This window comes from Enterococcus pallens ATCC BAA-351 (assembly GCF_000407485.1).
Classification (GTDB): domain Bacteria; phylum Bacillota; class Bacilli; order Lactobacillales; family Enterococcaceae; genus Enterococcus_A; species Enterococcus_A pallens.
Genome location: NZ_ASWD01000004.1, coordinates 173,015 through 288,357, shown reverse-complemented (window position 1 = coordinate 288,357; position 115,343 = coordinate 173,015). Strand labels below are relative to the sequence as shown.

The 115,343-nt window shown below is 41.2% G+C and carries 114 protein-coding genes and 2 pseudogenes (2 of these 116 running past the window's edge); 97 read left to right on the top strand and 19 right to left on the bottom strand.

Going from position 1 to position 115,343, the window contains the following annotated elements; genetic code table 11:
* From I588_RS19060 to I588_RS18985, 17 genes are all read left to right on the top strand, one after another.
* A protein-coding gene (locus I588_RS19060) for a coiled-coil domain-containing protein (RefSeq protein WP_010758494.1) crosses the window boundary here: on the top strand, positions 1–527 show its 3' portion. The gene continues 904 nt to the left of window position 1, outside the view; only the last 527 of its 1,431 coding nucleotides appear in the window; its start codon lies beyond the left edge, outside the window; the stop codon is at positions 525–527.
* The gene (locus I588_RS19055) at positions 502–1,230 is read left to right on the top strand and encodes a winged helix-turn-helix domain-containing protein (RefSeq protein WP_010758493.1); all 729 of its coding nucleotides are present in this window, start codon (positions 502–504) and stop codon (positions 1,228–1,230) included. The genes I588_RS19060 and I588_RS19055 overlap by 26 nt, the downstream gene beginning before the upstream one ends.
* A 672-nt stretch (positions 1,231–1,902) precedes the next feature.
* A complete protein-coding gene (locus I588_RS19050; protein ID WP_010758492.1) occupies positions 1,903–3,009 on the top strand; it encodes a tyrosine-type recombinase/integrase in 1,107 nt (368 codons plus the stop codon).
* A 346-nt stretch (positions 3,010–3,355) separates the two neighbouring features.
* Complete coding sequence (locus tag I588_RS19045; RefSeq protein WP_010758491.1) at positions 3,356–4,273, top strand: hypothetical protein; 918 nt, start codon at positions 3,356–3,358, stop codon at positions 4,271–4,273.
* Between the two features lie 15 nt (positions 4,274–4,288).
* Entirely contained in the window at positions 4,289–5,455 is a 1,167-nt protein-coding gene (locus I588_RS19040) for a hypothetical protein (RefSeq protein WP_010758490.1), read from the top strand.
* A gap of 75 nt (positions 5,456–5,530) precedes the next feature.
* Positions 5,531–5,959, top strand: coding sequence for a signal peptidase I (gene lepB / locus I588_RS19035; RefSeq protein ID WP_245569606.1), 429 nt, complete (start codon positions 5,531–5,533; stop codon positions 5,957–5,959).
* Positions 5,956–6,270, top strand: coding sequence for a hypothetical protein (locus I588_RS19030; RefSeq protein WP_010758488.1), 315 nt, complete (start codon positions 5,956–5,958; stop codon positions 6,268–6,270). Before lepB ends, I588_RS19030 begins: the two co-directional genes overlap by 4 nt.
* On the top strand, positions 6,260–7,333 hold the full coding sequence (locus tag I588_RS19025; protein ID WP_010758487.1) for a glucosaminidase domain-containing protein: 1,074 nt from the start codon (positions 6,260–6,262) through the stop codon (positions 7,331–7,333). Before I588_RS19030 ends, I588_RS19025 begins: the two co-directional genes overlap by 11 nt.
* A gap of 13 nt (positions 7,334–7,346) precedes the next feature.
* A complete protein-coding gene (locus I588_RS19020; protein ID WP_010758486.1) occupies positions 7,347–8,300 on the top strand; it encodes a signal peptidase I in 954 nt (317 codons plus the stop codon).
* 61 nt (positions 8,301–8,361) lie between these two features.
* The gene (locus I588_RS19015; RefSeq protein ID WP_010758485.1) at positions 8,362–9,678 is read left to right on the top strand and encodes a hypothetical protein; all 1,317 of its coding nucleotides are present in this window, start codon (positions 8,362–8,364) and stop codon (positions 9,676–9,678) included.
* Positions 9,679–9,719: 41 nt separating this feature from the next.
* Positions 9,720–10,478 carry an LPXTG cell wall anchor domain-containing protein gene (locus tag I588_RS19010; protein WP_010758484.1) on the top strand — a complete coding sequence of 253 codons (759 nt, stop codon included), beginning with the start codon at positions 9,720–9,722 and terminating at the stop codon, positions 10,476–10,478.
* Positions 10,475–11,326: a BsaA family SipW-dependent biofilm matrix protein gene (locus tag I588_RS19005; RefSeq protein ID WP_010758483.1), complete on the top strand. Its 852-nt coding sequence runs from the start codon at positions 10,475–10,477 to the stop codon at positions 11,324–11,326. The genes I588_RS19010 and I588_RS19005 overlap by 4 nt, the downstream gene beginning before the upstream one ends.
* Before the next feature lie 15 nt (positions 11,327–11,341).
* The gene (locus I588_RS19000; protein ID WP_010758482.1) at positions 11,342–11,986 is read left to right on the top strand and encodes a TasA family protein; all 645 of its coding nucleotides are present in this window, start codon (positions 11,342–11,344) and stop codon (positions 11,984–11,986) included.
* A 110-nt stretch (positions 11,987–12,096) separates the two neighbouring features.
* Positions 12,097–15,327 carry a hypothetical protein gene (locus I588_RS18995; RefSeq protein ID WP_010758481.1) on the top strand — a complete coding sequence of 1,077 codons (3,231 nt, stop codon included), beginning with the start codon at positions 12,097–12,099 and terminating at the stop codon, positions 15,325–15,327.
* A gap of 21 nt (positions 15,328–15,348) precedes the next feature.
* Positions 15,349–15,585, top strand: a complete 237-nt coding sequence (locus I588_RS27505; RefSeq protein WP_162141133.1) for a hypothetical protein — start codon at positions 15,349–15,351, stop codon at positions 15,583–15,585.
* Positions 15,512–16,255: a recombinase family protein gene (locus tag I588_RS18990; RefSeq protein ID WP_010758480.1), complete on the top strand. Its 744-nt coding sequence runs from the start codon at positions 15,512–15,514 to the stop codon at positions 16,253–16,255. Before I588_RS27505 ends, I588_RS18990 begins: the two co-directional genes overlap by 74 nt.
* Positions 16,256–16,272: 17 nt before the next feature.
* A complete protein-coding gene (locus tag I588_RS18985; protein WP_010758479.1) occupies positions 16,273–17,031 on the top strand; it encodes a winged helix-turn-helix domain-containing protein in 759 nt (252 codons plus the stop codon).
* A gap of 216 nt (positions 17,032–17,247) precedes the next feature.
* Here I588_RS18985 and I588_RS18980 read toward each other — a convergent pair whose 3' ends face one another.
* Complete coding sequence (locus I588_RS18980) at positions 17,248–17,862, bottom strand: ribulose-phosphate 3-epimerase (RefSeq protein ID WP_010758478.1); 615 nt, start codon at positions 17,860–17,862, stop codon at positions 17,248–17,250.
* Between the two features lie 159 nt (positions 17,863–18,021).
* Here I588_RS18980 and I588_RS18975 point away from each other — a divergent pair, with 159 nt between their 5' ends.
* From I588_RS18975 to I588_RS18940, 8 genes are all read left to right on the top strand, one after another.
* The gene (locus I588_RS18975) at positions 18,022–20,076 is read left to right on the top strand and encodes a PTS sugar transporter subunit IIA (RefSeq protein ID WP_010758477.1); all 2,055 of its coding nucleotides are present in this window, start codon (positions 18,022–18,024) and stop codon (positions 20,074–20,076) included.
* Between the two features lie 4 nt (positions 20,077–20,080).
* Complete coding sequence (locus tag I588_RS18970) at positions 20,081–20,554, top strand: PTS sugar transporter subunit IIA (protein ID WP_010758476.1); 474 nt, start codon at positions 20,081–20,083, stop codon at positions 20,552–20,554.
* The gene (locus tag I588_RS18965) at positions 20,542–21,654 is read left to right on the top strand and encodes a M42 family metallopeptidase (protein ID WP_010758475.1); all 1,113 of its coding nucleotides are present in this window, start codon (positions 20,542–20,544) and stop codon (positions 21,652–21,654) included. Before I588_RS18970 ends, I588_RS18965 begins: the two co-directional genes overlap by 13 nt.
* The gene (locus I588_RS18960) at positions 21,651–21,926 is read left to right on the top strand and encodes a PTS sugar transporter subunit IIB (RefSeq protein ID WP_010758474.1); all 276 of its coding nucleotides are present in this window, start codon (positions 21,651–21,653) and stop codon (positions 21,924–21,926) included. The genes I588_RS18965 and I588_RS18960 overlap by 4 nt, the downstream gene beginning before the upstream one ends.
* A 20-nt stretch (positions 21,927–21,946) precedes the next feature.
* A complete protein-coding gene (locus I588_RS18955) occupies positions 21,947–23,263 on the top strand; it encodes a PTS galactitol transporter subunit IIC (protein WP_010758473.1) in 1,317 nt (438 codons plus the stop codon).
* 18 nt (positions 23,264–23,281) lie between these two features.
* On the top strand, positions 23,282–24,100 hold the full coding sequence (locus I588_RS18950) for a BtpA/SgcQ family protein (protein WP_010758472.1): 819 nt from the start codon (positions 23,282–23,284) through the stop codon (positions 24,098–24,100).
* Positions 24,097–24,768 (top strand): MtnX-like HAD-IB family phosphatase, encoded by a 672-nt coding sequence (locus I588_RS18945; protein ID WP_010758471.1) that lies wholly within the window; start codon positions 24,097–24,099, stop codon positions 24,766–24,768. The genes I588_RS18950 and I588_RS18945 overlap by 4 nt, the downstream gene beginning before the upstream one ends.
* A 556-nt stretch (positions 24,769–25,324) precedes the next feature.
* Positions 25,325–26,032 (top strand): GntR family transcriptional regulator, encoded by a 708-nt coding sequence (locus I588_RS18940; protein ID WP_010758470.1) that lies wholly within the window; start codon positions 25,325–25,327, stop codon positions 26,030–26,032.
* Between the two features lie 396 nt (positions 26,033–26,428).
* Here I588_RS18940 and I588_RS18935 read toward each other — a convergent pair whose 3' ends face one another.
* Positions 26,429–27,628: an enolase C-terminal domain-like protein gene (locus tag I588_RS18935; RefSeq protein ID WP_010758469.1), complete on the bottom strand. Its 1,200-nt coding sequence runs from the start codon at positions 27,626–27,628 to the stop codon at positions 26,429–26,431.
* A 311-nt stretch (positions 27,629–27,939) separates the two neighbouring features.
* Here I588_RS18935 and I588_RS18930 point away from each other — a divergent pair, with 311 nt between their 5' ends.
* From I588_RS18930 to I588_RS18880, 11 genes are all read left to right on the top strand, one after another.
* The gene (locus I588_RS18930; protein WP_010758468.1) at positions 27,940–29,766 is read left to right on the top strand and encodes a glucose PTS transporter subunit IIA; all 1,827 of its coding nucleotides are present in this window, start codon (positions 27,940–27,942) and stop codon (positions 29,764–29,766) included.
* Between the two features lie 18 nt (positions 29,767–29,784).
* Complete coding sequence (locus I588_RS18925) at positions 29,785–30,438, top strand: bifunctional 2-keto-4-hydroxyglutarate aldolase/2-keto-3-deoxy-6-phosphogluconate aldolase (protein ID WP_010758467.1); 654 nt, start codon at positions 29,785–29,787, stop codon at positions 30,436–30,438.
* The gene (locus tag I588_RS18920; RefSeq protein ID WP_010758466.1) at positions 30,431–31,429 is read left to right on the top strand and encodes a sugar kinase; all 999 of its coding nucleotides are present in this window, start codon (positions 30,431–30,433) and stop codon (positions 31,427–31,429) included. The genes I588_RS18925 and I588_RS18920 overlap by 8 nt, the downstream gene beginning before the upstream one ends.
* A 279-nt stretch (positions 31,430–31,708) precedes the next feature.
* On the top strand, positions 31,709–32,398 hold the full coding sequence (locus I588_RS18915; protein ID WP_010758465.1) for a response regulator transcription factor: 690 nt from the start codon (positions 31,709–31,711) through the stop codon (positions 32,396–32,398).
* Positions 32,388–33,650, top strand: coding sequence for a sensor histidine kinase (locus I588_RS18910; RefSeq protein WP_010758464.1), 1,263 nt, complete (start codon positions 32,388–32,390; stop codon positions 33,648–33,650). Before I588_RS18915 ends, I588_RS18910 begins: the two co-directional genes overlap by 11 nt.
* Positions 33,651–33,823: 173 nt before the next feature.
* Positions 33,824–34,609 carry a polyphosphate polymerase domain-containing protein gene (locus tag I588_RS18905; RefSeq protein ID WP_010758463.1) on the top strand — a complete coding sequence of 262 codons (786 nt, stop codon included), beginning with the start codon at positions 33,824–33,826 and terminating at the stop codon, positions 34,607–34,609.
* Positions 34,602–35,279, top strand: a complete 678-nt coding sequence (locus tag I588_RS18900; RefSeq protein WP_010758462.1) for a DUF4956 domain-containing protein — start codon at positions 34,602–34,604, stop codon at positions 35,277–35,279. Before I588_RS18905 ends, I588_RS18900 begins: the two co-directional genes overlap by 8 nt.
* A gap of 238 nt (positions 35,280–35,517) precedes the next feature.
* Complete coding sequence (locus tag I588_RS18895) at positions 35,518–37,341, top strand: carbohydrate-binding domain-containing protein (protein ID WP_010758461.1); 1,824 nt, start codon at positions 35,518–35,520, stop codon at positions 37,339–37,341.
* A gap of 55 nt (positions 37,342–37,396) precedes the next feature.
* Positions 37,397–38,455, top strand: a complete 1,059-nt coding sequence (locus tag I588_RS18890) for a bifunctional glycosyltransferase family 2/GtrA family protein (RefSeq protein WP_010758460.1) — start codon at positions 37,397–37,399, stop codon at positions 38,453–38,455.
* Positions 38,445–39,362 (top strand): phosphodiester glycosidase family protein, encoded by a 918-nt coding sequence (locus I588_RS18885; RefSeq protein WP_034694139.1) that lies wholly within the window; start codon positions 38,445–38,447, stop codon positions 39,360–39,362. Before I588_RS18890 ends, I588_RS18885 begins: the two co-directional genes overlap by 11 nt.
* 14 nt (positions 39,363–39,376) lie before the next feature.
* The gene (locus I588_RS18880; protein WP_010758458.1) at positions 39,377–39,775 is read left to right on the top strand and encodes a hypothetical protein; all 399 of its coding nucleotides are present in this window, start codon (positions 39,377–39,379) and stop codon (positions 39,773–39,775) included.
* 46 nt (positions 39,776–39,821) lie between these two features.
* On the opposite strand, the gene I588_RS18875 is transcribed toward I588_RS18880, so the two are convergent.
* On the bottom strand, positions 39,822–40,010 hold the full coding sequence (locus tag I588_RS18875; RefSeq protein ID WP_010758457.1) for a hypothetical protein: 189 nt from the start codon (positions 40,008–40,010) through the stop codon (positions 39,822–39,824).
* Positions 40,011–40,137: 127 nt separating this feature from the next.
* On the opposite strand from I588_RS18875, the gene I588_RS26525 reads away from it, so the two are divergent.
* From I588_RS26525 to I588_RS18855, 4 genes are all read left to right on the top strand, one after another.
* A complete protein-coding gene (locus I588_RS26525) occupies positions 40,138–40,722 on the top strand; it encodes a YbhB/YbcL family Raf kinase inhibitor-like protein (protein WP_010758456.1) in 585 nt (194 codons plus the stop codon).
* 164 nt (positions 40,723–40,886) lie between these two features.
* A complete protein-coding gene (locus tag I588_RS18865; protein ID WP_010758455.1) occupies positions 40,887–41,183 on the top strand; it encodes a type II toxin-antitoxin system RelB/DinJ family antitoxin in 297 nt (98 codons plus the stop codon).
* A complete protein-coding gene (locus I588_RS18860) occupies positions 41,170–41,460 on the top strand; it encodes a type II toxin-antitoxin system RelE/ParE family toxin (RefSeq protein WP_010758454.1) in 291 nt (96 codons plus the stop codon). Before I588_RS18865 ends, I588_RS18860 begins: the two co-directional genes overlap by 14 nt.
* A gap of 316 nt (positions 41,461–41,776) precedes the next feature.
* Positions 41,777–42,892, top strand: a complete 1,116-nt coding sequence (locus I588_RS18855) for an SLC13 family permease (RefSeq protein ID WP_010758453.1) — start codon at positions 41,777–41,779, stop codon at positions 42,890–42,892.
* A gap of 50 nt (positions 42,893–42,942) precedes the next feature.
* Here the strand turns inward: I588_RS18855 and I588_RS18850 are convergent, their stop codons facing one another.
* The gene (locus tag I588_RS18850) at positions 42,943–43,662 is read right to left on the bottom strand and encodes a GntR family transcriptional regulator (RefSeq protein ID WP_010758452.1); all 720 of its coding nucleotides are present in this window, start codon (positions 43,660–43,662) and stop codon (positions 42,943–42,945) included.
* A gap of 126 nt (positions 43,663–43,788) precedes the next feature.
* Here I588_RS18850 and deoD point away from each other — a divergent pair, with 126 nt between their 5' ends.
* Genes deoD through I588_RS18835 form a run of 3 tightly spaced genes read left to right on the top strand, consistent with a single transcriptional unit; the run spans position 43,789 to position 47,069 of the window.
* Complete coding sequence (deoD, locus tag I588_RS18845) at positions 43,789–44,502, top strand: purine-nucleoside phosphorylase (protein ID WP_010758451.1); 714 nt, start codon at positions 43,789–43,791, stop codon at positions 44,500–44,502.
* A 16-nt stretch (positions 44,503–44,518) separates the two neighbouring features.
* Positions 44,519–45,685 carry a phosphopentomutase gene (gene deoB, locus I588_RS18840; protein ID WP_010758450.1) on the top strand — a complete coding sequence of 389 codons (1,167 nt, stop codon included), beginning with the start codon at positions 44,519–44,521 and terminating at the stop codon, positions 45,683–45,685.
* 13 nt (positions 45,686–45,698) lie between these two features.
* Entirely contained in the window at positions 45,699–47,069 is a 1,371-nt protein-coding gene (locus tag I588_RS18835) for an MFS transporter (RefSeq protein ID WP_010758449.1), read from the top strand.
* A 79-nt stretch (positions 47,070–47,148) separates the two neighbouring features.
* Here the strand turns inward: I588_RS18835 and I588_RS18830 are convergent, their stop codons facing one another.
* The 7 genes from I588_RS18830 to I588_RS18800 all read right to left on the bottom strand — a co-directional run bounded on the left by I588_RS18830 (position 47,149) and on the right by I588_RS18800 (position 56,373).
* On the bottom strand, positions 47,149–47,805 hold the full coding sequence (locus tag I588_RS18830; protein ID WP_010758448.1) for an alpha/beta fold hydrolase: 657 nt from the start codon (positions 47,803–47,805) through the stop codon (positions 47,149–47,151).
* Between the two features lie 204 nt (positions 47,806–48,009).
* Positions 48,010–49,620: a BCCT family transporter gene (locus tag I588_RS18825; protein WP_010758447.1), complete on the bottom strand. Its 1,611-nt coding sequence runs from the start codon at positions 49,618–49,620 to the stop codon at positions 48,010–48,012.
* A 205-nt stretch (positions 49,621–49,825) separates the two neighbouring features.
* Positions 49,826–50,632 carry a pyrroline-5-carboxylate reductase family protein gene (locus I588_RS18820; RefSeq protein WP_010758446.1) on the bottom strand — a complete coding sequence of 269 codons (807 nt, stop codon included), beginning with the start codon at positions 50,630–50,632 and terminating at the stop codon, positions 49,826–49,828.
* Between the two features lie 58 nt (positions 50,633–50,690).
* Positions 50,691–52,076 (bottom strand): MFS transporter, encoded by a 1,386-nt coding sequence (locus tag I588_RS18815; protein WP_010758445.1) that lies wholly within the window; start codon positions 52,074–52,076, stop codon positions 50,691–50,693.
* A 44-nt stretch (positions 52,077–52,120) separates the two neighbouring features.
* A complete protein-coding gene (locus I588_RS18810; protein WP_010758444.1) occupies positions 52,121–52,921 on the bottom strand; it encodes a glycyl-radical enzyme activating protein in 801 nt (266 codons plus the stop codon).
* A 23-nt stretch (positions 52,922–52,944) separates the two neighbouring features.
* The gene (locus I588_RS18805) at positions 52,945–55,323 is read right to left on the bottom strand and encodes a glycyl radical protein (RefSeq protein ID WP_010758443.1); all 2,379 of its coding nucleotides are present in this window, start codon (positions 55,321–55,323) and stop codon (positions 52,945–52,947) included.
* A gap of 111 nt (positions 55,324–55,434) precedes the next feature.
* Complete coding sequence (locus I588_RS18800; RefSeq protein WP_010758442.1) at positions 55,435–56,373, bottom strand: sugar phosphate isomerase/epimerase family protein; 939 nt, start codon at positions 56,371–56,373, stop codon at positions 55,435–55,437.
* Between the two features lie 540 nt (positions 56,374–56,913).
* On the opposite strand from I588_RS18800, the gene I588_RS18795 reads away from it, so the two are divergent.
* The 5 genes from I588_RS18795 to I588_RS18775 all read left to right on the top strand — a co-directional run bounded on the left by I588_RS18795 (position 56,914) and on the right by I588_RS18775 (position 61,753).
* Positions 56,914–58,653, top strand: coding sequence for a sigma-54 interaction domain-containing protein (locus I588_RS18795; RefSeq protein WP_010758441.1), 1,740 nt, complete (start codon positions 56,914–56,916; stop codon positions 58,651–58,653).
* A 261-nt stretch (positions 58,654–58,914) separates the two neighbouring features.
* Entirely contained in the window at positions 58,915–59,517 is a 603-nt protein-coding gene (locus I588_RS18790; protein ID WP_010758440.1) for a DUF6088 family protein, read from the top strand.
* Positions 59,514–60,512, top strand: coding sequence for a nucleotidyl transferase AbiEii/AbiGii toxin family protein (locus I588_RS18785; RefSeq protein WP_010758439.1), 999 nt, complete (start codon positions 59,514–59,516; stop codon positions 60,510–60,512). Before I588_RS18790 ends, I588_RS18785 begins: the two co-directional genes overlap by 4 nt.
* A 190-nt stretch (positions 60,513–60,702) precedes the next feature.
* Entirely contained in the window at positions 60,703–61,014 is a 312-nt protein-coding gene (locus tag I588_RS18780) for a PTS lactose/cellobiose transporter subunit IIA (RefSeq protein ID WP_010758438.1), read from the top strand.
* 88 nt (positions 61,015–61,102) lie between these two features.
* The gene (locus I588_RS18775) at positions 61,103–61,753 is read left to right on the top strand and encodes a GNAT family N-acetyltransferase (RefSeq protein WP_010758437.1); all 651 of its coding nucleotides are present in this window, start codon (positions 61,103–61,105) and stop codon (positions 61,751–61,753) included.
* A gap of 66 nt (positions 61,754–61,819) precedes the next feature.
* Here I588_RS18775 and I588_RS18770 read toward each other — a convergent pair whose 3' ends face one another.
* Entirely contained in the window at positions 61,820–62,350 is a 531-nt protein-coding gene (locus I588_RS18770) for a PadR family transcriptional regulator (RefSeq protein WP_010758436.1), read from the bottom strand.
* Between the two features lie 115 nt (positions 62,351–62,465).
* Here I588_RS18770 and I588_RS18765 point away from each other — a divergent pair, with 115 nt between their 5' ends.
* The 4 genes from I588_RS18765 to I588_RS18750 all read left to right on the top strand — a co-directional run bounded on the left by I588_RS18765 (position 62,466) and on the right by I588_RS18750 (position 66,207).
* The gene (locus I588_RS18765) at positions 62,466–63,839 is read left to right on the top strand and encodes an MATE family efflux transporter (protein WP_010758435.1); all 1,374 of its coding nucleotides are present in this window, start codon (positions 62,466–62,468) and stop codon (positions 63,837–63,839) included.
* A 151-nt stretch (positions 63,840–63,990) separates the two neighbouring features.
* Complete coding sequence (locus I588_RS18760) at positions 63,991–65,481, top strand: BglG family transcription antiterminator (RefSeq protein WP_010758434.1); 1,491 nt, start codon at positions 63,991–63,993, stop codon at positions 65,479–65,481.
* Positions 65,471–65,899, top strand: coding sequence for a PTS sugar transporter subunit IIA (locus tag I588_RS18755; RefSeq protein ID WP_010758433.1), 429 nt, complete (start codon positions 65,471–65,473; stop codon positions 65,897–65,899). Before I588_RS18760 ends, I588_RS18755 begins: the two co-directional genes overlap by 11 nt.
* Positions 65,896–66,207: a PTS fructose transporter subunit IIB gene (locus tag I588_RS18750; protein WP_010758432.1), complete on the top strand. Its 312-nt coding sequence runs from the start codon at positions 65,896–65,898 to the stop codon at positions 66,205–66,207. The genes I588_RS18755 and I588_RS18750 overlap by 4 nt, the downstream gene beginning before the upstream one ends.
* A gap of 330 nt (positions 66,208–66,537) precedes the next feature.
* Here I588_RS18750 and I588_RS18745 read toward each other — a convergent pair whose 3' ends face one another.
* Positions 66,538–67,488 (bottom strand): 1-phosphofructokinase family hexose kinase, encoded by a 951-nt coding sequence (locus I588_RS18745; RefSeq protein WP_010758431.1) that lies wholly within the window; start codon positions 67,486–67,488, stop codon positions 66,538–66,540.
* Positions 67,485–68,246 carry a DeoR/GlpR family DNA-binding transcription regulator gene (locus I588_RS18740; protein WP_010758430.1) on the bottom strand — a complete coding sequence of 254 codons (762 nt, stop codon included), beginning with the start codon at positions 68,244–68,246 and terminating at the stop codon, positions 67,485–67,487. Before I588_RS18740 ends, I588_RS18745 begins: the two co-directional genes overlap by 4 nt.
* A 249-nt stretch (positions 68,247–68,495) precedes the next feature.
* On the opposite strand from I588_RS18740, the gene I588_RS18735 reads away from it, so the two are divergent.
* The 7 genes from I588_RS18735 to I588_RS18705 all read left to right on the top strand — a co-directional run bounded on the left by I588_RS18735 (position 68,496) and on the right by I588_RS18705 (position 72,262).
* Positions 68,496–68,954, top strand: coding sequence for a PTS sugar transporter subunit IIA (locus tag I588_RS18735; RefSeq protein WP_010758429.1), 459 nt, complete (start codon positions 68,496–68,498; stop codon positions 68,952–68,954).
* A gap of 21 nt (positions 68,955–68,975) precedes the next feature.
* Positions 68,976–69,275, top strand: coding sequence for a PTS sugar transporter subunit IIB (locus I588_RS18730; RefSeq protein WP_010758428.1), 300 nt, complete (start codon positions 68,976–68,978; stop codon positions 69,273–69,275).
* A 25-nt stretch (positions 69,276–69,300) separates the two neighbouring features.
* Entirely contained in the window at positions 69,301–70,695 is a 1,395-nt protein-coding gene (locus I588_RS18725) for a PTS galactitol transporter subunit IIC (RefSeq protein WP_010758427.1), read from the top strand.
* A gap of 24 nt (positions 70,696–70,719) precedes the next feature.
* On the top strand, positions 70,720–70,983 hold the full coding sequence (locus I588_RS18720; protein WP_010758426.1) for a hypothetical protein: 264 nt from the start codon (positions 70,720–70,722) through the stop codon (positions 70,981–70,983).
* Between the two features lie 15 nt (positions 70,984–70,998).
* The gene (locus I588_RS18715) at positions 70,999–71,751 is read left to right on the top strand and encodes a class II aldolase/adducin family protein (RefSeq protein ID WP_010758425.1); all 753 of its coding nucleotides are present in this window, start codon (positions 70,999–71,001) and stop codon (positions 71,749–71,751) included.
* Between the two features lie 97 nt (positions 71,752–71,848).
* Positions 71,849–72,040: a hypothetical protein gene (locus I588_RS18710; RefSeq protein ID WP_010758424.1), complete on the top strand. Its 192-nt coding sequence runs from the start codon at positions 71,849–71,851 to the stop codon at positions 72,038–72,040.
* 27 nt (positions 72,041–72,067) lie between these two features.
* On the top strand, positions 72,068–72,262 hold the full coding sequence (locus I588_RS18705; protein ID WP_010758423.1) for a hypothetical protein: 195 nt from the start codon (positions 72,068–72,070) through the stop codon (positions 72,260–72,262).
* A 28-nt stretch (positions 72,263–72,290) separates the two neighbouring features.
* Here the strand turns inward: I588_RS18705 and I588_RS18700 are convergent, their stop codons facing one another.
* Positions 72,291–72,551, bottom strand: a complete 261-nt coding sequence (locus I588_RS18700) for a metal-sensitive transcriptional regulator (RefSeq protein ID WP_010758422.1) — start codon at positions 72,549–72,551, stop codon at positions 72,291–72,293.
* Positions 72,552–72,709: 158 nt separating this feature from the next.
* Between I588_RS18700 and I588_RS18695 the strand changes: the two genes are divergently transcribed.
* From I588_RS18695 to atzF, 12 genes and pseudogenes are all read left to right on the top strand, one after another.
* A complete protein-coding gene (locus I588_RS18695; protein WP_010758421.1) occupies positions 72,710–73,021 on the top strand; it encodes a rhodanese-like domain-containing protein in 312 nt (103 codons plus the stop codon).
* Position 73,022: 1 nt separating this feature from the next.
* The gene (locus I588_RS18690) at positions 73,023–74,672 is read left to right on the top strand and encodes an FAD-dependent oxidoreductase (RefSeq protein ID WP_010758420.1); all 1,650 of its coding nucleotides are present in this window, start codon (positions 73,023–73,025) and stop codon (positions 74,670–74,672) included.
* Complete coding sequence (locus tag I588_RS18685; protein WP_010758419.1) at positions 74,665–74,949, top strand: rhodanese-like domain-containing protein; 285 nt, start codon at positions 74,665–74,667, stop codon at positions 74,947–74,949. Before I588_RS18690 ends, I588_RS18685 begins: the two co-directional genes overlap by 8 nt.
* 307 nt (positions 74,950–75,256) lie before the next feature.
* A complete protein-coding gene (locus I588_RS18680) occupies positions 75,257–75,583 on the top strand; it encodes a P-II family nitrogen regulator (RefSeq protein ID WP_010758418.1) in 327 nt (108 codons plus the stop codon).
* An 11-nt stretch (positions 75,584–75,594) separates the two neighbouring features.
* Positions 75,595–75,948 carry a P-II family nitrogen regulator gene (locus I588_RS18675; protein ID WP_010758417.1) on the top strand — a complete coding sequence of 118 codons (354 nt, stop codon included), beginning with the start codon at positions 75,595–75,597 and terminating at the stop codon, positions 75,946–75,948.
* Positions 75,949–75,969: 21 nt separating this feature from the next.
* Positions 75,970–77,034, top strand: coding sequence for an ABC transporter substrate-binding protein (locus I588_RS18670; protein WP_010758416.1), 1,065 nt, complete (start codon positions 75,970–75,972; stop codon positions 77,032–77,034).
* A gap of 479 nt (positions 77,035–77,513) precedes the next feature.
* On the top strand, positions 77,514–78,323 hold the full coding sequence (locus I588_RS18665) for an ABC transporter permease (RefSeq protein ID WP_010758415.1): 810 nt from the start codon (positions 77,514–77,516) through the stop codon (positions 78,321–78,323).
* 11 nt (positions 78,324–78,334) lie between these two features.
* Positions 78,335–79,132 (top strand): ABC transporter ATP-binding protein, encoded by a 798-nt coding sequence (locus tag I588_RS18660; protein ID WP_010758414.1) that lies wholly within the window; start codon positions 78,335–78,337, stop codon positions 79,130–79,132.
* Positions 79,133–79,150: 18 nt separating this feature from the next.
* On the top strand, positions 79,151–79,807 hold the full coding sequence (locus I588_RS18655) for an urea amidolyase associated protein UAAP2 (RefSeq protein ID WP_010758413.1): 657 nt from the start codon (positions 79,151–79,153) through the stop codon (positions 79,805–79,807).
* A 3-nt stretch (positions 79,808–79,810) separates the two neighbouring features.
* Entirely contained in the window at positions 79,811–80,524 is a 714-nt protein-coding gene (locus I588_RS18650) for an urea amidolyase associated protein UAAP1 (RefSeq protein WP_010758412.1), read from the top strand.
* A gap of 4 nt (positions 80,525–80,528) precedes the next feature.
* A complete protein-coding gene (gene uca, locus I588_RS18645) occupies positions 80,529–84,149 on the top strand; it encodes an urea carboxylase (protein WP_010758411.1) in 3,621 nt (1,206 codons plus the stop codon).
* Between the two features lie 3 nt (positions 84,150–84,152).
* Positions 84,153–85,840: pseudogene (gene atzF, locus I588_RS18640) on the top strand (allophanate hydrolase).
* An 84-nt stretch (positions 85,841–85,924) separates the two neighbouring features.
* Here atzF and I588_RS18635 read toward each other — a convergent pair.
* Positions 85,925–86,833: a LysR family transcriptional regulator gene (locus I588_RS18635; protein WP_010758409.1), complete on the bottom strand. Its 909-nt coding sequence runs from the start codon at positions 86,831–86,833 to the stop codon at positions 85,925–85,927.
* 206 nt (positions 86,834–87,039) lie between these two features.
* Here I588_RS18635 and I588_RS18630 point away from each other — a divergent pair, with 206 nt between their 5' ends.
* The 15 genes from I588_RS18630 (at position 87,040) to I588_RS18560 (ending at position 99,963) form a co-directional block, all read left to right on the top strand.
* Entirely contained in the window at positions 87,040–88,629 is a 1,590-nt protein-coding gene (locus I588_RS18630) for an acyl CoA:acetate/3-ketoacid CoA transferase (RefSeq protein ID WP_010758408.1), read from the top strand.
* Position 88,630: 1 nt separating this feature from the next.
* Positions 88,631–89,071 (top strand): MaoC family dehydratase, encoded by a 441-nt coding sequence (locus I588_RS18625; RefSeq protein ID WP_010758407.1) that lies wholly within the window; start codon positions 88,631–88,633, stop codon positions 89,069–89,071.
* Entirely contained in the window at positions 89,068–90,006 is a 939-nt protein-coding gene (locus I588_RS18620) for a ketopantoate reductase family protein (RefSeq protein ID WP_010758406.1), read from the top strand. The genes I588_RS18625 and I588_RS18620 overlap by 4 nt, the downstream gene beginning before the upstream one ends.
* Positions 89,999–90,373: a VOC family protein gene (locus I588_RS18615; RefSeq protein ID WP_010758405.1), complete on the top strand. Its 375-nt coding sequence runs from the start codon at positions 89,999–90,001 to the stop codon at positions 90,371–90,373. The genes I588_RS18620 and I588_RS18615 overlap by 8 nt, the downstream gene beginning before the upstream one ends.
* A 19-nt stretch (positions 90,374–90,392) precedes the next feature.
* On the top strand, positions 90,393–90,830 hold the full coding sequence (aroQ, locus tag I588_RS18610) for a type II 3-dehydroquinate dehydratase (protein ID WP_010758404.1): 438 nt from the start codon (positions 90,393–90,395) through the stop codon (positions 90,828–90,830).
* Between the two features lie 140 nt (positions 90,831–90,970).
* Positions 90,971–91,663: a putative ABC transporter permease gene (locus I588_RS18605; protein WP_010758403.1), complete on the top strand. Its 693-nt coding sequence runs from the start codon at positions 90,971–90,973 to the stop codon at positions 91,661–91,663.
* Between the two features lie 939 nt (positions 91,664–92,602).
* Positions 92,603–92,764 carry a hypothetical protein gene (locus tag I588_RS27610; protein ID WP_010758402.1) on the top strand — a complete coding sequence of 54 codons (162 nt, stop codon included), beginning with the start codon at positions 92,603–92,605 and terminating at the stop codon, positions 92,762–92,764.
* A gap of 58 nt (positions 92,765–92,822) precedes the next feature.
* Complete coding sequence (locus I588_RS26520; RefSeq protein WP_010758401.1) at positions 92,823–93,563, top strand: hypothetical protein; 741 nt, start codon at positions 92,823–92,825, stop codon at positions 93,561–93,563.
* A 168-nt stretch (positions 93,564–93,731) separates the two neighbouring features.
* Positions 93,732–94,271, top strand: a complete 540-nt coding sequence (locus tag I588_RS18590; RefSeq protein WP_010758400.1) for a metallophosphoesterase — start codon at positions 93,732–93,734, stop codon at positions 94,269–94,271.
* A gap of 433 nt (positions 94,272–94,704) precedes the next feature.
* A complete protein-coding gene (locus tag I588_RS18585) occupies positions 94,705–95,445 on the top strand; it encodes a GntR family transcriptional regulator (RefSeq protein WP_010758399.1) in 741 nt (246 codons plus the stop codon).
* A gap of 2 nt (positions 95,446–95,447) precedes the next feature.
* Positions 95,448–96,296 carry a class II aldolase gene (locus tag I588_RS18580; RefSeq protein ID WP_010758398.1) on the top strand — a complete coding sequence of 283 codons (849 nt, stop codon included), beginning with the start codon at positions 95,448–95,450 and terminating at the stop codon, positions 96,294–96,296.
* Positions 96,293–96,757 (top strand): PTS sugar transporter subunit IIA, encoded by a 465-nt coding sequence (locus I588_RS18575; protein ID WP_010758397.1) that lies wholly within the window; start codon positions 96,293–96,295, stop codon positions 96,755–96,757. The genes I588_RS18580 and I588_RS18575 overlap by 4 nt, the downstream gene beginning before the upstream one ends.
* 12 nt (positions 96,758–96,769) lie before the next feature.
* The gene (locus tag I588_RS18570; RefSeq protein WP_010758396.1) at positions 96,770–97,057 is read left to right on the top strand and encodes a PTS sugar transporter subunit IIB; all 288 of its coding nucleotides are present in this window, start codon (positions 96,770–96,772) and stop codon (positions 97,055–97,057) included.
* A 1-nt stretch (position 97,058) separates the two neighbouring features.
* On the top strand, positions 97,059–98,459 hold the full coding sequence (locus I588_RS18565) for a PTS galactitol transporter subunit IIC (protein WP_010758395.1): 1,401 nt from the start codon (positions 97,059–97,061) through the stop codon (positions 98,457–98,459).
* Entirely contained in the window at positions 98,452–99,963 is a 1,512-nt protein-coding gene (locus I588_RS18560) for an FGGY-family carbohydrate kinase (protein WP_010758394.1), read from the top strand. Before I588_RS18565 ends, I588_RS18560 begins: the two co-directional genes overlap by 8 nt.
* 203 nt (positions 99,964–100,166) lie before the next feature.
* On the opposite strand, the pseudogene I588_RS28230 reads toward I588_RS18560, so the two are convergent.
* Positions 100,167–100,340: pseudogene (locus I588_RS28230) on the bottom strand (cyclic nucleotide-binding domain-containing protein); the annotation flags it as partial.
* Between the two features lie 389 nt (positions 100,341–100,729).
* On the opposite strand from I588_RS28230, the gene I588_RS18555 reads away from it, so the two are divergent.
* The 6 genes from I588_RS18555 to I588_RS18530 are packed head-to-tail and all read left to right on the top strand — an operon-like array spanning position 100,730 to position 108,315.
* Entirely contained in the window at positions 100,730–101,473 is a 744-nt protein-coding gene (locus tag I588_RS18555; protein ID WP_010758393.1) for a WxL domain-containing protein, read from the top strand.
* Positions 101,474–101,499: 26 nt separating this feature from the next.
* Positions 101,500–102,216: a WxL domain-containing protein gene (locus tag I588_RS18550; protein WP_010758392.1), complete on the top strand. Its 717-nt coding sequence runs from the start codon at positions 101,500–101,502 to the stop codon at positions 102,214–102,216.
* 16 nt (positions 102,217–102,232) lie between these two features.
* Positions 102,233–102,973 (top strand): WxL domain-containing protein, encoded by a 741-nt coding sequence (locus I588_RS18545; RefSeq protein WP_010758391.1) that lies wholly within the window; start codon positions 102,233–102,235, stop codon positions 102,971–102,973.
* 24 nt (positions 102,974–102,997) lie between these two features.
* Entirely contained in the window at positions 102,998–104,071 is a 1,074-nt protein-coding gene (locus tag I588_RS18540; RefSeq protein ID WP_010758390.1) for a WxLIP family cell surface protein, read from the top strand.
* 12 nt (positions 104,072–104,083) lie between these two features.
* Positions 104,084–104,449 carry an EF2685/EF0750 family sortase-dependent surface protein gene (locus I588_RS18535; RefSeq protein WP_010758389.1) on the top strand — a complete coding sequence of 122 codons (366 nt, stop codon included), beginning with the start codon at positions 104,084–104,086 and terminating at the stop codon, positions 104,447–104,449.
* A complete protein-coding gene (locus I588_RS18530) occupies positions 104,446–108,315 on the top strand; it encodes a WxL domain-containing protein (RefSeq protein ID WP_010758388.1) in 3,870 nt (1,289 codons plus the stop codon). Before I588_RS18535 ends, I588_RS18530 begins: the two co-directional genes overlap by 4 nt.
* A gap of 106 nt (positions 108,316–108,421) precedes the next feature.
* Here I588_RS18530 and I588_RS18525 read toward each other — a convergent pair whose 3' ends face one another.
* On the bottom strand, positions 108,422–109,882 hold the full coding sequence (locus I588_RS18525; RefSeq protein ID WP_010758387.1) for a helix-turn-helix domain-containing protein: 1,461 nt from the start codon (positions 109,880–109,882) through the stop codon (positions 108,422–108,424).
* Between the two features lie 393 nt (positions 109,883–110,275).
* Positions 110,276–110,953 (bottom strand): cyclic nucleotide-binding domain-containing protein, encoded by a 678-nt coding sequence (locus I588_RS18520; protein ID WP_010758386.1) that lies wholly within the window; start codon positions 110,951–110,953, stop codon positions 110,276–110,278.
* Between the two features lie 196 nt (positions 110,954–111,149).
* Between I588_RS18520 and I588_RS18515 the strand changes: the two genes are divergently transcribed.
* The 5 genes from I588_RS18515 to I588_RS18495 all read left to right on the top strand — a co-directional run.
* Positions 111,150–112,082, top strand: a complete 933-nt coding sequence (locus I588_RS18515; RefSeq protein ID WP_010758385.1) for a phosphate/phosphite/phosphonate ABC transporter substrate-binding protein — start codon at positions 111,150–111,152, stop codon at positions 112,080–112,082.
* Between the two features lie 173 nt (positions 112,083–112,255).
* On the top strand, positions 112,256–113,047 hold the full coding sequence (gene phnC / locus I588_RS18510; protein ID WP_010758384.1) for a phosphonate ABC transporter ATP-binding protein: 792 nt from the start codon (positions 112,256–112,258) through the stop codon (positions 113,045–113,047).
* A complete protein-coding gene (gene phnE / locus I588_RS18505) occupies positions 113,019–113,798 on the top strand; it encodes a phosphonate ABC transporter, permease protein PhnE (protein ID WP_010758383.1) in 780 nt (259 codons plus the stop codon). Before phnC ends, phnE (I588_RS18505) begins: the two co-directional genes overlap by 29 nt.
* Entirely contained in the window at positions 113,795–114,577 is a 783-nt protein-coding gene (phnE, locus tag I588_RS18500; RefSeq protein WP_010758382.1) for a phosphonate ABC transporter, permease protein PhnE, read from the top strand. Before phnE (I588_RS18505) ends, phnE (I588_RS18500) begins: the two co-directional genes overlap by 4 nt.
* 3 nt (positions 114,578–114,580) lie before the next feature.
* Positions 114,581–115,343: the 5' portion of a metallophosphoesterase family protein gene (locus tag I588_RS18495; protein WP_010758381.1), read on the top strand. 41 nt of this gene lie beyond the right edge of the window; the window shows 763 of its 804 coding nt (coding positions 1–763); the start codon lies at positions 114,581–114,583; the stop codon falls past the right edge of the window.

The following is a 115,343-nucleotide window of genomic DNA, read 5'->3' as shown; positions in this document are numbered from 1 at the left end:
ACGAGCAAGCAATGATTTTAGCGAGACAATTGACTGAGAAGGATCAGCTCATTCATTCCCAGCGACAACAGCTGCTGCAAAAAGAAGAAGCTGCTCAAACGCTGCAGACACAGATGGCTCAATTGGAGCAGCAGGTAACCGATGCCCAAACTGCTTATCGAGCAGAAAAAGAGCATGCCCAGCTGATGGAAGAGCAATTTTATAGCCTACAGGAAGAAACCGCTGCTAAACAAGAAGAAGTCAGCAAAATCCTCCTCTCTGCCAAAAAGCAAGGGGATCAAACCATCTTAGAGGCCCAACAACAGGCTGAGCAATTGATCCTTGCAGCGAAGCAACGTGCGGTTACGATGGAGGAGCATGCCCAACAGCTGGCAAATGAATTAATGACATCGAAACAAGATGTCCTAACGCTGTATCAACAGCTGCAGGAAAAAGTCGATCAATTCGCACAAAATATTGCTTCACAGGGGCCGCAAACCATAACGAAAGAAGGCGATAGCCATGAGTCAAGTCCTACTTTTAACTAAAAATATATTATCCGATCAACCTCTGCAGGAGAAGCTGCAAAACTTAAACCACGAAGTCTGGTGCTCCGCTCAGCTCGTGGATCAGGTGATGCGTATAGGCATGCCGCCTTCATTGATTCAACAGTTTCAGGCAGTCATTTTCAGCAAAACGATCTGTGATCAGGAAGCAGGTACACTGGTAGACTTCTTTCATCGTTATCCTGTGGCTATTTTGCGAGAGGTCGGTCTGCTTCCATCAATTGAAGACCAGGCAAGCTGGCAAAACCGAGGGCTGCACGGCTTTTTATTAGAGGATGAAGCCTTGTTTGACCTACGGGAAAAACTGTCTCAGGCACAAGTCAGTGCCAGTCAACAGGAAGCAAACAATCGACGAATTGTTCCGTTCCCAGGTGGTGAAACACCGAAGGAACTAAGTGCCATGAAAATCCATTTAACCGGTAAAGAACGCAAGTTGATGGATCTCTTGATCGAAGCACAAGGAGAACTGATCACCCGAAAAGAACTATGCGAAAAGATTTGGACAGAAGGAGAAACCCCATCGAACATGAGTCAGCTGTCGTGCATGATTAATCGAATCAAGCGCAAATTTGAGCAGCAAGGTGTGGAAGGTAAGCTTATTCTTACCCACTGGGGTAAAGGCTATCAACTAAGTGAGGCCTTTTATCAACAATGCATTGGGTATCAACGAAAGAATTATCAGTAGAATTATTAAAGAGGAACAGCAAAGGATTTGTAACTAAAAAGAAAGTTAAAGCGCCTATTGTAAGGTTAAATATCTTTTCCACTGATGGATAAACTAACTGTAGCAAATTCAGGAGGTCTCATTCAATTTGAGAAAAAGAGAGAGCATTCCTTTTCAGATTGTGGATGGAAAGTGGTAAAAGAATCAAATAAAAAAGAAGCTTCTACGAGAATGATTGATTTCGTAGAGGCTTCTTTGTGCTGGTTAAACTGAAAGAAATGGACAGGATAAACATAATTTCATCAATTTTTTTGCTACGCTTAATAAAAATTATGTTTTTGTCAGTAGACAACGATATATAATGTGTTAGGGTGTTAGGAATTTATGTAAGTTGAAGAAATGATTTAGAAAAGAAATTTTATGATGAAACTTTTGTTTATTTCTTAGTCTAATGAAGACTAAGAGATCCTTTAGCTGAGATAGCTGTATTTTTTAATTTGTTGTTTATTAACAATTCTAATTATAGAATACGAACAATAAATACGCAATATCTTTTAAAAAAATAATTAAAATGATTTATTCTTTCGCCCTTGTGGTGACTGAAGCTGGATGATGTGCTGAAAAAAGCCGGAATAAAAGGTAGTTTTATTTACCGTCAAAAATCCCGTCTCTATATAGAAAGGAAATGATAGTATGCGCAGAGGTGAAAACATTTATTGGCGTAAAGACAAGCGTTGGGAAGGAAGGTATTCCAAGGGCAAAAATGTTCACGGAAAAACGATGTATGGATCGGTGTACGGCAAGACCTTGCGGGAAGTCCGAGAAAAGCTCTATCCTCTGAAGGTTAAGTATCAAATGATTCAAAAAGATCAGGGCGAGTCGGCAATTTCTCTACGGGAATGGGGGTATCGCTGGCTTTTAGAAATGAAATCAACGATTAAGCAATCGACCTATGCGAATTATGAGCACAAAATGGTTCATTATGTTTTATCAGAAATTGGTGATTATGGCTTGAACGAATTGGATGAAGAGGCGGCAGAAGAGCTGCTAAAATCTTTACAGTTGAGAGGATTGAAACCTTCAACGATCCAGGTTATCTTCCGAATCACGAATCAGTGTATAAATGTTGCCATTCGTAAAAAGCTGATCAAAGAGAATCCATTTAAGCTGATACAGCTGCCGAAAGTAGTGAAGAAAAGGAATCAGGCGATCACCAGACAAGAACAAAAAAGGTTGGAAACAGTAGCGGCAAGTGAAAAAAATGGCAAAGGATTACCTGTTTTATTGGCACTTTATGCAGGCTTACGAATTGGTGAAATAGCGGCACTTACTTGGAAGGACATTGATTTTGAGAATAATCTGATTCATGTTCATTCGACGTTTCAACGAGTGTTCGGCGTAGTGGCAGGTAAGAAAACAGAGTTGGTTTATACCAGCTCCAAAACAGTTTCTTCAATTCGCTCGATCCCAATGAGCAAGCTGCTCAAGCAAGTTCTAATGCGTCAAAGAAAAAAATCTGCAGGTGAATTTGTTGTATCCCGGAGAGAACAGCCAGTAGAACCAAGGCTGTTAACCTATCATTTTCATCGAATTAGAAAGAAAGCGAAGTTAGGCACTATTCATTTTCATCAACTGCGCCACACTTTTGCGACTCGTTGTTTAGAAAGTAAAGGGGATATTGTGAGTGTCAGTGCCTTGATGGGCCATGGCTCCACACAAATGACCCTGGATACCTATGCGAGTTCCTTGATGGAGCAACAGTTCCAGGTTGTTGCTCAAATGGAAAAAGCAGTCGTATAAAACGTTTTCAAAAAAAAGAAATCGCCTTTTTTGGAGGAGTTTTTTTATCTTTTTTAAGGTAAGCGCTTACTCAAGGAAGGAAATAGCTTCTCCGAATTTTTTAGTTCATTTTGGAAGTGATACAAGCAGTTGAAAGACTGCCAGATCTATTTATAAATGCTTATCCCGTCAAAAACCGTCAAAGCACGGTCTTTTTTTATTGTCTGGCTAAGCGTTTTGAAGAGTTTCTTAGTCTTCATTAGACCAAGAAAAAAAGGATTTTTTGTGCTTGCTAAGAGTATAGATGAAATCAGCGGAATTTTCAAAATTCTGATTGATGAATTAGGGGTATAGAGGGGGAAAAGGCATGTTCGGATTTGGCAAACAAAAGAAGGATGCGTATCAGGAATCAAATCAAGAGGATTACTATTACGACGAATACGACAACGAAGGATATGAAGAGGATTATGGGTACGATTCCTACCCAGAGGATGAGTACGGGCGTCCTATGGATAACTATAACGACTATGAACGCGGAGAGCGACGTTCCAGACGGCGACCGGCACCACCTGTCGATGAACGATACGATGCCAGATACGAAGAGGATACCGAAACATTTTCAGCTCCGAAAGCAGAAGAGGACACTAGAAGACAACCAGACTCCCAACTGCAACAGGAAGTGGAACGCTTGGAAGAAACAGTTGCCCAGTTAAAGCATCAACTGGAAGTGAAACAAACTGAAATGACAGGGATGGCGACTACCCTGGCCGAAAAAGATCAAGCACTGCAGGAGTACCAGACTAAAGCAGAGCAACAAGTAGAAGACTGTCGGAGTGAAAAGGAACAAGAGCTGCGTCAGCTAAAGGTTGAAAAGGAACGACAGGTGCAAGAACTGTCCAGCCAAGTCGAACAGCTAAAAGCTGAATTGAAAGACAATACAACCAATCAAACAGAAGCTCTGGTGCAAGCCCAACGTCAGATTGAAGCACTTAAACAAACGCAAAAAGAAAATGAAGACATGAAAGCAGAATTGGCGACGATCCTGATTGAAACCAAGAAACAGGAACGAGCGATTTTGGAACGAGCAGAATACGAAGCTAAAGGCATTCGCAGCCAAGCTGAACAGGAAGCTCACCAAGTCATTCATGATGCTTCACTGGAATTACGCGTGATGAAGCAGGAAATCAGGAATTACCGCAAGCGTCTGCGTTCGGTCCAAGAAGAAACCACCCAGTTTTTTGTACGTTTGTTAGCGACAAGCGACAACTTATTGGATGACGAATAGAAGAGGGGATGAGGTTTGGTGAAACAAGCACAAAATCAGCTCGCCCTCTATCCAACACCAGCTCCCACCATGCAGGAGGAGTTGGTTTCACAGCCGCTGTTAGAAGAAATTGAACGGGCGTGTGAGTATTTGTATGCACCGCATGGCACCTTAAACGAGGACCAGCGGAAAAAGATTTATCAGCACTTTGAGCAATTATTTCGTTTGATGAACAGCAGCTATCATGTAGAGCTGTTATTGCCAACCGGCTATTTTGATTGGTTGAGTTTCTGGCAATCGCTGCATCAGTTTTTTCCGCAATTTGCTTGGATCAAAGCACAAACGGAAGAACCTAAATATGGCCGACGAATCTATCGCTTTGATTTTATTCCGTTAACTTTTCGCGAAGTCGGGTTTCCCTTTGCGATTCACTTAGAGGAGAGCCTGACACAACAGTTTCCCTTATCTGCCGAAGAAGCCTTGGAACGGGCAGAGCAGTTATTGCTTGAATTAGCAGGACAACATCTGTCAGATGTACCACCAAAGTCGAAGGAAGCACCAGAAAAGGTTGAGACTATTCCAGTTACAGAAGTAGCAGAACAGGTCAAGGAAGCAGAAGTATCTGTTAACCGAGTCCAACAGGAAGAAGTCAAACAAGAAAGCCAAAGCAAGGCTCGGCTGCGGGCAGTCAATCAAAAGCTGGAGATGGTGATCGAGAAGCTGGAGCTCTCCATGCTTTACAGCGGGATTCAATACTTCAATCAAGAGAGCAAAGAAGAAAGTGATTGGGATAAACGAATCAAGATCAGCTTGCGGGAGTATACCTATCTGCTTCAGAAGGCAAGGTTTTTGGAACAGATGTGGAACTTGAACGGCGAACTGGTGAATAAAACCGAAAAAATGACCGTGACTGGCAACAAGCTGGTCTACGAGCGAGATCAAGTCAAACAAATTAAAGCGAATCTTTCAGCCAGAGACATTCACTTCGTCTTGTATGAGTGCCAGGTGATTGAATCACGAGCCAAGGTCCATGCCAGACCGTGGTTTAGAAAACCCTACGTCAAGTTGATGAAGATGGATTACGACAATTTATTAAGCAAAGCAGCCTATTTCGATTTGCTTCAAGGAGAAAGTGCGTTATTAGAGCGAATGGTTCGAGAACAAAAGGATGCACCGATCAAAGAAGCTCAGGAGGTTGGTTGAGGCCGGAGATTTCAGTGGTCAATAGCTTCAAAGCTGGCAGGGGTGTTTATTCTTTGTTACTTCGTCTTTTTCGGAATATTTCGCGGTTATCATTGGCTCTATCCTAAGTATTTTGTTAGCGGAGAATCTATGAATCCAACCTTCTGGGAACAAGAGGTGGTCCAAGTCAAAGCCCATCATCAACCAGAACGATTCGATGTCGTAGTACTGCATCCGCCCAATGAGCCTGATGACCTGTACTTGAAGAGAGTAATCGGACTACCAGGTGAACGGATCGATTATCAGGATGGAAAGCTGTTAGTTAATCATGAAGTGATAGCTGATGACTTCTCCTATAAAACAGAAGACTTTGTTTGGGAAAGTTTATCCGAGGAAGTCATTCCAGAAGGCTACTACTTTGTGCTAGGAGATAATCGCAAAATTTCCAAAGACAGCCGGATTTTCGGTCTGGTTTCAGAAAAACAAATATTAGGAATCGTCAAAGAGGGGAACAAGAATAAATGAAGACACTGCAGGAAAAAATCGAATGGTACACCTTTTGGTATTGGGTCTATTGGCTCTTCTCTTTGGTCGTGTTGCTGGGTGTCTTGGTATTAGGAATCTTTTTCTACTTTACTGATTTTCAAGAGGTAGTCACTGTCAGCCAATTGTTTCTTTTAATGTTGCTGATGATATTGGCGCTCTATTTGCGAATGACTGCTTTACATTATCACAACGTTCTTTTCAAGTTGAAGCAAGCCGCAGCTCGACCAAGAAGACCAAGAGGACGACCACAGCCGCGACCGCAGGAAAGGCGGAAGCAAGATGAAGGGTAAGGTCTTGCTGGTGTGCTTAATTTTTAGTAGTTGCTTAATGGTTGGCTGCCAATCACAAGCGAAGCAAACTGTATCAGCAGCGGAAACAAAGGAATCGACTTCGTCCCAGCCAGAAACGGTAACGAAGATGACAACGGCTAATTCTGCAAAGGAGTCAACGCCGGCTACGGAGTCTTCTTGTATAGAAGAAATCAGCAGTAATGAAATTAGAGAATCCACGACTTCAATAACAGCATCAAGTGAAATTGAGAGCGTAACAAAAGAATCTAGTATTTCTGCTGAAAAAAATCCAACAGAAACAGCTCAGGTTCAAGCTCCACTACCAGCAGTAAAAGTGGAAGAGAATTACCAATTTTCAGTAGTGAAGAACCAAACGACAGAGGAATTTATCCAATCTATAGGAAAAGATGCGCAGATCATTGCTTGGGATGAAGGAATCTATGCTTCGGTGATGATTGCTCAAGCAATTTTGGAAACAGGTTCCGGTAACAGCCAATTGGCTCGGCCACCTCATCATAATTTATTCGGAATTAAAGGGAGTTATCAAGGGAAAAACGTGTCGTTTAATACGCAAGAGGACACAGGAGATGGCCAGTTATACACGATTCAATCAGCTTTTCGTCAGTATCCTAGTTATAAAGAATCCTTAGAAGATTATGCGGCATTGTTGAAAAAAGGGATTTCAGGAAATACAGGTTTTTACCAAGCAACTTGGAAAGAACATGCAGGAAGTTACCAAGTGGCAACTAAGGCACTGACTGGAAAGTATGCGACTGATATTTCATACGACAAAAAATTGAATGCATTGATTGAGACCTATCACTTAACAACCTATGATTTAGAGCCTGGCTCGGAAGAAACCACGGCTTCATCCGAAGATCCGGAAACGCCCAGTGAAAGTACGGAAGCTTCCATGGAACAGAAAGAAAATCAAGGAGCAGAATCAAGTTCGGCTGAAAAAACAAAAATCCTGACAAGTGAGACGAAGCAATCGGTCATCACACTACCTCCAATTACTCAGCGGCCTGCAAAAGAGGTGGCAGGCAATCGAAGAGCACAATGAAAGAAGGGGAAATATGCCAAGACAACGAGACTACCATGAGCGGGATTATGAATATGATACATCGCCCTATCGTGGTGAAAGGCCCCCTTCCAATCGACGTCCACATCGTAGGAATGAATATGAAGAAGAGTATTCAGAATATAGAAGACCTTATCCGAAGCGACCAACTGAACGAATGTACGGCGAATCAAGAAGACGAGAAGGACAACACGAGAGATATAAAGAAAACTATTCGCCAAATCGGATACCACGTAAATCACAGATGTCCTATGGTGACGTTTATGATCGCGAGCGAATACCGCCACCTCGAAGTACGCGGCCGCCACGACCGATGACGCCACCATCATCAGCACAGCCATTGCAGGAGGCAAAAAAGTCGACCAACAGAAAAATCTTTTTGTTTATCTACAACTTGTTTTTCTACACATTGACGATTGGCATTCTATTGAGTTCCTTGATGTTTGCTTTTAGCGAAAAGTCTGATGCGGCAATCTTTGGCTATCGCTTCTATCAAGTCTTAACTAACTCAATGGCACCACAACCGGATTCTCCTTCACGAGGCTTTTATGCTGGGGATATTGTATTAGTGAAAATGACTGATGGTAGTCAGGTGAAAGAAGGAGACATTGTCACCTTTCAAGTGGGCGAGGGTGATCGTTACCTAACTCATAGAATGGTAGAGCGTTTAGATGAACTAAATGGGGAAAAGGGCGACTACATTGTCACCAAAGGGGATGCCAACAACAGTAAGGATCCGCCGATTTCCGCCGACAGAATCTACGGAAAAGTGGCCTTTGTCATTCCCAAAATGGGCAGCGTCCTAAACTTTGTGCAGGAAAATCTGTGGTTATGTCTAGTGTGTGTGTTATCTACTTTTGGTTTCTTCTTGGTATTAAAGGCGTATTTCCTACAGCCAGAACCAGCAAGAAGGCCAAACAAACAAAGGAATTATCCAAGAGGGGTATAACTGCTTGTTTATACAAGCATTTATATAAAAGAAAAAAAGGATGTATAGGAGGAAAAAAGGAATGAAGAAGAATAGTAAGAAGAAAAAGCTGATGGCTGCGGCGGCAGCTTTAGCGTTAATCGCAGCCATCTCCGGGACGTTTGCCTGGATCACTGCACAGGATCAACGGATTAACCGGGCGGAATCTGCAGCAGTCAATGACAACAGTGTAACAGTAAAGGAAACATGGGAACCAAAACCATTGGTGCCAGGAACTGAAGCTACTAAGGAAGTTGCTGTATCCAACACAGGTACAGCGAGTGTATTTGTTCGGGTGTCTTACGAAGAAGTGTTGAAGCATTTGGATAAATTAGGTGCTGAAAAGTACGATCCAAGTTCAGTTACGGGCGCAAAATACACATATGTAGCGAATGACTCAGGCTTGAACAAGCATATGCCAATCAATTTCAATGGAGATCAATCTTATAAAGATGGTTTTGTTCAAGTGCCTGCTGGTCAGATTACAGGCTTGGCAACTCCGGCAGATGACAATGTGAAGTTATTGGTCAAAGGTGGAAAGACGATTGATCCAGTTACTAACGTTGAAAAGATCAGCTATGAAGCCAAATTAATGCATGAATACTTCACTCACGCAGACAACGCAGGGAAGAACCCTGGAGATACTGGTTATGATGCCAGCAAAAACAAATATCAATCAATGACTTTTGATATTACAGTAAGCAATGAAAACAGCAGCCTTGATGCGAAAGACTGGAACTTTGCTTTAACCAATGTGAAATACGGTTACTACGAAAATGGGTACAAAAATACGACTGTGAACTGGGCAAAATCATCTCTACCAGATGAAGACGGTGCAGCAACAGGTCGCGCATTGCTTGGTACTGACGGTGTTCGTTACAGCGTGAACTATGACTATACTTTTGGTGGATTAGGCTACGCTGCCGCTACAGACCTACCAGCGGTAACACCAGCAGCAGTAACGGATCAAATTCCAACAGGAACAGGTAACAAAGGTGTTCAAGCCGATACAAACGGTTTGGGCAAGAACAATATTCGGATTGGTTATAGTGCTGATGTAACGGATACAGCTACTTTAACTAACAGTAAGTGGGTCTACAATGAAGACGATGGCTGGTTCTACTACACTGTTCCTGTGAAATCTGGGGAAACAACCAAGAACCTATTGGAAAAACTAGTCTTTGAAAGTGCGATGGGAACTGAATATACGAATGCGTCTTATGACTTGATTGTGAAAATGGAAGCTGTTCAAGCCAATGCTGATGCATTAACTGATTCAGCAGGTTGGAATCTAGGTGGCGGTTCAGCACCAACAGGCGATACATTGTTGATTGTGAACAAGCTTAAAGCTGGCATTTAGTTGAAAAGGACACCATGAAAAGAAGGGAGAAGTGACAGAGGTTGAGAAAACTTATAACAGTACTGAGCAGTATCCTGTGTTTCTGTTTCTTCTTTTGCGGCACGTACGCAGTACAAGCGGCAAAAGCACTTCCTCCCGGCATGGTGATCGGGGATTCCGATGGCATGTATGCCACATCTGAGGGAGAATATTACATTGATCTAGTGGATATTCTCCCAGGAGATGTCTACGAAAAGGAGATTACCATTCGCAGCTTGGATCTAGAAGAACCCTTTTCATTAGGAATGTTGGTTGAAAAGATTGACTCAACAGGTTCTGTGGCTTGGGAAAATCATATTACGATGACCTTGATTTTGGATGGAAAAGAAATCTATCAAGGACCATTACTAGGGGATGCTAACCGTGATTGGACGAAGACACCTTTAGAGTTAGGTGTATGCAAGTATGGTACAGATAAATTGCTAGTAGCTGAATTTAAGGTAGATTCGTCTCTAACGAATGAAAATTTGCGAGAGAAAAGTACCTTGAATTTTTATTGGACATTTTTAGGTACAAAGGATCAACCAACTGAGCCTAGTTCATCCACCGAGCCAACCGATTCTAAGGAACCGATAACTTCAGGTGGTAGTTCCAGTCAATTACCACGAACACAGCCAAGTACATCCGCAGCTAATAATTCCAGCAGTAAGCTTTTGCCACAAACTGGGGAGCAAGTTGTCTACATGTTTCTGACAGGCTTATTGCTGGTACTGCTTGCTTTGTTCTTATGGAAAAAGCGGCGAGAGGAGGAGCAGGAATGAACCAAAAAGAAAAACGGCGTCATTTGTTTCGTACGTTTATCAAAAGTAAAGGCTTGTTTGCTTGCTTCTCCCTCTTGCTAAGTTTTCTTTTGATTGTTGGCAGTACCTATGCTTGGATCACTTCAGCAGATGAGCGTGTTAATCGAACTGATGCGAATCAGCGAAAGCTATCAGCGATTGTAGAGGAAGATTTTAGTCAAGTTTTTCATTGGTCACCTGGAACGACGAAGGAAAAGAATATTCGTGTGCGAAATACTGGTGAAGTACCAGCGATTGTTCGTCTCTCCCTCAAAGAATTCTTTGCAGGATTTGAAACTGATACAGCGGATAATCATGGGACTGGTGATGGCAATGGGAATTTGAAGGTATATGGTACACCAAGTGCAACGACGATTGATGTAAAGAAAACTGATACATGGGTTGTCGGAAACACGTATGGTGTGAATGCGAATACTCATTACAAAGCGAAAGTCGTTTTATTGGATCAGACGTATCCTTACAAAGGGACAAGAATGACGCCGCTACCTGCGATTGAACTGAATTTCGAAGCAGGGAAAGTGTTTGATCAAAGTAGTCCACCAGCAGTAAATACAAGCAGCTATTGGTACTACGAAAAAGGTTATTTCTATTATTCGGAGGTATTGCAGCCTAATGAAGTTACCCCCAACTTGTTGGATAGTATTTCCTTGAGTTCAGCCTATGCGAATCAAAATAAAGGAGCTCTATATAAGCTTGTGCCGGAAATGCAGGCGCATGACTTAACCAAAGACCTACTCTCAGATTGGAACATTGCTAGTAGTGATTATGTCCATACAATGTATCAAAATAAACTGGATAGCCCCAATTAGGCAAGGAGGAGCGAGATGAAGGGACAGAATAAACAACTACGGCGTGCTGTTTACCTCGTAATCACGTTGGGATTGATCCTCCTGCTGGTTGGTGGAAGCTACTTCGTGTATGCAGCAATGACAGCAACCGATAAAAAAGAAAATGATTTTCAAATTGGTCAAGTGGAAACTAAGCTGGAGGAAGTATTTGACGACAGCATAACGGAAATTACTAAAGGTCAATCAATTGAAAAGAAAGTTACGATCAAAAATACGGGAACGATCAATCAATTTGTTCGAGTCATGGTTTTACCCGAGGTTCGAGCAGAGGTAATTGGAGATTCAGCCAATAAGCAGGTCCTGCCTTTGGTCATCGGAGTGGACTTAGTATTGGAAAACTTAAATACTAACGAGTGGAAAGCTGGTGGTGATGGCTATTACTACTATGTGAAAGAAGCAGTTGCGCCCCAAAAATCTACTACTAGTCTGTTTGAGTCGATTAAACTATCTGATCAGTTAGGCGAACAATATCATGAGGCAACATTTTCCTTATCGTTGAAGGTTGAAACGATCAATTGTCATGAGGTGGCTTATCGTCAGGCTTGGTGGCAAGGAGCTACACCTACTGCCCAACCACTAAAAACCATCGATGATTCCTTGAAGACTATGACGGATAACTAGGGATACAGTTTTTCTGTATCCCTTACTATTAAAAATCAACACTCATGAGATGAGTGTTTTACCAAGTGGAACATTGATTTGATGAGGTTTGAGAAAAGGAGTCGAGAAGAATGAAGAAGAGAAACAGGGTTCGTTTTCTTTTAGTGAAAAACAAGCAAGGGAAAAGAGCACTGGCATTTGTAGGCTTGGCTGTCTTGCTAATTATGGGAGTTATCACTGGATTGAGTCTGTCTCAGAAGAAACAAGCAGTCTCTGCCCACCCAACGAATACGATTAAACTGGATCAAGGGGGCACGAATGAATTTGAGGTTCCGGTGGACGGTCAAACAAAACTAGAATATCAGAGCGGTTACGATCTTTTTCGTCAATATGACATGAACATTCCTTCTTTAGGAAAGCAATTGTCAGAGACAGAAACAGCAAAAACCAAGCTGTTTAGTAGTCAGATTCGAAACTATACATCAAGGAGTTATATTACCAGTAAGGGAAATGTAATTTCTATGCAGATTTTTACTACTTATCCCTATGGAGCTGGGTACAACAATATTAATCAAACAAGAATTATTTTACAGTCACGTACCGGAGAGGTTCTAGATACTAAATGGGTGCATGAAACGCCCAATAATATCAATCAATCCAGTGGAACTAGGCAAGTGGTCTACAACTCATTTTTCCAAAAGAGCGGAACTGAATTCATGGCTCTATACACAACAAGTTCTCACAATATCAATACAACAACTTTTGTAGATGAAGGAACCCATCTAGCTATATCTCCTCTAGATAATAAACGAGCTGTTGATATGAGTACAGTTGATATGAAGGGGCAGACTATTCAGGGCTGTTGGATTTCAAATTCTGGGACAAATATGAGCACACCAGTTATTTATCCAACTTCTACGGATAAAAGTGTGTTTATTAATGTTGAACATTTTAATGGCCAGTTATTGAATAGGATAGAATTTGAAGCTTCTCCAGATGTTGCAGCGGAGCTTCATGGATCGAATAGCCGCAATCACGCCGGAATTGGTAATATGTATCCGATCAGTGACACGGTTGTATTAGGCACAGAAACAACTTCTACCGAAATGGGTGGCGTCGTAAATAGAATTTGCCGATGGGACATCAATCCAACAACTAAGAAGGCCAGTAGAACTGAGATTGCTCGTTTTCCTAATTCTTCTGTCTCATTTCAACCAGATATTTCTGATAAAAATAAAATAATTGCTCAGGTTTACAGAAATAGTGCAATAGACGAGACACAAGTAGAAATTATTGAGCTAAATGTCAATACCTCGACGATAAAAAACTTAAAGGTATTTCCTAAGGGGACAAGGTTCCGTTTTTCAAAACAAGGGTCAGGCTACTTCTATGCCGGTCAAGTAAGTAACATCGAAGGAGCATTAGAAAATATTGGAAATCAGCCAGGAATATACAGCGGCTATATGGATGCAGAGTTTAATTGGAAAAGTGCCTCTTCCATCCAATTAGAATTTCCAGAATCGGCCTCAGTGATTGAAATAAATAATTTTGTTGGGGATGAGGACTTATTCGTACTTTCTGGAGCCTTTACTACAAGAGAAACCAATTTTATTGATGAAGTGGTTTATGGGAACTTTCCTGGTGAGATAGCCAGTGGATCGAATAAAGAATGGTCTTCTCAAGCACTCTCTCCAACGAAGGGAAATGCGTTTGTTTCCATCTTGCGTAAAACTGATGATTGGACACCTTTAATTAAAGCTCCGGATCCGTTCATTGTTGATTTAGATGACCCCGCGGTTAATCAACAGGCAAGCTTAGATCGCTGGCTGTTAACTGGATCGAAAAACGGAGCTATGACTGATGCTAAGGCCACTCAGGTTTACGATACGATGGATATTGATAAGGGGCTGTTTCTTTACGATATTTCTTGGCTGAGAGAAAGGATTAATAAAAATCCAAATTCGTTAGTTTATGAAGCAGATGGGACAACACTGAAATCCTCTGATCCGATTGACTGGGCTAAATTGGGCTTTGATAAAAATAAATCTGGACCACAGCTGTTGACTTATTTTGTTTCTGACAGTCAGAAGCAAACATCAACTACATCTACCTACATTAATAATGTGACAGATGAGACTGTGATTGATGAAAATGATGAGTATGCGTTAGATGCAAAGAATTTCCATGTTCCGTTGAATACTGTTGCAGCTGATGTAGCGGATGAAGCCGCATTTAAGAAGCTTGCCAAAACAATGGCTTGGAATTTGACTAAACATGGCAGCGGCGATGGTGATTACGGAAATGGTTTGGATGAGGACGGAACAGATTCGAGTAAGTTATCAGGCAAGGTAATAGTGGATGCCAATCAACTAAAAGCGTTACGAGAGGCAACCGTTGCGAAGCCTTATCCTGTGGATGTGGTATACAAACCAAAAGCTGGTGCAGAAGTCAAAAACCGGGTGTGGGTATTTGTAACGACAAAAAACACGATTCCAAATAGTGAAACAAATCCAGCTGTTACGCCAAAGGATACTAATGGAGTTGTTTACTATGCAGATGATTATTCAATCCCCTTCCGATTACGAGGAACACAGGATCGTGATGAAGTCCTGACCAGAGGCAAGGTGAAAGTCTATGATTATTTTGATTCTACCCATGAAACAGCTGCAGAATTACCAACTTTGGCAGACGCTGGGAAGAATGCAAATAAATTGGTAGTTGATTTGCCAACCATTCATAATGCTTTGGAGCCTGGAGTAGTTAGACCATCTGTTAGCTATACGTGGGATGGAGCAACCGATGGAAATCACACGGCTGGAACGGCAACGGTGGGTTATTTGGATGTTACGTTAACTGGTCACGCACTTTGGCACGTTCGACAGGTGGTGTTGGATTCTTCAGCAGAAATTGTTGTACCGAGCAAAAGTTATTTCGATATTCAGAATATTTTAGACAATGGCGGAAGTCCAGCAATTGATCCAAACTATCGTGCTAACCTTACTGCCAATTCTGGAAAATCAACGGATAATCCTGTATTCACCGAGGTATCGATTCCGACTGATCATTTGGCAGACATAAGTGATCAAGTGCAATTATCACTGATCACACCAGAGTTTTATCAGTATGTAGGTTATTATTGTACAACGCAACAAGGCGATCCGCTGGGAGCAAGCCATAACGGAAATACTTCTTATACGGCAGGGAATCCTCAGATAGCCAAAAATACCTTAAATAATGATGGTGAGTTCTGGATAACCCTGTATATTAAACCGAATCCAGATGATAAAGGGAGTACTAAAACACCGCAGCCTTACAGCTGGGATTACGAAAAAAATGATTTAGGAAAGATAAAAACCCAATAGATGAAAGAGGCGAGATATTCGATGGTCTACCTATTATTACTTTTATTAGGCCTAGTAGTACTGGTACAAAGCTATTTGTTGTTCTCGCTGATCAAGGGTCAACAGGAGTTGCAAAAAAAGATTGCCAGGCTGCTGCGAGAGGGGGAATTCAACGAAAAACTCAAGCAGAAAGAGGAAGGACACGATGAATCTTGGCTATGCACGCGGGTATCAGATTACCCAACAATTGGATATGCTGGAGGATTATCCGGTGGATGAACTCTTTTCAGATGGGCATCAAGAGGTAGAAGCCTTGAACTCTCCTACCAGTGAGTTTCAGGCACTGCTGAATTTTGCCCAGCCAGGAGATCATTTGGTGATTGCTTCCTGGGAGGTCGTTTCACGGGATTATCGGCAGCTGCTGGCTTGTCTCGATCAACTGGAAACTCTGGAAGTGACTCTGGATGTCCTGAACTTGCCTCAATTGAGTATTGAAGAATGGCGGCAGATTTTTCGTTGGTCACTGCGCAATGATCGCTTGTTGCATCCGGTCTTGATGAAAGCTGGCAAAGAACGAGATCGTAGTAAAGGTGCGTATTCTTTGTTTAGCAAAGAACCGGAGGCACGCAAGCTGTATCGGGAAATCATCTGGCTGCTGGTAGAGAAAAACTCCGTGCGTCAGGTGGCCCAACAAAAGCGTGTGCCAATTGAAACAACCTACCGCATCCAGCAGGAGTTAAAACAGATTCAGTTAGCAGCGATTCTAGTCGTTTGTTTCCTGTTAGCAATATTCAGTATCAAGCTGGCGGAGTCGTATTTTGATCAATTATGGATACAGGTAGCTATTTGTGTAGTGGTGACATTGATTATTTTATGGAATGTGTTGATTGATACTGAAGAAACGGAGACGAAACCGCCGACTAAAGAAAAGAAAGCTTCAAAAACATAAAGAAAAGGGGAATCCCCATGCAACATGTACTTATTTTGACAAAGAATATTTTGACCGAAGAAACCATTATTAGCAAGCTGCAAAGAATGAACTGTGAAGTTTTGTGTTCTGCAGATATGCTTCAACGCCTGCAACAAGGCGCTGTCAGCCCATTTATTTCGTATTTTCAATGGGTCATCTTAAGCGAAAGCTTGTGTCATTCGGAAGTAGAGCAGCTGCTAACGTTATTGAAGCACTATCCACTCATGGTGCTGCGTATTGTGGAAAATGAGCCAAGCGAAGAAGATCAAGCTTATTGGCACGAACAGGGAATTGCAGATTGGCTAACAAAAGACACTAGCTACGAGAGCTTACGGGAAAAAATGAATGATTTAAATCGTCAGCTGGAGCAAGAGCTAGTTTCCGGCAGCCAGATCTTATCCTTTCCTCATCCAGTGGAACGTCCAGAGCAAAACGAGTTAAAGCTGTTGTTGAAAAGCTTGTCAAAGACAGAACGAAAAGTATTTGAATGTCTGATTGATACTTATCCCAAAAATGGTGTATTATCTCGCAAAGAACTATGTGATCATCTCTGGCGTGACGGAGATACCCCATCAAATATGAGTCAATTGTCATGCCTAATTAACAAATTAAAACGTAAGTTTGAATTGCATGGTATTACTGGCGAAACCATCACCACTCTATGGGGCAGGGGCTACCGACTTAGTGAAGAATTTTATGAGTATTGGCTGCAATGGTCTCAACAGTTGGAAGAATTTCAATATGCGACGAATTAATTAGAGGGACGCTTGATCGAATGATGATTGAGCGTTTTTTTCTGGTTTTGGTTTGAATTTCGGTAGGGAGTTTTTTTGGAAGTGGCTTACGCTAAGTAGTCATGCAATCTAACAATTCAAACTTGATGCATCATCTAGTACTAAGAATACAAAACAATAAAAAGAGAACACCTAGCATACTTTGATCACAGATCTAGGTGTTTTAAACATATCTCACTATTTATTATACTCAGCCCCAAAAATCTCCCTACCCATCACAAATTTTTGTACACCCAACTGCTTCAATTCTCTAGCTCTTCCCATCGTAATATCTCCGTCAACCCATAGCTCTTGTTCGGGGAATCTTTTCCTAGCTAGACTGATTTTTTCAATCATTTCCTCAATGAAGGTTTGTCCTTGGCCATCCGGTTCGCTAGTCATCAGTAAAAGCATGGAAACTCTCTTTATTAAGTAGGCATAATTTTCCAGTGAAGTAGTTGGTAAAAAGGCTAAACCAACGGAGATTTTATTTTGCTGGCAATAAAAAATCAATTCTGCGAGATTTTGGCAAGACTCAACATGGATAAAAACACTGCAAGGTGAACAGTCTACAAGTGCTTCTAGATACTTCTTGGGCTGAGTCACCATTAAGTGCACGTTGAAGGGTAGCGATGTTAAATAACGCGTGTCATGTATAACGGATAAGCCGAAAGTAATATTGTCGATGAAGTTTCCGTCTTCAATGTCTAGGTGGATCTCTGGGTATCCCTCATTCTCTGCTTTCAATATTTCCTCTGCTAAGTAGAGTTGCCTAGCAGAAGCTAGTGATGGTATAATGCTGTTTCTCATCATTTCAATCCCTCCATTTCTTCTTACTATATACAATAATTCTTTTCCATCGGATTTTCAGTGGTCAATTTTTCGAGAAGTATTTCAATTTTTTGCTCATTGTATGATCCCCGTGCCTAAACTATGATAGTAGTGTAATAAATAACCGAAAGGAGGAAAAAAGTGAAAGCGAATCAGCGTTTATTAGAACTGATTTATTTTTTGGAAAAAAATCCTCAAACTTCAATAAAGGCTATTGAAGAGCAGTTAACTATTTCAGAAAGTGCCATACGCTATGAAATTGAAAATCTAAATTATTACCTTAGAATGATGAACTTGCCAGAAATTCAAAAAGAGTTAAATGGACAGCTTATTTCAAATGTGCTGGATTTTACCCCTGTGAATCAATTGCTAGAAGAAATATACAAACCTGATTCGAGCAAAAGAAGAGAGTACTTAACCTTCAAATTAATACTTGCGGGAAAAATCAATATTCAAAAGGAATCAGATTTTTTGGATGTCACCAGAAATACGGTCAAATCGGATTTCAAACAAATCATCCCGATTTTAGAAGGTGAGCATTTTCAGGTGAACGAGCGGCAGGTTACCAACCAGAATGAACTGGAGACAAGGCGCTTTATTCTGAATCATTATCGGGAAAATTATTTAGTGCTTTTTTCTGAAGAGGAGAATCATCTTGTTTCTAATCCGATTGAACGAAGAATCCTTGAAGATTTTATCGATGTTGATCTTGGAAAAATGCTGGAACAGATAAAAGAGTTGGCGGATAACTATCCATTTACTAACTTTTACGAAACACTTCTGCTAAATGTTCTCGTTGCTATTCATCGCATCTACTATGGTCATTCCATTCAGCAGGTGCAAAACCTAACTCAAATTCAATCACTTGAGGAATATAGACGTATCAAAAAGCTTATGCAGAGTATCAAAGGTAACCTAAATTTTTCGGAGAAGGAGCTGGCTCATTTAGCAGGGATTTTAGTTAGCTACAGTGAAGATTCTATCAATCAAAGTTACCAAAAAAATCTTTTGTCCTTCAAGCTGTTTGTTTCTAAATTAGTAACGAGCATTGGAAAAGAACTTGGTATGGAGCTTTCAGAGGATCCAATCTTAATGGAAGGCTTGTATCAGCATGTCAAAAGCACGATTTATCGCAAAAATAATTCCTATGAAATGGATAGTGAGATTTATCATCAAGCCATTGGGAATTATCAAAACTTATTTTCTCTCTTAGAAAAGAATATCGAGATCTATCAAAAAGAGCTGAATGTGCATTTTTCCAAAGAGGATATTGCTTTGTTCGTTATTCATTTCTTAGGGGCGATCAGAAGATTTCAAGAGACACATCAACCCAATTTACGTGTGTTACTGGTTTGCCACTCAGGGTACGGCACATCCGTTCTTTTAAAAAATCTAATTGAAAAGAACTACAACGTTGAGGTTGTGGGAACTTCTTCTATTTATCAAATTAATGAGTATCTTTCAGAAGATATCAACCTGATTGTCAGCACGTTAGATTTTTCTTTTGAGATTAAAAAGTCTGTAGAAGTTCCAATATTGTTTATTTCCCCCTTTTTAACCTTCAATGATGATCAGAAGCTAAAGGAATTTGGGATTACTCGCAAACGGGAGGAATCAAAGATTTCAGTAAACAAATTGTTGAAAGTTTTAGAACGCCACGCAATTATCTCGAATCCAATCAGTTTGAAAAAGGATTTGTTGGAAGCTTTTCCCGAAAGCCTTCAAGAAGAACGCAAGGAATCTAGTTTGTTTGATGGCTTAACTGAAGAAGATATTACTATAGTGCAGGATGTAAAGGACTGGCAAACAAGCTTATCTATGTGTAGTGAGTGTTTAGAACAAAAGCAGGTTGTCCAAGCGAGTTACTTGGAGGGGATCTCTCAATCAGTCAACTTATATGGTGCTCACTTTGTTATTCGCAATCAAATGGCGATTCCACATGGAAGTGAGAAAAGCGGGGTATTGAAATCAGGAATTCACATTCTCTATGTGAAGAATTCAGTTACTTTTCCGAAAGACTTGTCAGTCAAGCTACTATTTTTTATTGCATCAAAAGAAAAAGAGCGTTTGATCAATACAGTCATGAATATCAACGCCTTTTCTCATGATGAAAACTTTTATCAAAAATTAGACCACGCAATTGAAAGAGCAGAACCTTTATCTGATTTCTTCAAAAAGTGGCTCAATGGAGTGTGATAAGATGCTTAACCAAGATTTTGTTTATTTTGATGAGGAGTATTCAACTGCTCAAGAACTACTTTCTTCAGTAGCCAAGGATTTATATGAAAAAGGTTATGTGAAGGAAACGTACGAGCAATCCATCATTTCCAGAGAAGAAAAATATCCTACGGGCCTGAAGCTGGCCGGATTGAACGTAGCTATCTGTCACACAGAGCCAAAGAATGTGACCAAAAATACGTTTTTCTTAGTAAAACCAGCTAAACCTGTAGTCTTTCGAAATGCGGAAACTTTGGAGCTGCTGCCAGTAGATTTAGTGATCGGTTTAGTCTTTACCGATGGAAAAATTCATTTAAAAAATCTTTCCTCATTGGCTCAGCTATTCACCAATCAACAATTTATCGAAGAGATTAAACTGGCGGATTCAAAGGAGAAATTAATGAGCGTCTTTTCCCATTTTGCTCAATTAGGAGGGGAAGAAACATGCAGCGAATGAAGCAGCTGATCAGGGAAATGACTGATCTTTCGGGAAATGTCGGGTATGAGGACCAGGTTATTCACTATCTAATGGATCATCTAGGAGAAGAGCGACAGGTTTCTCTTGATATCTTAGGTAATTTAACCGTTCACATGACACCTAAAAATGTCGGGAAGCAAAAGGTTATGCTTTTTGGTCATATGGATGAAGTTGGTATGATGGTCAATCACATAGATGAAGCAGGGTTCATTCATTGTGAAAAATTAGGTTCACTGAACCCAACGTGCCTCGCTGGTTTAAAGCTTGAACTACATGGGGAAAAAGGTCCTGTTAACGGCGTTGTAGGAGTTAAGTCTCATCATTTAGCAAAGCAAAAAGAAGGAAAGCTTCCAGAAAATGCTCGGGACTATTATTTGGATATTGGTGCTATGAGTCGTGACGAAGTGCTGGAAGCAGGGATCAATATTGGAACCCCAGTTACTTTTAAACCTCAGTTTTTAGAGTTATGTGGAAAGTGTATTTCAAACAAAGCGATGGATGATCGGGCGTTGTTAAGTATCTTGGTTTATTTGAATGAGAACATAGATATTGAGAAGCTGAAGGTTGATCTTTATCTAGTATTCAGTGTTCAAGAGGAGTTCAACACCCGCGGTATCATGCCAACTGTAAGAACAATTGATCCAGAAATTGTGCTCGGCTTAGATGTTACTCCCGCCACTGATACACCAGACTTGATGGGGTTATCTGAAATTCATTTAGGCAAAGGTCCGGCGCTGACTTATATGAATCATCATAGTCGAGGGACCTTAGCGGGTATTGTTCCCAATAAGAATTTTTTGACCTACTTAGAAACTATTGGGAAAAAGGTTGGTATACCTATGCAAAGAGAAGTGGCTACAGGGATTTTGACCGAGACTGCCTATATTTCAATTGAAAGCAGTCGGACAGTTGTAGCAAATATTTCACTCCCGACTCGTTATACGCATACACCGATTGAAGTGATTAATTTAGAGGATGCTCTAGGAATTTATCAATTATTAGCAGGGTTTTTGTATTCGTTAGATGGTGTTCAAAGATTTGGAAAAGATATTGATTTTGAAAGGGGAGAGGGACAATGAAAAGAGTAATTGTAGCATGTGGAACAGGTATGGCAACTTCTTCTATGATCGCTGAAAAGGTTAGAAAGGTCTTGGATGATAATGAAGTGGAATACACGCTTTCTCAAGCACAATTAAGTGAGCTGGATATGTACAAGGAAGCGGACTTATTTGTGACAGCGATGCGGGTTGAAGAAGATTATGGTGTGCCAATGGTTGTAGGAACACCCTTTTTGGTAGGGATTGGAGAAGCAGAGGCAGCTGAGAAGATCATTGATATTTTAAAGAATTGATTTGAGAAGGAGGGAAATTGATGGAAGGCATACTTGATTATATTTTATCGCTAGGATCAACCGTTTTTGTTCCGATTGTTTTATTCATTATTGGTTTGATCTTTGGTTTAGGCTTTTTTAAGTCTGTAAAATCAGGAATCACAGTAGGTGTTGGGTTTATTGGGTTTAATTTAGCTGTAGGACTGATTTCTAGTTTTTTATCACCGGCGGTCAATTTGATTGTTGAACGATTTGGTTTTAATTTAACGGTTATTGATCTTGGTTCAGGCGCAGGCGCAGGAGTCGCTTTTTCGACAGTAGTAGGGGCACTGATCATCCCGTCAGTCTTCGTTTTGAATGTGCTGCTTTTAGCTGTTGGTGCTACCAAAACGATGAATATTGATATTTTCAATTATTCTCACTATGCCTTTACCGGCGCTGTCGTTCATTTAGTAACAGGAAATTTGATTTTAGGTATGGGAGCAGCGTTGGTTCAAGCGACCTGGTCGTTATTATCGGCTGACTACACAGCGAAAAGGGTTCAAAAGGAGCTGGGTGTCGAAAGTATTTCAATACCGCAAGGCTATGCGGCCAGCAGCGTTCCTTTGTTCGTCATTTTAGATAAGATTTACAGTAAAATTCCTTTTCTGCATAATTCGAATTTAGATATTAAAGGACTGCAGAAAAAGGTCGGCTTTATGGGAGACCCAGTCATAATCGGGGGAATCTTGGGAATTATTTTAAGTTTGTTGGCAGGCTATGGCTTTAAAGATGGTGCGAACCTTGTGATGGGTGTCTGTGGAATCATGGTGCTGTTTCCTCGGATGATTAAGATAATCGTGGAAGGCTTGATGCCATTATCCGAAGCAGCAAAAGGATTCTTTGCTAAACATTTTTCTGGCAAAGAAGTGTATATAGGTCTGGATTCTGCCGTTACCTTGGGTCATCCGACAACGATGATTATTGGGACCATATTGATTCCAATTACGCTGATATTAGCAGCGATTTTACCAGGAAATAAGGTGTTACCTTTAGCAGATTTAGCCTTTGCAGCATTCTTCATCTGTATGGCTAGTATCATTCATAAAGGGAATATTTTAAAAACCTTAATCAGTGGTGTTATTAACATGACCGGCATCTTGTATATTGCCACTTGGATATCTCCGTACTTTACCAAATTAGCGGAAGAGGGCGGTGTTTCGGAATCTGGCGATAAGGTTACGGCTTTATGGGCAGGAAATGTGTTTGATTTTATTATCGCCAATATTGGATTCTTAGGTTATCTTGGCTTAGCCATTTTAATTATAATGACTTGCTTCATAACAATTTTTGTAAAAAGAAATGCTCTAAAAGAGTAAAAATCAGGAGGAAAAAACATGACTTGGTTAAAAGAAAAATTAGGTACAGAAAAAGCGATTATTGCGATGTGTCATTTTGATGCACTGCCGGGAGATCCTCATTTTGATGAAGAAGGCGGTATGGAAAAGGTCATCGAACATGCTAAAGCTGATTTTCTAGCACTTCAAGAAGGCGGCGTGGATGCGGTAATGTTTTCGAATGAGTTCTCTTTGCCATATTTGACCGATGTTCATACAGAAACAGTGGCTGCGATGGCACGGATTATTGGAGAACTGAAGCCGTTCATTAAAATTCCTTTTGGTGTGAATGTGCTATGGGATGCAAAGAAATCGTTAGACCTAGCTAAAGCAGTGGATGCTATCTTTGTAAGAGAAATCTTTACTGGAGTTTATGGTTCAGACTTTGGTTTGTGGAATACTAATGTTGGGGAGACTGTTCGACACCAAAAGCAAATTGGCGCGCAAAACGTTAAGCTATTGTTTAACATCGTACCAGAAGCGGCGACTTATCTTGGGGATCGGGATATCATTAGTGTTGCTAAATCAACGGTGTTTAACAACCGTCCCGATGCTCTTTGCGTCTCAGGATTAACAGCAGGAACTGAAACAGATGCGAACACGTTAAAAATCGTCAAAGATGTTGTTCCAAACACTGTCGTCTTTGCAAATACAGGCGTTAGACTAAATAATGTTGAGGAGCAATTAAAAATAGCAGACGGAGCAGTTGTGGGAACTACCTTTAAAAAGGATGGTGTGTTTGAGAATCACGTTGATCAAGCACGTGTTAAGGAGTTTATGGATAAAGTCAAAGCCTTTCGGAATCAACTTCATTCATGAAAAAACTAAACGAGTCTGTTCGATATAAGTTTGTGATTGATTTCGATGGGACCATTTCAATAAATGATAGTACGACAATGCTAGCTGAAACCTATATTCCTGAATTGCATCAAGCATACCTTAGCGACATAAGGCAAAAGAAGATTTCTGTAAGAACATATATAAAGGAACAGTTAGAAGCTATTAGAATATCTAAAGAAGAATTCATCTGTACTTTACAAGAAAATATGTTAATTGATCTTTCTTTCAAAAATTTCTTAATCAAGGAGTGGGATTTTGTAATTGTCAGTGCTGGAACATGTCAAAACGTTTACTATTCCCTCAAAGGGGAGGGCATGTCCATCCCCAATGAACGAGTTATTTCAAATCAATTGATTTTTGCTGATGGGAAAATGACTGTTGAGCATCCGCAGCTCTTTTATGATCAAGAAAATGGCGTGGATAAAGCCAAAGTAATTAGAAGCTATCAAAAACAGGGTTACCAAGTCATTTTTATTGGAGACAGCATTTCTGATTTTGAAGGTTCAAAAGCAGCTGACATTGTCTATGCGAAGAAAGGCCAGCAACTCAGTGACTATCTAAATAAACAAGGCCTTCCATTTATTGAGTATCAAGATTTTAATGAGATAATCGAACATGTTCAAACGTATATAGCAACGTTAAGATAATAATCCGTCCTATAGAATCTGTCTGGAAAAGATTCTATAGGATTTTTTTGGTTCCAGTATTAAAATTTTTTAAATTATACAAGTAACTTTAGTGTTTTCCCATTTTGAGGACATAGAAATTTATATCAAGACACTGATATAATCGTCTATTCCTGTAACCCGATGATAAACATATGATAGTGGGACATATCTAAAACACCTAGCCTAATCTATGGAATGGTGTTAGAGGAATTATAGTATGTAGCATGTTTGTGATGGTCGGCTGCTAGAAGGTGACCGAATAGGGGCTCACTTCTTAGAAAGGAGCATCGCAATTTTTTTGTTGCTGAAACGTCTGAATTGATGATTTAGTTTGGTATCTATCGTTTTAGGCTGACCTAGTCAACAGCTTGCTGGAGCGGCAAGAGTAAATAAAGAAAACGAATTGATCCAACGAGCAGTTGTCCAAAATAGACCTATACTACCCAAACAACTACCTCATCTTATGTTTACTTATTAACTTTTCAGCAGATTCCATGTATAGTTACAGTATCAAATGATACAAAGGAGTCTCTCCATGAAAAAACGCGAATTCATTGTGCAAGATTTGCTTAGTAAAATATATCAAGAAGAGTTTAAAAACGGCAAGCTGCCGAATCAGCGGGATTTAGCAAAGATTTATGGGGTGTCGCGCTTTACGATTCAGCAAGCTGTGAAAAATTTGGAAGAAATTGGGATTGTGCGGGTCGTTCAAGGTTCAGGGATCTTTGTCCATGAGGAATGGGTCAATAATCCGTTGATTTTTAACTCGTTGACTCGGACTCCTTATGATCGAATTGACTCTAAAATGATTGATCTGAAGAAGGCGCCTGCAACGCTAGAGGAGCAGAAGATTTTTCAGATTGATGCGGAGGAGGAAATCTGGACCTTTGAGCGGATTCGAATTGTCAATTATAAGATTGAGCAGCTGGAAATCTCTAAGCTGCCGGTTTCGATGTTTCCTAATTTTTCACAGGAGGCAGTGGAGCATTCGATTCAAAATTATGTAGAAAATCAGGGCTACCGTATCTCCCATTACATTACCAGCTACGATCCGATTACTACCAATAAGGAGCAGTCGCGCCTGCTTTTATGCAAGCGTGGAACACCGGCGATGCAGATCACCAATCGGGCAATCCTAGAAGATGGTCAGGTCTACGAATACAGCAGCATTATTGCGATTGATTATTCAGTGACCTATATTCGGCCATTTGATCGGGAAATTCATCGTTCACGGATAGACTAACAGGTTGAAGAGAAATAGCGGGCAGCCCAATAGCCGTATGCGATACTTGTAAGTAATAGGATACTCCAGACGAGTGGAATGGATGGACTAAAACCAAAGAAAATTAAGCCGATATACAGAAGTGAGAAAACGAAAAGGAAGGAAAAGCAATAGAAGCTAAAAATAGCTGTCCGGTTTTGAAAATAGGTCGTATCTTTCAACCGATTGTACAAAAAAAGTCCAATAATACCGAAGCGCCAAAGAATAGGTCTAGAAGTGTTTTTTTGATGCGTGTGCTTTGTCATAAGTCATCGCCACCCTTCTTCTTTATTATACCAGCTAACTGCCAAAAAAATTGAATACATATAAAAACACTGAGATCAACCCCTAGGTTCCGTTGATCTCAGCGTTTTTTTGCTATGGCGTTACAATTGTTCCGTCAGGTGTCCGGCTTTGTGTCCATTCATGAGGACGGTAAACGACGGGATGTTCTTCAGCTAATTCTTCGTTGAAGGTCACGCCGATTCCGCTTTGTTCAATCGGGTAGAAGAAGCCTTTTTCTGGTGCAGGAATATTGCCAAACAGGTTGCGGGTATTTTCAGGAATATCAATGTTTTCTTGAATTGCTGCATTGTGCAGGTGAATGTTCAAATGAGTATTCACTGCTAAACCAACTGGACTGATATCAGAAGGCGTATGCCAAGCAATACGGATACCCATTGCTTCACAGAAATGCGCCAATTTTAGCGCTGGTGTAATTCCACCAATTTGAGAAACGTGTGCCCGCATAAAGTCGATTTGACGGTTGCGTACTAGTTCTTTCCATTCCATTGGGTTGTTAAACAGCTCGCCAGTAGCGATTGGTGTTGCTGATTGGCTGCGTAATTGTGCCAACCATTCATTTTGGTTCGGCGGTAAAATATCCTCTAAAAAGAACAGATTGTAGGGCTCAGTTGCTTTGGCAAACTGAATCGCTTGATTAGGATGCAGACGTTCATGTACATCATGCAGCATTTGGAACTGGTTGCCGTATTTTTCTTTGATTGCTTTAAACATTTTTAACGTTGTTTGCATATAATCTTCTTGATCGAAGTAAGAACCTTTAATTGGTTGATCCGGTGTTTGCAGGTTCTCAGGGTTGCCGCCGTAGAAGCCTAATTGGCAACGGATATAACGATACCCTTCTGCTAGAAATTTGTCGATTTCTCCATAAAGATCATCTAAATTGTCGGCAACTGCATGGGTATAAGCTGGGATTGCTGTACGAGCTTTTCCACCTAATAGTTGGTACAATGGCATATCAGCCAATTTGCCTTTGATATCCCACAAGGCCATATCTACACCAGAGATTGCATTGTTGGTGATAGGTCCATTGCGCCAGTAAGAGTTTACGTTCATTACTTGCCAGATGTCTTCGATTTGGTTGGCATCACGGCCAATCAATAGCGGTTTCAAGTATTCTTCTACCACTGTTTGAACGGCTAATGGACGGAACTGGAAGGTACCGCAGCCAAGACCGGATACTCCTTTGTCGGTTTCTACTTTGACAACTAATAGATTATGGCGATCAGGTTTGATCGCGAAGCTTTTTATATCAGTAATAATGGTTGGTGTCATATTGTTCACTCCAATTTTGTAATACGAATCATTTCCACACTCATTGAAACACGGATAGACAAGCGGTGTCAATTTGGTCTGAAAAATACTAGATTAGCACGATAAAACCAGTCCAATTTTTATTAAATTTATTTTAAAACGTTGATATATAGCGGTTTTTAATATAAAAATACCGAAAAGGACTGGTTTTACAAGTTTGAAATACCATGCTACTATGTGAGGGTGAAAACGGAATCACATCATTCAAGCGAAGTTGACTAGTCCGAGCTTGAATTACTTGTTCCGTAAGAATGAAGGAGGGCTATTAAAAAATGAAACATGAAGATATTGCAAAACAGATCATTAAAGATGTTGGCGGTGCTGAAAATATTAACAACGCTTGGCATTGTATGACCCGCTTGCGTTTTAACTTAAAGGATGAAAAGAAGGTTGATTATGCGGCTTTGGAAAAGATTCCTAAAGTAGTAGGAACTAAATACCAAAGCGATCAATTACAGGTCGTTATTGGAACCGATGTAGCTGATTACTTTGCACCATTAGCCAAAGAGCTAGGTTTAGATGAAAACAGCCAGCAAGGAGATACTGAGAAAAAAGGTGCCGTTTCCTTGTTTATGGATACTGTATCCGGGGTATTTGGACCAATCGTACCTGCGATTGCCGGAGCCGGAATGATCAAAGGATTGATGGCAGGGTTAGTTGCCTTAAATGTCATCTCTAACCAAACAGATACTTATTTAGTCATTGATATGATTGCCAGCGGCGTATTTACATTCTTGCCATTTTTCGTTGCCGCTTCTGCTGCTCACATTTTCAAAACGAACCAATATTTGGCCATTGCGATTGCAGCAACTTTACAGTTTCCAACGATGACCAATGCGGTAGCTGAAGGAAATATTTCAGCGTTTCGACTGTTTGGGCTTGTCCCAGTTCCGGTCTTTAACTATGCGGGAACGGTTATTCCGATTATCTTTGCAGTTTTAGCGTTAAGCTACATTTATCGTTGGGTGGATAAGGTCTTGCCGCAAGTTTTACGAACTGTCTTTACTCCAACCATCTCCTTGTTCGTGGCTGGTTTGGTTACATTAACAATTATTGGACCAATTAGTATTCATTTAGGGAATCTATTGGCTGCAGGTGTGGCTGGACTATTTACTATTTCACCAGTGTTAGCAGGGATTGTCGTAGGTGCGATTCGACCAATTGCGATCTTTACAGGTTTACACCATGCCATGACACCGATTGCTTTGCAGAACTTTGCGAACCAAGGCTATGACATGTTAATGCCAATGATGTTTATGGCCAACATGGCGATTACCGGTGCCACAGCTGCTATTTACACTAAAGTAAAAACCAAAGAAGAAAAATCAATCGTTTTATCTTCTGCTGTATCAGGAATTTTAGGAATTACCGAGCCAGCTTTATTCGGTATCTTATCTAAATACAAAAAAGCCTTTATCGCTGCCACTATCGGAAGCTCAGTTGCATCAGCCTTTATCAGCTTCTTCGGTGTTCGGATTTATGGCTACATTTTATCAAGTATTTTCAGTTTGCCAGCTTATATTGGTCAATACTTTATCTTTGCAGTACTAGGTATCATCATTGCTTTGGTTCTATCATTTGTTTTAACTTACATGCTAGTGCCAAAGGAAATGGACGAAGATACTGAGTTAACGAATGAAGTTGATTTGCATGCTGTTTCAAAGGGTGATTATGTACCTTTAGAAGATGTACCAGATGAAGTTTTTTCAACTAAAATGATGGGTGAAGGCTTTGCCATTAACTCAACTGACGGTGCGGTGTTCTCACCAGTTTCCGGTACGGTAACAACTGTTTTCCCATCTAAACATGCAATTGGCATCAAAACCAGCAACGGTGTGGAAGTCTTGGTTCACATGGGAATTGATACCGTCGCTTTAAATGGTCAAGGCTTTGAAGTATTTGTCAAAGAAGGCGACAAAGTATCAGTTGAAACCAAATTAGCACAAATGGATTTAGCTTATATCCGCAATCAAGGGAAAGAAACAATGATCATTGTCGTAATTACCAATATGGATCGGGTTCTGTCATTTTCAGGTATGCGGGATCTAGAGGGTCAACATCCAGCGGGAACTTTGTTGGAACGGGCTGTTCTTAATTAATAGACTGGAGACGTTTGAATGAAACGAGTAGAAATTTTATCACGTTTAGAAAAAGCCGGAGTCATTGCTGTTGTACGCGGAAAAGATCAGGCGGAAGCTGTTAAAGCCAGTCATGCAATTATTGAAGGCGGCGTAATCGGGATCGAAGTAACATTTACGGTCCCGAACGCTCAAGCGGCTATTCAGGAGTTAGTAGATGCGTATCGTGGACAAGAGGCTGTGATTGGAGCAGGAACCGTATTGGATGCTGTAACGGCCCGCTTGGCAATCATGGCTGGTGCGGAATTTATTGTCAGCCCTAGCTTTGACGCTGAAACTGCTGAGCTGTGCAACCTTTACCAAATCCCTTACTTACCAGGGTGTATGACGATTACTGAAATGCAGACAGCTTTGAAGAGCGGTGCAGACATTATCAAACTGTTCCCAGGCAGTGCCTATGGTCCAAGTATTGTCTCAGCTGTCAAAGCACCATTGCCTCATATTAACTTGATGCCAACTGGTGGTGTCAGTCTGGAAAATATGGCTACCTGGTTTGAGGCTGGAGTAGTTGCTGTGGGTGTCGGCGGGAATTTGTTAGCACCAGCAGCTGAAGGTGATTTTGCTAAGGTAACAGAAATTGCTCAGCAATATGCTGCAAAGCTGGCTGAGATTAGAGGAATTACTCATGGCTAGAATCGTTTGTCTAGGGGAAATTATGATGCGGTTGTCAGCCGAAGTCGGCACACGCTTGAATCAAGCCAGTCAGCTGGATGTTTTTTATGGCGGTGGTGAAGCAAACGTAGCCGTTTCTCTGGCAAATTATGGTCATCATGTCCAATATGCCAGCAAGGTAGCAGATAATGCCTTCGGACAAGCGGTGGAAAGGCATTTGCGCAGTTATGGTGTTGCGACTGACTTTCTATTAAAAGAACCTGGTCGACTAGGAACTTATTACGTGGAACAAGGAATTGGTCAGAAGGCGACTAAAGTAGTGTACGATCGCCAAGGGTCAGTCTTTGCTTTGATGAATGAATTGGAATGGAATTTGACTGAGCTGTTTGCTGAGGTAGATGTATTCCATGTTTCAGGCATTACCCCAGCGCTCTCTGAAGATTGGTGCCAGTTGACCATTCAACTGATGCAAGCAGCTAAAGCAGTCGGCTGTAAGGTCAGCTTTGACAGCAACTATCGTCAAACATTGTGGACACAACAAGCCGCAGGGGCGTTTTTGCGCAAGGCGCTGCCTTATGTAGATTACTGTTCAGCAGGCCACATGGATGCGATTCATTTGTTGGGAATTCAAGAGGAAGCAGAAGCTGATGTCACGCACTATTATCAAGCGATGCAAAAGCTTTTCCCAAACATTGAGGTCTTCTTTTCGACTAAGCGGACAGTTCATTCGACGAGTGTAAATGAACTACAAGGAAACTTATGGATCAAGGGACAGTGTTACACGTCGAAAAACTATGCCATCGATCCTATCGTTGATCGAATCGGTGGTGGAGATGCCTTTACTGGTGGGATGCTGCACGGTTTATTAACCGCAATGAATCCACAGGAAGCGATTGAGTTTGCGACGGCTGCTGCTGTCCTGAAGCACTTTGTCAAAGGCGACTGCAACCAGTACAGTGAAGAGGAAGTACGACAATTTATGAACAGCGACAGCGCGAAGATTAGTAGATAAAAAATATAGCAGTCACTTGCTCTCTAGTATAGAAGGCAGGTGACTGCTATTTTAGTGACAGATTGTGCAGGCTGTGCGGCTAGCTAGTTTAAGTCTAAGAAATGAAATTATTAAGTCGTATTTTAGCTAGAAAACGCAAGCTCCTAATTGATAGAGTTTGCTAAATCACTAATAATCATTAAGAATCTGGGATTTTTTTATGATCTTTTTGGCAGGAAAAATTTTACGGCCTGATTTTATGGCATACTAAGCAGAAAATGTCGTAAAAGAGGGATGAAGATGAACAAGCTGTTGATTGTAGATGATGAGGCTGATATTCGGGAGCTGGAGAAAATGCTGCTGGCTTCTTATGTAGATGAGATTATTGAGGCGGAAAATGGGCAGGAGGCCCTGAGTATGGTGGATCAGGATGTTGCCTTGATTATTATGGATTATATGATGCCTAAAATGAATGGTGTTGATGCAGTGAAAGCGATTCGCAACTCCTATTCAGTACCGATCCTATTCATTTCAGCCAAGGGGCAGGAATACGATAAGATTGTCGGCTACTCTGCTGGAGCAGATGACTATTTGGTCAAGCCCTTCTCACCCCAGGAGTTGCAGCTGAAGGTTCAGGCTATGCTGCGACGTTACTTGAATTATAATAGCTCGCAAATACAAACCAATCATTCGCTTCAGGTTCGCGACCTGATATTGCAGCCGGAAACGCGAAGGGTAGTTTTGGCTGATCAGGAAATTACCTTAACAGGGAAAGAGTTTGATATTTTGCAGCTGCTGGCGGAATCACCAGGGCATGTTTTTTCCGCAGAAGCGATCTATGAAACGGTTTGGCAGGAGCCGTATTTTTACAGTTCCAGCAGTACCATCATGACTCATATCAAAAAATTACGGCAAAAAATCGAACAGGACCCGAAAAAGCCGCAGTACATTTTGACCGTGTGGGGAGTGGGGTATAAGATTGAACGATAAAAAGACTACCTTTCCTAAAGAGATTTTTCGCTATTTAATTCTTAGTATCATTAGTGGTGCAATTTTGTTCTTCGTGCTGTTTTTGGGTAATCAGTCATTGTACCATCAAGTGATACAGCCCCAGATGGAAAAGAAGGATTTTTCAGAAGCCACTGCCGAGTTTCAAGAATTTGTCAGTCAGCAGAAGGCGGACAGCTTAGGTCGGTTTACTTGGCAATCCTCAGACGGGACGGTCTTTTATTTGCGCAATGATTCTGAAGCTAGAAATGAACCGAAATTCCATAAAGAACCAGCGGGACCAATTGAAGAGCGGCGGCCATTAGGTACAGAAAAATCTACTACCATTACTTATTCCGATGGGGAAACAAAAACGATTTTTCTAGTAGTTGAGAATCGTTGGCCGATGTATATCGGAATTGTTGCGTCAGTAGTCTTGGGCTTACTCTTTGCGATCGTCTTGTTTTATCGCCAACTATTGAATAAGGCGAAATACATGCACCAAATCGAAAAAGGAACAATCATTTTGGAGGCGGGGGATCTGGATTATCGAATTGCCGAAGAGGGGCATGATGAACTGACACAGATTGCGGCCAGCATTAATCGAATGAGTGAATCACTTAGCGAGAAGATTGTTTTGGAAGCAAAAGCTACCCAGGCATCACGAGAAATCATCAGTGACCTCAGTCATGATATCCGTACGCCCCTCACCATTTTAAGCGGCTATCTGCCTGTGCTGCTGGAAACCGACTTAACTGAAGAGCAGCGGAAATATTTAAATTTGATTCATAAAAAGACCCAACAGATGAATACTCGTGTGAATGATCTGCTGGAGTATGCAACGATTTTTTCCGGGCAACGTCCTTTAGAGCTGCAAACAATTGACGGCCGGATGATGTTTGAACAATTCATCACGGAGCTGCTGCCGATTGCAGAGGTTACTTATGAGCTGGATATTCCAGCTCAAACGAGAATTGTGGGGGATATGAGTTTGCTGGAGCGCTTGTTTGATAATCTTATTTCCAATATCAACCAGCACGCTGATCTAAAGCAAGGGGTCGATGTGCGAATTCAGGTACAAAATGATCAGCTTCAGGTGATTATCAAGAACACCGTTGGCGAGTCTGATTCAAGTATTGGCAAGTCATTAGGGGTGAAGATCTCCACCATGATCGTAGAGCTTCATCAGGGGCAGATGACTAGTACAACTCTCGGGAAAATCTACCAAACAGAAATTCTGCTGCCGATAAAATGAGGGAAGCAAGGGAACAATTGAATATTAATTAAGAGCAGTCAATCACTGGCTGCTCTTTTTTTGTGCATTTTTCAAACTTCAGATTTGTTCAGATTTACTTCAGAAGGAGTTCAGATTCATTGGTTATGCTACATACATCGCTAATCAATGAATCAACAAGGAGGAATTTCAGCATGGCAAAAGTAAAAGTGAAAAGCGGAGAAATCTTTGAACGCCGCGAGAAAAAATATTTAATGACTCCAGAGAAGTTCGATCTGCTGCTGACCCGTTTACAAGAATATATGACGATTGATGAATATGGACTGCATACAATCCATACGATCTATTACGATACTGAGGATTTGGCGGTCATTCGTCATTCGGTAGACAAGCCTAAATTCAAAGAAAAAATGCGATTGCGCAGCTATGGTCTAGCAACTAATCAATCCACCGTTTATCTGGAATTGAAGAAGAAGGTAGCTGGTGTAACCTACAAACGCAGAACAGCTATGACATATCAGGAGGCAAAAAATTTTCTTAATTATGGAGTGAAGCCGCAGGAGCAAAAGCAGATATTTAAAGAGCTTGACTGGTACACCCAGCAGCAAAAGCTTCAATCAACAGTTCTGATCAGTTATGACCGGATTGCCTTGAAGCATAAGAAGGACGAAAACTTCCGTATCACCTTTGATCAGAATATTCGTTATTCTTTGGAGCATTTCGAATTAGATCAGGTGGATCAACATCCGCAAATACGATTAACAACTGAGCCGACTGTCCTAATGGAGGTCAAAATTTTTGAGGCGTTCCCGCTAGAAATCAGCCGTCTTTTTTCCGAATTGCAAATTTTTCAAGGAAAGTTTACGAAATACGGAAATGTTTACCATTGGGTGCTGTTTCCTGAATGGGAAAAACAGCATACGCGTCAAAGCAACCAAACAATCAAAACAATTGAACGAGGGGAATCACTTTATGCTTGATAGTATTCTTAGCAACAATGTCAGTGAGATGACTGTTACGCTGACTCAAATTCTATTAACTATTTCATCCAGTCTTATTCTAGGTTTTCTCATTGCGATGGTTCACAAATACCATAACAGCTATTCCAAAAATTTTATGTTTACCATCGCCCTGCTGCCGGTTTTGGTTTCTTCTGTCATTATGATGGTCAACGGGAATTTAGGGGCAGGGATTACGGTAGCCGGTGCCTTTAGCCTAGTTCGTTTCCGCTCCGCTCCAGGAAATGCTCGTGAGATTACTACTATTTTTTTCTCCATGGCTGTGGGATTAGCGATTGGGATGGGGTATATCGTTTATGCAACGATCTTTAGCCTATTTGTCAGTCTAGCAATGATTGTTTATACCAACTTGAAGTTTGGTGACGCTATGGAGAATGTTCGACAAGTACGTATTACAGTTCCTGAGTACACCAATTATATGAGGGATTTTGATCCAGTGCTGCAGAAATTTACTAGTTATCATCAGCTGGACCAGATCAAGACGACCAACTTAGGCAGCTTGTTCGAAGTATCCTTCACCGTTCATGAGAAAAATCCTTACCAGGAGAAAGAATTTTTAGATGAGCTGCGATTAGTGAATAGTAATTTACCAATTGTTGTCCAACCAGCAGGAAGTGGGAAGGATTTATAGCCCACAGAAAGAAGAGGGTTATTATGCTGATCTATTTAACCGCCTTATTTGGCTTAGTATGGATGTTATTACCTGAAAAACAATGAATAAAAGCTTGTCATAAAGCAAAGAAAATCAGCAGATAAAAACAGGAAGTTTGCTGATTTTAGTCGCTTACCACAGCTTCAGCGAAGGCATAAAAAACAGACTACGAATTACTCTTTATGCTGAAAGTTGAAGAAAAGAGAGGGAGAAACGGATGAAAAAAAGACTATCCATCGCATCGCTGCTGTTAGCACTGGCATTAACTGGCGGCGTTGTCTACAAAGTGACCGCCACTCAGACTGAGGAGGCCAGTACTGCCGCTAGTTTGACTAGTTCTTCTACCAATAATAAAACAAATTCTACTGTTTTAGCAGCAACTGGTGAGTACGATGAAGAAGATAAAACTACCACTTATGATGAAAGTACAGCTACACAGATTACCTTAAAGGATGAGGGATCCAGTGTTAATGGGGACGGTGCAGAGGTTTTAGACAATACCATCACAATAACCAAAGGAGGTACCTATGTAGTTTCTGGCACACTAACCAATGGACAAATTGTCATTAGCAGCACCGATTCAGAAACAGTTCGAGTTGTACTGAATAATGCGAGCATTACTAATGAAACCGCTGCTGCAATTTCAGTTGCACAAGCTGAAAAAACAGTAATAACTACGGCAGAAAATACATCGAATCTGGTAGCTGCAACGGCTGCGAGCTTCGCGGAAACCGAGGAAGCGCAGGCTGCAATCTACAGTAAGGATGACTTAACCTTAAACGGTTCGGGCACATTGGAGGTGCAAGCAACAGCGGGACACGGAATTCAAAGTAAAAATGATTTAAAGGTAACCAGTGGGACTTATATCATTGATAGTGGCAATGAAGGACTCAAAGGAAAGGACTCTGTTCAAATTTTAGATGGAGATTTTACAATCACTGCAGCAAATGATGGAATTCAAGCTACTAATGCTGAAGAATCAGATAAGGGCTACATTGTTTTAGACGGTGGGACCTACACAATTAATAGTGAGAACGATGGGATTCAGGCCGAAACATATTTAATTGCTAACAATCCCACCATTGATATCACTACGAATGCTAGCGGAACAGCTGACGATACTCAAAGCTACAAAGGACTGAAGGCCGGTAGTGATCTGACGATCAATGGTGGAACGTACACCATTGATTCAGTAGACGACAGTGTTCATTCCAACGGCAATGCAACTATTACTGGCGGAACTTTAAATCTAACGACTGAGGATGATGGGATTCATGCCGATGGTACTACAACGGTTTCTGCTGGAGAAGTAAATATTTTGAACTCTTATGAAGGGATTGAAGGAGCAAACGTTGTTCTGTCAGGCGGTAACATAAACGTTGTTTCGACGGACGACGGCATTAATGCTGCTGGAGGATCAACTACAGATGAAGGGTCTGATGCTGCTGAGCAAAATTCATTTGGTCCCGATTCCTTCAAGGAAAGCAGCAGCGGTGATTATACCATCACCATTGAGGGTGGAACTATTCAGGTCAATGCAGAAGGGGATGGATTGGATTCCAATGGCGACATTACTATGACAGGTGGTCAATTGACTATCTATGGCCCAGTCAGCGGTGGAAACGGTGCCCTTGATTATGATGGAACCTTCGATATAACTGGCGGTACTCTGTACAGCTTTGGTTCTTCGGATATGGCTCAGTCGACTAGTGATACTTCTACCCAGCCAAGTATTCAGCTTTGGTTAGACAATCAGCTGCAGGCTGGCGAAGTAGTTACGTTAAAAGACAGTCAAGGCAATGTAATTAGCGAAGCAACTTCTAATAAAACTTTCGCTAACTTAGTGATTAGTGATCCAGCAATTCAAACCGGTCAAACCTATACGATTGATTTTTCTAGTGGAACTTCAACAACTGTTACCGTTAATTCTGCAGTAACATCAGTGGATTCCTCAGGTGCTGCTGTAGAAGCCAACCAAGGAATGATGGGCGGCGGAGGACCTGGTGGAGCTCCTGGCGGCAACAGAGAGGCTCGAAACTAGCAGGTAAAGAAGGAGACTTTTCCTTCTTTACCTTTTCAAAAAAGGAGAGAAATCTATGACAGCCAGTATTGTAATCCCAACCTATGAACCAGAGTCCCGCTTTTTACCCTTTTTAACTACATTGCTGAGTCAAACAGATCGGCCAATTATCGTAATTGATGATGGATCGAGTGACGCTTATCAAGCGGTTTTTCAGGAAGCAAAACGTAAAGGCGCAATTTTGCTGACTCATTCGCAAAATAAGGGCAAAGGCTCCGCTTTAAAAACTGCTATGCGTTTCCAGCTTAAGCATTTGTCTGAAGCTGATGGCATGGTAACGGCTGACAGCGATGGACAACATCAGGTGGCTGATATTTTAAAAATTGCTGATCTGGTTGAAAAGAATCAGGATACGCTTTTTTTAGGTACACGTCAGTTTGACCAAGAGCAGATCCCCTTCAAAAGCCGCTATGGGAATAAACTAACAGCTCTGATGTTTCGTTTTTCCACCGGGACGGCTTTGTCGGATACTCAAACCGGTTTGCGGGGCATTCCTCAAAAATATTTATTTCAGTTGCTGGAGATTCCTGGTCAACGTTTTGAATATGAGATGAATATGCTAATGCAGGCGAATGAATTCGGTCTTTCGCTGGAAGAAATCCCGATAGAAACGATTTATTTTGGAAATAATGAGCATTCGCATTTTCGTAGTGTAATGGATTCCTGGTTGGTGTATCTTCCTTTCTTGAAATTTATTATTAACTCAGGTTTATCTGCGATCTTTGATATTTTATTTTTTGTTATCCTGTTGAAGCTGGTCTTCCCAACGGCTTCCAATGCGCTATTTGTGGCCACCGCAATAGCTAGAATTAGCAGTGGCTTTTTGAACTATCAATTAAACCGGCATTTTGTGTTTAAAAGCGCTCATAAACAGATTGGTGAAGCAGGCAAATATGCCTTGCTCTTTATGGGGCAATTGTTGTTAAGCAGTCTGATGGTTCAAGGATTGGCCGGATTATTTCAACACATTATTCTAGTTAAAGTAGTTGTTGATTGCGGGATTTTCTTTCTCAGTTTTTATATTCAGCGACGCTTTGTTTTTAAGAGAGGGGATATGAAGATTGATCAAACATAGAAAGTTTCCTTGGTTTTTCGCAGCCTTATTCCTGCTAATCTGCTTTACTAGTTTTGTTTTATTGGATACGTTTGTGGTTCCGAAAACCTATTCGGCTATTGCTACCAATACAACAGCAGAAACGACTGAAGCAGCTTCGAATACTGCTGCAGAGTCTAGTGAAAGCTCTGAAGCAGTCATTACAGAAAATAGTTATCAAGATGATGACATGACAATTACTATCTCGACAGAACAAGCCGCGGATACCACTTATTACGTTGCGGATATTCAGGTGACCAATAGTGATCAACTAAAAACCGCCTTTGCTAATAATACTTATGGCCGCAATATCAAGGAAACAACTTCTGCCATTGCTTCTGAGAATCAAGCAATATTAGCAATCAATGGGGATTATTATGGCTTTCGCGATACTGGTTATGTGATTCGCAATGGTAGTTTATATCGGGATACGGCAGAGGAGGATACAGATGCTTTAGTCATTGATAGCGATGGGAACTTTTCGCTTGTGAACCAGTCGGAGGTATCAGCTGAGTCATTATTAAAGGAGGGAGCCATGCAAGTTTTTTCTTTTGGCCCTGCTTTAGTTGAAAATGGTGAACTAGTGGTATCTAGTGAAGAGGAGGTTGCCCAATCTATGTCCAGCAACCCCAGAACAGCGATTGGACAGATTGGTGAAAATCATTATATCATCATTGTTTCGGATGGACGGACGGCTGATAGTGCTGGATTGTCCTTGTATCAGTTAGGCGAAATTTTCAAGAGCAAAGGAGCAACCATTGCTTACAACCTTGACGGCGGGGGTTCTTCTACCATGGTATTTAATGGACAAGTAGTGAATACTCCGGTGGCTGGAGCAAAAGGAGATGCCGGCAGCGAACGTTCAGTCAGCGATATCATTTATTTTTAGAAAAGAGTGATTTTATGCGTGTCAATCGATGGTTAATTAGTTTAGCATCAGGTTCAGCGTTTCTTTATATTTTCAAAACAGTCTACAATTCTTTCGGTCATGGTGTAACCAGTGAAGCATTAGATAATGCTTGGTGGTGGCCGCTGACTTTATTCTTTTTTCTGCTAGTTATCAGAATAGTTAAACCGGCTGTAATTAAGACATTTTACATGAGAAATAGTTGCCGCAGCTATTTATTAGCAGTGATCAGCGTTGTATGTGGTCAAGTTTTAAGTGGTATTTTTGAAATTGCCGGGACTTCCTCTAGCTATGTACGAGTTTATGATTTGGCAGCGTTGATTTTTATTCTCATCGGCAGCGTTTATTTAGTCACAGCAATAAGAGTTCTAAGCTTAAAGCATTCAAATATCTAAAGAAAAAGCTATCCTTTATATGAAAGGATGGCTTTTTCGAATGCGCTTATTTTTGCTTTTTTCGGAATAAGGGTTCGTCTTTATTTTTATAATAATTGGGATTGAATTCATCATCATGTTTTACACCTAACAAAGAGCTGAACATAGGACTAAAGCCAATAATACCTAATATAATAGAAATAGGAAGATAAAATCTTTTTTTATAATACCATTTTTGCTTTTTTTGACTAGACATTTGAATCCCTCCTCTTCATACTAAGTATAACAGATAGTTTGTGGATAAAGGAGAGCGGCTGAATGTTTTCCACATGTGGGTAAGTGTAAGTTTTGGCAATCTGGATGTTGGAGGGGGAGTTAAACAAATGAAAGGGCAGTGGAGAAATAGGCTGATTAGTGCTGGGGTGGTATTAATCTGTTTGTTGGCAGGTTTTTTTGTTTTCCTTGGGTCTAGGGATATGGAAGATGTCGAGTTGGGAGTGCCGGAAATTGAGGTACGATCCACATCGATTACTCAGGAAGGAAAGCTGTTATTAACCTGTGGATCAGATAAAAGTAAAAATGATCCGGCTGGGGATAATCAAAGTCCTCAGGTTAGTTGGAATCAAGTGATGGGCGCCAAAAGCTACGTAGTTGTGATGGTGGATGAAGATGCCAGCTGGATTCACTGGTACGTGGATGACTTAACTGTGACCGAATTGCCGCAGGGAGCTTACAATAAAGAATATGAGGGGCCTTACCCTCCAGCGCTTCTAGGTAGTCGACACAATTATCGAATCGAAGTATTTGCTTTGCGGCAGCCGCCGGATATTGTGACAGTCAAACTGGATAAAAGAAATTCATATCCGGAAATCATCAACGATCTGGACACAGCCAAAGGGGAAAGACGGAATATTTTAGCTCGTGGGTATATTGTCGGAAGTTATCAACATGGGGATAAGACAGAATAGGGAAAGAGTTATCACGAATACTATTGTTTTGTGAGTTTTAAAAAGTCTATATAAATGGTTAAAGTACATTTTAGATATTGTATATGTAGTCGATTGTATACGATTGTATCGTTTTTCGTATGTATTGTGCTATAATGGGTGTGCAAGAAGGAGGATGAGCAATTATGGCTACAATAAGAATTGATGACAATCTAAAAAAAGAAGCAGATGAGATGTTTGATGAGATTGGTATGAATACCTCGGTTGCAGTTAAAATATTTTTAACTAAATTTGTGAAAACTGGTAAATTCCCTTTTGAAATTGAAGTAGTTGATTATCAGCCAAATAGTGAAACAAAACAGGCATTTGAAGAAACAGCGGAAATGATTAAGCATTCCGACTTAAAAAATGACGAAGATTTAGCTGACTATTTCTCTAGAATGAAGAAAGAAGCACATGAGGAGTCAGATGTTAAATTATAAAACTACTAAGCGGTTTGATAAAGATTTAAAAAAGTTAATCCGACAAGGGAAACCAATTGAAAAATTACAATCAGCAATGAATTTGTTGATAAACGAAGAAGAACTAGGCGATGAATTTAGACTCCATCCATTAGAACCAAAAAATCAAGTTCCAAAACGCTGGGATATTCATATCGGTGGAAGAAATAGCGATTGGATTCTGCTATTTTATTATGTTAGTTCCAGCAATACTATAATTTTCGAGCGAACAGGGAGTCATTCGGAACTATTCAAATAACAGTAGATTCTGTTTGACAATAGTTAGTATAAAATACTGTAGACTTTTTAGTGTGCTATCAAAAATTCCAATGAGGCCGATCGGGTTTTATTGGAATTTTTTTCATACAAAGGGATGCTGAGATAAGGTATAAAGCTGTTTTAACCTATATCATTTATCCCAAAAACTAAAGAATTTAAGCGGAATATTCTTGTAGGCTTCCAGTAATATAAGTATACTAGAGCCTTAAGTAGACAAAATCGGATGAAGGTACTAATAGGTTGCAGGACTCGTGACTATAAGCTGCCAGTAAATGAAGGAATGTTTGGGTGAATAAATGACGAAAATATACAGTTTTTTTAAAAAGGACCTGCTTTTCACGGTTTCGGGGGTATTGGCGCTGGGGGCTTGCTTGCTGGGAAGAGTATCTATGGGTTTTATTGATTTTCATGTAATCTTTACACTGTTAGGGTTAATGGGAGTTATAAAGGTTTTTGAGCGCTTAGGTGTGTTGGATTATTTTGCTGAAAAACTGATTCGGATTTCGAATACCAACCGCAGTTTAATCCGAAACTTAACCTTCCTAGCTTTTTTCTCCTCTATGATTTTAACCAACGATATTGCGATTTTGACTCTGCTGCCGGTATTTTTGAAGATTGTGCAAAAAATGCCGCGATTCAAAGGGAAAATTGCCGGAACAACCTTGCTTATCGTTGCCGCTAATCTAGGCAGCAGCTGTTTGCCTTTTGGTAATCCGCAAAATCTATATTTATTTGAACATTACCAGCTGAGCTTTATTAATTTTTGCATATTAATGTTGCCGTTTTTCTGTCTGTCAGTCGTGGTGTTGTTGGCGGCCTGCCAGTTACTTTCGGTTGAACCGCTGATGATTGAAGTGGAACATCCCCCAGCCTTGAATATGAAAAATTTGTTGCTGCCAGCTGTGGCTATGCTATTGATGATTTTATCGGTTTTACATGTTATTCCTTACGAAGCAGCTGTGGTACTGGCAGTTGGCTTAACCTTTATTGCTGATAAGGGGGCGTTAAAACAGATTGATTATCGTCTATTAGGCACCTTTGTGTTTTTCTTTTTGATTGTTGGAAATCTTAGTGAAATTCCCGCTTTTATTGCTGTTATCCAGCGAATGATGAGCAGTTTCTTATCTGTATTGCTTAGCTCAGCGCTGCTTAGTCAGGTCATCAGCAATGTTCCAGCCGCTCTGCTGCTGGCTCCTTTTACGAACCAGGGCAGTGCATTGATTTTAGGGACAAATATTGGTGGATTGGGTACGTTACTGGCTTCTTTAGCCAATTTGATTGGTTACAAAGTGTTCGCCAGCTATTTTCCTCAAGAGAAAAAGCGGCTGTTTCAACTGTTTACATTAATCAATTTAGTTTTTTTAGCAGTCTTTCTTCTATTTTTTTATTTGTGGTATAAGCTTGGCAGTTAAAATAAAAATGGCAATGACAACCTCTAGTAACAGGCTGCCATTGCCATTTTTTATTTGCGGACGGTTAGCTGCAGCTGAGCAAACTGCTCAGGAATATAAAACTTATTGTGAGCCAGCACGCGATCCTCCTTGTAGATTGTTTCAACCAGCAGGACACAAGCCTCCCCGCCTACCATTGAATAGCGTTGAGAAGTCATATTGCCAGCTGCAGTCTTTTTAATTTCGATTGTAGCATGGGTAGCCTCTTGATAAATCGTGTTCTCCAATACCTCTTTAAAGCCTGCTTCATCATGCAAATCAATGCCCAACCCCTCAAGAACATCAATTGGCAGATAGGTAAAACAAAAGGCCAAATATTTTCCCGCAGCACCATACCAGCGTTCCACTGAAACAACAGCTGTAGACTTCTTTTCAAGTACTTTTCTAGTGTAGGCACTGTCTAAATCGATACTAAAATACATTTCGACTTCTTCAATCGTTTCGATCTGAGCTTTGTAGACTGGATTGCTGAGCTTTTCAAGACCGTCTTTCGACTTGTCTACTGGTTCTTTTACGATAAAGTTCCCTTTCCCGTGAATGTTTTTGACTAGACCGTCATCTTGTAAAAAAGCTAAAGCTTGTCTAAGCGTCATGCGGCTAATGCCCAGCTGCTTAGCTAATTCTGGTTCCGAGGGCAACTTGTCTGAAGAAAATTCATTATTATTAATCATGTGGTACAGCTGATGATAAGCTTTGACATACAAGGGTTCCTTACGGTTTTCTTCGCTCATGAAATCGCTCCTGCATTGTTTTTTATTTTATTTTACCATAAAAGGGCTTGCAAAAGCAGAACAACGCCATTATACTTGTATAAAATAATTAATAAAAAATAGACAAGTTAAAAAAGGAGAATGAATATGACAGAGAAAAGTACGCCGCATATTGTATTAGAGGGACAAGAAATTGCTGAAACAATCTTGCTTCCTGGTGATCCGTTACGTGCAAAATTGATTGCGGATACATTTTTAGACAACTCAGTACAATTTAATCATGTGCGGAATATGTTTGGTTACACAGGGGAATACAAGGGGAAAAAGATTTCGGTTATGGGAACAGGTATGGGAATGCCTAGCATGGGACTTTATTCTTATGAACTGATCCATACCTTTGGTGTAAAGAACTTGATTCGGATTGGTTCCTGTGGCGCTTTACAAGAAGAGATTCCTTTGCATGATTTAGTGATTGCCATGGCAGCTGCGACGAATTCCAGCTATGCTGATCAATATGAACTGCCAGGACAACTGCCAGCAACCGCATCTTATGACTTGTTGGAAAAAGCAGTGAATACAGCGAAAGCCAAAGGTCAATCTTTCCATGTGGGTACTATTTTAACGTCAGATATTTTTTATCATCCAAGTAAAACCTTCAATCAAAAATGGCAGGAAATGGGTGTGTTGGCGATTGATATGGAAACAGCCGCGTTATATTGGAATGCGATTGCAGCTAATGTAAACGCTTTGAGTATTATGACAGTCAGCGACAATATTATTACCGGAGAAGCCTTATCAGCAGAGGATCGACAAACTGCGTTCTCTAATATGATGGAGACGGCTCTTGAAATGACACTTTAAGAAAGAAGGAACAAACATGTTTAAACGAGTACATTTAATTGTTTTGGATTCAGTGGGTATTGGAGAAGCACCAGATGCTGAAAAATTCGGGGATGTTGGCTCAGATACCTTGGGTCACATTGCTGAGAAAGCCGGATTAGTTATTCCTAATATGGAACAGCTGGGATTAGGTACGATCGCTCCCTTAAATGGGGTTACTGCTTTGGCCGACCATTATGGTTATGCCACAAAGCTGGAGGAAATATCAGTTGGTAAAGATACTATGACTGGTCATTGGGAAATTGCTGGATTAAATATTCAAAAACCGTTCCGCGTATTTCCTGAGGGGTTCCCAGCAGAACTATTGCAGCAGATTGAAGAATTTTCTGGTCGCAAGATTGTCTGTAATAAACCTTATTCTGGAACAGCCGTAATTGATGATTACGGGGAGCATCAAATGAAGACAGGTGATTTAATCGTCTACACTTCTGCTGATCCGGTGCTGCAAATTGCAGCTCACGAAGAAATTATTCCATTGGAGGAATTGTACAAAATTTGTCAGTATGCTCGTGACATTACCAAAGATGAGCCTTACATGATCGGTCGGATTATTGCTCGGCCTTATGTGGGAGAGCCTGGCAATTTCACTCGAACTAGTAATCGACACGATTATGCGCTAGATCCATTTGGCAAAACGGTGCTGGATGCATTGAAGGAGAACGGTAAAGCAGTGATTGCTGTTGGGAAAATCAATGATATCTTCAACGGACAAGGAATAACGGCATCCGTTCGCACTAAAAACAATATGGATGGAGTAGACAAGCTGCTGGAGGTTATGAAGCAAGACTTTACTGGCTTGAGCTTTACTAATCTGGTTGATTTTGATGCTGTGTTTGGTCATCGACGGGATGTGATTGGGTATGGACAAGCGATCGATGCATTTGACCGTCGTTTGCCAGAGATTTTTGAGGCATTAGAAGAAGAGGACTTGCTGCTGATTACGGCTGACCATGGGAATGATCCAACATTTCCAGGAACCGATCACACCAGAGAATATGTACCATTGTTGGCTTACAGTAAGAAGATGAAGAAGCAGGGAAGTCTGCCACAGGGTTATTATTCTGACATTGCAGCCACAATCGCTGAGAATTTTGCGGTGTCTGCACCGGCAAACGGTCAAAGCTTTTTAGCAAAGCTAAAATAAAGGGGATAAAAAAATGGAGTATGCAGTAGAAGAGAAAAAAGTTGAGGTTGGTAAAGTTGTTCCGATTATCTTGTTTTTAATGGTTTTTTCCTTAGTAATCGACAACTCATTCAAAATTATTTCACCGGAATTAGTCAGCTATTTCGGTGTGTCGGCTAGTACAGTCAGCTGGCAGGTTACGCTGGCGGGATTATTCATCGGTATGGGAGCAGTTGTCTATGCCTCCTTGGCCGATTCAGTAAGTATTCGAACCTTGTTAATTATTGGGATCGGTTTGATTTGCGGGGGTTCACTCTTGGGCTATCTTGTTCATGAAAGCTATTGGCTGGTAGTGTTGGCGCGAGTGATTCAAGCTTCGGGGCTGGGGGCAACCGAAACCTTGTATCTCATTTTTATTGCTAAATATGCCGATCCGAAAAAACAGAAAAAATACATGGGATATAGTACCAGCAGCTTTCAAATTGCTACAGTGATTGGTACCTTGACAGGTGGATTCATTACCACGCATTTAGCTTGGCAGCATTTATTTATTATTCCGTTGTTCACGGTTTTGTGTGTGCCTTTTATTTTGAAATACTTGCCTAAAGAGGAAACCACCAAGAACCATATCGATGTGTTAGGTTTGATTCTAGTTGCTGCTGTTTCAACTTCGGTAATGCTGTATCTGTCTTACTTTGATTGGCGCTTTTTTACAGCTTTTGTGTTAGCGACAGCGTTGTTTTTAGGGTATATAACGAAAAATAAAACGGCATTTATTACTATTGAGTTTTTCAAAAATAAACTGTTTGTCTTTGTGTTACTGACAGCCTTCCTGCTGTATTCTACACAATCAGCTTATACGTTAAATGCTTTCTCTTTCTTTATGGTAGAGGTCTATCATGTAGGTTTGGATTCCGTTTCTGCTATGTTCATTCCAGCCTGTCTAGCAGCCGCCCTAGTTGGCAGTTTTTCTGGTAAAATCAGTCAAAATTTAAGCAGTCTCCAATGCATTTATTTGGCACTGGGAATGATCATTCTTAACATTTTGGGTGGGGCCTTGCTTATGGGTCAATCAGTTATTGTCTTCATTGTTTCCCTTGTATTGACCTCTTGCAGCTTCGCGCTGATCTATGCGCCGCTGATCCATACATGCTTGTTAAAGGTAGGGGAAGAACATAAAGGGACAGCACTGGGTTTCTACAATTTATGTGTTAATGTAGCCATGTCCATCGGCTTCACCTATTCTTCCTTTTTTATAGATAACCAGGCAGTGCGTTTGCCTTTTGTTGCTGGCGAAATGGCGGCTCATTACAGTGCAGTATTGCTGATTATCGCCTTAATTGCTTTTCTCGCACTGGCAGTGTTCACTATTTTTGCCAGAAAACAGTTAAAAACTGAGAATTAGTTTAAAAGAGACTGTGTTTTATGTTACAGTCTCTTTTTTCGTCGATTTTATCGATTTTTGCTAGAAGCGGTTATTTGTGCTAAACAAAGAAATCCATTAAATGGGGATAAAGTAAATCCTGATTGATAATGTAGCTGGCATGGTCGTGACCATTCATAATTTTCAAGGTCGCATTGGGCAGAGTTGCTAATAGATTGATATAAGTTTCTGGTTTGAAAATATCATCATCGGCTCTTACCAGCAGCGTTGGCGTATGCACTTTACGAATCTCTTCCAATTCAATGTTGGGCTGTTCCAGCATCAATTTGAAGAGTGGATCTTTGGTTTCCTCATAGGTTTCTTTTACGAATTGATAGCTTTCTTCGGTAAAATCTTCAGGCTTTAGATTAACGCCCAGCAAAGCCATTTTTTTAATCAGCGCCGGCTCTTTCATTGCCAGCATCAAACCAATAATCGCGCCATCGCTGAAGCCAACTAAATTCACCGGGCCTAAATCCAACTCCTTAATGAAGCTGTAGATATCCTCAACCATCGTTTCATAAGCATAGTCCCCGGTTTTCTGACTTTGTCCATGATTGCGGCTGTCAATCGCGTAGAGTGTATAGTGCTCGGCAAGCTTTGCGGCTAGTTCAGTAAATATTTGGTGATCTTCACCATTTCCGTGGAGTAAAAGCATCGGTTCACCGCAGCCGCTTACTTGGTAGAAAAGGGAGATGCCGTTTGTTTGAATCTGCATATGGAGACTCCTTTCTGAGATGTTGCTGGATTCAATTATAGAGGAATTTTTTAGGAAAAGGAATAGAATCAAAAAAGTAGCAGCAGAGTTTTACCGGACTTGCTGTCTACTAAACATGAGAGTTGACGAAAATCGTAAGAAGCCTAAGCTGAATTGAGAAGTGTCTTCTTGATTCAGCTTAAGCTTGTTAGCCGGACTATTTGATTAGATGCTTTCTTCATTGATTATTTTATTTTCCACGAGAGTACTTTTTATCTTTTTTTCCGCATTGCTCTGCTTTTCAGGGGGCATATTGCCTTTCAAGGTCAACAAGTAAGAAGACTGACGGAAAAGCTCGATAAAGCACCAAGCAGTTGGAATGGTCATGAGAATACCCCCGATATTCAGCAAGCCCTTCACTGAATCCATACCACCAGAAGAAACTAACAGATAAGCAATAGAAGTAACAATGACCCCCATCAAAATCTTGATATTTTTAGGTGGTTCATCATCAATTTGCATCGTACAAACACACAAGGAGGATAGAACGGAGCACATGGGATCTGCTAAAGTACAGAAGGAACAGATGACGGCGATCAGAAAAATAAAGATGGCAATCTGACCAAAAGGCAAGGTAGTCAATACTTGATAAACAGTCGTTTGCATACCGCTTGTATGGATCATTTCCCAAATATTCAGCTGTCCAGATGTTTGAACCTGCATGGCCATTCCGCCAAAGACACCAATCCAAACAATACAGAAGATAGACGGAACGAAGATGTTAACGAGTAAAAATTGGCGAACCGTTCTTCCCTTAGCCATGCGCGCTAGAAACATACCAATGACAGGCGCATAGATAAAGAAGGAATTCCAAATAGTAATGCTCCATTCATTGGCCCATTGATCTTGAGGAGCTAATGTATTGTTGCGGGTGATCATGGTGAAGAAGTTGTCGAACATGTAACCGACCGATTCAGTGCTTATTTTGCCAATAAACTGAGCATCACCAGCAAATAGGATATAAACCAGCAAGCAGGCAAAAATAACCATGGTGATATTGGACAGGTTTTTTAAGCCTTTTGACATGCCGGCAATACAAGTTAAAATGAAAAACATACCTACTCCAACAGCTAGAATTAACCAAATTAATGGCCCTTGCTGGATGTTGAAAATACTTTCAAAGCCGGCCCCTAATTGCAGCAAACCAGCCCCCATCGAATTAGAAACAGCACTAGCAAGACAAAAGATGGCAATGATATGAACGAGCGCATTTAACCATGGAATGCGGCGCTTGAAGGTACATTCAATTAAGGAACCAAAGGATAGATTCATTTTCAAATTATAGGAGATCAGTGCAAAGACAACACCACATAAAGAATAGAGACAATATTGAACAAAGGTCCAATCAAACATGGCCTGACTGACTGCAAAAATTGCCGCTTCTCTTGAACCGGCTTCCACTCCAGCAGATACAGGCGGGGTCATAAAATGAAACATTGGCTCACCGAGCGCCCAGAATAGAACACCGCAGCCGATACCACCGCAGATAGCCATAAAGCACCAGTTATGAAATTTGAAATCGGGCTTGGCCTCAGGACCGCCAATTTTGATGTCGCCGAATTTGAATAGAATGATAGCTAAGGCTGCGAAAACGGATACAACTGACAAAGTGTTGATGAACCAACCGAAGTTATCACCGACAAAATAAATAGCATTGTTTAGCAGAGAACCGAATTGTTCTTGGAAGAAGATGCCGAAAATAATTTCAACCAGCAGGATAGCCATCGCCGGGAAAAAGGCTACCTTGTATAATGTGTATTTAGGTTTCTTATCCATATGTACCTCATTTCAATTTCTTGTATTTTATTTCACATGAGCGAATAGACAGAGTTGAGGATGGGGACAGTACTTTAGTATGCAGTGCTCTTTTAACCTAGTTTAAAGTAGGAACGATTACTTAAAGGTGTAAGGCAACGCTTTGCGAAACCTTACACCTATATAGTATATCCGATTTTGTCATCAAAAAAGTGGGAAAAGTGAATTATAATTTACCCAAGTTTTTGGCTTGAGCGACACAGGCTTTGATTCCTTCAGACCAAGTATCGTCAAAGCCTAGTTCAACCATTTTGTTGATGGCAGCTAGGGTAGCAGCACCTGGCAGCAATAATTTTTTCTCTAAATCTTTTGGACTCTCCTCTGAAGTCATCAGCATTTCAGCACTGCCCTTCATTGTTTGAGCAAAAATTTGTAAAGCAGTGTTACCATCGATCCCCATGCTGACAGCTTCTTTGACAATAACATCGGCAATGTGATAGAAGTACGCAGGAGCGGCACCACCAAAGGGAATGATGTCATCAATCAGATCTGTGGGCATTTCTTCAACAATCCCGCTGCTAGTTAAGAAATGGTAAGCTTTTTGATAGTCTTCCTCAGTTAAGGCTTTTCCGCGTGCGACTGCATAAGCCCCCATTCCAACCTGAGCAGTTAGCGTCGGTACGCATTGAACAACCTTGGCATCTTCTCCTAAGTTTTCGCTGAACCATTCAGTACTAATACCAGCAGCTAAAGTAATAAACACGTTTTTATCTGAATAAACGGGTTTGACCTGCGGCATAATGGAACGAATGATTTGCGGCAAGACAGCCACTACTACAATTTCGGAGTTTTCCACTAATTCTTCGATAGAGTCATAGGTTTGATATCCTTTTGACCGATAGTCTGCTAAAACATCGGCATTGATATCAAAAATTCCAATTTCATTTGCTTGGTAGTTTTTACTTAAAGCCACTCCTGACAGAATGGCTCTGACAATATTTCCTCCACCAATGCATCCAACTTTTGTTCCCATACATAAATCATCCCTTCTTTATAAATATTGGGAGAACAAGCTCCCAATAAGCCCCAAATTATTGTGTAATATCTTCTACAATCGGTGTAACGACTTCTTTGTTTCTTCTGGTTGAATTGTTCATGCTAGCTGCATCGCTTAAGTTCATATCCTTGGTTTCAGGAGCCATTACAATCGACAGCACTAAACCTGCTACTGAAATCCCAGCACAGATATATAAAGAAGTTTGCAGACCTAAGTTTTCTAAAACGACAGGTGTAAAGAATGTTGAAACGGCTGACAATATTCGAGTCAATCCTGTAACAAACCCCACTGCAGTCGCTCGGATCTGTGTAGGAAAAAGCTCGTTAGGATAAACGAATTCGTGGGAGCCGCCTGCTGTATTGGAAGCACCAAACATAACGAACAAACCCAATACCATCCAGAATGGCAGGTTAGTATTAGCCGTGAATCCTAGAACAGTTAAGGCAATTGTACAAATTAAGAATGAAGCAATTAAAGTTGGACGTCGGCCTGCTTTATCCATGTATAAGAAAATTGGAACCAAACCAATCAAGTATAAGCAGTTGATAATTGCAGAACCTAAATACTGCAGATTACCGTCAGCAAAGCCCATTTGTTCCATGATTGTCGGCAGGTAAGTGCCAATGGCGAAGACTGGAATGATTTGCATTGTCCAGAAAGCGGCTACGAAGAATACCCATTTGCCATAGCCGTTTTTGAAAATATCTGTAAAGGAAGATTTTTCTGGTTCGATGGTGGGATCGCAGTCCAAAATGACATTATCGCCGATCTTAGCCAAGATCGCTGGGACTTCATCGCCGCGCCCTTTATTCGTCAACCAGCGAGGTGATTCAGGCATGTTGCGAATAGCGATGGACCAGCCAAAAGTTAATACCGCACTGCTGATTAGCATCCAGCGCCAAGCGCCATCTCCTAGCGGGAGCATGAGGTAACAGACAACATTTGATAATGCATAGCCAATAAACCACAACGCGTTCAAGAAACCGACAACATTCCCACGATTTTTTTGTGGTGCGAATTCAGCCAGATAAGGACCAGCAATGGAGAAGGTTGCTCCAACACCCAATCCTAAAACAAGTCGCAGAATAAAGGCCTGCATGGAGTTAGTGATAAAAAATTGCAACAGAGCAGCTGCTGTTAAAAATATGAAATCATACATGTAGATTTTTTTACGTCCGATTAAATCGGTCAGGTAACCGCCGATGATACTTCCGAAAACCATGCCTAGCAGGGTGCCCATCCCAATCAACCCAGACATAACTGGCGTCATTGAGATTTGTGTACCCATTACAGATAAAGCGATGGTCACTGATCCGATCACATAGCCAGTTACCAGCGGGCAGCCCGAACAGTAAGCGATTAGTTTGAGATGGTACTTATTAAAAGGTACTGCGTCCATTGTTACTTCATTGGTGTTCATAGTGTCCTCCTATTTATTACTTGATTTTCCAACGGTGGAGCTTGTTACAAGACAGTATCTACATAGTTTCGCAGGATCGATAGGCAATGCGTCATATGTTCAGCAGATGGCGGCATCAAATCAGCTAAAGGATAGGTGCGGCCTAAGCGTTTGTAGGTTTCAGTCCCTAATCGATGATACGGAAGTAGTTGAACGTGGTGAAGATGCTTTAGCTTAGTGCAAAAGCTGCCGATACCTTCTAATTCCTTATCTGAATCGTTGATTCCCGGAATAATTGGAATACGTACGATCAAGCGGAATTGGTGTTCCAGCTCATTGGTTTTCAGCAGATTATCAAAAATCCGGCTGTTGTCACCGCCGATGTATTTTTTATGTCCTTCTTTTGAGAACATTTTTAAGTCAACAAAAGCGGTATCGACGTAAGTCATAAGAGAGCTGACATCCTCCCAGGGTGCATAAAAGGTGGTTTCAATTGCTGTATTGATACATTCTTCCCAGGCTACTTTTAACAATTCACGAGAAAAATCTGGCTGGGAAAGCATCTCGCCACCGGAAATGGTCAAGCCGCCACCGGAATGGAAGTAGCAGCAGGAGTCTTTGCGAATTTCCTTCATGACAGCTTCAACTGACATCACTTGACCATAGGTACAATTTTTTGTGTGTTCAACTTTAAATGATTGACTTTCCGGGGTAGAGCACCAGAGACAACGCAGTGGACATCCTTTAAGAAAGACAACTGTACGAAAGCCGTCGCCATCATAAACTGATCCGCGTTCGATTCGCAACACCATTCCAGTTGTGCTTGCCTGTTCTTTAGTCCTTTTTCCTGCTAGTTGTTCAATCATGATGATGTCCCCTTTAAGTAAATTTAGCTAACCCAACCGCCAATGGCTGTTCGTCCAATAATTTCGTCTTGAACTTCTTTTCCAAGTTCAATATAAAAAGCAGTATAGCCGGCCACACGGATTAATAATCCACGGTGATTTTCAGGATGCTTTTGCGCATCAATTAGAACTTCTCGATCTACTACATTAAACTGCACGTGGTAAACGTCTAAGGTACACAACGTTTTCAGCAAATTCATCATGTGCGAAATGCCTCGTTGCCCTTCTAAAATCGATGGTTCCAGCTTCATGTTTAACTGAGTTCCCTGCGTGTAGCGAGCATGTGGAATATGACTCACCGATTTCAGCAAAGCGGAAGGACCGTTTTTGTCGGTTCCTCCAGTTGCGCCGATTCCATCCGTTAATGGTGTCCAAGCTTTGCGTCCGGAAGGTAATGCACCTACCCAAGCACCAATTGGCGTGTTTCCTGATACCGGCAGCATGCCAGTAGTCATTTTCCCAAATTTTGTATCGTATTTCTCAAACTCGTCAACGACATAAGTGAAGACTTCACCCACGATCCAGTCAGCGCGTTCGTCATCATTTCCGTATTTAGGAGCTTCTAAGCACAATTCTTGAATTTCTTCATAACCTTCAAAGTTTGCTGCCAGTGCTTGGCATAACTCGTCCATAGAAACTTTCTTTTCATCAAAGACCAGATTACGAACGGCTGCTAGGGAATTGATGATATCTGCTTGACCAACGGTGATAACACCGCCCCCGCAGTTGTATTTTGCACCGCCCATGCTGTAGTCCGTTGCTGATTCTAAGCAATCTGGGAAGCCTAATGACAGAACTGGAACCGGACGGTAGTTCATGCTCAGATAGTCTAGTAGCTGATTACCAGAAACTACTACATCAACAAAATAGCGAATGTGTGCTTTAACGGCTTCGAAGAAATCATCAAAGGTTTTGAAGTTTTTCGCATCCCCCGTTGAAATCGAAACGCGTTCTCCTGTTTTACGACTAACTCCGTCGTTTAACGCCATTTCGATGATACCGCCCATGTTCATATCAGCCATATCGGTGTATTGCTTCATTCGGCCAGACAGATTTGTTTCTACACAGCCGCAGGGATTCCAATCCCAAGCTTCGCTTAATGGGACACCTTTATTTAGCATCATGCGTATACCAGCATCATCGTGGTAAACTGCCGGCATAGTGAGGCCCATCCGATTGGCTTCACAGGCTTTTTGCAGGAAGGAATCTGGATTTTTTGCAATGCTATAACGGACAGACATGTTCGGTTCTTTTAACTTAACATCCATGGTTGCCTGAATGACCATGTAGGACAACTCATTTACTGCATCGTTGCCGTATTGGTCAATACCGCCAGCAGTAACTTGGATGGTTACGCAATAACCAGCCGCAAATTGTGCAGTCACTTCGTCTTGGAACAGGCTTAATTCAGCGATCTTTATCCATAAGCAGTCCAATAATTCTTGCGCTTCATCTTTAGTCATCACTCCGTTGTCGATATCGGCTCTAAAATAAGGGTATAGATATTGGTCGATTCGCCCTAAGTTATATGATGAAGCGTTTTGTTCCATGTAAATCGCGTATTCATAGAATAAAATGCTTTGCAATGCTTCGTGATATGAAGTTGCTGGATGCTCTGGTACACGGCGGCAAACTGCTGCGATTTTTTCCAATTCGGCTTTTCGGATAGAATCCTTACAGTCAGAAGCCATTAATTCGGCTAAATCGGCATGGCGATTCGCTAAGGTGATGATGCCGTCGCAGACAATAATTTCTGCTTTCAAGAATTGAATTTTTTCTAAATCACCAACTTTGGCATCGTCTAGCTTGGCTAAAGCTGCCACCGCTTTTTTGCGAATACCGCCAATTCCTTCAGATAGAATCAGATCCCAGGCAGGAGTTGTTTCACCATACCCACGAACCGCTTTACGGTCGATGTAGATCATGCCATTATCCCGCAATAATTTCATGTCGTCGGGAGCCATTGCTTGCCAACGGTCTAAGACACAACGGTTTTTCCAGTAATCGGAAACCTCTTCTTTAAAGACTTTTTTACCTTCTTCGCTAAGATAAAACGGATCAAATTTTCGAGTGCTGATGGTATCCAGCTCTCGATCCAAAATGGAACATGAACTGTCTGCGCATAAAATTCCAGCCCGTGGTTTGAAGCCAGCACCGCCGACCAATAGCTCGTCGTCTAAAATATAAATATTTTTCTTCTGGCATTGATGTAAGTAGCCTGTCGCCTTTTGAATAATCCAAGGCTGGCCTTCTGTTTCCTTAAACCCTTCTGTTAAGTACTTTGCATTGTAGACATCCATATCTACCCGTGTATTTAAATAGCGTTCTCGTAGTCGATCAATCCGATCCATATAATTATTCACGGTTAAAACTCCTTTTTGTTAGTTTTTTTCCTTAGGTTTCTCACAGATTAGATAACCTGTGAGAAACAAAGGATGAAATATATACGGTTGTTGCTTGGGACAACAACTCTGTTACGCTTTTGCGTTAACAGGTTGGTTTACTTCACGCACACCAACTTTTAGGGTATTGCGCAGATAATCGATACTATCTAGACACGCTTGCATTTCTTTTTCGCGAGCTACTTCTAACGTCTCGTTGCCGATTTCGTACTCTACTTCGAAGGTAATCCGATCAAGCGGTGCCTTTTCTCTTAATGTGCGCAAGATTTTGGCACAATCTAAATCGCCTTTACCAATTGAAGTACCATAAGAATGGACGCCATCAGGATCAACAACTAATTCGATATCACAGAAGTGGCAGCAGTTAGCATAAGGTGCCATTTTTTCGATACATGCTTCAGGTCCTTCGAGAACATTCATGGAGTTCATGGTATCTACACAAGCGCCAACTTGTGGGTGATTCAATTGTTTTACTAGCCAAATCACTTCATCAGCATAAGCATCACAGTGATTTTCAATTGATAAAGTTAAGCCTAATTCTTCTAATAAGGGCAGGCTTTCTTTAAATTCATCATAGCGAACGGCTAATTGACGCATTACATCAGGATGCATACACGTACCGTAAAGTGGACGAGGACGTTCGATGTCTAAGCTAAACTTCACTAAGTCAGCGCCCATTGCTTTTGCGTTGAGCAATGCGTCTTTGACAGTTGAGTTAACACGAGGATCACATGGTGCATTGAAGGAAACATTATATTCTAAATAAAGATCATGAGCTTCAGCTGCCGCCTTTACTTCAGCCAAACGTTCTGGATCCAAAGTAACCAAATCAACGTTAGTAATATGCAAGCCATCCAACCCCCATTCGACGGCTAAATCCATTAATTCTAATAGGTTAATGGACTGTTCAAAAGCATGATCTTCCTGAAAACCCCAGCTTTCACCTAATCCGCTTAAGTGAAGTGTGTACGTGTGCATTCCTAGTTTGATTGGTCGGTTTGTGTCTTTCATTGTTGGTAACCCCTTTTTATTTTTTTATTTTTTCAGGCTGTTCACTTCTTTTCCTATTTAAAAGGAAAACAAAATCGCCTGAATTTGCGTAACTTAGATTTGAAACAATTTCACAAGCGTAGTTTGAAGATTCTATAAAATAGTACGAATCGGCATGCCTGTTTTCTTCCTGTGTGATTAAGAAATCAAATTAAACTATAGAGTTATTTTGAAACTATTTCACAAATGAATATCCAATTGCTTTCAGTGATTTCTTTTTCACTTTAATTAAATGCAAGTAACGTGCCAGTTTTTTCTAATGATGTAATTTGCTTTTAAATCAAGGTTTTTGAGGGTTTTTCGAAGGCCCTATAAGAAATGAAGTGCAAAAAGTGCAAAAAAGAAGTGCAAAAAATTTTGCGAAAATGAAAAAAGTGCAAAAAAATTTGCTTTACTTTGTGATGGAATGTCTATAGTATGGTTTGTGAAAGAGACAGGATAATAGTACAACTGGAGATAATTGGTCTACTAGATATAGAGAAAAAAGATGGAGGAATTTGGATGAATCATGAGGAGACATTACGTGTTATTTCTCAATGCGGCTTGGGGGCAGTACTGGTGTCTAAAGACAAAAAAATCTTGGCAATCAATGAGACCGGAGATCGTTTATTACATGGAGAAGGCAAGCTTTTGGGTAAAGAATTACCGGAAAAAGCAGCAATTTTATATGAAGAAACTGAGTCGTCAAGCTATGCCAATATTGCCTTTGGTGAGTATTTGTGCCGCTGTCCAACACCAGAGCTGCCAGATTTACCAACCGATAGTGAATTGATCGTTTTTCGAGTGGCAACCAACGATGCCTGTCATGATATGTTGATCACTGTACTAAACGGCATCAGTGAATCAGTGATTCTATTTGACGCAGAAGGTCGCATTTATTTATTGAATGATGCGGCAGTTGAACTGGATTCAATTGTCACTTCAGATGTTTTAGGAAAGCATGTTACAGAGATTTATCAAGTAGAGGAAGGTAAATACCTTAAGGTTCCTCAAGTAATCGAGGAAAGACAGCCAGCCATGAACTTCCGTCAGCGCTACACAACTTGTTTCGGTAAAAAAGTAGATATTGTTGCGAATGTCATACCAATTGTGCAAAATAGTCAAACGTTGGGAGCTTTCAATGTCATGGAAGATTGGTCCGCAACCAACGAGCTGCATAAGCAAATTATTGATTTACAAGATAAGCTGCTGGTTAAGCCAAAGCCTTCTAAGAGTAAGGAGAAACAAACCTTAGCTGCGAAATTTCATTTTAACGATATTATTCATATTAGTCATGTAATGAACAAAATGGTGTCTCGCTGCAAACAAATTGCTCAATCAGATTCTTCGGTGATGATCTATGGTGAAACTGGAACAGGGAAAGAACTTTTGGCTCAAAGCATTCATAATGCTAGTAAACGTGCACAAGGTCCGTTTTTGGCGATAAACTGTGCAGCGATTCCCGAAAATTTATTGGAAGGGTTGTTGTTTGGAACAGAAGAAGGGGCTTATACAGGTGCTGAATCACGGGCGGGACTCTTTGAACAGGCTAACGGTGGTACATTGTTGTTAGATGAAATCAACTCTATGAGTATTATTTTGCAGGCTAAATTGCTGCGGGTACTGCAGGATGGAATGGTTCGACGAGTTGGAGGAATTGCGGAGACCCACGTGGATGTACGCGTGCTGTCTAATATCAATATCCCGCCTTATCAAGCAGTCGAGCAAAATATTATTCGACAGGATTTGTTCTATCGTTTGGGTGTAATAAATATTAGTATTCCACCATTGCGGGAACATAAAGAAGATATTCCGCTGCTATCAAAAAACTTCATCCATCGCTTTAATAAGAAATTAGCGCGTAATGTCCGCAACATTGATCAGGCGACCTTGGATTATTTCAATGCCTATGACTGGCCGGGAAATATTCGTGAGCTGCAGCACGCCATTGAATCTGCGATGAACATTCTGCCCAATGATCAATCGTTGATTACAACGGAATACATTCCGGAACATATTGTCCAATCAGTTAAAGTGGCTCCACAGGCTGAACATAAAATCGAAGCAGTCAGCAGTTCGCTAAATCATACACTGCAAAACATTGAGTTTCAAATGTTCCGCAATGCTTTACTGGCTAATAAAGGCAACATTTCAAGAACTGCTCGTGCGTTGGGGGTCAGCCGACAAACGTTGCAATACCGGATTAAGCGTAGTGGTATTGATGTGAAGGAGCTGTTGAGGGAAGAACTGGAGAAATCGTAGAGTGGATCAATGAAAGAGAATAAGTAAAATTTAAAGGAACGATTTTCTTTTAGTTGAAGAAAAATCGTTCTTTTTTGCATATCTTATGCAGAATGAGATTTTTGAAAGAGGGTGATCTAAATGCAGTAATAGATGATTCATGAACTACGGAGCAATCTACTACTTGAAAAATTCTCCAAAAACATATATTTTTGGAGAATTGAAATTACTGTTAAACGCTTGTATAATAGTCTTTATAATAGTTTCGTTCAGGAGGTATATATGGCTGTGAAAGATAAAATAAAAAATCGAGTTAGGATTGCTCCTAAAGGAAAGATTTTTGTGCTGTCTGATTTTGCTTCATTAGGAAACTATAAAGCAATTCAAAAACAAGTTAATTTATTGGTCCAAGAAGGAGAATTACGACAGCTGCACCGAGGAATTTATCAGAAACCTAAGTATAACGAATTGGTTCAGCGGATTGTTCCAGCTTCTGCTGAAGAAATTGCTGCTGCATATGCGAGGAAAAATCGTTGGAAAATTAGTCCAGCTGGTGATTTAGCATTAAATAAACTAGGTCTTTCAACTCAAGTCCCGGTTCAATATCATTATGTTAGCAGTGGACCTAGTAAAGAAATTGAACTTGAAAATGGACGTAAAATTACTTTTCGGCACGTAACACAGCGAGAAAGTGACATGCATCCAGTATCGGCAACTATAATTGAAGCATTGAAAACGTTAGGACAAGAAAATGTGACAAATAAAACAATGAAAAAAATTTCTAACCGATTGGATACTAAACAATATGAACAATTAAAAAAAGACAGTGTAAACGCCCGAAGTTGGATCAGAGATTTAATTAATAAGATGGAGGAGTATAGATGATCAAATTTTTGAGTCTTTCAGAAAGCGAACAAACAGACTTGTTTCGTATTGTGGCGGAAGATATGAGTATAATTGAAGCAGTCATTGAAAAGGATTTTTGGGTGGTATTAATGTTGGATATCTTATTCAATCATTCCAAATTTGGTCCCTATTTTGCATTCAAAGGTGGGACTTCTCTATCAAAGGCATATCATGTGATTCGTCGTTTTTCAGAAGATATTGATTTGATTTTAGATTGGCGTTTGTTAGGGTATGGTAAGAATGAGCCTTGGCTACAGCGCAGCAAAACAGCGCAGCGAAAATTTAATGATCAAGCAAACCAAAAGGCGGCTGAATGGATTAAGGATGAATTGATCCCTGAGCTTCAACTCCAGTTTCGAATATTAAAGATTTCGAACATTAGCCTACAAGTTGCTGTAGATGACACTCAAACAGTTGAAATATTTTATCCGCGATATCAGGAGGATCAGAGTCTCTTACAAGTGATTCGTTTAGAGATTGGTCCTTTAGCAGCATGGACCCCCTGTGAAAATAAAGAAATTTTATCTTATGTGGCTGGGCAGTTCCCTCAGCTTTTCGAGAATCCAAGTACAGTGATACCTACTGTGTCAATAAAGCGTACTTTCTGGGAGAAAGCAACCATTCTTCATAAGGAGGCAAATCGAAAAAATAGCCGAGTACCGGAAAGATATTCTCGACACTATTATGATTTGTATGAGATGTGCTATGCGGGGGTTAAAGAAAAAGCTTTTAATGATCTCGAATTATTACAACAAGTAATTTGTTTTAAGGAGAAGTTTTATGCGGACAACTCGGCTAGATATGAGGAAGTTTTTACGAAAGGTTTGAAGCTAATACCTTCACAGGAGCAAAAGAAATTATTGAAAGAAGATTATCAAAAGACACAGAATATGTTGTTTGGTGATTTTCCCAGCTTTACTGAAATTCTGACAAGGCTGGAGCAGCTAGAAAATGAATTCCAAACAAAATTATAGACAATTGTTATAGTTGAAATGAGGCTTCTTTTTGAGTATTTTTATCTGGTTGTTCAGTTAACCATACACTCAGTATTTTATGAGCCTGAAACAGTCCTCACTAACTAACTTGTTAGAATGACTGTGGTATGATAAATGAAGTAAACGTTCTAGAGAAAGTCAATGAATTATTGTAGACAGGAGATCAATTATGAACCAGCAAACGTTAGAAACGATTATGGGATTAATCATTCATAGTGGGAATGCGAAAAGCGATGCAATGGAAGCGATCACAGCCGCTAAAGCTGGAAATTTTGGTGAGGCGGAGGAAAAGCTTATCAGCGCTGAGGAATCTTTGGTTCAGGCCCACCGGACTCAAACCGAGCAGCTGACGGAAGAAGCGAATGGCAATCATATGGAGGTTACTTTGTTAGCTGTGCATAGTCAGGATCATTTGATGACAGCTGTGACTTTTATCGATTTAGCGAAAGAGATTATTGATTTGTATAAACGAATTGGTTAAGGGAACATGGAGATAGCTCACTGTCTCCATGTTCTTTTCTTTTGTTTAGATGCTATACTGGAAAGTGATAAAAACTGGAGGTTAATGGATGAAGATTATTATTCACAAGGAAGAGAAAAAGGATTATCGGATTGTAGAGGAAATTACTCGGGAAGCCTTCTGGAATTTGTATATTCCTGGAGCGATGGAGCATTTTATTGCGCACAGTATTAGGAAACATCCCGATTATCTACCTGAATTGTCTTTTGTGATCGAGCTAAACGGGAAAATTATTGGGAGTATTATCTACACAAAAGCTAAGGTTGTTGATTCAACAGGCGTTGAACATCCTTTAATATCGTTTGGCCCGGTCAGTATTTTGCCGGAGTATCATCGTCAAGGCTTTGGACGGAAGCTGATTGAACATTCGATTAATGAGGCGAAAAAGCTTGGATATAAGGCGATTATTATAGGTGGCTTCACGTATCATTATCATCCTTATGGGTTTGTAGGTTCGAAAAAATACAATATTGCGATGCCTGACGGGAAGTTCTACACTGGCATTATGGTACTTCCTTTGTATGAAGGTGCTTTAGACGGGATTAGCGGCACAGTCCATTTTTCTGAAGCTATGTATCCCGATGAATCAGTCTTTGCAGAATACGAGGCAACGTTTCCGGAAAAAGAGAAAAAGGTACTACCATGTCAGGCGGAATTTGAAACGGCTGTTAGTGAGCTTGATACGAATAGTTATGAGTAGGCTTTTTAGGAGGAGACAAGGATCAATTTAGATTCTTGTCTCCTCTTTTAGAGTTGAACATAGTCATTAACCTTCCAAACCTTCCTTCACACTATGCAACCACTTTTCGATAGCTTCAGCTAGGATAATCTGCTGCTGCAAAACGGCTAACCCGGTTTCAGGAATTTCGGCGCTGTGTTCTTTGGCGGCCTGGTTTTCGGCTAGGTAATTCTTTAGATTAACAATATTTTCTTCAATATTGGCGATACATTGCCTTTGCTCGTTTGGAGCTAGGCTGGCTAGATTAACCATGACAGCATTGAAATCTAGAAAGATGTGGATCGGCTGCTGAGAAATTTCCTGCATTAGTCGCTGAAATTCGGTCTGACCAGCATCGGTTAAGCCATAAATCGCTTTTTCAGCTTTGTTGCCTTCCTTAACCAAAGTGCTTTTGATATAGCCTTTGTTTTCCAGTTGAATGACTTTTTTATAAATTGATGGCGTACTAATTTTTACCCAGCGGGAAATGTTGCGGTATTCTACTAGCTTCTGAATATCATAGGCACTTAAGGGTTGCTGTTTGACCATGCCTAGGACAATTAAATCGATAGTGGCCATAAAATCCTCCTTTGAGCTGTTTGACATTTACTATAAATTATAGTAATGTTTTCTCGTTGCTATAATTTATAGTAAAGTTGTTTTGTTGCGGTGTCAATAGTGAGGAGTGTGTAAAATGAATAAAAAGATGGAACTGTTAGCAAGCGTCCCTGTACCCAAAGCCTTGTTGGCAATGGGGATTCCCACCATGATAGGAATGATGATCAATGCGTTGTACAATATTGTGGACGCATATTTTGTTGGTGGTTTGGGAAGCAGTCAGATGGGAGCTATTTCGGTGGCCTTTCCATTAGGGCAAGTGGTCGTAGGTTTGGGTCTGTTGTTTGGGAATGGGGCAGCTTCGTACATTTCTCGTTTGCTGGGTAATGGTGACAAGGAGAAGGCGGATCAGGTAGCGAGTACAGCCCTTTATAGCAGTGTGATGCTGGGAGCAGTTGTAATTGTTATAGTAGTGATTTTCTTACGACCGTTGTTAATGTTTCTTGGGGCGACAGAAAGCATTTTGCCTTATGCCTTAAGCTACACGAGCATCTATGTAGGATTTTCGATTTTTAATGTGTTCAATGTCACTATGAACAATATTGTGACCAGTGAAGGTGCGGCTAAAACGACCATGGGGGCTTTGTTGATTGGGGCGTTTCTGAATATTTTGCTGGATCCATTTTTTATTTATACCCTGGGGTTGGGAGTAGCAGGAGCTGCGATCGCGACAGCTATTTCGCAAATTGTTTCCAGTTGTGTCTATTTAATTTACATTCTTCGGAAGAAAAGTGTGTTCACCTTCAGCCCACGTTCGTGTCGCTGCTCCAAGGAAAATATGTCAGAAATTTTAAAGATTGGTGTTCCTACGTTAATCTTCCAAGTGCTAACCAGCCTTTCAATTTCTTTGATTAATATGGAAGCCCGTGGATATGGGGACTCGGTGATTGCTGGAATGGGAGCAGTAACTAGAATTGTTTCCTTAGGCAGCATGATGATTTTTGGGTTTATCAAAGGATTCCAGCCGATTGCCGGCTACAGCTATGGTGCGAAGAAATATGGACGACTGCAGGAGGCAATTAAAATCTCACTTCTTTGGTCAACCGTCTTTTGTGCTCTCTTCAGTCTAGTGATAATTTTATTTCCGGGAGGGATTATTAGTCAATTTACCAATGAGGATCATCAGCTGATTCAAATTGGAGAGCAGGCGTTGCGAGCTAATGGCTTTTCCTTCTTGTTGTTTGGGTTCTATACAGTTTATTCTTCATTGTTTCTAGCTTTAGGAAAAGCGCAGGAGGGCTTCATTTTAGGCGCTTGTCGCCAGGGGATTTGTTTTATTCCAGTAATTTTGCTGTTGCCAATTTTCCTTGGTTTAGATGGAATAGTGTTTGCTCAGCCAGTGGCGGATGTACTTTCAGCGGTGATTGCTTTAGTGATGGCGATGCGTTTACGCAAGGAGCTAGCCATGGAAAAGGCAGATATTGCTGTGATAAAAGAAAGTAATGAGTGAGAAGGAACGCTAGGTGCAGGCTTTCCTTTTTTTGTCCGTTAGTTATAATTAAGGGACATTTTTGAATTTTTGTCCGTTGCAACGGTCAAAAACGAGTGAAGCGTTTTCTCGTTTATCAGGTATGATAAAATTACCTAAGGAGGGGATAGTCATGGGCTCAAAAGAGGATCGCCAACAACGGCTGTTGCTGCTTCTATCAAAACGACAGGATTATGTCACCTCAGATGAATTGGCTGAGTTTTTGGGTTTGTCTCAAAAAACGATTTATCGTTTAATCAAAAAGATTAACGATGAGCATGCTGCAGGGGATTTAATTACGTCTGAGAAGGGGCGGGGCTACAAGCTAAATTATGAAAAATACATCAGTCAGCAAACAGCTCAGCCTAGCCAAAGAAGCCAGTATTCGCCAACTGAACGGCGCAACCGTGTGACCGAAGAGCTATTGCTTTCTTCACCTCACGCGAAAAATGTCTATGACCTGTTTGAAGAATATTATGTAGGAGACTCAGTGATTTTTAGTGATGAGCAGCTGATTGCAGAACGCCTGCAAACCTATGGACTAATCTTGGAACGCAAGCAGCGGACCTTAGCTGTGAAGGGCAAGGAATCTGATATTCGTCGAGCAATTGCCGACTTGATTCAAATGCATGATATTGTAGACATTAATGAGTTGAAAAATGATCAAGAACTGAATTTTAATCACTATGACGTGCTGTTTATCTTGGATCAAATCAAGATCATTGAAAAACAGCTGGAGATTGATATTCCTTATCCATATAACGTAAATATTTTTTCTCATTTATATATTCTGATCAGCCGGCTGCGCAAGGTAGGGAAAATTCCGACTGCTGAGCTGAATCATTTAACCGCTAAGGAAGAAAGTGAGCTACAGCAGGACCAGCTGCTTTATCAGGTGGCCAAGGCTGCCATCGCTAACGTGGAAAATTATTTGCATGATCCGCTGCCAGAGATGGAAGTCTACTATTTGTATCAATACCTGACTTCTTCACGAGCTCAGCGTGCCATCAGTAAAGTGACCAAATTTTCGCCAGAGGTAGCGGCGATCACTCAGGCGTACTTGGACGGCATGAGTCAACGGTTGAATATCCCCATCAAAGGGGAATCGATTTTCCTGGATTTAGCCAATCATATCAAGCCAATGCTGAATCGGTTAGCTCATCAAATTCGTGTGAAAAACAGCCTGTTGAATCAGATTAAAATGACTTATGATGAAATATTTACCTTTGTTACAGCGGTTTCTGAGGAGGTTTGCCGCGAATTTAAATTGGCACCGATTAACGAAGACGAGAATGGCTTTATCACTTTGTATTTTGCCCGTATTATTGAGACCAATCAGCTGCCGATTCGCACAGTGATTATGTGTACCACTGGTTTAGGAACTTCGGAGCTGTTGAAGGTAAAGGTAGAGAAGAAGTTTCCGGAGTTGGAAATTGTTGATGTAATTGCTTCGCGGGATTCGAAGGAATTTTTGAAAAAATATCCCGATGTTGATTTGATTTTGTCAACAATCCAACTAAAAGAAGCGCTGCCGTTTCACTTTTTACTGGTGAGCGCCATGTTTACCTCTGACGATCAAAACCGGCTGCAAAAGAAGATAGAGGAGATTTATGATGAACGATAAGTTAATCCAGATCTTTTTTGATAGTTCGTTGACTAGCAAGGCGGAAGTATTTCAATTAATTGCAGAACAAGCCAATCCAGCTAAAAAAGAAGAGCTGTATAACCTGTTGCAAAACCGTGAAACGGTGGGCAGCACATTGATTGCTGAAAACATTGTCTTGCCTCATTTGGAAAGTGAAGCGGTGCTGAAAAGTCAGGTTCTGTTTCTTAAATTTCGTCAGGAAATCGATTGGGGTGAACAAACCGGACCCGTAAAATTGGCAATTGCCATTATTTTGAAGAAGCAGGAGGAACAGGCGGTCAAAGTAGCTATCAGTCAGCTTACTCGTACCTTAGCAGATGAGGAATATTTAGCCGAGCTGTTGTTAGCCGAAGAGCCAGAAGCATTTAACCAACTGATTAGGAGGAAACACGAATGAAAATTGTTGGAGTTGCTGCATGTACAGTAGGGATTGCCCATACGTATATTGCGCAAGAAAAACTGGAAAACGCTGCGAAAAAAGCTGGCTTTACTATGAAGGTAGAAACCCAAGGGACAATTGGTATCGAAAATGAATTGACACAGGAAGAAATTGATCAGGCAGATATTGTGATACTAGCGATAGATGTAAAAATTTCCGGTCGGGAACGCTTTGATGGCAAACGGGTGATTCAAGTGCCTACAGAGGTAGCGGTGAAGTCGCCAAATAAGTTGATTGAAAAAGCGCAAGAGGTTGTAAAGGCTTAGAAGTGAGGCATGGATGTTCTTGACTCATAACTGAATGCGGATACAAAACGTGGTGCTCTAAGTACTTCAAACTGCTGACTTCGTAAAGTCCTTTTACCAACTCTGAAGCTGTGTGGATAGTTCAGTTCATTAAAGGATAACCGGACGGATAATCAGAATAACTAAAAACGGGGAGCTCTTCCCGTTTTAACTCGAAAATTTCGGATCGTTAAGGTCCGTTTTTTTTTGCACAAAATGCAAGTCGACTATATTTTGTGCTAACTCTGCAGGTTGTAGTTTCCAGATTTTTGTAAATAGTGGTTAAATAATAGTTTGTCTTAATCTTAACGGTTAGATCGCTTGAACTTGAATATCCTGTACAAATTGTTTCACATGATCCACATCAATTACTCCGACTTCGCCATGCTGGGCATTTGACATGCCGCAAGCCATCGAATATTTCAGGGCTTCTTCTAGTTTATAGTTCTTTTCAATGGCATGGGCAAAGCCGCCAACAGAAGCATCACCTGATCCAGTGGTGTTCGTGATGTTGATTTTGGGAATGGTTATATCGTAGAAGCTGTCTTTCGCTTTGCACAAAGCCCCTTCGCTGCCGCAAGAGATCATAATGTAGTCAATGCCTTCAAAATAAGGATGGTTTAGTTCTCTGCGAGCTTGCTCCTTAGTTAAAATGTTCTTATTCAGTATTTCGCCCAGTTCATGAACATTTGGTTTAATGAAGTTGGGCTTATAGGACGTGCTTTTAAGCAGTGCTTTCAACTGCTCTCCTGAAACATCCATGAATACCGGAATGTGTTTACCAATTTTTTCTCTAATATAAGTCAACATTTCTAAGTACAATTGCTGATTGTCAGAGTTGACTGATCCAGAAATGCAAATGAGATCTACCGGCTCTTGCTCATTTCGGTGAACAACCTTTTCTAATAGCTGAAACGCTTCGTTGTCAGATATTTTTGGTCCACTTTCGACAATTTCTGTGTGAGTATTGTCGTCGTGCATGATGGTAATCGCGTTCCGGGTTTCGCCATCAGCCTGCAGCATGTCTAATTCAAAGAGGTTTTCCTGCTGCAAGTATTTATTCACGAGGGTCCCAAAATCTCCTCCCAAAAATCCAGTTAATAAAACCTTCGAACCAGACATTGCCGCTGTTCGCCCAGCGTTTACCCCTTTTCCGCCAACTGATTTCGTTGGCGTTTGGAATCGGTTCATGCCACCTAAAGTAAAGTGATCAATGAAATAGGCAAAATCCATAGAAGGGTTCATAGTTATTGTGACAATCATTGGAGCTCCTCCTTCAAAATTGTAGTGTACTGACTATAATGAGCCGCTAATTCTTCAGAAATTTCGTTGTCTGTCACTAAATAATCATGCTCGCTAAGACGAGTGAAGGTATAGACATCAGACACCCCTAATTTCGAGCTGTCTGCAACGATACAGGTTACTTTGGCCTTTTCGAAAGCGGCATTTTGTACAGCACCTTCGTCAAATTGAGCTGTGGTGACATTGTCATCGAAAATGCCATTCGTTGCTGCAAAAGCAATATCGATGTTTAAGTTATCAAAGGACCGGACAGCCACTTCTCCCACAAATTCCTCAGTAGTATGCGAAAATTCACCACCGGTTAGTATAATGCGATAATCGGTGTGCTCTTTCAAATAAGTAAAGGCAATTAAACTGTTGGTAATGACAAATAGATTTTTTCGCTGGATTTCCGGCAACGCATAATACAAGGTTGTGCCTGCTCCAATAAAAATAATCGAATTATCTTTAATTAAGCTGTTGATAATCTTTCCTATATACTTCTTTTGCGTGACGTTCGTATCGATTTTTTCGCCAGTAGATAATTCTTTATCAAGAATATCTAATTTTTGTGCGCCACCGTATAGCTTAGTCAGCTTTTTTTGCTGGGCTAGTTCGGTTATGTCGCGCCGAATCGTCATTTCTGAAACGTTTAAGCGTGAAGCTATCTCTACAATAGAAAGATACGTATGCTGTTGAACCAAGTCTAAAAGCTTTGTTTGTCGCTCTTGTTTAAGCATTAACCAATTCCCTCCTTTTTTTGTTCTATATTGTTAAAGTTTGTTTTATATGAGTGTTCTAGTTCATTATATAGCCTTACAACTAGTTTTTCAAGGGACAAACAGAAATATTTTGTTCGACTTTGTTAAAAGAAACCGTTGACAACGAGTCTTCATCATTATATGATGTGTATGTAAAACAAAACGTAACATAGTTGAACATCAAATTAACAAACTTTGACAGAGAGAAACAGAAATAGGAGGTATCCAATGGACTACAAAGAGATGTTTGATCCGAAGTTGATTGATTTAGAGGTAGAAGCTGCTTCAGAAGAAGAGGCCTTTGAGGTTGTTGCAGCGAAGCTTAAGGAAGCAGGAATGGTGAATGACGGGTATTTTGATGGGATAACCCAGCGTGAGCAGCGTTTTCCAACAGGGTTAATAACCCAACATTTAAATATCGGGTTACCACATTCTGATCCTGAATTTGTAGAAAAGCCATTTGTTTTTGTTTGTCGCTTGAAAAATCAAGTCGGCTGCCGCCAAATGGGTGATAGTCAGGAGATGCAGGTGAAAGATTTATTCTTTTTGGGAATCAGTGATGGAAAGAACCAGGTTGGCTTACTGCAAGCATTTATGAATTTGTTTATGGATGAATCATTTGTCCAAGCGTATCGAGAAGCGGAAGAAGCAAATGCTGTTTATCAGTTGTTTGTAGAAAATATTTAAAACCATTAGGAGGAAAAAGAAATGAACAGAAAATTAATCGTAGCATGCGGTAGTGGAGTAGCAACAAGTCAAACAATTGCAAGTAAAATCGCTAGTAAATTTGAAGAAGATGGCGTGGATTATCCAGTAGAAGCTGTCGATTACAAATCCATTCTAAATGAGCTGCCTTCAGCCGGCATTTATGTGTATATTGCTCAACCAGATGCAGATGTTTTAGCAAAAGCAGAAGAACTAGGAGTGAAGGTTTTCCCAGGAATTCCATTTTTAACTGGCATGGGTGCCGATGAAATTTATAGTGATATTTTAGCGTTAGTACAATAAAAATAGGGAAGCGAGGGTTAAAAAAGTGGAGATATTTCAAGAGATTATTAATTACATTTTAGGGTTGGGATCAGCTATTTTTGTTCCACTAATTATTCTATTATTAGGCCTTCTTGCTGGAATGAAATTAAAGAAAGCTTTCATGTCAGCAGTCACATTAGGAATTGCGTTTACCGGGATGTCGATGGTAATCGGCTTTATGTCCAATGCGGTTAGTCCTGCTTCAGAAGCTTTGGCAAAAAATACTGGTATTAGTTTACCTGCGCTTGACTTAGGGTGGACCGGTGCAGCCAGTATTACTTGGTCATGGACATACGCCTTTGTCTTTTTCGCAGTCACAATCGGCGTGAACTTTTTACTATTGGTATTGAACCTAACCAAAACCTTAAATGTTGATATGTGGAATGTTTGGGGCAAAGCACTTACAGCTTATTTGGTTTATTATGTTTCCGGTAGTTTGATTGCTGGCTTTGTGACAGCGATTATTCAAGTGGTGTTAGAGCTGAAACTAGGCGATATGTTCCAGCGTCACATTCAAGATTTAACTGGTATTCCATTGGTAACGGTGACCCACTTTATGACTTCTTCAGCTGTACTGCTGCTGCCGTTTAATATGTTGATGGACAAAATTCCGTTTTTCAACAAGCGCTCAGATACTAATGCGTTGAAATCCAAATTGGGTATTTTCTCTGAAAATTCAGTGATGGGCTTTATTATCGGTCTAGGCTTAGGACTAGCAGCGGCTTATGGCGTATCCGGTTCCTTGAATTTAGCGATTCAAGTTGCTACAGCAATGGCTCTTTTCCCAATGATTTCAAAAATGTTCATGCAATCATTGTCACCATTGGCTGATGCAATGTCAGAATTTATGAAACGCAAATTTAAAGATCGTGAAGTGTACATTGGATTAGACTGGCCAATTTTAGCAGGTCGTTCTGAAATCTGGGTTACAGCGATTCTGTTGGTGCCGGTATTTATCGGTTATGCGATTGTGTTGCCAGGTAATGAAGTATTACCATTAGCTGGGATCATTAATTATGCTATTGCAGTTGGCGGTTTGTTGTTAACTGGTGGGAACTTGGCTCGTATGCTGGTTCTCGGCGTAATTTCTCTACCGATTTACTTGTATGCAGCGACTTATCTTGCACCGATTCTTTCAGGACTTGCTGAACAAACAGGTGCTGTTGAAGGCTTTAAGCAAGGTCAATCGATTACTTGGTCTTCAATTGAAGGACCGGAATTTCGGATTTTCTTTGCCGAAGCTTTCAATTTGAATCCGGCAGCGATTGCTGGAGTAGTCATTTTTATGGGATTGTTTGTTCTATTGTATAAATACATGAACAAGGTAGAAGTACCAAGTAAACGTTATGAACAAGGAACAAAAGAAAAAAATTTAAAAGTAGAAACCACAGCAAAATAAAAAAGTTGTAAGGAGAGACTAGTGATGAAGCAAAGTGATAAAGGAAAAGTGAAATGGTATTTGCTCTTGTTTTTAGCGGTAAGTCTTTTCCTTACGGCGATGGCAACTCAGCAAATTGCCTTAAATTTTGTAGTGATTGGTTTAGCGTTGGTCATTTATAAATTTGGCAGTCCGGTTTTGTTCGGCGAATACGAAGAGAAGCGTAAACAAAAGCTTGCGGATTCTTTAGTGGTTCGTGAAGCTGCTAAAGAAGTGCTAAATTCTGGAGAGCTATTTAAAAAGAAATAATTGGAGGAAATAGACATGTCGGATGGAAGAATGTTATTTGAAAGAGAAAGAGAAGATTTAGCAAAGATCGTGCGACTTATTTTTACAAGAAAAAACACCAACGTTGCAGGAGGAAATTTCTCTTTCTTAGCAGCAGACGAAACAGGTAAAGAGTACATTATCATGACACCAACCATGATGTCAGAAGCTTATTTAGGAGAGCTATCCGCAGCGCAAATTTTAGTAGTAGACCCTGAAACAAGAGAAGTCATCAGTGGTGTAGGCAGCCTTACCCGAGAAATCAATATGCATCAAGCGGTTTACAATACCAATCCGAAAATCAAGGCAGTGCTGCATTCTCATGCACCGAATGCTATGTTCTGGGCTACTAGCGGTTTGCCTATGCCTAACCTGACTGAAGCGACACAAAAAGTTGGTCCGGTTCCGGTTATGAAGTTTGCGCCGAATTGTTCTGAAGATTTGGCAGAAATTACTAGTACGTATATTCGGGAAAATGATTTGCCAGTTCCTCATATGCTGCTTTTGGACAGTCACGGGGTGCTGATTAACGCTACTGGTGAAACAGGTATGATGGCGATGCATAAAGCATTGTCGATTCTTGATACAGTTGAATGGAATGCTGAAATTGCCTATAAACAAGCCATTTTCCAAGCGTTAGGAATTACGAACAGCTTCCACTCTAAAGGTGAAGATATTGCTGATTTAGGTGACTTAAAAACGAAAACCCCTATTTATAATCGAGCTAAAATCGCTGCAGGCGGTGATTAGTTGTTGAGAAGAGAGAATTTAGGTTCTCTCTTTTTTGTTTGTATTTCTGTTGTTAGGGAGAAAGTTTTGTATCATGGAGAAGAGGGAGGAGTGAAGCATGTTAAAGCGTTATCAGCAAATCATTGATGATATGTACCGGCAACAGGAAACGGAATCGAATGAAGAGAAGCTTGCCAATACTCGTCTGCGAAATCTGCGAATGGCAGCGATAATTAGTGATTATTTAAAACAGCTGGCGGGGACCGAGTTGATCGTTACTGGCGGTTTATCAGTGGATTTTTACACATAGGGTGGCTACAGTACGCAGGATATTGATTTGACCACATCAGCTGAAAAAGAATTGGCGATTGTCTTGGAAATGCTGGGCTTCAGTAAAAATGGTAAGTACTGGGAACACGCTTATAGTAAAAAGAAAACCCGTGATCCTGAAAAAGCGGCTTCGTTAAAAAACTGGAAAACAAGCGGAATGGGTTTAAGATTGGCAAAATTTGAATTTACCGCAAAAGCGTAACCGCCTTTTACAAAAAAGGCAGTTACGCTTATTTTTTTATGATCATATTGATAGCCTGTTCCATTTTTTCGGCCTGTTCAGTTGGGTTGTCACTGGGATTTTCTAAACAATGTTTGAGGTTGTCGGCAACAATCATGCCCATTACGCGGTCGATGCTGGAACGGATGGCGCTTAGCTGGGTAATGACATCGATGCATTCCTTTTCCTCTTCGATCATTTTCTGAACTCCGCGAATTTGACCTTCGGCACGTCGTAACCGATTGGTAATTTTCTTTTGTTCCTCTTCCATGGGACACCTTCTTTTCTTTCCTTTGAACAAAATATACCACGGGAGGTATTTGTGGTTCAAGTAAAATGTTTGGTTCAAATAAGCTAACATAGTTGACAATCCTGTTCTAATGCTTTTTAATATACCCCATAAGGTATTTTAAGACGGGAGAGAAGTATATGTTTGGATTTTTAAAAGGGGTATCAACTGTTTCAACAACGGAGCTTTCAGAGCTCTTGGCTGAAGATATTGAACTTTTGGATGTCCGTTCACCAGCCGAATACCGGTCGGGGCATATTGCAAAAGCAGTGAATATATCATTAAATAAAATTGATACCTACAATGGTAAAGGGAAGCCAGTGTATGTCATTTGTCAATCGGGAATGCGCAGCAAAAAAGCAGCGAAAGCGTTAAGTAAAAAAGGGTATGATGCAATAAACGTCCGTGGGGGAATGGCCCAATGGAACGGAAAAGTCAGAGGAGGAAAATAAGATGAAAATTGTCGTTGTCGGTGGGGTAGCTGGCGGAATGTCAGCAGCTACGCGTTTACGTCGGTTGATGGAGGATGCTGAAATTGTCGTGTTCGAGAAAGGGCCGTTTGTTTCTTTCGCTAACTGCGGTCTGCCATATTATGTGTCTGGAGAAATTGCGGAAAGAGATCAGTTGCTGGTTCAAACACCTGAAGCTTTAAAGGCGCGTTTTAATTTAGATGTTTGGCCGATGCATGAAGTAATTGAGATTATTCCCCAAGAGCACAAAGTGAAGGTGCTGCATGAGGGTGCGGTATCGGAGGAGAGTTACGATAAGCTGATTCTGTCACCGGGAGCCAAGCCGTTTATTCCAGCAATTAAAGGAATGGATCAAGCGGAAAATGTTTTTAGTTTGCGTAATTTACCGGATTTGGATCGGATCATGGCAGCCGTTACAGATCAGGCGAAGGAAGCTGTAGTGATCGGGGCTGGTTTTATAGGTTTAGAAATGGCGGAAAATTTGAGCAAACGAGGCCTAAAGGTAACCATTGTTGAAAAGGCGCCGCATGTTTTGCCGCCGTTGGATGAAGAAATGGCTGCTGCTGTGCAAAATGAATTATTAAAGCAAGGAGTAAAGGTGATCACTTCTCAATCAGCTGTGGCCTTTGAATCTCAAGGGAAAAAAGTCGTTTTGGAGGATGGCACAGAGCTGACTTCGGATTTAACGATTTTATCAGTAGGTGTGCAGCCGGAAAATACCTTGGCTGAGCAGGCTGGTTTGGAATTAGGGTTACGCGGCGGCATCGTTGTGAATGAAAACTATCAAACCAACGAGCCGGATGTTTATGCTGTTGGAGATGCCATCGTAGTGAAGCAGCAAATCACTGGCGAGGATGCATTGATTTCCTTGGCATCACCCGCTAATCGTCAGGGTCGCCAAGCAGCGGACGCTATTGCCGGTCTTAACCGAAAGAATAAAGGCAGTATCGGTACAGCAATTGTCCGAATGTTTGATTTGTCGGCAGCTTCGACGGGCTTAAGTGAACGGACAGCCAAGCTGGCAGGTTTGGATGTATCCGTTGTACATGTAATAGGCAAAGACCATGCGGGATATTATCCTGGTGCGACAGACGTCAGCTTGAAACTGGTTTTTAATGCCACAACTGGTGATATTTATGGTGCGCAGGGTGTAGGTGCTAAAGGAGTAGACAAACGGATTGATATTTTGGCGACAGCGATCAAGGGCGGGTTAACCATTTTTGATCTGCCAGAATTGGAATTTACCTATGCACCGCCTTTTGGTTCGGCCAAGGACCCGGTAAACATGCTAGGCTATGCAGCGATGAATTTAGCAGAAGGCTTGAGTCATTCCATTCAATGGCATGAGTTGAAGCAAGAATTGGCCAGTGGGAAAATATTGCTGGATGTACGGAATGAAGCGGAATTAAGTAATGGACGTTTCAAGCAGTCTATGAATATTCCGTTGAATCAATTGCGGGGACGAATTGGCGAACTAGATCCGAGTCAAGAGTATATTGTCAGCTGTCACAGCGGTTTGCGCAGTTATGTAGCCGAAAGAATTTTGGTGCAAAATGGATTCAAGGTGCAAAATCTGGACGGTGCTTTTGCTCTGTATAAGACGGTTTTACCGGAGGAACTGGACTATGTATAGAACGATTACAATGGATGAATTTTACCACAGTCAGCAGCCGATCATCGATGTTCGCGAAGTGCATGAATATCAGATGGGGCATGTTCCAGAGGCTGTCAATCTGCCTTTAAGTACGCTTAACGAAAGTTTTCAGCAGCTGGATGCAGCCAAAGAATACCAGGTGATTTGCCAATCAGGCGCACGTTCTGAAATGGCTTGTGAATTTTTAAGTAGGAAAGGTTACCGAGTAGTGAATGTTTTAGGTGGGACTTCTGCTTGGAAGGGCAAGCTCGTTTAATAGAGAGAAAACTGTTCAGTTGAAGAGCTGAACAGTTTTTTTGCGTATCTTTCGTTTCTGCGTGCAGTAAATGTTAGAAGATCTGACGCGAGTTGTCTGGATTTTTAAAATAATTTTCTTTCGTGTCAGAAAATATAACATTAACTATTGAAAACTCTCTGAATATTCTATATGATAATGAAAAATATCCAGAATTATTCACCTGCCGGGGTTAATAGTTCAAATGGAAATTGCTTAGCACTGGTAGGCCTCTGGGTGCGAGAGGTCCATCAGTGCGTTTTTTTTACTTAGAAGGGATGGAAGAAGTATGAAAATGATTAAAGCCGTTGTTCGACCAGAAAAAGCCGATGAGGTGTTAAACCAATTGGCGGCAGCAGGATTTGTTTCAGCTACTCGTTATAGTGTGTTAGGCCGGGGAAAGCAGCGAGGCTTGAAGCTGGGAACTGTTTATTATGATGAAATTCCGAAAGAAACAATTGTGATTGTTGTAGAAAGAACGGATGAGAAACAAGTCATTGATATCATTCAAAAGGTTTGCCGCTCGGGAGCGGAAGGATCGTTTGGCGATGGCAAAATCTTTGTTTTACCAGTGGAAAAAGCAGTGACCGTCAGCAGCGGCGTAGAAGCATTATAGGAGGTGGAGCTATGAAATTAGTCACAGCGATTATTCGCGACAACAAATATTATGAGACAAAGGCGGCTTTGCTGGAGCAAAATTTCTTTTCCTTGAACACCTATCGTGTACTTGGGCGAGGCAAAGAGCAGCAAAACTATGCTGTAAATAAGTCGGATGTTAGGAATTCTACCATTAGATGTCCTTTCGTTAGCAAACGAATCATCGAAATCTATATTGAAGAGAAAAATGTTGATCGTTTGGTAGAAACGATTTTGAGGGTGAATCAAACGGGAAACAAAGGGGACGGGAAGATTTTTATTACCCCTTTAGATGAAGCAATTCGTATTCGAACCAATGAAACCGGGATCGAAGCATTGGCATAAAAAATGAGGAGTGGAAAAGGTATGAAAAAATTAATCAGCTTTTTGACAATGATGTGTTTGTTGGTACTGCTGCTTACCGGCTGCGGCGGCAATGCGGGCGGTGCAGCCGAAAGTTCCAGCGATAGCAATTCTTCTGACGAGACTATTAAGATTGGCGTTAGTGCCTTTCCAGGATGGTATACCTGGTATGCAGTGCAGGGCTTTGGTGCCTTTGAGGAAAATGAAGTAGATGTAGAATTAGTTTGGTTCAATACCTACAGTGATTCGCTTCAAGCCTTTAACAGTGGACAGATTGATGCAGTGTGTGCAGCACTAAGTGACACGATTTCACCTGCATTAAGCAACGTAGATTTCAAGGTCGTATTGGTTAACGACAATTCAGCTGGAGCTGATGGGATTGTTGCTCAATCAGAGATTGCCTCTCTTAAAGATTTGAAAGGGAAAACCGTAGCTACCGAAATTGGTACGATTGAACATTTCTTTCTATTGAATGCTTTAGAAACGGTAGGCTTAACTGAAAAAGATATTGATTTAACTAATATGACGGTCGAAAATGCTGGACCGGCAGTGATTTCGGGTCAAGTGGATGCGGCGAGCCTGTGGGAGCCTTCACTAAGCTATGCGGCTTCAGAAGGAGATACTAATCTATTGTTTGATTCCTCCGAAACACCGGGTTTGATCCCTGATACGCTGATGGTTAGCGGCAAGCTGTTAGACAAGCGCTCGGGAGACGTTCAAAAAATTGTCAATGCCTACTTCGATGGAATGCAATCCTATGCGGAGAACCCGGATGAAGCGATAGAGTTTATGGCGAAGCAGGCTGATATTAGTAATGAAGAAATGGCGACTGCCATGAAAGGTGCTCGGCTGTTCTCAATCGCTGACAATCAGGCGGCCTTCAATGAAGCTGCTAAGGACTATAGTTACTTACCATATACAGCAGAAAAAACTGCTAAATTCCTATTGGATCAAGGCATGGTGTCCAAAGAACTAACAGACCCAGAAAGTATTTTTGATTCTACTTATATTGACAAGCTGTATGAAGAAAATCCAGATTTGACAGTACCGGATACTCAAGCTGAATAAATACTAAGAGGTTTAACAAGGATGCAGTTGCCAGTCCAACTTTTTCCAGTTTTATTGGGTTAAAAGATAACTCGCTGATTAAATCAATCAATAATGGAACTGTTTAGTTGGATGGTACACGTACGACAATAAAGATAAATTTGCAGAATTTATCACCTTAGGTACAGAGTTAGTTTACTTTTGGCAGTAAACAAAAGTTCGAGAGAAATCGTAAATGACGAACAAAATGAACTACGAGTAAGCTAGTAGAATGGAATGCGGCGTTAAAATCAAACTCATTTTTCATAGAAAAATGAATACTGATAGGTTTAACAAGGATGCCAGTTCTACTTTTAGCAGTAAACAAAAGTTCGAGAGAAATCGTAAATGATGAACAAAATGAACTACGAATAAGCTAGTAGAATGGAATGCGGCGTTAAAATCAAACTCATTTTTCATAGAAAAATGAATACCGATAGGTTTAACAAGGAGGCAGTGCTATGGATATGCGGGTGATACCGAGAACCGGAACGAAAATTAGATTGAGAAAAGGGATCTCCAAGCAGAAGTATTCCTTGATTGCAGCAGTTGCGTTTATTTTAGTGTTGGGACTGTGGCAGCTGGTTAGTACCAGCGGCATGGTCAGCCCCATTTTTTTACCAACACCAGCAGCTGTGATTGAAGCATTTATCAATGGTGTGAAGGATGGCTCGTTGGCGGCGGACACCTGGATCAGTTTTTCCCGAATTATGAAGGGATTCTTGTTGGCGATTGTGATTGGAGTTCCTTTGGGCGTATTGGTTGGCTCCTTTTCGAAAATCGAAGCCTTCGTTTTGCCCTTAACGGAATTTTTCCGTTACTTGCCAGTGCCGGCTTTTGTACCCTTAATTATGGTTTGGGGAGGCATTGGGGAAAATGCGAAGGTAGCAGTGATTTTGCTGGGGATTTTATTCCAGCTGATTCCGATGGTGGCAGACAATGTCAAAAGTGTGCCGTCGAATTTAATCAATGCTGCCTACACTTTAGGGGGCAAGTCGACCACGGTAATTTTCAAAGTGATTTTACCGGCGATGCTGCCGAAGCTGATGGAAAGCTTGCGAATGATTATGGGCTGGGCCTGGACCTACTTAGTAGTGGCCGAGCTGGTAGCTGCCAATTCAGGCTTGGGCTACAACATATTAAAGGCGCAACGCTTTTTAGATACATCGTCCATTTTTATGGGGATTTTAGTCATCGGGATCTTAGGTTTAATCACGGATCGACTGTTTGGCTTATTAAATAAACAATTGTTCCGCTGGGTAGAAGAGTAGGAGGTTGGAAAATGGCAGTAATCACAGGTGAGATGGGCTTAGAGGCAAAAATAGCCAACAGTAAAATATCCTTTGAACAAGTAAATAAAATCTATTCCACGAAAAAAAGTGATGTAGTTGCTTTACGTGATATTGATTTAGAAATATTGGACAATGAATTTCTGTGTGTTGTAGGACCATCCGGCTGCGGGAAATCAACGTTATTGCGGATTTTGGGTGGCTTAGAGGATATCAGCTCTGGCCGAATTGTACTAAATGATCAAGAGCTGGTAGGACCAGGTTCAGATCGTGGGATGGTGTTCCAAGGCTATTCACTGTTTCCATGGCTAACCGTAGAGGAAAACATAGCCTTTGGATTGAAGATCAGCAAAAAGCCCAAGAACGAAATCAATGAAATTGTTGATCGTTACATTGAAGTCATTGGGTTGGAAAAATTTCGCAAAAGTCTACCAAAGGAATTGTCGGGGGGCATGAAGCAGCGGGTTGCGATTGCTCGGTCGCTGGCGAACAGTCCGGAAATCTTGTTAATGGACGAACCCTTTGGCGCCTTGGACCCAGAGACTAAAAGCAATATGCAGCTGTTGATGCGGGAAATCTGGGAAGTAGAACGGCCGACTATTTTATTTATTACCCACGATATTGAAGAGGCTGCCTTTTTAGGACAGCGGGTCGTGGTGATGAGTGCCGGACCAGGCGAAGTCAAGCAAACCATCCCTATTTATCTGCCATATCAGCGAGGTTTGGGCTTGAAGGATGAACCTGAATTTATTGAAGTCAAAAAACGAATCGATCAGATCATACACAGTTAAAGACCAGGAGGAATGAAGATGGCGTTTGTACCAACATTCAGTGATAAAAAGTCAGAAAATTCTGACTATCAACAAGAAGTCTTAGCCGGTGACGGCTTTATGAAAGAAATCAAAAAGGGGGACACGCTGCGGATTGTTGACCAGGCGGGAAACCAGGCGGCCGATACCTTATTCTTTTTAGCAGATGATCCAGCAGATCATTACAGTGCAACCATGACGATTCAGGAGCAGGGGAGCTTGTATTTAAGTACTGATACCGTTTTGATGAGTGAATCGGGTCGAGAAATGTTGAAAATCACCGCCGATACCTGTGGTCAGCACGATACCATCGGTGGAGCCTGCTCTTGTCAGAGTAATACTGTTCGTTACCAACGGGAGAAGGTGCATATGCATGCCTGCCGCGATACCTTTATGCTGCAAATGAGTCGATATCCTGGGAGTTATTCATTTACTAAACGAGACCTGGCTCCTAATATTAATTTCTTTATGAATGTGCCAGTGGATCCAGCAGGTAACTTGGATTTTAAGGATGGTGTTTCTGGTCCAGGCTTCTATGTAGAGCTGGAGGCTTTGGAAGATGTTATTGTCCTAATCAGCAACTGTCCGCAGCTGAATAATCCATGCAATGATTACAATCCAACACCGATTGATGTGTTGATCTGGAAGGGGGAATAATCAATGAATTTAGTTTATACGAAGCGATTATTACTGGGAGAAAAATGGTCGGAGTATATCGGAGCGGGGATGCTGGTTCGATTAACCGCCAAGGGCGAAGACTGCAACTTAGTTTTAGGTGCCTATCACGGTGAACACCCCGAGGAAAAATATAATATGCCGGATTCTTTAAAGGCGCAGCATACCTTTTATCTGAGTGAAAATGATTTGCTAATGAGCGACAACGGGAAAATGCTGTTAAGCATGGTAAAAGATACCTTTGGCTGGCACGATACGGTTTGCGGTCATACCCTTCATCGGAAAATTCAAGCGCAATATGGCGAGTCGACTTATCAAAGGGAACGCAATCAGCGTACCCGCAACAGCTACGATAATTTTTCAATTGAGCTGTTTCGTCGCGGATTAGGCCGCTGTGATCTCGCTTCGGTCGTCAATTTATTCTCTAAAGTTACTGCCTCTGATGGTGGTCAGCTGACCTATCAACCAGAAAACACATTAGACAAAGAAGTGATCCTGCGAACCGATGCACCAGTGTTGCTGATCCTGTCCAATACACCACATCCCTTGAATCCAGCAAAGGATTACTCGCAGGACGAGGTTTTAGTGGAAATTTATCAAGGCGAGGCCGCTGATTTATTGGACCCAGTGGTGACTAAATGTGGGGAAAATACCCGGGCCTTTGAAAATACCTTGGCCGAAAACCAAATGAAAGGGTGAGCAGATGTTTAAAAAAGTACTTATTGCCAATCGCGGCACCATTGCGGTTCGGATTATTCGCACCTTGAAAAAAATGAAGATTACTGCTGTGGCGGTTTACGCCCAAGCAGATGAAAAAAGTCTGCACGTAGAATTAGCCGATGAAAGCTATTTGCTGGAAGGACAAACAGTCAATGAAACCTATTTGGATACGCAGCAGCTGCTGATGATTGCCCAAAATTGTCAGGCTGAAGCGATTATTCCGGGGTATGGTTTTTTAAGTGAAAATGCCGATTTTGTGGAGCAATGTAACGCCAATGGAATTGTGTTCATTGGTCCAGAGAGTCAGCATATTCGCGAATTTGGGATGAAGCATTTAGCTCGAGAGTATGCCCAAAAAGCCGGGGTCCCGATGATTGAGGGAACTGAATTATTGAATCACAAGTGGCAGGTGAAGAAAGCGGCTGACACGATGGAATATCCGATTATGCTGAAAAGTACCGCAGGTGGAGGCGGAATCGGGGTGAAGATCTGTCAGGATCAGGCAGAGCTCTTAGCTTCTTATGATTCGGTGGTTAATCAGGCAGAGGCCAATTTTGGCAACGGCGGTGTCTTTTTAGAAAAGTATGTAGAAAATGCCCGCCATATCGAGGTGCAGATTTTTGGGAACGCCGCTGGTGATTTGGTTACGGTTGGCGAACGGGATTGTTCCCTGCAACGACGGAATCAAAAGGTCATTGAAGAATGTCCGGCCTTTGGCATTTCGGAAGCGATTCGTCAGGCGCTGCATCAGGCAGCGAAGCAGTTAGGTCAGGCGGTGGGCTATCGCAGTGCGGGAACGGTGGAATTTTTGTACGATACCGCTACAGAGAATTTTTACTTTTTAGAGGTAAATACTCGGTTACAGGTGGAGCACGGTATTACCGAGGAAGTTTTCCAAATCGATTTAGTGGAATGGATGATTAAAGAGGCAGCAAATGAATTCCCAGAGCTGGGAGACATTCAGCTGCAGCCGCAAGGTGTCAGTCTGGAAGCTCGGATTTATGCCGAGGATTTTTATCATCATTTTCGTCCTAGCTTAGGTAAAGTAGATGAAGTGAGCTGGAGCTCGCAAGCCCGAATCGAAACCTTTATTTCTGATCAGCTGGAGATCAGTTCATTTTATGATCCGATGCTGGCAAAGATCATTACTAAAGGCGAGACACGCCAAGTAGCCTTGTCTAAATTAGCTGTCAGCCTGGAGGAAACGCAGCTTTATGGACTCGAAACCAATTTGTACTTTTTACAGGAAGTATTGAAGCAGCCGCAGGTTATTGTTGGAGATATTACGACGAAGACTTTGGAAAAGCTGACGATTGAAGTTCCAGCCATTGAGGTGTTGGATGGTGGTCTAAATAGTACGCTGCAGGATTACCCTGGCCGAGTAGGCTATTGGGGAGTGGGTGTTCCGCCATCTGGTTCAATGGACACCTTGTCTGGCCGATTGGCTAATAAGCTGCTGGGCAATGCTGAAGAGGCTCCAGTAATTGAGCTGACACTTTCCGGCGGCAAATGGCTGTTCCGTGGTTCACTGGAATTTGCTTTAACTGGTGCTGATCTACAGCCCGAATTAGACGGACAGCCGATTCCCATGTATCAGGTTATCCAAGCTGAGGCCGGTCAAGTGTTGAGCTTTGGCGAATCAGTGAACGGCATGCGCAGTTATTTAGCAGTCAAAAATGGCTTCAGTGCAGCGAAGGTGTTAGGCAGTGCCTCTTGTTTTACTCTAGGAAACTTTGGTGGAAAAAATGGCCGGGCACTTCAAACCGGCGATGTGCTGCATCCGCTGAAAGCATCGGCTAAGAGTTCTGTTTCACTGGAACAGCCTTTCCAATTAGCGCGGACCGAGCAAAACTGGCTGCTTCATGTGACACCAGGTCCTCATTGTACACCAGAATTTCTTGATCCCAGCTTCTTGAAGGAATGCTGCGAGACCAAATGGGAGGTGCATTTCAACAGCTCCCGAACCGGGGTTCGTCTGATTGGACCAACGCCAAAATGGGCGCGGGAAGATGGCGGCGAAGCTGGTTTACATCCTTCCAATATTCACGATAATGCGTATGCGGTAGGGACAGTCGATTTTACTGGTGACATGCCGATCATTTTAGGTCCAGATGGTCCTAGTCTCGGCGGGTTTGTTTGTCCGGCGACGGTTATTACTAGTGATTTATGGAAACTAGGGCAGCTAAAACCAGGGGATACTTTACAGTTCCGTCTAGTGGATCTTGAGACTGCTAATCTAATGAATGCTGAACAAGATAAGCTGTTGGCCCGACCATTGACCAGCGAAGTGTTAACCCAGCTTTATCGTAATCGGAAGCAGGATCAAACCAAAACGTTGGTGAAGCAGCCTAATTACCCCATTTTTTATCAAGGTCAAAATGCTGAGGGTATCGAGCTGACGATTCGTTTGTCAGGCGATCAATACTTGCTTTTGGAATATGGCGAGATGGAGCTGGACTTTATTCTGCGGGTTCGGATTCACGCCTTGTATCGGGAGCTTACTGCCAGCGATCTGCCAATCGTCAATTTGACGCCTGGAATCCGCAGTTTACAAATCCAGGTGAATACAAAGAAAATGTCGTTAAGATCCGTACTGAATAAAGTAGTGGCTATGGATAACCAATTGCCAGATCTGGAAAATGCTGTCTTTCCTTCAAGAGTGGTGAAGCTGCCTCTTTCCTGGAATGATCCTCAAGCGGTTAAGGCGATGGAACGTTATCAAGGCAATGTACGGCCGGATGCTCCTTGGTGTCCAGATAATATTGAGTTTATCCGCCGCATTAATGGACTTAAAAATAAGACGACGGTACAGGACACGATTCTATCAGCGAAGTATATGGTTTTAGGGTTAGGCGATGTGTATTTAGGTGCTCCAGTGGCAGTACCGATCAATCCAATTCATCGGTTGGTTACTACTAAATACAATCCAGCTCGAACCTGGACACCGGAAAACGCGGTAGGAATCGGCGGTGCTTATCTATGTGTATATGGTATGGAAGGACCTGGGGGCTATCAGCTGTTTGGCCGGACGATTCAAATGTGGAATCTGCAAAAGGAAACCGATTATTTTAGTAAAGCGAAGCCTTGGTTGCTGGATTATTTCGATCAGCTGCAGTTTTTCCTAGTTTCCCCAGAAGAATTGCTGCAATATCGCAAGGATTTTGTACAAGGAAACTATCAGCTGGAAATTGAAGAGACTGAGTTTTCTATTAAAGAATATTTACAGCAGCTGTCAGAGCACCAGGAAGAAATCGAACAGGTGAAAAAACGCCAGCAAACGGCCTTTGAAGCTGAACGGGAAGATTGGCGGAAAAAAGGCTTGCTGGAATTCGTACCGGAAACCATGGATGAAGCTCCCGCAGCTGAACGGGCGATACCGGAAAACAATGAAGTCTTGAAGTGTGCCATCCCAGGCAGCGTCTGGAAAATCTTAGTCGGCAAGGGGGATTACGTGAAAAGCGGGGAACCTATGATTGTCACCGAAAGTATGAAAACAGAGATCGCTTATCATGCTCCTTGTGATGGAAAAATTTCGGAAATTTTGATTAAGCAGGGGGATATTTTACGTTCAGGTGAATCCCTAGCCTTTATTGAGGAGGTCTAGCAGATGGAAAAATTGACCATTCGACACCTGCAGGAGGGCTATCGTCGTCAGGCATTTACTATTGAAGAAGTCATCGATCAGCTTCTTGTCCGCATCGAGGAGTTTGCCGATTACAACATCTGGCTGCATGTGCTGGACAAAGCGGAAATCATGACCTACGTAAAAGAGTTGGAAGCTGCTGGCCCTCAAAACAAACCCTTGTGGGGAATTCCCTTTGCCATCAAGGACAATATTGATTTGGCAAAGGTACCGACAACGGCAGCCTGTCCAGCGTTTTCTTACATCCCAGAAGAGTCAGCTGTGGTGGTTCAGCAGCTGATTCAGGCTGGCGCCATTCCTATCGGCAAAACCAATATGGATCAATTCGCTACTGGATTAGTGGGGACACGATCCCCTCACGGTGCTACAAAAAATGCCCTTAATCCCGAGCTGATCAGCGGCGGCTCCAGCTCAGGCTCGGCCGTGGCGGTCGCTTTAGGACAGGTTTGCTTTTCGTTGGGGACCGATACGGCAGGCTCAGGTCGGGTACCGGCGGCGTTGAACAATATCATTGGGTACAAGGCAGCACTCGACAGCTACTCAACTAAAGGGGTAGTGCCAGCCTGTGAATCGTTGGATTGTGTTTCAGTTTTTGGCAATACAATCGAAGATATTCAGCTAATTGACCAGCAGCTTGCTTCTTTAACTACTAAAGCAGGGGAGTCAAATGCCCCGCAAAAAGTTTTTTTGCCGGATCAGCTGGAGTTTTTCGGACCTTTTGCCAAGCTGTATGAGCTATCTTGGAAGCAGACAGTGACTTACTTTAAAGAAAATGCAGAGGTTGAGCTTATTTCGATGGCGGAAATTCAGCAGGTTGCCCGCTCCTTGTATGAAGGACCATTCGTGGTTGAAAGAGAGGTAGCAATTGGCGATTTTGCCAGCCAGCACCCGGAGGCGATTATTGGTCCATTGGCAACGATCTTAAAGCAAGCGCAACAGACCGACTATTCAGCCAAGCAATTATTTGAAGCACAGCACTTTTGCCAGCAGGTTGAAGCGAAAGTGAAGCATCAGCTGCGGGGAAGTTTACTGCTGCTGCCTACCTGTACAGGAACCTGGCGGATTGATCAGGTAATGGCTGATCCGATTTTTACCAATAGTCAAATGGGGCTATATACCAACCATTGCAATTTGTTAAATTTGAGTGCCATTGCCCTGCCGTCTCCTGTCGACAGCAAGCTGCCTTTTGGAATTACCTTGTTCTCTGTTCCAGAAGAAGAAAGCTTGTTGAAAAGCTATGCGGCAGCAATTGAAAAAGCGCAGCAAAAAACTAAATTAGTGGTTTGTGGTCTGCATATGCGCGGTTTTCCACTTGAAAAAGATTTGCTTGCTCACGGTGCAGAATTTTACGGAGAAGCCAAAACGGCAAACAGCTATCGTCTATATGAAGTGAAAACGGAAGTTCGCAAACCAGCCTTAGTCAAATGTGAAGACCACAGTGCAAAATTGAAGTCGAAGTTTGGCAGATCCCTAATGAGACGTTAAGCAGCTTTATTCAAACCATTCCTTACCCGCTTGGCATTGGTCAGGTGGAGTTAGAGGACGGGGAAGTAGTACTAGGCTTTATTTGTCAGCAGATAGATGAAGCTGAGATGCATGAAATTACAGAATTTGGTTCCTGGCGAAATTACCAGCTGAAAGGAATCTTTTAGTAAAGAAGGGTTAAGTAATCCTCTCAATTAAACGAAAAGCATCAAACAGCTTTATCTCAGGATGAGTCTGCTTGATGCTTTTTATTATACTTGCTTCAATAAGGTCGCCTTTTGCGAAGTTACATACTCGATAAACCGTTTAACAGCCGGTGATTTATAACGTAGAGGGTTTTGCGCCAGATAAATCGTTTGGGAAAGAAAGGGTTCGTTGACCCTGATTTCTTTAATCCCAAAGTTATTTAGAATGCTTGATTTAGGGAAAATGCCGATGCCCAGATTTTTGCTGGCGAAGCTGAGCAGGGTCAGGTCATCCAATACTTCGTACGTCATTTTCGGCGTTAGGTTTTTTGAAGCAAAATAGGTATCAATTAAAGGTCGCAAAGTGCTGGGCTTTTGAAAGGTAATAAAATCATACGGCATCAATTCCTCAATAGTATAGCTTTGCTTGCTAGACAGAGGGTGTTCCATCCCCACGACAAAAATAACTGGCTGTGTATGAAAAGGAATGATCTCCAAATCAGGGAACTGTCCCATATCGGGATAAGACTCATTGCCGGTAAAAAAGACGACATCGAATTTACCATCCTGCAGCTGAGACAGCAGATTAATCGTGTTGGTTTGGTTGCCTCTAATTTTTACATGGCTGATTTTTGAGTATTCCGCCAGCAGATTAGGAATAAAAATGGGACCCAAGGAATAAACAAAGCCTAAATCAATTCGTCCGCTTAACGCATTAGTAAGGGCATAAATTTCTTCTTTTCCTACCTCAAGTTCATTTAACGAACGATAGGCCCTTTTCTGAAAAAGCTCACCATATTTATTCAGCTGAAGTCTGCGGCCAATACGGTCAAACAGCTTAACCTCCAGCTCTTTTTCCAAATTAGTAATCGCCTTGCTTAACGCCGGCTGGCTGACAAAGAGATCCTCGGCGGTCTGCTGCATATTTTGGGTCTCTGCTAAATGTAAAAAATAGTGCAGCTGTTGGATATTCATCAAATTTCCCCCCTCTCCCTTAGTATAACTCAAACGATAACCTCAAGTTATTAAAATTAGAAAAAATGCTATTGGATTATATGAAAACGCTCGCTTATGATTAAGAAAAAGGATGCTAGTTCTACTTTTGGCAGTCGAATGAAGTTACGAGTTGCTTAGTAGAAGAGTATACGGTGTAAAATTCAGATTCATAAGGAGGAAACAGGTTGGGTAAAGCAAGCAAATCAAAGATTATGACAGCAGAAGCAGCTGCTCAGTTAGTTAAAGATGGCGCTGTTGTCGGATTCTGTGGTGCTGGTGGTGGAATTACAGAACCAACGACAGTTATCACATCTTTGGCAGAGCGGTTTAAAAAAGAGCAGCATCCGCAAGATTTAACCTTGATTCATACCACAGGGTTAGGCGATCGAAACGATCGAGGAATGTCTCCACTGGCTCAGTCGGGCATGGTAAAACGAATCATTGGCGGTCATTGGGCTCAGTCTCCTAGACTTGCGGAAATGGCGGAACGAAATGAGATTGAGGCGTACAATTTTCCTCAAGGAGTCATTTGTCATTTAACCAGAGCAGCGATTTCTAAACAACCGGGGATTTATACCCATGTCGGTTTAGGAACCTTTATTGATCCAGACCAGGCTGGCGGCAAGCTAAATGAACGAACTACGGAAGATTTAGTGAAAAAAGACACAATCGACGGCAAGGAATATTTATTCTATAAAACGACTCCGATTGATGTCGCGATTATTCGCGGAACTACCGCAGACAGCGAAGGCTACATCTCAATGGAGGACGAAATCATCTATGCTGATGCCTTGGTGTTAGCCCAAGCGGCTCACAACAACGGCGGAAAGGTGATTGTCCAAGTCCAGAAGGTTGTAAAAGCTGGTACCCTGCATCCGCGCCAAGTGAAGATCCCTGGTTATTATGTTGATGCAATAGTAGTGGATGAAAATCAAACTCAATTGTACAGCGGCGGCGTGAATCGTTTCTTATCGGGTGATTATACGGCTTGTACCGACTCAACGGAATTGATTCCTTTGAACCAGCGAAAAGTGATCGGGCGCCGGGCCTTGTTTGAAATTTCCTCTGGTAATGTCGGGAATGTCGGTGTCGGAATTGCAGATGGTATCGGGATCATTGCTCGAGAAGAAGGCTTACAAGACGAATTCGTTTTAACCGTTGAAACCGGAGCGGTTGGCGGCGAATCAGCCCAAGGAATTTTCTTTGGAGCGACCTTGAATAGTCGGGCTCTGATGGAAATGCCGGCTCAATTTGATTTTTATGACGGTGGCGGTCTGAATGTCTGCTTCTTAAGCTTCGCCGAAGTGGACGCCAAAGGAAATGTTAACGTGCACCGCTTCAACGGCAAAATTGTCGGTACTGGCGGCTTTGTTGATATTTGTCAAAATACTCAAAAGGTCGTTTTCTGCGGTACGTTAACGGCTGGCGGTTTAAAAACCGAAATTAATGAAGAAAAAATTGAGATTCAACAGGAAGGCCGCTTCAAGAAGTTTATTGAAGAAGTGCCAGAGATTACCTTTAACGGAACGGACGCGATTGCTCGGGGACAGGAAGTCTATTATGTGACTGAACGGGCTGTCTTCAAATTAACTGAAAAGGGCTTAGAGCTGATCGAGATTGCTCCAGGAGTAGATCTTGAAAAAGATATTATGCAGCAAATGGCTTTCCGACCAAACGTTGCGGAAAATCTGCAGGTGATGGACGAGCGCCTATTTAATCCAAGTGTTATGGGAATTCAAGAAGAATGGCTAAACAACCAATTAGGAGGAAAATAAAATGACAGAACTACCATTGAAAGTCGGAGATACGTATTCTTACACTAAAACCATTAGCGAGTCAGATGTTTACATGTATGCAGGGATTACTGGTGATTTCAGCCAAATGCATATGAACGCGGAATTTATGAAAACTACTCCTTACAAAGAAAGAATCGTGCATGGCGTGCTGACCTTCTCCTTTGGGTGTACTGCGTCAACGATGATTCAGCAGCAGGCTAATGCGGATATTCCAAGTGTTTCTTACGGCTATGATAAATTACGCTTCATCAAACCAGTCTTTTTCGGTGATACAGTGACAGCGAAATATACCGTCAAGGAAGTCGATACGGAAGCAATGAAAACCTATGCGGATGTGGAGATTTTTAATCAGCACGATCAAATTTGTGTTTATGCGATGCACATTCTAAAGTTTATTCCTGAAGAGGAGATGGATCGATGAGAATTTGTTTCTTAGGTGCAGGAGCCTTAGGTAGTTCGATTGGCGGAACCTTAGCCAGAAATGGTAAAGAAGTTTATCTTGTTGATCAATGGCAGGAGCACGTAGATCAAATCAATCAGCACGGTTTAATCTTTCTTGAAGACGATCAGGAAATCAGCATTCCAATTAAAGCTGTGACCGATCCTTCTGCTTTAGGAGAAATGGATATCGTGGTGGTTCTGGTGAAATCCTTCGCCACAGAAGCAGCCATCAAGCAGGCGGCTCCTTTAATCGGAGAAAAAACGGTCGTTCTCTCGCTGCAAAACGGTTTGGGCAATGAAGAAATTATTGAACAACAAGTCGGCAGTGACAAAATCATCGGCGGAAAAGCTTATGTCGGCGGCGTATTAGTTGCTCCCGGCAAAGTCATTCCAGGTGTGGTAGGCAAAGAAATCTGCATCGGCGAGATGGATGGCCAGCAAACGGAACGTATCCAAAAGATTGCAGCTGAATTTAACGATGGCGGCATCATTACTAAAATCAGTGAAAATATCAAAGGCATGATTTGGGACAAATTGCTGATTAATGTGGCCACAGGTGCGGTAGCTGGTATTACAGGTCTGCCTTATGGCGATCTTTACCAAGTACCTGAAATCGAACAAACTGCCTTTGCGGCAATTGAAGAAGCAGTCGCGGTGGCTAAAGCCAACAACATTATGCTTTCGACAGAAGATCCGCGAATAGTTTGGGAAAAGTCAGCAGTCGGCTTGCCCTATGGCTTCAAGACATCCATTTTACAAAGTCTTGAAAAGAAACAAAAATCTGAAATTGATTTTATCAATGGTGCAGTTGTGCGCTGGGGTAAAAAAATGAACATTCCAACGCCATTTAATCAGGCATTAACTGCTTGTGTCAAAGGAATTGAAGTGAGAAACGAGGGCGGCTTCCATGAATAAAGCATATATTGAACACGTGGCCGTTTACGTCACTGATATCGATTGGTACATTGAATTTTTTGCGAATACTCTGAACTTCACCGAACGCATGCGTAAAGAAGAAGCCGGACAACCCAGACAGGTGTGGCTGTATGGCGGTATTCAACTAATTGAAGTTCCTGAAAAGCATCCTGCTGGCAAACTGGGACATTTAGGTATTATGGCCGAAGATCAGCAAGCAGCGTTAGAAAAAATTCGTACCTATGATGTAAAACCAATGCCTCAAGGCGACAATTGGCTAGAGCTGCCAGACGGATTATGTCTGGAAATTCTGCAGGCAAAAACAGGAACTGTCGAAGAAGCTTTACAAGTAGCCCCTTGGCAATAACGATTGAAGGAGAAAAAGCATGAAAAAGATTTTAATGCTGCATGGTGTAAATCACAACATGTTTGGCCATCGGAATCCTAAGCACTATGGAACCGTAACGTTAGATGAAATTAATCAAAACATGGCGAACCTAGCCAAAGAGCTGGGTGTCCAAGTAGAACATTTTCAAACCAATGACGAGGGCAAAATGGTTGAGCGGATCCACCAAGGCTACAAAGACAAGGTTGATGCCGTAATCATCAATGCTGGAGCCTGGACCCACTATAGCTATGCAATTCGCGATGCTCTAGAAATTTTAGAGGTACCGTTTATTGAAATGCATATGTCCAACGTGCATGCCCGGGAAGAATTCCGTCATCATTCAGTATTCTCAGAAAAGGCAGCGGGTGTAATGTGCGGCTTTGGCTTTGAAACCTACCAGTTAGCTTTACGAGCAGCCGTGTCATTGAATGCTTAGGACTTTGCGACAATCGTGAGCAAGTCAAATAAACAGTAAAAATTCTCGTTTTTAGTCAAAACATTAGAACTTTTTTCTAAAAGATGCATTTTTGTTATACTAACTGTATAAGAGAGGTGCATTTTTTGGATAAATTATTTATGACGTTTATTGTCTATTCCTTCATCGGCTGGTTATGGGAAAGTATTTACTGTTCGATTAAAGCCCGGCATTTTGTTTATCGCGGCTTTTTACTAGGGCCTTATTGCCCAGTTTACGGCTTTGGTGTTTCTGCTGTGCTGCTGCTGGTTCCCAGCAATGCCGGTACATTACTCAACCTGTACTTTAATATTGTGGTGATTGTGACCATCATCGAATTTGTCACCAGCTGGCTTTTAGAAAAGCTGTTCAATATGAAGCTGTGGGATTATACCCATGTCCCGCTGAATATTGAAGGTCGAGTGGCTGTGCCAGTCTCCCTGTTTTGGGGTGTCGGCTGCTTATTGCTGATTAAAATTATTAACCCCATGATTCAAGAGATGATTCATGATTTTATTACAGCTACCAACCACCTGGGACCAATTATCTTGGCTGCTTTAGTTGCCAGCGATGTCCTTTCGACACTGTTTTTCACCCTTACGACGAAAAAAGAAGTGGAAGCTGTGGTGGATACTTCTGATCCAGAAAATGCCGCAATCAAAGAGTTTCGTTTGAAGCATTTAGTAACCAATCACAAGTCTTCTGCCAGTCGAAACAAGGTGCTGAAGCTGTTGGAAAGCAGACCGAAGCAGCTGAAGCATCACAATTTAAGCCGAATCATCAAAAACTACCCGAATTTGAAGTTCCACAAATAAGCCTAGTTTTTAGTCAATGAATGCCCAACCAAAGGGATTCATTGGCTTTTTTGTTGCTAAGAAAATCTTACTTCCGTCTATTCCGCTTGCGATTCTTTTTCTTGCCGGAACCCTTTCGCAGGGCCTTTTCTATCTTCAAGTCTTTCTCATTTTTTGATTTTTTACCGGAGGCAGTTAAATTTTTCAGTTGGACATGTGATCGGTTGGTTGCTTACCGGTCTTTTTCTTCTTTTTCTTCTTCGGCTTAGTTGTCTGCTCTGAAGTATTAGCTTTCGAGTTTTCTTCAACACGCTCATTATTTTGTGAGCTTTCTGTTGTTTGGTCCCGCAATAAACGATGCCAGAGCTCAAAAAATCAAAAAAGCCTATACTTCAATTGCCTTGCCTCCTGAAACGTAGCAGATTGAAACCTAAAGTTTTTGTGGGAATACATCTGGAACCGGCAACCACGTGGAGATTTGGGCCGGAGTTCTAGTTAAATCAGAGCTTGCTGTTCCAGAGCTCAATCGTTGTTTGAGATGGCAGCACTTCCTGAGTGGCTTATGATTGGTCGGCTTGGCCAGTGTCAGAGGATAAGTCTGCTAGTTATCCAGCAATGGACAGTTTTATCAGGTTTTCTCAATTGGAAAAAGCAGAAGGTTATTACATCATCGGGAGTTTTCACGATGTCATCACCCAACATGATAGTAGAGGATGTTAAATAAGCTACTATTTTCAAATAGATTTATAATAAATTGGAAAAGCTATATTAATAGTTACACTTTGGCTTCCAAATAACGAGTGATATAATAATAGCAATGAAGAGATAGTTTTGAGCAAGTGGAGAGAAACCTGTTCAAGAAATAGGAGTAACGATTTAACTGAAGATAATCTGAATTATGAATTATTCGGAGGTAGTGATTATCTTTGTAATACATGTGAAAAGTGAGGGAAATGTCAGGTGTCTGAAAAGGAAGAAGTCAAACGGATTGTCGAAAAGTACCATAAAAGTATGTTTGAGTTATCAGAAAATGCTACGATTGAAGAGTTTAAAACGGTAATGAAATATGTGGTTAAGCAGGTGGATTTGAAGCAGGAAAATATAGAAGATATAGAAAAGTAATTGATTTGCAGGATAATACTTAGATTAATAAGAAGAGTATTAACAGGAGGATTCCTATATGAGAAAAATAACCTTAATTTCTTTGGCTTTGGCAGCTGTTCTCTTACTGACCAGCTGTAGAAATACAGATGAAAATAGCAGCAATTCTAATAGTTTGGACGCTGCTCAAGAAGTCTCGTCAACAAGTAAACCTTCAAGCTCTAAAGAGTCAACGACAGCCAGCACTACGGAAAGCACTATGGACAGCACTACGGAGACGAGTAAGGAGGCAGCTGTGGATACGCGCAATCTAACCGCGGATCAAATGAAGCAATGGGTAGCAGCTATCTGGCTTAAAAGGAAAAACATAGATCTTTTACAAGATCCGAAATACGAAATTGTTTTAGAAACCAAGGAAGACAAACTATTGTACGCTAGTGTTAAAGCAACTCAGGTTCAGATTGACACATTAGATTCCTTTAGAGTTAACAGCGAAGGATTTTTGGAAGAGTCAGGGTATTTCCTGAGCAAACCGGATCAGGGCTGGATTGTAGTCTCTAAAGAATATTTAGATACTAGTCTGGTGGAGCCAGTACCAGTGACTGAAGCTGCTAGTCAGCAGGGAGTGCCCACCGATCATGAGAGAGCTGAAATGGTTAGAACAATTATGCAGCAAAACCAAGGCTTCGACGAAAATGTTTTGGCTGCCATCCCTGATGAAGAAATATTAGCAGCCAATGCCGGCAATGCAACGAACAGCCAAATTGCTGAAACTGCTGCTAATTTACTTAGAAAATATCCTGAATTACAGCAGCCTTAAAGTAAGGTCACATGAAATTTGAGATAGATGCTTTTTGGAAAAGCCTTCACCGTTTTCAAGAAGCATCTATTAATCTTGTTTATAAGGTAGTGTATGGATAGAGCAGTACGACGAAATTGTCTAACAGCCAGGATGTTTTTTGTTTCAACAATAAGAAAGAAGGGAAAAATGAAATATTTTATTGCAGATCTGCATTTTTATCATGAAGCTGTGATTACGTTTAGCGATCGCCCATTTCAGGATGTCACCGAGATGAACAAACAGTTGATTAATAATTGGAATAAGGTGGTGAAGTCACCAAAGGATGAAGTTTATATTTTGGGTGATTTCGTTTACAGAGGAACAGGTGAACAAGCCAATCAGATTCTAAAAAAACTGCGTGGTAGAAAATACTTGATTAAGGGAAACCATGAAAATTATTTGAAGGATGAGGCTTTTGATTCTACTCTTTTTGAATGGGTGAAGGATTACTATTCGTTCAAATACAATAAAAGAAGATTTGTCTTGTTTCACTATCCTATTTTGGAATGGGACGGCTTTTATCAAGGAGCCATTCACTTATATGGTCATGTTCATAATACGCGGGTGGCCTATTTTAAAGATATGCTAGGCGCAACCGCTATGAATGTCGGAGTAGATATGATTGACTACAAGCCCATCAGCATCGATGAGGTGGTACAGGTTGTGAGCCAAAGAGAAATGCCTTAGCAATCCTATTATATAAGCAGCAATGATAAGTCGAAAAGTCATCGCACACCATTATTTTGGTTTGCGGTGGCTTTTTAACTATGTAAATTTCTCCCTGCCGTACAGAATGGATCAAATTTTTTCAATATCTGGACATTCTAGAAAAAATTTCGCGGATTATTGAAAGTGTCTTTTTTTGCAAGAGAGGATTCTTCTAGAGTTAATAGGTTAACTGGGAAAAGGGCTCTCAAAAAAGCTATGTTTGAAATTCCAGATAAAAGACGATTATTTAATGAACTGAATAACTCCGCAACTAAAAAAATCCTTTACATTTCAGATGTTACCGATTACAATGGACTTGTACCCGGTTGTACATGCTATGACAGTCTTGTACACTGTTGGTTATGCTTGTACATTTAAAATGGGAACAAAAATGAATATCGGAGGTGATCAAATGATCATTAACAGAGAGGTTTCAAAGCCAGTTTATCTCCAAGTAGCAGATTATTTACGAAATAATATTTACGCTGAAGAATGGGGAAAGGGGGAACAAATACCTTCTGAAAATCAAATAATGAAGTCTTTGGAAGTTAGCAGAGGGACAGTAAAAAAAGCAGTGAATTTACTAGTAGAAGAAGGTTTGTTGTATCAGATTCAAGGGAAAGGCACGTATGTAACTGAGGATAATATTTCTTACTCCCTCGGTAAAGGACTGCTTTCATTCGCTGAATCCTTGGAGGGGCAAAAATTAGCTTATGAAACGAAGGTCATCACTTCTGAATTCCGTAAGGCAACAAAAGAAATCGCTTCAAGGTTGAACATTACAGTTGGCGAAGAGTATTTGTACATGAAACGAATTCGGTATGTTGAAGGTGAGAAAGTAATGCTGATCGAAAACAGGATCAACAGCAAACTATGCCCTGGAGTTGAAGACCACGATTACAACAAGGAAAGCTTGTTTAAGGTAATGGAAGAAGTCAGTGGAAAACGCATTGCTTACTCTGAAAGCAGATATGCCGCCAGAGTGGTCGGAGAAAAAAGAGGTAAAGAGCTAGAGGTTGCCCCAGATTCACCGGTCTTGCATCTAGAACAATTAGTCTATTTAGAAGGAGGACTGCCAGTAGAATTCGGAAATGTATGGCTGAAGGCGAACAAGTACTACCTTGGAACGGTACTTCAAAGGGAGGAAATGTAAGCATGCCGTTAGTAAATGGTTATACATTATTAGACATTATCAAGGAAAGAAAAGTAATCGCAGGCGCCTTTAATACCACGAATCTGGAAACAACGGTGGGAATTTTAAGAGCAGTTGAAGAAAGTGGCATTCCCACCTTTATCCAAGTGGCACCGACCAATATCAGTTTAGCTGGTTATGAATATATCGTGGATATGGTTGCTCGCTACGCTGAGGATATGGATACACCGGTAGCCTTGCATTTGGATCATGGGAAAAAATTTGAAGATGTTAAACGGGCAACTCGGGCTGGCTTTACATCGGTAATGATTGATGGTGCCGCCTATGATTTTGAAGAAAATATTGCCTTTACCAAAAAAGCAGTCGATTTTGCCAAGGCCTATGGGATTCCGGTAGAAGCTGAGTTAGGTGCTATTCTTGGAAAAGAAGATGATCACGTCAGCGAGGCGGATTCGAAAACCGATCCATCCCAAGTCAAAGAGTTCGTGGAACGAACGGGCTGTGACATGTTGGCTATTTCAGTAGGAAATGTCCATGGTTTAGAAGATGAACCGCGAATTGATTTCGCTTTATTGGAAGAAATCAATGAAGTTTCACCAGTACCGTTAGTCATCCATGGCGGATCAGGGATCCCTGACGAGCACATTCAGCGAATGGTCCATTTCAATGTTGCCAAGATCAACATTGCCAGCGACTTGCGGCAAAGTTATATTAAAAGCGTTGGAAAAGCATATGAAGAAAATAATCAAGAAGCGAACTTAATCAAGGTCCTTCAAAACGCAGAAGATGCGGTGTTTGAAACAGTGTATGCCAAAATTTTGAGTATGAATGCAGTGGAGGTTTGCCAATGAGTGAAGCGTTAACCAATGCGAAAAATATTTTTGTAAATGTTGAGGCGAAGGATTTCCCAGAATTAATCAACATCATTGCTCAACCATTGATTGAAGATCAAGATGTTGTAGCAGAGTATCCAGAACAAGTCATAAAACGGGAAGAAGGATTTCCTACCGGTTTACCGACTGAACCGATCGGCGTGGCAATTCCACATACCGATGCCAAATTTGTTCATAACAACCGCGTAACGATTGCTACTCTGAAGAACCCAATACAAATGGAAGTTATGGGTGGAATGGATGATACAAAGATTGACGTATCGATTGTCTTTTTATTAGCATTGGGCCAGTCAAACAAGCAGTTAAATATCCTGCAAAAGCTGATGGGCATTTTACCAAAGGCTGAATTATTGGAACGGATTAAACAAGGAACAAAAGAAGAAATTTATCAAATCGCAAGAGAAGAGATCAAACTTTAGGAGGAAAAAAAGATGGCTAAAAATTTATTGTTTGTATGTGCAACAGGGATTGCAACATCAACCGCGGTAACGGAAAAGGTAATGGAGTTTTTGAATGAAAAAGGGATGAATGATGTGAATTATTCTCAAACCAATGTAGCTTCTGTACAACAAAATTCAGATGATGCAGATTTGATTGTTTCAACTACAAAAATTCCTTATGAATTAACAACACCAGTGATCAATGGCTTGGCGTTAATTACAGGTGTGGGTGAAGAGAAGGTATTAAATGCAATTTATGCTCAATTAAAAGGAGAATAGTATGGAAAACATCTCGCAGACTTTATATGATGTAGTACAGTATATCCTGGGGTTTGGACCAACTGTAATGCTGCCCCTAGTTTTATTTATCTTAGCATTAGTGTTCAAAATCAAACCAGCGAAGGCGCTGCGTTCGTCCTTAACCGTAGGAATTGGTTTTGTTGGTATTTACGCAATTTTTGATATTTTGACCAATAATGTAGGTCCTGCAGCGCAAGCCATGGTTGAGCAAACAGGAATTAATCTCCCAGTAGTTGACTTAGGTTGGCCGCCTTTATCAGCAATTACTTGGGGATCACCTATTGCACCATTTGTTATTCCGTTAACCATGCTGATCAATATTATCATGCTGGCAATTAACCAAACAAAAACAGTTGACGTGGACATGTGGAATTACTGGCACTTTGCGCTTGCAGGAACACTTGTCTATTATAGCACAGGAAGTTTCTGGTTGGGAATCCTAGCATCAGCAGTGATTGCGATTATTGTTTTGAAAATGGCCGATTGGGCAGCTCCTATGGGTGAAGAATATTTTGGTCTGGAAGGTATTTCGATGCCAACCGTCTCTTCTATTACATTCTTTCCGATTGGATTGCTGGGAAATCGGATCATTGACATGATTCCAGGAATCAGAAAAATCGATATTAACCCGGTTAGTATCCAAAAACGTTTTGGGATTTTTGGCGAACCAATGATGGTTGGTACCATTTTGGGACTATTACTGGGTGCAGCAGCAGGATATGATTTGAAAGATATTTTATCAACAGGGATTAGTATCGGAGCAGTTATGTTCATTTTGCCGCGGATGGTCCGTATCTTGATGGAAGGCTTGCTTCCAATTTCTGAAGCCATCAAAAAATTCTTAAACAGCCGCTATCCAGATCGTGATGATTTGTATATCGGATTAGATATTGCAGTTGCAGTAGGAAATCCAGCGATTATTTCAACAGCCTTGTTATTGACGCCTATTGCGGTAGTATTGGCCTTCATTTTACCTGGAAACACGGTATTACCATTGGGTGATTTGGCGAATCTAGCAGTTATGGCTTCGATGGTAGTCCTTTCTACTAAAGGAAACGTGTTCCGTGCTGTTTTGATTACTATTCCAATCATGATTGGCGATTTGTACATTGCTTCGGCGATTGCACCATTTATCACCGGAATGGCTAAAGATGTTAATTTCAGTTTCCCAGAAGGCTCTAGCGGTTTAGTTTCCAGTTTCTTGGACGGCGGAAATCCATTGCGCTTTTGGCTGATGCAAATATTTAATGGCAACATACTTGCTCTGATTTTAATTCCGGTTGTGGGTATTGCTTTGTTCTGGTTGTATAAAATTACCTACAAGCAAACGCATATGGTGGAAGATCCTTCAGCAGCAGAAGGGAAGTCAGTGAATGGCTAAAAAGTTTTCCATAACAATTGATATCGGAACAACTAATTCTAAAGTTTCCCTTTTTGAGATCGCCACTGGTAGATTGGTTTCTCGTGAAAGTTTTCAAACAAGTAAACAACAGGATCAGTTTGGTGAATTGTTTGATTTAGACAAAATTTGGCATCAATTGTTGGAAATCTTGACGACTTTTGTAGCAAGCAATGCTGGAGATATTGATTCGATCAATATTTCCAGTGTTGGTGAAGCTGGTGTATTAGTGAATTCACAGGGACAGGTGGTGACACCGCTAATCGCTTGGTATGACAAGCGTGCATCGGAGTATGTGAATGCTTTGACTGAAAAGCAAAAACAGCGCATCTATGAAATTACTGGATTACCGGCCCACACAAATTATAGTCTTCCTAAAATCAAGTGGTTAGTGGATCATTTCGACCTTACTGAAGAGCAACATTTAACCTGGTTAAACATTCCCGACTTGTTTTGTTTCTATTTGACAGGAGAAATGATGACGGAATTTTCGATGGCTAGTCGAACGATGTGCTTTGATTTGCAGCAGCGTTGCTGGTCCCAAGAAATTTTAGCCATTTTTCAACTGCAGGAGCAGATTTGTTTTCCGCAGGTGGTTGGTTCAGGAGCGATTGTCGGCTGGACTTCGACTGGGCAGCTTGATTTATTAAAAGAAGAAAGCATATCAGTAAGAATTGCAGGCCACGATCACATGGTAGGGGCTTTGGGAATCGATATTCATGAGAAAGATTTGCTGAATTCTACTGGGACGACTGAGGGATTGCTGTTAATTAACAGCCAACCATTTTTGAAATTAAAATCCTTTCAGGAATCGTTATCGAATGGGATTTTTACCGATCCGCGCTATTATACGCTGTTTTCTTCGATGCCTACCGGAGGAAATGCCTTTGAATGGTATCAAAAATTTTTCAACATTGATCAGGCTGCCTTTGAAAAGGATTGCCAAGAACTATATCAGCAGTATTTGCAGGATAAAATTTCATTGGAGGACCCTGTGATTTTGATTCCTCATTTAAATGGATCAGGTGCTCCCTTCAAAAATGGCCGATCGCGCGGCTTGATGTATGGGATTAGCCTGGAGACTCGTAGAGAAGATGTTTTGTTGGGAATCATTTTAGGACTGTGTCTAGAGATGAAACAGGTAGCTTCTTGTTTCCCAATGGAGCAGGTGAATCGAGTAATTGCCATTGGTCCAGTCATAAAAAATCCATTGTGGGTTCAATTAAAGGCTGATGCTTTGAACAAGGAAATCAGCGTTACCAAGATGGAAGAGGCTGTTTCCTTTGGGGCTTTGAAAGCAGCTTATCCGGACTTTGATTACCCAACAGATTATCGGGTTATAAAGCCTAATGCCAAGCAAGTCGAATCCTTTAATAAATTATTGGACAAGTATTCCTATTTGTATGAGTCCAAACGATTTTTGGTGGAAGAGAACTTTCATCAAACGGTCTTGGATGAACAAATAACGCTTGAAAAAAGCTTATAAATCAAACTCAAGCCTTTTTAAAAAAAGAAAATAGTGTAAACGAAGTCACCCAAAAGAGATATCTTCTTCTGGGTGACTTTTTATGTATAAAGTTTCTGATATCCTGCCACATTGAACAACCCAAATGCTCCCCCATCACTTCAACACCTGAACAACACCAATCTGGTAATAGCTCTTCAGCTTATCAAAAAATCTGAGTATCCGATTATGCGTAAAAGGTACTGATAACTGGCAGTTATGACAGCGGTGCAAGTGGTCAAGCGAAACAAAAATTTTCTCTGTTCCTGATGGGGCAGGATGAACTTCGCCAGTCGTGTTTCTACCGGTTCGGTCAAGGCGTTCGTCAGATTGACATCCCAATTTAACTGATAGCTAAGCGGCTAATAAACTTTTCAAAAATAGTTTGCTGTAGAATGCTTATGGTATACAGTTGTTATTTTTTTGCTAGTGGAAGCAAGGAGAGGGAATCCATTTCCTTTTGATAAATCTAGGATTTTCATGTGATTTTAAAACATTTATGTCGTTTCTTTATAAAAAGAATTTCGGCCTGTAATGCCTTTGTAAATGGTTTTTAAAAGTTTTAAAAATAGATATTTAGTTTTTTAATTTCCGTAGTGTTCAAATTTTTTAATCAGCTGTTGATAAAAAGGAACACTGGATTTAGACCCATAATTTTGACTTTTTACTGGTCTGAGCCGTATGGTAATAGTGTGCTCTTGGAATAATTATTATTAAAAGAGAGAATATATTGTAAAGGAGAATGACAGTGAAAAAAGGAAGAAATATTGCAGTGCTGGCTTCACTATTATTGTGCAGTACTGCTTTAGGACTACAGGGAGAAAAGGTATTGGCAGCAGAAGCAAGTTCGGCTAAAACACCTGGTCAGGTTGAATTAATTGAAAATGATGAACCGACTGGTCCGGTAAATCCACTTGATCCATCAAAGCCAGGTGATTCCGACAAAGCGCCAGAAGATAACGGGGGGAGCCTAACCGGAAACAAGGGACCATTATCCTTGGATGTAGCTCCTGCTGCTTTTAATTTTGGTCAGCAAAAAATGTACAGTACTGAGCATACTTATCAAGCAGTAAACGTTGGTGATGCGACTGATGATGGTACGCCTATTGAAAATCAATACCTCCAAGTTACTGATAACCGAGATTCTGATGTTTTTGGTTGGTCCGTTAAAGTAAAACAAGACTCTTATTTAACAGATGGCGCAAAAGTCCTAACTGGAACCACTATCAATATTCCAGCAGGAGAAGCACGCAACAGTTTGAACACGCCAACGACTGATATTGATGCACGGTTGAAAACCTACGATGCAAAGATTGATTTAGCAGAACAAACGGTTTTTGAAGCTAAAAGTCAAGATAAAGGCGGAAAAGCAACCAGCACTTCAATGTGGAAATCTGCTGATGTAGAGTTAACGATTCCAACTGGAGTTGCTAAAGCAGGGAACTATACAAATACAGTCACTTGGATCTTAACAGCCGAAGCAACAAATTAATTCTTTAGAAAATGGTGAAAAGAACAATGAAAAAAATTTCTTTATTTAGTGTTTTAGTTTTAAGTGCGTTAACTTTAGGAACATCTATTACTCAAGCGGCAGGAACAGGAACAGCTGCCGATCCAGCAGAAGGAACAGGAACGGTTACTTTCACAGAAAATGATGACGCAACGGATCCCAAAGATCCTACTGACCCAACAAAACCTAACCCAGATCCTCTGCCAGATGGTAATAATGACAAAACAGATGCTAAAGGACCTTTATCTTTAGATGTTTATCCTTCAACCTTTGACTTTGATACCCATAAAGTCAGCATGAGTGAGCAAACCTATGCTTCAAAATTGACTGGCAATCATTATTTGCAAGTAACTGACAATCGGGATAATGCAGATGGTTGGAGTGTCAAGGTTTCTAGAACTGAATTTGCCAATGATCAAAATTATGAATTGACTGGTTCAACCTTCAGTCTGCCAGCAGGAACAGCTAGAAATGCATTGAATACACCAGATGCCAGTGCAGAGGATGCATTATTGTCTAACGCTGGTGCGGTTGATATTCCTGTAGGAGAAGGGAATGCCGTAACTGTCTTTGGCGCGGATGGCACTGCGAAAGTGGGTAAATCTACTTCTACTTATGTTTGGGATGCAGCGAATGAAAGCTTAACAATTCCAGCCAATGTTGCTAAAACGGGTACGTTTACTTCAACTGTAAATTGGGTTTTAAGCGCAGAAGTTTATCAATAATAGAGGAGCAACGATTATGAAATTGACTAAAGTAGTAGCAAGTACAGTATTTTTAGCAGCCTTAAGTTTATCTGCTGGTTCTGCCGTGAGCCATGCTGCAGGATTAGGATCAAGTGCAGATCCAGCTCAAGGTAGAGCATCAATTGAGTTCGAAGATAATGATAACCCTACATGGCCAAAAGACCCAACTGATCCAACAAAGCCTAATCCCAACTTACCAGATGGCAATAATGAGGAAACAGGGACAAGGGGACCTTTATCTCTAGATGTTTATCCAAGCTATTTCGATTTTGGTATCCAAAAGATTGATATGAATGGCGGAACTTACGAATCACAAAAAACGGGTACCCACTATTTACAGATTACAGACAACCGCGACAGCCTAGGTGGCTGGTCTATTGTGGTGTCTAGAACAGAGTTTTCAGATGAAAGTAAAGAGTTAACTGGTTCACAGCTGTATATTCCTGAAGGTGAAGCGAAAAATACCTTAGCAGCTGATCCGACAGTAGTAGACAGCAGTATCACTGTGGCGGATGCAACACCCAACATAGAATTCGCAAATATGCATGAAATTGGAAAAAATGAATCAACTTTAGTAGGCGCAGTAGATGACCTGAACAATTTAGTCGGTAAAGGAACAACTACGTATAGCTGGGATTCTTCTGAAGAATTGCTGCATATTCCAGCAGGAGCAGCTAAAAAAGGGACATTCACCTCAACTATTAATTGGGTGTTGAGTGCAACTCCTATGGTATAAATCAATTTTAAAGGATGAGAAAAAATGGTCGGATGGAAAAAGAAATTAGTACTGCTTGGATTGTTGGCTTTGCCAATGACCGTGGGAGCTAAGCACGCTGTTGCTGAAGAGACTTCTAATCAAGTGAATGCGGGGATTGGTTATAGTGTTCAAAAGGTAGATCCAGGAGATGAAGTTAGCGACAGCAGTTCGTTTTACGATTTACTGGTGAAGCCTGGAGAAGAGCGGACAATTCAAGCAAAGCTGGTCAACCCTTCCGATGAAGAAATTACGATCGAGTCTAAGCTATTCAGTGCTTCAACTAATAAAAATGGGGAAATTAGCTATACCACTGAACAAGACGAAAAAGATCCGAGCTTGAAGCATCCTTTTTCCCAGATTGCTGAAATTGCGGCTTCTGATGTAAAAACGACACTGCCACCTAAAAGTGAAAAGACGATCAGTACGATCATCAGAGTTCCAGATTCAGCAGAAGAAGGTGTCATATTAGGTTCTTGGTATTTTGAAAAAATGGGACAGGCAGAATCAAAGGATGAGGATCAAGGGATTGTCATAAAAAATAAGTACAGCTATGCCATGGCAGTCAAGCTTACGGTTGAAAAAGAAATCGATGATCCAAATCTTAATTTAATCAATGTAACTACAGGCTTAAATAATTACCGAAAAGTAATCAATGCAAATGTTCAAAACGATCGCCCAGCGATTGTTTCCAATTTGACTATCACTGGAAAAGTGATGAAAAAGGGCAGTTACGATGTACTGTTTGAAAATAGTGCGGAAAAGATGATCATGGCGCCAAATTCTACTTTTCCTTTTCCTATTTTTCTAAATGAAAGTCAGATGAAGGCTGGCGATTATACCTTAAGACTAACTGCTGAGACAACAGATCCTAAGTGGGATAAGAAAAGGTGGGCATGGGATCAGGATTTTACGATCACTTCTGATGAAGCCAAAAAAATGAACCAAGAGGCAATTAACGATGCCCAAGCGCCGACTCCTTGGTGGATTTATGTATTGATTGGACTTGGGATTGTAATTATTGTGATTCTCATCTTTATACTTGTTAAAAGAAATAAGGATAAGAAGCGGGGATCGTAGAAAGGAAAGCATATGAAGCAACTATTTTCTTTGTTTCTCGGTCTGTCACTTATCGCGAGTCTCTTACTAGCGGCTCCCACAAAGGTTCATGCAGAAGAATCTATTGCGACAACGAAAGGTTCAGTTGTGTTAAGCGGCTGGGGAGATCAAGAACAGCCGGAGCCCAATATTCCTAGCGGCCCGCAAGGAGAGTCGACATTAGTGAATCAAAGTGCTCAATATAGAGCAGGTCAGCAGGGAAATGGCGCAGTCAAGAATTTCCCTAAAACCAACGATAGTGTTAACAAACAGCTTAGTGTATTGGGGCTTTTGCTGTTGCTAATTGGTCTATTGCTGCTAAAAATAAGACAACAAAACAGGGTGGGTGAAAAGATGTGAAAAAATGGATTAGTTTTCTTGGTGTGCTTTTTTTGTGTATGCAATCACTCATCTTAAGTGTACCGGCTTTTGCGCAAACCGCTCTTGATTTCACTGAATCACCACTAAAAATTAGTGTCGACGGAAGAGATAATGTCAATTTGACTGAGAAAACCCAGCAAATTGAGGTGACTATCGAAGATCAAACAGTAACAACAGAAGATACATGGTTAGAAGACCCTCACTATGCGTTTCTTTTGCCAGAGGGAGTGACGTATCAGTCTTCTCCTTCAAAAGTTTCTATTGAGGATCAAGCCGATCAGGTAAGCTTTCAATTTTTAGACAAAAAAGCGACCGAGGCAGTGGTGTATCTGGAAGTAGATACTGAAAAGCTGGAGAGTAAAACAATTCTTCAAGTAATAAGAAAAGGCGAGGAGCCGGCGTTATATTCGAATGAGCTCACGCTGCTTCCTCAGATTAAAGAAACAGATAACAGTAAAAAGGAAACTGCTGCAGACAGTGAATTACCAGAAGCAAAAATGGAGACTTCAGAATCCCAAACGCCAGTGGAAGCTGAAGTACCAGAAAAGCGTCAAAATACGGCATTTGCCAATTTAGAAAACGGAATGGTAGTTTCTCCGGATTTACCAGATGATTTGACGGTAGCTCAATATCTAGCTCAGTATAGTTACCCGCATTTACCTGTAAATGGCATAACCGCTGCCTATCAGTCGGTAGAAACCGATTTGCACAGCTTAGCTGAAAGTGAAATAGCCTTGGTGAGGTCGGAAACCGAATTTAATAAAGCATTAGGCAACACTTCGATTAAAGGAATCAGCATAGCAAAATCATTTGCCTTAAGTGGAAATGTCTCGGGAGCAGGCAGTAAAACACGGCCAATTATTATTGAAGGAAACGGTATGCTGATCGACTTTAAAACTTACAGAGCGAATATTACCGGAACTGCCGATGTAACGGTTCAAAATCTAAACATGTATCATGGGAATTACTATGGTGCAGTTCGAGCAACTGGTGGAGGCTCCATTCAAAAATTCCATAACGTAAATGACTATGGATCACAGGTATTGAGTTCACAAGGAATGCCCGTACAAATCTCGGGAGATTTTATCAGTCGTTTCGACAAAACATCCTACATTTCACCAATTGATGGGACCAGTGTTACTACGCAATACAATAGACAACAGAACTTTGAATCTTCCAATATTGAGTTTTTAGCAGATTCGGTTACCACATTAGAAACCTACAATGGTGCGAATATTGATTTGACTGCTGCTGGGGAAGTCGTCATTTATGAAAATGCCAAATTAAACTTGATTGCCGGCAGGCAGGCGGGGGGGACATATGAGGGATCATCCGCCTACGGGATTAGTGCCCGTGATCAATCGAGTTTTATTATGAAAAAAAATTCAGAAATAGACTATACGTATACGGATCCTGGAGATGGCACACGTAATGATATGGGAGTTGTCTGGTTTGATGCCACTGGAAGTACCTTTACTATGGAGAACGGTGCGAAGATGAAGGTTAATAAGGATTCGCATTCTGGTACGAATGGGATTATACATTTTAGACGTTCAGGTACGTTCAACTTAATAAATGGAAGCACTATTGAGATGGATATAACGGATGCCGCTGCAGGAGCTACTGCGTTAAGTCTAAACCGTTATACGACTAACTATCCAGCGTTTAACATGTCTGATCATAGTCAAATGATTTTAAATATGACTAGTACTGGGACGGGGACGAATCCGATTTTGAATATTGGTGAGTTTGCAAAGATGTCTATCGATACCGGCTCAAGCTTAGATATTCAAGCTGTGGGGTATCAAAATAGTATCATCACGCTTGGAAATGGGAGTGCCAGCAGGAGAACTGGTTTTATTGTTGGGACTGATTCGACCTTAAATGTAAATTCATTAGGCCGAACCAATTCTGACAATGATGTCGTATCTGTGGGAAGCTATGCTGAATTTACTGTTCAGCGTCTAGGAAATTTTCAGCTGTCCGCTGATCGTGCTCGTTATATCTTTACTATTGGAACAAATTCATCCTTCCAATTTACAGATGCTAAATTAGTCGACTTTGGTTTTACTAAAGAGCCCGCTGCGACCAGTGCTTTAATTAATATGAACGGAAACTTCTTGGTGGATATTCAAAGAGTTAAAGCTTGGAAACGATCGGGCACAGCGCTAAACGATGCTCAGCCTGATTATGATTGGAATCCAATGTTTGGTATGGTTATTCCTTATACTAATACGGCGGTAGCTTCGACTAGTATTCAAGGAAATTCAACAACTGCTGGTACAGCACAAAATTTCAAAGATAATTACAATACAGGTACTACGAACGGTTTTCAACGTTTAGCCTTTGAGTTTATTCCCGATGTTAAAGTAACAATTGACAATGAGCCAGTCGATAATCCAGCCAGCGAAGATTCCAGAATAATCAGTGGATCGACCAATGCAAAAGCCTTGATTCGAATTTCCGATCAGGTAGTTGCTGGTGGGTACAGCTCTTTTCCGGAAAGTAATAATACTATTCCTGATCCAACTGAATGTTTAGATGGAAGTACGGGGGAAAATTATACTGTTCAAGCGGATGAAAATGGACATTTTGAATTTGAAGTGCCTCAAAAAGAAAATATTCCGTTTGTGGCTGGAAATACCATCGAAGCTTATGCTTACTTGAATGGGAAGTCCGATACAGCAAGTAAAGTAGTTGCTGATACGACTGCTCCTACTGGTACACCAGTAGAGCCATACGTAACAGTAGGTTCTTCTATGCCAGATGTTTCACGATTCATTCCTGATCTAACGGATTCGAATCCTGTTGGGGAACCAACAGCGGCCTTTACTGTAGGTGAAGATGTATTAGCAGGCTATTTAGCAGCTGCTGGAACCTATGATATCACGATAATAGCTGTGGATGTTACTGGAAATGAAGCAACCTTTTCAAGCAAGCTGCACGTGTTAGATAAAGCAGAAGATTTAACCGGATTGGACGTAGCTTTAACCAATCAGGATATTGACGGACTAAGCGACAGTGCTTTTAAGGATTTGCTTAAGGAAAAGATAGCAGCCGAAGCCTATAGGCTGAAGGATGGTGCTAAAATTGATTTGTCTGATAAAATTATCTATGATTTTTCAACGGTAAAACAAGCTGCAGGAGTGTACTTAGTGACGATGGCAGTTTCTGAAGCAGATTCCGGTGTTATTGGTGGTTTAAACAAAACAGTGACAATCACCATTGGAAGCAACGGACCGACAAAACCGGTTGATCCAGACAACCCGCAAGAGGGCAATCTGCCGCCGGAAGGAACGGAAAATCCAGGAACGGGTGCTTCAGGCTCTCTGCGAATGGATTATGCACCTTCCAATATCAGCTTTGGTAAAGTACCGTTTTCTTATGATAATGCATCGTTTAATGCTCAGAATCCATTGAATGAACAAGGAAATAAATTAACCAAGCAATGGATTCAGATTTCAGACGATCGTTCAGATATAAATGGCTGGTCAGTAAAAGTTAGTCAACCAGAAGCATTTAAATCAAGTACAGGAGAAACGCTTGTCGGAACAACGTTAACTATACCAAAAGGTAAGATTAGAAACTCTGAGTTTTCTGGCGATATTGATACCGATAGTGCCAATGCCAAGATGTCTGCAAAGGAAATTGCTATTGGCTCTAACGGGGAAGCTACCTTGTTTGGGGCAAAGGACAAAGGAAGCGATAGTATTGGCAAGAAAATCAGCACCTACCAATGGGACCCAACAAAAGTCACAATTACTGTGCCAGGAGGAAAAGCAAAGGTTGATGAGTCCTATGAAGCCACAATCAATTGGTCTTTGGTCAGTGAGCCTGCTCAGTAAGGTACTCAAGGGTACTAAATAAACACAAAGAACGTATGGCAAATTTCGCCATACGTTCTTTGTGTGTTTATCATAGACAGCTAAAGCTTAGGGACTGAATGCCAAGCTACGTACATTGAACCCTCTGGTTACACAGCATCTTTTTTTCTTCAACAGCAGCCAGCTTTTCACCTAATACAGCGATGCTTTGACTTGAGAAGGGAGCTTCGATTATCAGATATTCCTTTGAAGGCTCAAGCGGAAGGTGATCCTCACTAAAACCTAAATTTTCAATGATTATGTCCGCTTCGTTCAAGTCATCAACAAAAATCAGGCGGTATTTATCGTTAAAATTGGTTAGCAGTGCCTTTTTAAAAATGTTGTCGAGAATATAAGAGTAATCAGTAAAACAAAAAATCTTGATTTCAGTCAGCATCTTTTCTAATGGGACAAAGAATAAACAGTTGTAGAAACAGAATTCGTAATAAAAATCGGTGTTTCCTTGCGGGTAGCGATCAATTAATTCTGAAAAAAATAGATCAAAGGTACTTTTAAATGATTTATATTGCTCTTTAAAACCGTTTAAATCATCATAAACAAAAAAAGGAATCAGGTTATCTTCGATATGCAGGAATTTTTCTGCGAGGATGTTCCTTTTTAAAATTTGTTTAAGCAGACGACTATTCTTATCGGTTAGTTGTAAAAAATATCTTTCAAAAAGGGCTACCCAAACGGTCATAAAGTGCTCTTCAGCTGCTGAAAGAGGCAATTGTTCTAAAAAAGCTAAGTCATTGATGTCAATAAAGACATAACTGAAAAAGCTGAAATAGGTAAAGAAATAATCGAAATCCTCCCAGTAATCCAAAGAGGACATTTTTTTAATGGGATAATGTCGGGAAAGCTCATAGCGTTCTTGAGTAAAAGGAATCCTCTCTTTATTTTTCGCTCGTATGTCCGTAGCGTAAATGAAAAAGCTGAGCAGTTCGGTCTGGGTTTGGGGCAAACGTTTATTTTTCCCCACCACGATTTCTGAAAGTGCTATGTAATGATTCAGTTCCATATCTAGTGGGATACTGCTAAATTTACGGTGAATACTCCAAAGAAAAACTGCAAAAAAATTTCTTAGCTTGATCTCATCGCCTTTGATAAAGGTTCGATCAGAAGAAGAAATATAAAAACCATAAGGAGCAATTTCTTGGTTAAGGGCTCGGATCTTTCTTCGAAGGGTGGAAAGGCTAGTACCGTATTCTTGACAGAACTTAAGACTATTTACCTCTTTATTATTGTACACTTCAATAATAATTTGATAGGACAAATCGCTAGTCAAAAGAAAATTAGTTAATGCAATCAAGGAAGTCCCACCATTTTTAAGACAAATACCTGTTTCAGTAATCAGTAAACGAAGCTGGTCTTCTGTATACAATTCATCTATAGTGTCCTGAAGCTCCCGGCAGTAATTCAAAATAGTTGCTGAACTGATTGGTTCCAGCAACTGACTTAACTGATTAGAGGAAATAGGGACATCCTGTTTGTTGAGTATAGACAACAGCTCTAGTTTAACGGTTATGTTCCGATCTAACGATAACACGGTGAATAGTCTGCTCCTTTCAAAATAGTATGAAGCTTGATTGTATCATTTTATTATCTAGTAATAATTAAAAAACCCTGAGTTTTGCAAAGAAACAATTGTTATTTTAATCGCAATAGGGAAAAACAGTTAATCTAAACAGTTGTAATAGAGAAAACAATACCCATCTTTGTAATTATAACGAATTGAAACGTAAGATTCATTGTCAAAAAAGTTCTATCCCTTAGTAAAAAAATGAATAATAATTATTTAAAAGAAACTATTTTTGATGAAAACTAGCTGAATTAGGAGGATAAATTGAAAAAACCAATGAATGTTGGCGTTTCATTGGTTTGGTGAGTGTTTTTTTATAAGAATTGTTCGTTGTAATTGAGTTTGTAGTTGTGAGAGGGATTATCCCAGGGAATGGCTCAAATTCTCCGCTAATTCCTCTAAGGCTTTAAGATCGCGAATCAGGTAATAGCTCTTCTGCTTCTCCAAAATCTGAGCATCACGGAAATTAGTGATTGTTCGTAAAAGGTGGCGATAGCTGACATTTAGGATGGAGGCGCAGGTAGTCAGGCGAAATGAAAATTTCCCCTGTTCCTGATGGGTCAGGATGAACTTCGCCAGCCGAGTTTCTACTGGTTCGGTTAAGGAGTTTGCCAGGTTGACACCGGAATTTAAGCGATAGCTAAGCAGCTGACAAATGTTCTGCAAAAAACGAACATCCTGCTGCAACGTGCTGCGGTATTGATTTAAAGGAATCGAAACACAGAGACAATCGGTCACCGCTTTGACGCTGCTCTTGGGCAAAAGTCCCCATAAAGAGGAGGCTTCTCCCAGCGGTGTAGCGGGTGTGGCAAAATCAATACAAATATTCTGGGTATCAGAAGGATAAGAATAAACCATGACACTGCCCTCCACCAGAAAATATAGGTAATCAGAAGTGGTTCCGGTTTGGATCAAATGTTCTTCTTTTTGAAAGGACTGCAAAGAAGCCATGGTTAAAATATCAGCGTCCATATAATTTTGCAGATCGTGCTGCTCCACGTAGGCAGCCAGCTGCTGAGTGTCGCGAATTTTCTTCATAAGAAACCACTCCTAAAGCATTCTTTTTCTTCATTATAGCTTAGAATAGATACAGGCTCAACACGAACGATTATTCTGTTTGTTTGTAAATTGTATGTAAAAATTGTGTAAAATAGGACGTGTGTCACTTCATTATTTGGTCGAACTTGCTATGATTTAGACGTAATAGAAATTATTTCCAACAGGGGGAGAAAAAATGCAGTTCAAACAGTTAGCAAAAGGCTTCATGGGTGTGATGTTACTCGCAGCATTATCAGGTTGTGGCGGTTCGGGAGATACCAGCAGTAGTTCAGAGGATACCAGCAAGGAAAAATTAGTTGTCCAATTTGTTCCAACCAATAACGATGGCAGCATGGAAGCCAAAGCAAAACCTTTTGCTGACTATTTATCGAAAAAATTAGATCGTGATGTTGAGGTTACCTTGGCCACCGATTATTCTACCATTGTGGAAGCAATGTCTTCTGGTCAGGTGGATGTAGGAATTATGCCGCCAGCGGCGTATGTACAAGCCAAAGACATGGACGCAGCGGAAGCAATTTTAACTTCGCAGCTAGGCGATTATGACCAAGAAACTGGTTTGCCGTTAAAAGGTGAGCTGACGAATACCTTTAAAGGTGAAGTTCTAGTGAAAGCAGACAGCGATATGACCAAGCTGACTGATTTAAAAGGAAAAAATATTGCAACATTGAGTCCTAATTCTGCCAGCGGCTATATTTATCCAGTTGCGGAATTAAAGGATGCTGGTGTTGATCCAACGACAGATGCCAAAATGACTACTGTTAACGATATTCCAAGTGAAATTACTGCAGTCTTGAATGGTCAAATGGACGCCGCGTTTGTCTTTGAAGGTGCCCGTAATATTTTTGGTTCAAGCTTTTCTGACAATGATTTGATGAAGGACTTGAAAGTATTGTATTTGACAGAAGGCGATATCCCGAACGATGCAATTGCTGTTCAACCAGACATGGATAAAGATTTGAAAGCTGAAATTAAAAAAGTGTTCTTAGGTATGAAGGATGACGAAGAAGGAAAAGAAGCGATGTCCTTATGGAGTCACCAAGGCTACGAGGAAGCTGCCGATTCAGCCTACGATACGATTCGTGAATATACTAAAAAAGCAGCAGAATAAAACAGCAGGGATGTGACAGGAATGTCGCATCCCTTGAAAAATGAATAAACGGTGTGACTGAAGCAGCTCCTTCGGGAATAAGACGGATAATTGCAAAGATTTAAGCAGCAATTTTCGAGTTATTTCTAGGAGCTGAAGGCTTCTTTTACAACCTCAAAAAATGGAGAACGCGCATGATTATTTTTGAGAATGTTTCAAAGGTTTATCCCAATGGGGTGGTGGGCCTAAAGGAGATCAATTTAACGATTGAAGATGGAGAGTTTGTCTCAATCATTGGGCTAAGCGGCGCAGGTAAGAGTACGCTGCTGCGAGCAATAAATCGGCTGGTGCCGATTACGGATGGCAACATTCAAATTAACGGTACGTCAATCACCAAGGCTAATAAGCGTGAGCTGCGGATGATTCGCCGTCAAATTGGTTTGATTTCCCAGAGCTTTAATCTGGTGAAACGCAGTACGGTTCAGAAGAATGTTTTGTCAGGACGCTTGGGGTATTATTCCACCTGGAAAAGTATCCTAGGGTTGTTTACACAAGAGGACTATCAGCGAACAAAGGAAGCATTGGAAACAGTCGGATTATCAGATAAGCTGCAAACTCGAAGTGATGAACTAAGCGGTGGCCAGCAGCAAAGAGTCTCCATCGCCCGAGCGCTGGTTCAGCAGGCACCGATTATTTTGGCGGATGAGCCAGTAGCCTCTTTAGATCCTATCACCACTCAAAAAGTAATGGAGGATTTGAAAAAAATAAATCAAACGATGGCGAAAACCGTAATTGTCAATCTTCATTCGGTGCCCTTGGCTCGTGAGTTTTCTACCCGGGTGATTGCCTTAAAAGCCGGACAGGTAGTTTTTGATGGCTCACCGGAGGCTTTGACGGATGAACAGCTAACTCAAATTTACGGCAAAGCCATTTTTGAAGAAAAGGCAGGCGAGCGTGATGAAATTGCAAGAGACCGTCCACTTTAAGTGGTACAAGCACCTGCTGATTTTACTGTTTTTAGTCCTGTGCTTTTCAGCAAGCGTGCGTCTGACTTCGGCTGATTTTGCTATGGTGTTTACCAACTCGGGACAAATGACGAACTTTTTGTCGCGTTTTATTCATCCTGATTTTAGTTATCTGCCGAAGCTGATTAATCCAATGATTAAGACGCTGCAGATGTCGCTAGTCGGAACGGTGATTGGAGTTGGTTTGGCGATTCCTATCAGCTTTCTAGCAACAACTGTCGTGACGGAAAATCGCTGGTTATCCACTATTTTTCGCTTTTTGCTGGGCTTGGTTCGAACGATCCCCAACCTGTTGCTGGCTGCTCTTTTTGTGGCGATATTTGGGATTGGGGAAGCCACGGGGGTACTGACGATTGCCGTCTTTACCTTTGGCATGGTATCCCAGCTGATGTTTCAGGCAATTGAAACGATTGATTATGGACCGATCGAAGCTGCGGCGGCAGTAGGAGCGACTAAAATGCAAATTGCTGTCTGGTCGATTGGGCCTCAGGTGTTGAGTCAATTTGCCAGCTACGCCTTTTATGCTTTTGAAGTGAATGTACGGGCCTCCACGGTGCTGGGTTATGTGGGTGCCGGTGGGATTGGTGTAATTTTGAATTCCTCACTGGCCTTATTGAATTATGAACGAGTGTCGATTATTATTTTAACGATTTTGGTCACGGTGGCCTTGGTAGACAAACTAAGTGAACGGGTAAGGAGGTCGCTGCTATGATGATTCGTGAAATGAGTAAACGGACTTTAATCTCTTTCGCGGTTTTAGCGCTGCTGGTGATTTGGTCGGCCGTTAGCTTGGATTATTCAGGGTTAAGCACCTTTTCTCTTTCAATGGGGATGGATGTGCTGAAAGGATTGGCTCAACCCGATTGGGGCTTTCTTTATGATGGCAGTGGAGAAGATTTAGTGAGCTTGCTGCTGCTGACGATTGGCATTGCTTGCTTAGGAACCATGATTGCGACGGTTTTGGCAATTCCTTTAACCTTGCTAAGTGCGGTTAATTTGTGGAAGGCCCATCCTTTGGTAACCAAAATTGGCAAATTTGTTTGTAATGTGCTGCGGGCCTTTCCTGAATTAGTCTTTGCGATTATCTTTGTTAAAGTCGTTGGCCCGGGGCCTTTTGCTGGGGTGATGGCGATTGGTGTCCATCAGATTGGGATGCTGGGCAAGCTGTTTACTGAAGAAATGGAAGCAATGGATGAACGATTAACCGAAGAGATGGAAGCGGTAGGAGCAAATTTTTGGCAAACGATTTTCTTTGTCCGCGTGCCATATTTGATGCCCATCTACAGTTCGCTGGCATTGAATCATTTTGAAATTGCGGTGAGAAGTGCGGCGACCCTAGGCTTAGTAGGAGCTGGCGGAATCGGTGCGCCGTTGATTTTTGCGATTCAAACGCGGTCGTGGAGTAAGGTCAGCATTATTTTAATTGGTGTTGTTGTTACCGTGTTTATTTTGGACCAAATAACCGGAATCATAAGAAAGAAATTGAGATAGAACATGAATATATTGCATATATCAGATATACATTTTCGTCGAGAATATGAAGCAAGCGAGGATGGTTACAAAGGGATGCTGTCTAAGATGCAAAGTCCACTGATTCCGTTAGGAGAATGTCTGAAGCATTTGCAGCAACAGCAGGAGCTTGATTTGGTAATTATCAGCGGTGATTTGACTGAAGATGGCGAGGTAGAGGACTACCGCTATTTGAAGAAATGGCTGCAGGAGGCACTAGGCGAAACCAAGATGATTGTCACGTTAGGCAATCACGATATTAAGGAGAACTTTTGGGTTGGCTGGTTTGGAGAAACGGCTTCTGCAAAACCTTACAATCAAGTGGTGGCCTATCCAGAATTTACCGTGGTTTCCTTTGATAATTCCAGCTATGGCTACGCTGATGGAATCGTTGATGAGCAGCAATTTCAATGGCTAGAGCAGACCTTGGAAGAACACAAAGATCAGCCAATTGTGCTAGTAACCCATCATCATTTATTGTCGCAGCAAAGCAACATGCCTAAATGGCCGGGAACCGAGCGATTTTTAGCCTTGCTTGCTCCTTATGATATTCGCTGCATTTTAAATGGGCACACCCATCACTTCTTTGTGGATGAGATTAATGGCATTCCTTATTTTACCGTTGCCAGTATGTCTTTTGTAGGAGAAGATGTAGGGGAAGGTTTAGTCCGCTTTGAGGAACGCCATGGCTACAATCTTTATTGGCTAGAGCAGGGGAGAATCACCCGCCAAACCTCAGAAAATTTTA

Excerpts from the sequence above, each read along its gene's own strand:
- I588_RS19055 (WP_010758493.1), top strand. The coding sequence starts at position 502 with ATGAGTCAAGTCCTACTTTTAACTAAAAATATATTATCCGATCAACCT.
- I588_RS19050 (WP_010758492.1), top strand. The coding sequence starts at position 1,903 with ATGCGCAGAGGTGAAAACATTTATTGGCGTAAAGACAAGCGTTGGGAA.
- I588_RS19045 (WP_010758491.1), top strand. The coding sequence starts at position 3,356 with ATGTTCGGATTTGGCAAACAAAAGAAGGATGCGTATCAGGAATCAAAT.
- I588_RS19030 (WP_010758488.1), top strand. The coding sequence starts at position 5,956 with ATGAAGACACTGCAGGAAAAAATCGAATGGTACACCTTTTGGTATTGG.
- I588_RS19025 (WP_010758487.1), top strand. The coding sequence starts at position 6,260 with ATGAAGGGTAAGGTCTTGCTGGTGTGCTTAATTTTTAGTAGTTGCTTA.
- I588_RS19020 (WP_010758486.1), top strand. The coding sequence starts at position 7,347 with ATGCCAAGACAACGAGACTACCATGAGCGGGATTATGAATATGATACA.
- I588_RS19015 (WP_010758485.1), top strand. The coding sequence starts at position 8,362 with ATGAAGAAGAATAGTAAGAAGAAAAAGCTGATGGCTGCGGCGGCAGCT.
- I588_RS19005 (WP_010758483.1), top strand. The coding sequence starts at position 10,475 with ATGAACCAAAAAGAAAAACGGCGTCATTTGTTTCGTACGTTTATCAAA.
- I588_RS19000 (WP_010758482.1), top strand. The coding sequence starts at position 11,342 with ATGAAGGGACAGAATAAACAACTACGGCGTGCTGTTTACCTCGTAATC.
- I588_RS18995 (WP_010758481.1), top strand. The coding sequence starts at position 12,097 with ATGAAGAAGAGAAACAGGGTTCGTTTTCTTTTAGTGAAAAACAAGCAA.
- I588_RS27505 (WP_162141133.1), top strand. The coding sequence starts at position 15,349 with ATGGTCTACCTATTATTACTTTTATTAGGCCTAGTAGTACTGGTACAA.
- I588_RS18990 (WP_010758480.1), top strand. The coding sequence starts at position 15,512 with ATGAATCTTGGCTATGCACGCGGGTATCAGATTACCCAACAATTGGAT.
- I588_RS18985 (WP_010758479.1), top strand. The coding sequence starts at position 16,273 with ATGCAACATGTACTTATTTTGACAAAGAATATTTTGACCGAAGAAACC.
- I588_RS18980 (WP_010758478.1), bottom strand. The coding sequence starts at position 17,862 with ATGATGAGAAACAGCATTATACCATCACTAGCTTCTGCTAGGCAACTC.
- I588_RS18970 (WP_010758476.1), top strand. The coding sequence starts at position 20,081 with ATGCTTAACCAAGATTTTGTTTATTTTGATGAGGAGTATTCAACTGCT.
- I588_RS18965 (WP_010758475.1), top strand. The coding sequence starts at position 20,542 with ATGCAGCGAATGAAGCAGCTGATCAGGGAAATGACTGATCTTTCGGGA.
- I588_RS18960 (WP_010758474.1), top strand. The coding sequence starts at position 21,651 with ATGAAAAGAGTAATTGTAGCATGTGGAACAGGTATGGCAACTTCTTCT.
- I588_RS18955 (WP_010758473.1), top strand. The coding sequence starts at position 21,947 with ATGGAAGGCATACTTGATTATATTTTATCGCTAGGATCAACCGTTTTT.
- I588_RS18950 (WP_010758472.1), top strand. The coding sequence starts at position 23,282 with ATGACTTGGTTAAAAGAAAAATTAGGTACAGAAAAAGCGATTATTGCG.
- I588_RS18945 (WP_010758471.1), top strand. The coding sequence starts at position 24,097 with ATGAAAAAACTAAACGAGTCTGTTCGATATAAGTTTGTGATTGATTTC.
- I588_RS18940 (WP_010758470.1), top strand. The coding sequence starts at position 25,325 with ATGAAAAAACGCGAATTCATTGTGCAAGATTTGCTTAGTAAAATATAT.
- I588_RS18935 (WP_010758469.1), bottom strand. The coding sequence starts at position 27,628 with ATGACACCAACCATTATTACTGATATAAAAAGCTTCGCGATCAAACCT.
- I588_RS18930 (WP_010758468.1), top strand. The coding sequence starts at position 27,940 with ATGAAACATGAAGATATTGCAAAACAGATCATTAAAGATGTTGGCGGT.
- I588_RS18925 (WP_010758467.1), top strand. The coding sequence starts at position 29,785 with ATGAAACGAGTAGAAATTTTATCACGTTTAGAAAAAGCCGGAGTCATT.
- I588_RS18920 (WP_010758466.1), top strand. The coding sequence starts at position 30,431 with ATGGCTAGAATCGTTTGTCTAGGGGAAATTATGATGCGGTTGTCAGCC.
- I588_RS18915 (WP_010758465.1), top strand. The coding sequence starts at position 31,709 with ATGAACAAGCTGTTGATTGTAGATGATGAGGCTGATATTCGGGAGCTG.
- I588_RS18905 (WP_010758463.1), top strand. The coding sequence starts at position 33,824 with ATGGCAAAAGTAAAAGTGAAAAGCGGAGAAATCTTTGAACGCCGCGAG.
- I588_RS18900 (WP_010758462.1), top strand. The coding sequence starts at position 34,602 with ATGCTTGATAGTATTCTTAGCAACAATGTCAGTGAGATGACTGTTACG.
- I588_RS18895 (WP_010758461.1), top strand. The coding sequence starts at position 35,518 with ATGAAAAAAAGACTATCCATCGCATCGCTGCTGTTAGCACTGGCATTA.
- I588_RS18890 (WP_010758460.1), top strand. The coding sequence starts at position 37,397 with ATGACAGCCAGTATTGTAATCCCAACCTATGAACCAGAGTCCCGCTTT.
- I588_RS18880 (WP_010758458.1), top strand. The coding sequence starts at position 39,377 with ATGCGTGTCAATCGATGGTTAATTAGTTTAGCATCAGGTTCAGCGTTT.
- I588_RS18875 (WP_010758457.1), bottom strand. The coding sequence starts at position 40,010 with ATGTCTAGTCAAAAAAAGCAAAAATGGTATTATAAAAAAAGATTTTAT.
- I588_RS26525 (WP_010758456.1), top strand. The coding sequence starts at position 40,138 with ATGAAAGGGCAGTGGAGAAATAGGCTGATTAGTGCTGGGGTGGTATTA.
- I588_RS18865 (WP_010758455.1), top strand. The coding sequence starts at position 40,887 with ATGGCTACAATAAGAATTGATGACAATCTAAAAAAAGAAGCAGATGAG.
- I588_RS18860 (WP_010758454.1), top strand. The coding sequence starts at position 41,170 with ATGTTAAATTATAAAACTACTAAGCGGTTTGATAAAGATTTAAAAAAG.
- I588_RS18855 (WP_010758453.1), top strand. The coding sequence starts at position 41,777 with ATGACGAAAATATACAGTTTTTTTAAAAAGGACCTGCTTTTCACGGTT.
- I588_RS18850 (WP_010758452.1), bottom strand. The coding sequence starts at position 43,662 with ATGAGCGAAGAAAACCGTAAGGAACCCTTGTATGTCAAAGCTTATCAT.
- deoD (WP_010758451.1), top strand. The coding sequence starts at position 43,789 with ATGACAGAGAAAAGTACGCCGCATATTGTATTAGAGGGACAAGAAATT.
- deoB (WP_010758450.1), top strand. The coding sequence starts at position 44,519 with ATGTTTAAACGAGTACATTTAATTGTTTTGGATTCAGTGGGTATTGGA.
- I588_RS18835 (WP_010758449.1), top strand. The coding sequence starts at position 45,699 with ATGGAGTATGCAGTAGAAGAGAAAAAAGTTGAGGTTGGTAAAGTTGTT.
- I588_RS18830 (WP_010758448.1), bottom strand. The coding sequence starts at position 47,805 with ATGCAGATTCAAACAAACGGCATCTCCCTTTTCTACCAAGTAAGCGGC.
- I588_RS18825 (WP_010758447.1), bottom strand. The coding sequence starts at position 49,620 with ATGGATAAGAAACCTAAATACACATTATACAAGGTAGCCTTTTTCCCG.
- I588_RS18820 (WP_010758446.1), bottom strand. The coding sequence starts at position 50,632 with ATGGGAACAAAAGTTGGATGCATTGGTGGAGGAAATATTGTCAGAGCC.
- I588_RS18815 (WP_010758445.1), bottom strand. The coding sequence starts at position 52,076 with ATGAACACCAATGAAGTAACAATGGACGCAGTACCTTTTAATAAGTAC.
- I588_RS18810 (WP_010758444.1), bottom strand. The coding sequence starts at position 52,921 with ATGATTGAACAACTAGCAGGAAAAAGGACTAAAGAACAGGCAAGCACA.
- I588_RS18800 (WP_010758442.1), bottom strand. The coding sequence starts at position 56,373 with ATGAAAGACACAAACCGACCAATCAAACTAGGAATGCACACGTACACA.
- I588_RS18795 (WP_010758441.1), top strand. The coding sequence starts at position 56,914 with ATGAATCATGAGGAGACATTACGTGTTATTTCTCAATGCGGCTTGGGG.
- I588_RS18790 (WP_010758440.1), top strand. The coding sequence starts at position 58,915 with ATGGCTGTGAAAGATAAAATAAAAAATCGAGTTAGGATTGCTCCTAAA.
- I588_RS18785 (WP_010758439.1), top strand. The coding sequence starts at position 59,514 with ATGATCAAATTTTTGAGTCTTTCAGAAAGCGAACAAACAGACTTGTTT.
- I588_RS18780 (WP_010758438.1), top strand. The coding sequence starts at position 60,703 with ATGAACCAGCAAACGTTAGAAACGATTATGGGATTAATCATTCATAGT.
- I588_RS18775 (WP_010758437.1), top strand. The coding sequence starts at position 61,103 with ATGAAGATTATTATTCACAAGGAAGAGAAAAAGGATTATCGGATTGTA.
- I588_RS18770 (WP_010758436.1), bottom strand. The coding sequence starts at position 62,350 with ATGGCCACTATCGATTTAATTGTCCTAGGCATGGTCAAACAGCAACCC.
- I588_RS18765 (WP_010758435.1), top strand. The coding sequence starts at position 62,466 with ATGAATAAAAAGATGGAACTGTTAGCAAGCGTCCCTGTACCCAAAGCC.
- I588_RS18760 (WP_010758434.1), top strand. The coding sequence starts at position 63,991 with ATGGGCTCAAAAGAGGATCGCCAACAACGGCTGTTGCTGCTTCTATCA.
- I588_RS18755 (WP_010758433.1), top strand. The coding sequence starts at position 65,471 with ATGAACGATAAGTTAATCCAGATCTTTTTTGATAGTTCGTTGACTAGC.
- I588_RS18750 (WP_010758432.1), top strand. The coding sequence starts at position 65,896 with ATGAAAATTGTTGGAGTTGCTGCATGTACAGTAGGGATTGCCCATACG.
- I588_RS18745 (WP_010758431.1), bottom strand. The coding sequence starts at position 67,488 with ATGATTGTCACAATAACTATGAACCCTTCTATGGATTTTGCCTATTTC.
- I588_RS18740 (WP_010758430.1), bottom strand. The coding sequence starts at position 68,246 with ATGCTTAAACAAGAGCGACAAACAAAGCTTTTAGACTTGGTTCAACAG.
- I588_RS18735 (WP_010758429.1), top strand. The coding sequence starts at position 68,496 with ATGGACTACAAAGAGATGTTTGATCCGAAGTTGATTGATTTAGAGGTA.
- I588_RS18730 (WP_010758428.1), top strand. The coding sequence starts at position 68,976 with ATGAACAGAAAATTAATCGTAGCATGCGGTAGTGGAGTAGCAACAAGT.
- I588_RS18720 (WP_010758426.1), top strand. The coding sequence starts at position 70,720 with ATGAAGCAAAGTGATAAAGGAAAAGTGAAATGGTATTTGCTCTTGTTT.
- I588_RS18715 (WP_010758425.1), top strand. The coding sequence starts at position 70,999 with ATGTCGGATGGAAGAATGTTATTTGAAAGAGAAAGAGAAGATTTAGCA.
- I588_RS18710 (WP_010758424.1), top strand. The coding sequence starts at position 71,849 with ATGTTAAAGCGTTATCAGCAAATCATTGATGATATGTACCGGCAACAG.
- I588_RS18700 (WP_010758422.1), bottom strand. The coding sequence starts at position 72,551 with ATGGAAGAGGAACAAAAGAAAATTACCAATCGGTTACGACGTGCCGAA.
- I588_RS18695 (WP_010758421.1), top strand. The coding sequence starts at position 72,710 with ATGTTTGGATTTTTAAAAGGGGTATCAACTGTTTCAACAACGGAGCTT.
- I588_RS18690 (WP_010758420.1), top strand. The coding sequence starts at position 73,023 with ATGAAAATTGTCGTTGTCGGTGGGGTAGCTGGCGGAATGTCAGCAGCT.
- I588_RS18685 (WP_010758419.1), top strand. The coding sequence starts at position 74,665 with ATGTATAGAACGATTACAATGGATGAATTTTACCACAGTCAGCAGCCG.
- I588_RS18680 (WP_010758418.1), top strand. The coding sequence starts at position 75,257 with ATGAAAATGATTAAAGCCGTTGTTCGACCAGAAAAAGCCGATGAGGTG.
- I588_RS18675 (WP_010758417.1), top strand. The coding sequence starts at position 75,595 with ATGAAATTAGTCACAGCGATTATTCGCGACAACAAATATTATGAGACA.
- I588_RS18670 (WP_010758416.1), top strand. The coding sequence starts at position 75,970 with ATGAAAAAATTAATCAGCTTTTTGACAATGATGTGTTTGTTGGTACTG.
- I588_RS18665 (WP_010758415.1), top strand. The coding sequence starts at position 77,514 with ATGGATATGCGGGTGATACCGAGAACCGGAACGAAAATTAGATTGAGA.
- I588_RS18660 (WP_010758414.1), top strand. The coding sequence starts at position 78,335 with ATGGCAGTAATCACAGGTGAGATGGGCTTAGAGGCAAAAATAGCCAAC.
- I588_RS18655 (WP_010758413.1), top strand. The coding sequence starts at position 79,151 with ATGGCGTTTGTACCAACATTCAGTGATAAAAAGTCAGAAAATTCTGAC.
- I588_RS18650 (WP_010758412.1), top strand. The coding sequence starts at position 79,811 with ATGAATTTAGTTTATACGAAGCGATTATTACTGGGAGAAAAATGGTCG.
- uca (WP_010758411.1), top strand. The coding sequence starts at position 80,529 with ATGTTTAAAAAAGTACTTATTGCCAATCGCGGCACCATTGCGGTTCGG.
- I588_RS18635 (WP_010758409.1), bottom strand. The coding sequence starts at position 86,833 with ATGAATATCCAACAGCTGCACTATTTTTTACATTTAGCAGAGACCCAA.
- I588_RS18625 (WP_010758407.1), top strand. The coding sequence starts at position 88,631 with ATGACAGAACTACCATTGAAAGTCGGAGATACGTATTCTTACACTAAA.
- I588_RS18620 (WP_010758406.1), top strand. The coding sequence starts at position 89,068 with ATGAGAATTTGTTTCTTAGGTGCAGGAGCCTTAGGTAGTTCGATTGGC.
- I588_RS18615 (WP_010758405.1), top strand. The coding sequence starts at position 89,999 with ATGAATAAAGCATATATTGAACACGTGGCCGTTTACGTCACTGATATC.
- aroQ (WP_010758404.1), top strand. The coding sequence starts at position 90,393 with ATGAAAAAGATTTTAATGCTGCATGGTGTAAATCACAACATGTTTGGC.
- I588_RS18605 (WP_010758403.1), top strand. The coding sequence starts at position 90,971 with ATGACGTTTATTGTCTATTCCTTCATCGGCTGGTTATGGGAAAGTATT.
- I588_RS26520 (WP_010758401.1), top strand. The coding sequence starts at position 92,823 with ATGAGAAAAATAACCTTAATTTCTTTGGCTTTGGCAGCTGTTCTCTTA.
- I588_RS18590 (WP_010758400.1), top strand. The coding sequence starts at position 93,732 with ATGAAATATTTTATTGCAGATCTGCATTTTTATCATGAAGCTGTGATT.
- I588_RS18585 (WP_010758399.1), top strand. The coding sequence starts at position 94,705 with ATGATCATTAACAGAGAGGTTTCAAAGCCAGTTTATCTCCAAGTAGCA.
- I588_RS18580 (WP_010758398.1), top strand. The coding sequence starts at position 95,448 with ATGCCGTTAGTAAATGGTTATACATTATTAGACATTATCAAGGAAAGA.
- I588_RS18575 (WP_010758397.1), top strand. The coding sequence starts at position 96,293 with ATGAGTGAAGCGTTAACCAATGCGAAAAATATTTTTGTAAATGTTGAG.
- I588_RS18570 (WP_010758396.1), top strand. The coding sequence starts at position 96,770 with ATGGCTAAAAATTTATTGTTTGTATGTGCAACAGGGATTGCAACATCA.
- I588_RS18565 (WP_010758395.1), top strand. The coding sequence starts at position 97,059 with ATGGAAAACATCTCGCAGACTTTATATGATGTAGTACAGTATATCCTG.
- I588_RS18560 (WP_010758394.1), top strand. The coding sequence starts at position 98,452 with ATGGCTAAAAAGTTTTCCATAACAATTGATATCGGAACAACTAATTCT.
- I588_RS18550 (WP_010758392.1), top strand. The coding sequence starts at position 101,500 with ATGAAAAAAATTTCTTTATTTAGTGTTTTAGTTTTAAGTGCGTTAACT.
- I588_RS18545 (WP_010758391.1), top strand. The coding sequence starts at position 102,233 with ATGAAATTGACTAAAGTAGTAGCAAGTACAGTATTTTTAGCAGCCTTA.
- I588_RS18540 (WP_010758390.1), top strand. The coding sequence starts at position 102,998 with ATGGTCGGATGGAAAAAGAAATTAGTACTGCTTGGATTGTTGGCTTTG.
- I588_RS18535 (WP_010758389.1), top strand. The coding sequence starts at position 104,084 with ATGAAGCAACTATTTTCTTTGTTTCTCGGTCTGTCACTTATCGCGAGT.
- I588_RS18520 (WP_010758386.1), bottom strand. The coding sequence starts at position 110,953 with ATGAAGAAAATTCGCGACACTCAGCAGCTGGCTGCCTACGTGGAGCAG.
- I588_RS18515 (WP_010758385.1), top strand. The coding sequence starts at position 111,150 with ATGCAGTTCAAACAGTTAGCAAAAGGCTTCATGGGTGTGATGTTACTC.
- phnC (WP_010758384.1), top strand. The coding sequence starts at position 112,256 with ATGATTATTTTTGAGAATGTTTCAAAGGTTTATCCCAATGGGGTGGTG.
- phnE (WP_010758383.1), top strand. The coding sequence starts at position 113,019 with ATGAAATTGCAAGAGACCGTCCACTTTAAGTGGTACAAGCACCTGCTG.
- phnE (WP_010758382.1), top strand. The coding sequence starts at position 113,795 with ATGATGATTCGTGAAATGAGTAAACGGACTTTAATCTCTTTCGCGGTT.